This is a genomic window from Pseudomonas sp. MEJ108, assembly GCF_030208985.1.
Lineage (GTDB): Bacteria > Pseudomonadota > Gammaproteobacteria > Pseudomonadales > Pseudomonadaceae > Aquipseudomonas > Aquipseudomonas fragariae.
The window spans coordinates 1-115,343 of sequence record NZ_JARVSW010000029.1; the positions used below are offsets into that span (position 1 = coordinate 1).

General features: G+C 58.5%; 98 protein-coding genes, 1 tRNA gene and 2 pseudogenes (1 of these 101 running past the window's edge). 63 read left to right on the plus strand and 38 right to left on the minus strand.

Going from position 1 to position 115,343, the window contains the following annotated elements:
* Positions 1-402: 402 nt before the first annotated feature.
* Genes QRN50_RS14725 through QRN50_RS14735 form a run of 3 tightly spaced genes read left to right on the plus strand, consistent with a single transcriptional unit; the run spans position 403 to position 5,621 of the window.
* Positions 403-3,927 (plus strand): hypothetical protein, encoded by a 3,525-nt coding sequence (locus tag QRN50_RS14725; RefSeq protein WP_096126737.1) that lies wholly within the window; start codon positions 403-405, stop codon positions 3,925-3,927.
* Between the two features lie 9 nt (positions 3,928-3,936).
* Positions 3,937-4,407, plus strand: coding sequence for a response regulator (locus tag QRN50_RS14730; protein WP_096126736.1), 471 nt, complete (start codon positions 3,937-3,939; stop codon positions 4,405-4,407).
* Positions 4,404-5,621: a phosphorylase family protein gene (locus QRN50_RS14735; RefSeq protein ID WP_096126735.1), complete on the plus strand. Its 1,218-nt coding sequence runs from the start codon at positions 4,404-4,406 to the stop codon at positions 5,619-5,621. Before QRN50_RS14730 ends, QRN50_RS14735 begins: the two co-directional genes overlap by 4 nt.
* Positions 5,622-5,784: 163 nt before the next feature.
* Here the strand turns inward: QRN50_RS14735 and QRN50_RS14740 are convergent.
* Positions 5,785-6,094: pseudogene (locus tag QRN50_RS14740) on the minus strand (Arm DNA-binding domain-containing protein); the annotation flags it as partial.
* A gap of 177 nt (positions 6,095-6,271) precedes the next feature.
* Positions 6,272-6,348, minus strand: a tRNA-Arg gene (locus QRN50_RS14745).
* 156 nt (positions 6,349-6,504) lie between these two features.
* Between QRN50_RS14745 and QRN50_RS14750 the strand changes: the two genes are divergently transcribed.
* From QRN50_RS14750 to QRN50_RS14770, 5 genes are all read left to right on the plus strand, one after another.
* Complete coding sequence (locus QRN50_RS14750; RefSeq protein WP_192873867.1) at positions 6,505-7,773, plus strand: FAD-dependent monooxygenase; 1,269 nt, start codon at positions 6,505-6,507, stop codon at positions 7,771-7,773.
* 45 nt (positions 7,774-7,818) lie between these two features.
* Positions 7,819-8,454 carry a LysE family translocator gene (locus QRN50_RS14755; RefSeq protein ID WP_010431160.1) on the plus strand — a complete coding sequence of 212 codons (636 nt, stop codon included), beginning with the start codon at positions 7,819-7,821 and terminating at the stop codon, positions 8,452-8,454.
* 286 nt (positions 8,455-8,740) lie between these two features.
* A complete protein-coding gene (gabD, locus tag QRN50_RS14760) occupies positions 8,741-10,183 on the plus strand; it encodes an NADP-dependent succinate-semialdehyde dehydrogenase (RefSeq protein ID WP_003367662.1) in 1,443 nt (480 codons plus the stop codon).
* A 179-nt stretch (positions 10,184-10,362) separates the two neighbouring features.
* The gene (gabT, locus tag QRN50_RS14765) at positions 10,363-11,643 is read left to right on the plus strand and encodes a 4-aminobutyrate--2-oxoglutarate transaminase (protein WP_003401617.1); all 1,281 of its coding nucleotides are present in this window, start codon (positions 10,363-10,365) and stop codon (positions 11,641-11,643) included.
* Positions 11,644-11,802: 159 nt separating this feature from the next.
* Positions 11,803-13,188 carry an HDOD domain-containing protein gene (locus QRN50_RS14770; protein ID WP_192873866.1) on the plus strand — a complete coding sequence of 462 codons (1,386 nt, stop codon included), beginning with the start codon at positions 11,803-11,805 and terminating at the stop codon, positions 13,186-13,188.
* A 452-nt stretch (positions 13,189-13,640) separates the two neighbouring features.
* Here QRN50_RS14770 and QRN50_RS14775 read toward each other — a convergent pair whose 3' ends face one another.
* Both QRN50_RS14775 and desA read right to left on the minus strand, forming a co-directional pair.
* Positions 13,641-14,639 (minus strand): GGDEF domain-containing protein, encoded by a 999-nt coding sequence (locus QRN50_RS14775; protein ID WP_003401614.1) that lies wholly within the window; start codon positions 14,637-14,639, stop codon positions 13,641-13,643.
* Positions 14,640-14,768: 129 nt separating this feature from the next.
* A complete protein-coding gene (gene desA / locus QRN50_RS14780; protein ID WP_024650588.1) occupies positions 14,769-15,953 on the minus strand; it encodes a delta-9 fatty acid desaturase DesA in 1,185 nt (394 codons plus the stop codon).
* Positions 15,954-16,105: 152 nt separating this feature from the next.
* On the opposite strand from desA, the gene dibA reads away from it, so the two are divergent.
* The 6 genes from dibA to QRN50_RS14810 all read left to right on the plus strand — a co-directional run bounded on the left by dibA (position 16,106) and on the right by QRN50_RS14810 (position 22,353).
* Entirely contained in the window at positions 16,106-18,025 is a 1,920-nt protein-coding gene (dibA, locus tag QRN50_RS14785; protein ID WP_003401609.1) for a phosphodiesterase DibA, read from the plus strand.
* Positions 18,026-18,225: 200 nt separating this feature from the next.
* A complete protein-coding gene (gene oscA / locus QRN50_RS14790; RefSeq protein WP_003367675.1) occupies positions 18,226-18,405 on the plus strand; it encodes a sulfur starvation response protein OscA in 180 nt (59 codons plus the stop codon).
* A 152-nt stretch (positions 18,406-18,557) separates the two neighbouring features.
* Positions 18,558-19,568 (plus strand): sulfate ABC transporter substrate-binding protein, encoded by a 1,011-nt coding sequence (locus tag QRN50_RS14795; protein WP_011266175.1) that lies wholly within the window; start codon positions 18,558-18,560, stop codon positions 19,566-19,568.
* 94 nt (positions 19,569-19,662) lie between these two features.
* On the plus strand, positions 19,663-20,484 hold the full coding sequence (gene cysT, locus QRN50_RS14800; RefSeq protein WP_003401602.1) for a sulfate ABC transporter permease subunit CysT: 822 nt from the start codon (positions 19,663-19,665) through the stop codon (positions 20,482-20,484).
* A gap of 13 nt (positions 20,485-20,497) precedes the next feature.
* Complete coding sequence (cysW, locus tag QRN50_RS14805) at positions 20,498-21,370, plus strand: sulfate ABC transporter permease subunit CysW (protein WP_002551394.1); 873 nt, start codon at positions 20,498-20,500, stop codon at positions 21,368-21,370.
* 2 nt (positions 21,371-21,372) lie between these two features.
* Positions 21,373-22,353: a sulfate/molybdate ABC transporter ATP-binding protein gene (locus QRN50_RS14810; RefSeq protein WP_011266173.1), complete on the plus strand. Its 981-nt coding sequence runs from the start codon at positions 21,373-21,375 to the stop codon at positions 22,351-22,353.
* A 73-nt stretch (positions 22,354-22,426) separates the two neighbouring features.
* Here the strand turns inward: QRN50_RS14810 and QRN50_RS14815 are convergent, their stop codons facing one another.
* Genes QRN50_RS14815 through QRN50_RS14825 form a run of 3 tightly spaced genes read right to left on the minus strand, consistent with a single transcriptional unit; the run spans position 22,427 to position 25,397 of the window.
* A complete protein-coding gene (locus QRN50_RS14815) occupies positions 22,427-23,239 on the minus strand; it encodes a sulfite exporter TauE/SafE family protein (protein WP_024650592.1) in 813 nt (270 codons plus the stop codon).
* The gene (locus tag QRN50_RS14820; RefSeq protein WP_011266171.1) at positions 23,232-24,485 is read right to left on the minus strand and encodes an NAD(P)/FAD-dependent oxidoreductase; all 1,254 of its coding nucleotides are present in this window, start codon (positions 24,483-24,485) and stop codon (positions 23,232-23,234) included. The genes QRN50_RS14815 and QRN50_RS14820 overlap by 8 nt, the downstream gene beginning before the upstream one ends.
* Positions 24,486-24,512: 27 nt before the next feature.
* Complete coding sequence (locus tag QRN50_RS14825; RefSeq protein ID WP_003401592.1) at positions 24,513-25,397, minus strand: MBL fold metallo-hydrolase; 885 nt, start codon at positions 25,395-25,397, stop codon at positions 24,513-24,515.
* A 266-nt stretch (positions 25,398-25,663) separates the two neighbouring features.
* On the opposite strand from QRN50_RS14825, the gene QRN50_RS14830 reads away from it, so the two are divergent.
* Entirely contained in the window at positions 25,664-26,983 is a 1,320-nt protein-coding gene (locus tag QRN50_RS14830; protein WP_096126732.1) for a sigma-54 interaction domain-containing protein, read from the plus strand.
* Positions 26,984-27,573: 590 nt separating this feature from the next.
* Here the strand turns inward: QRN50_RS14830 and QRN50_RS14835 are convergent.
* Both QRN50_RS14835 and rep read right to left on the minus strand, forming a co-directional pair.
* A complete protein-coding gene (locus QRN50_RS14835; protein ID WP_003401587.1) occupies positions 27,574-28,143 on the minus strand; it encodes a xanthine phosphoribosyltransferase in 570 nt (189 codons plus the stop codon).
* Between the two features lie 51 nt (positions 28,144-28,194).
* Positions 28,195-30,204 carry a DNA helicase Rep gene (gene rep, locus QRN50_RS14840; protein WP_003401585.1) on the minus strand — a complete coding sequence of 670 codons (2,010 nt, stop codon included), beginning with the start codon at positions 30,202-30,204 and terminating at the stop codon, positions 28,195-28,197.
* Between the two features lie 204 nt (positions 30,205-30,408).
* Here rep and QRN50_RS14845 point away from each other — a divergent pair, with 204 nt between their 5' ends.
* Entirely contained in the window at positions 30,409-32,073 is a 1,665-nt protein-coding gene (locus tag QRN50_RS14845) for a putative bifunctional diguanylate cyclase/phosphodiesterase (RefSeq protein WP_096127015.1), read from the plus strand.
* A gap of 12 nt (positions 32,074-32,085) precedes the next feature.
* Here the strand turns inward: QRN50_RS14845 and QRN50_RS14850 are convergent, their stop codons facing one another.
* The gene (locus QRN50_RS14850) at positions 32,086-33,468 is read right to left on the minus strand and encodes a NorM family multidrug efflux MATE transporter (protein ID WP_096127014.1); all 1,383 of its coding nucleotides are present in this window, start codon (positions 33,466-33,468) and stop codon (positions 32,086-32,088) included.
* A 158-nt stretch (positions 33,469-33,626) separates the two neighbouring features.
* Between QRN50_RS14850 and QRN50_RS14855 the strand changes: the two genes are divergently transcribed.
* The 5 genes from QRN50_RS14855 to QRN50_RS14875 all read left to right on the plus strand — a co-directional run bounded on the left by QRN50_RS14855 (position 33,627) and on the right by QRN50_RS14875 (position 41,607).
* Positions 33,627-34,547 (plus strand): LysR substrate-binding domain-containing protein, encoded by a 921-nt coding sequence (locus QRN50_RS14855; RefSeq protein ID WP_003401579.1) that lies wholly within the window; start codon positions 33,627-33,629, stop codon positions 34,545-34,547.
* Positions 34,548-34,733: 186 nt separating this feature from the next.
* Complete coding sequence (locus QRN50_RS14860; protein ID WP_058399452.1) at positions 34,734-36,710, plus strand: methyl-accepting chemotaxis protein; 1,977 nt, start codon at positions 34,734-34,736, stop codon at positions 36,708-36,710.
* A gap of 520 nt (positions 36,711-37,230) precedes the next feature.
* Complete coding sequence (locus QRN50_RS14865; protein ID WP_011266164.1) at positions 37,231-38,883, plus strand: Na/Pi cotransporter family protein; 1,653 nt, start codon at positions 37,231-37,233, stop codon at positions 38,881-38,883.
* A gap of 57 nt (positions 38,884-38,940) precedes the next feature.
* The gene (locus tag QRN50_RS14870; protein ID WP_060406234.1) at positions 38,941-40,317 is read left to right on the plus strand and encodes a M16 family metallopeptidase; all 1,377 of its coding nucleotides are present in this window, start codon (positions 38,941-38,943) and stop codon (positions 40,315-40,317) included.
* 96 nt (positions 40,318-40,413) lie between these two features.
* Positions 40,414-41,607, plus strand: a complete 1,194-nt coding sequence (locus QRN50_RS14875) for a DUF5924 family protein (protein ID WP_003401574.1) — start codon at positions 40,414-40,416, stop codon at positions 41,605-41,607.
* Between the two features lie 4 nt (positions 41,608-41,611).
* Here QRN50_RS14875 and QRN50_RS14880 read toward each other — a convergent pair whose 3' ends face one another.
* Together QRN50_RS14880 and argH are read right to left on the minus strand one after the other, a co-directional pair.
* Complete coding sequence (locus tag QRN50_RS14880) at positions 41,612-42,853, minus strand: spore maturation protein (protein WP_011266161.1); 1,242 nt, start codon at positions 42,851-42,853, stop codon at positions 41,612-41,614.
* A gap of 254 nt (positions 42,854-43,107) precedes the next feature.
* Positions 43,108-44,502 (minus strand): argininosuccinate lyase, encoded by a 1,395-nt coding sequence (gene argH, locus QRN50_RS14885; RefSeq protein ID WP_003401567.1) that lies wholly within the window; start codon positions 44,500-44,502, stop codon positions 43,108-43,110.
* A gap of 134 nt (positions 44,503-44,636) precedes the next feature.
* Here argH and QRN50_RS14890 point away from each other — a divergent pair, with 134 nt between their 5' ends.
* The 8 genes from QRN50_RS14890 to QRN50_RS14925 all read left to right on the plus strand — a co-directional run bounded on the left by QRN50_RS14890 (position 44,637) and on the right by QRN50_RS14925 (position 52,215).
* Positions 44,637-45,719: a sensor histidine kinase gene (locus QRN50_RS14890; RefSeq protein ID WP_003318424.1), complete on the plus strand. Its 1,083-nt coding sequence runs from the start codon at positions 44,637-44,639 to the stop codon at positions 45,717-45,719.
* A complete protein-coding gene (locus QRN50_RS14895) occupies positions 45,716-46,462 on the plus strand; it encodes a LytR/AlgR family response regulator transcription factor (RefSeq protein WP_002551374.1) in 747 nt (248 codons plus the stop codon). The genes QRN50_RS14890 and QRN50_RS14895 overlap by 4 nt, the downstream gene beginning before the upstream one ends.
* Before the next feature lie 233 nt (positions 46,463-46,695).
* Positions 46,696-47,637 (plus strand): hydroxymethylbilane synthase, encoded by a 942-nt coding sequence (gene hemC, locus QRN50_RS14900; protein WP_060400511.1) that lies wholly within the window; start codon positions 46,696-46,698, stop codon positions 47,635-47,637.
* Positions 47,634-48,407 carry a uroporphyrinogen-III synthase gene (locus QRN50_RS14905; RefSeq protein ID WP_096127013.1) on the plus strand — a complete coding sequence of 258 codons (774 nt, stop codon included), beginning with the start codon at positions 47,634-47,636 and terminating at the stop codon, positions 48,405-48,407. The genes hemC and QRN50_RS14905 overlap by 4 nt, the downstream gene beginning before the upstream one ends.
* Positions 48,408-48,460: 53 nt before the next feature.
* Positions 48,461-49,582: a uroporphyrinogen-III C-methyltransferase gene (locus tag QRN50_RS14910; protein ID WP_032654864.1), complete on the plus strand. Its 1,122-nt coding sequence runs from the start codon at positions 48,461-48,463 to the stop codon at positions 49,580-49,582.
* Complete coding sequence (locus QRN50_RS14915; RefSeq protein WP_003401559.1) at positions 49,579-50,823, plus strand: heme biosynthesis protein HemY; 1,245 nt, start codon at positions 49,579-49,581, stop codon at positions 50,821-50,823. Before QRN50_RS14910 ends, QRN50_RS14915 begins: the two co-directional genes overlap by 4 nt.
* A gap of 216 nt (positions 50,824-51,039) precedes the next feature.
* Entirely contained in the window at positions 51,040-51,567 is a 528-nt protein-coding gene (locus tag QRN50_RS14920) for a disulfide bond formation protein B (RefSeq protein ID WP_003401558.1), read from the plus strand.
* Between the two features lie 174 nt (positions 51,568-51,741).
* The gene (locus QRN50_RS14925; RefSeq protein WP_003401557.1) at positions 51,742-52,215 is read left to right on the plus strand and encodes an Rsd/AlgQ family anti-sigma factor; all 474 of its coding nucleotides are present in this window, start codon (positions 51,742-51,744) and stop codon (positions 52,213-52,215) included.
* Between the two features lie 77 nt (positions 52,216-52,292).
* On the opposite strand, the gene QRN50_RS14930 is transcribed toward QRN50_RS14925, so the two are convergent.
* The gene (locus tag QRN50_RS14930; RefSeq protein WP_011266156.1) at positions 52,293-52,970 is read right to left on the minus strand and encodes an FKBP-type peptidyl-prolyl cis-trans isomerase; all 678 of its coding nucleotides are present in this window, start codon (positions 52,968-52,970) and stop codon (positions 52,293-52,295) included.
* A 216-nt stretch (positions 52,971-53,186) separates the two neighbouring features.
* On the opposite strand from QRN50_RS14930, the gene QRN50_RS14935 reads away from it, so the two are divergent.
* A complete protein-coding gene (locus QRN50_RS14935) occupies positions 53,187-54,215 on the plus strand; it encodes an AlgP family protein (protein ID WP_024651185.1) in 1,029 nt (342 codons plus the stop codon).
* Here the strand turns inward: QRN50_RS14935 and QRN50_RS14940 are convergent.
* The gene (locus QRN50_RS14940; RefSeq protein ID WP_024640025.1) at positions 54,212-54,688 is read right to left on the minus strand and encodes a TIGR02444 family protein; all 477 of its coding nucleotides are present in this window, start codon (positions 54,686-54,688) and stop codon (positions 54,212-54,214) included. The two genes, QRN50_RS14935 and QRN50_RS14940, sit on opposite strands and share 4 nt — an antisense overlap.
* 46 nt (positions 54,689-54,734) lie before the next feature.
* Here QRN50_RS14940 and QRN50_RS14945 point away from each other — a divergent pair, with 46 nt between their 5' ends.
* The 6 genes from QRN50_RS14945 to QRN50_RS14970 all read left to right on the plus strand — a co-directional run bounded on the left by QRN50_RS14945 (position 54,735) and on the right by QRN50_RS14970 (position 60,821).
* Entirely contained in the window at positions 54,735-56,645 is a 1,911-nt protein-coding gene (locus tag QRN50_RS14945) for an ATP-binding cassette domain-containing protein (RefSeq protein WP_011266153.1), read from the plus strand.
* Positions 56,646-56,661: 16 nt separating this feature from the next.
* Positions 56,662-57,255, plus strand: coding sequence for a mechanosensitive ion channel family protein (locus tag QRN50_RS14950; RefSeq protein ID WP_024651188.1), 594 nt, complete (start codon positions 56,662-56,664; stop codon positions 57,253-57,255).
* 67 nt (positions 57,256-57,322) lie between these two features.
* Positions 57,323-57,955, plus strand: coding sequence for a LysE family transporter (locus tag QRN50_RS14955; protein ID WP_011266152.1), 633 nt, complete (start codon positions 57,323-57,325; stop codon positions 57,953-57,955).
* 156 nt (positions 57,956-58,111) lie between these two features.
* A complete protein-coding gene (locus tag QRN50_RS14960) occupies positions 58,112-60,010 on the plus strand; it encodes a cytochrome c/FTR1 family iron permease (RefSeq protein WP_096127012.1) in 1,899 nt (632 codons plus the stop codon).
* Positions 60,011-60,224: 214 nt separating this feature from the next.
* A complete protein-coding gene (locus tag QRN50_RS14965; RefSeq protein WP_003401541.1) occupies positions 60,225-60,452 on the plus strand; it encodes a hypothetical protein in 228 nt (75 codons plus the stop codon).
* Between the two features lie 84 nt (positions 60,453-60,536).
* On the plus strand, positions 60,537-60,821 hold the full coding sequence (locus QRN50_RS14970) for a hypothetical protein (protein WP_003318443.1): 285 nt from the start codon (positions 60,537-60,539) through the stop codon (positions 60,819-60,821).
* Positions 60,822-60,889: 68 nt separating this feature from the next.
* Here QRN50_RS14970 and QRN50_RS14975 read toward each other — a convergent pair whose 3' ends face one another.
* On the minus strand, positions 60,890-61,177 hold the full coding sequence (locus tag QRN50_RS14975) for a YheV family putative zinc ribbon protein (RefSeq protein ID WP_003401539.1): 288 nt from the start codon (positions 61,175-61,177) through the stop codon (positions 60,890-60,892).
* Positions 61,174-63,225 carry an oligopeptidase A gene (prlC, locus tag QRN50_RS14980; RefSeq protein WP_003401537.1) on the minus strand — a complete coding sequence of 684 codons (2,052 nt, stop codon included), beginning with the start codon at positions 63,223-63,225 and terminating at the stop codon, positions 61,174-61,176. Before prlC ends, QRN50_RS14975 begins: the two co-directional genes overlap by 4 nt.
* Positions 63,226-63,337: 112 nt before the next feature.
* Here prlC and QRN50_RS14985 point away from each other — a divergent pair, with 112 nt between their 5' ends.
* On the plus strand, positions 63,338-63,883 hold the full coding sequence (locus QRN50_RS14985) for a gamma carbonic anhydrase family protein (RefSeq protein ID WP_003401536.1): 546 nt from the start codon (positions 63,338-63,340) through the stop codon (positions 63,881-63,883).
* A 171-nt stretch (positions 63,884-64,054) separates the two neighbouring features.
* On the opposite strand, the gene QRN50_RS14990 is transcribed toward QRN50_RS14985, so the two are convergent.
* Complete coding sequence (locus tag QRN50_RS14990; protein ID WP_096127011.1) at positions 64,055-65,098, minus strand: aminopeptidase; 1,044 nt, start codon at positions 65,096-65,098, stop codon at positions 64,055-64,057.
* Between the two features lie 542 nt (positions 65,099-65,640).
* Here QRN50_RS14990 and QRN50_RS14995 point away from each other — a divergent pair.
* On the plus strand, positions 65,641-67,341 hold the full coding sequence (locus QRN50_RS14995; RefSeq protein WP_096127010.1) for an AIPR family protein: 1,701 nt from the start codon (positions 65,641-65,643) through the stop codon (positions 67,339-67,341).
* A gap of 281 nt (positions 67,342-67,622) precedes the next feature.
* Here the strand turns inward: QRN50_RS14995 and QRN50_RS15000 are convergent, their stop codons facing one another.
* Positions 67,623-68,822: a hypothetical protein gene (locus QRN50_RS15000; protein WP_096127016.1), complete on the minus strand. Its 1,200-nt coding sequence runs from the start codon at positions 68,820-68,822 to the stop codon at positions 67,623-67,625.
* 283 nt (positions 68,823-69,105) lie between these two features.
* Here QRN50_RS15000 and QRN50_RS15005 point away from each other — a divergent pair.
* From QRN50_RS15005 to QRN50_RS15015, 3 genes and pseudogenes are all read left to right on the plus strand, one after another.
* A pseudogene (locus QRN50_RS15005) lies at positions 69,106-70,221 on the plus strand (OPT/YSL family transporter); the annotation flags it as partial.
* A 251-nt stretch (positions 70,222-70,472) separates the two neighbouring features.
* The gene (locus tag QRN50_RS15010; RefSeq protein WP_162885206.1) at positions 70,473-71,141 is read left to right on the plus strand and encodes a hypothetical protein; all 669 of its coding nucleotides are present in this window, start codon (positions 70,473-70,475) and stop codon (positions 71,139-71,141) included.
* A gap of 17 nt (positions 71,142-71,158) precedes the next feature.
* Positions 71,159-71,584 carry a PA0061/PA0062 family lipoprotein gene (locus QRN50_RS15015; RefSeq protein WP_080267722.1) on the plus strand — a complete coding sequence of 142 codons (426 nt, stop codon included), beginning with the start codon at positions 71,159-71,161 and terminating at the stop codon, positions 71,582-71,584.
* Here the strand turns inward: QRN50_RS15015 and QRN50_RS15020 are convergent, their stop codons facing one another.
* Positions 71,585-71,818: a DUF1161 domain-containing protein gene (locus tag QRN50_RS15020; protein WP_003318449.1), complete on the minus strand. Its 234-nt coding sequence runs from the start codon at positions 71,816-71,818 to the stop codon at positions 71,585-71,587.
* A 118-nt stretch (positions 71,819-71,936) separates the two neighbouring features.
* Positions 71,937-72,368 carry an OsmC family protein gene (locus tag QRN50_RS15025; RefSeq protein ID WP_003340074.1) on the minus strand — a complete coding sequence of 144 codons (432 nt, stop codon included), beginning with the start codon at positions 72,366-72,368 and terminating at the stop codon, positions 71,937-71,939.
* 212 nt (positions 72,369-72,580) lie between these two features.
* On the opposite strand from QRN50_RS15025, the gene QRN50_RS15030 reads away from it, so the two are divergent.
* On the plus strand, positions 72,581-73,582 hold the full coding sequence (locus QRN50_RS15030) for an LLM class flavin-dependent oxidoreductase (protein ID WP_011266144.1): 1,002 nt from the start codon (positions 72,581-72,583) through the stop codon (positions 73,580-73,582).
* Between the two features lie 137 nt (positions 73,583-73,719).
* Here QRN50_RS15030 and QRN50_RS15035 read toward each other — a convergent pair whose 3' ends face one another.
* Together QRN50_RS15035 and QRN50_RS15040 are read right to left on the minus strand one after the other, a co-directional pair.
* Positions 73,720-73,944 carry a DUF1161 domain-containing protein gene (locus QRN50_RS15035; protein ID WP_003318454.1) on the minus strand — a complete coding sequence of 75 codons (225 nt, stop codon included), beginning with the start codon at positions 73,942-73,944 and terminating at the stop codon, positions 73,720-73,722.
* Between the two features lie 148 nt (positions 73,945-74,092).
* Positions 74,093-74,308 carry a dodecin gene (locus QRN50_RS15040; protein WP_003318455.1) on the minus strand — a complete coding sequence of 72 codons (216 nt, stop codon included), beginning with the start codon at positions 74,306-74,308 and terminating at the stop codon, positions 74,093-74,095.
* A gap of 165 nt (positions 74,309-74,473) precedes the next feature.
* Here QRN50_RS15040 and QRN50_RS15045 point away from each other — a divergent pair, with 165 nt between their 5' ends.
* Positions 74,474-74,800 (plus strand): ElaB/YgaM/YqjD family protein, encoded by a 327-nt coding sequence (locus QRN50_RS15045; RefSeq protein ID WP_003318456.1) that lies wholly within the window; start codon positions 74,474-74,476, stop codon positions 74,798-74,800.
* Here the strand turns inward: QRN50_RS15045 and QRN50_RS15050 are convergent, their stop codons facing one another.
* Positions 74,801-75,757, minus strand: a complete 957-nt coding sequence (locus QRN50_RS15050) for a LysR family transcriptional regulator (protein ID WP_011266143.1) — start codon at positions 75,755-75,757, stop codon at positions 74,801-74,803.
* Positions 75,758-75,836: 79 nt separating this feature from the next.
* Between QRN50_RS15050 and trpB the strand changes: the two genes are divergently transcribed.
* The 3 genes from trpB (at position 75,837) to QRN50_RS15065 (ending at position 78,528) form a co-directional block, all read left to right on the plus strand.
* Complete coding sequence (gene trpB / locus QRN50_RS15055; RefSeq protein WP_003401519.1) at positions 75,837-77,066, plus strand: tryptophan synthase subunit beta; 1,230 nt, start codon at positions 75,837-75,839, stop codon at positions 77,064-77,066.
* Complete coding sequence (gene trpA / locus QRN50_RS15060) at positions 77,063-77,872, plus strand: tryptophan synthase subunit alpha (protein WP_096127008.1); 810 nt, start codon at positions 77,063-77,065, stop codon at positions 77,870-77,872. The genes trpB and trpA overlap by 4 nt, the downstream gene beginning before the upstream one ends.
* A 125-nt stretch (positions 77,873-77,997) precedes the next feature.
* Positions 77,998-78,528 carry an anti-virulence regulator CigR family protein gene (locus tag QRN50_RS15065; RefSeq protein WP_096127007.1) on the plus strand — a complete coding sequence of 177 codons (531 nt, stop codon included), beginning with the start codon at positions 77,998-78,000 and terminating at the stop codon, positions 78,526-78,528.
* 338 nt (positions 78,529-78,866) lie between these two features.
* Here QRN50_RS15065 and QRN50_RS15070 read toward each other — a convergent pair whose 3' ends face one another.
* The 6 genes from QRN50_RS15070 to QRN50_RS15095 form a co-directional block, all read right to left on the minus strand.
* Positions 78,867-79,691: an alpha/beta fold hydrolase gene (locus QRN50_RS15070; RefSeq protein ID WP_003401513.1), complete on the minus strand. Its 825-nt coding sequence runs from the start codon at positions 79,689-79,691 to the stop codon at positions 78,867-78,869.
* Between the two features lie 212 nt (positions 79,692-79,903).
* A complete protein-coding gene (locus QRN50_RS15075; protein WP_003401511.1) occupies positions 79,904-80,236 on the minus strand; it encodes a DOPA 4,5-dioxygenase family protein in 333 nt (110 codons plus the stop codon).
* Between the two features lie 523 nt (positions 80,237-80,759).
* The gene (locus QRN50_RS15080; protein ID WP_003401510.1) at positions 80,760-81,065 is read right to left on the minus strand and encodes a hypothetical protein; all 306 of its coding nucleotides are present in this window, start codon (positions 81,063-81,065) and stop codon (positions 80,760-80,762) included.
* A 14-nt stretch (positions 81,066-81,079) separates the two neighbouring features.
* Positions 81,080-82,030 (minus strand): RHS repeat domain-containing protein, encoded by a 951-nt coding sequence (locus QRN50_RS15085; RefSeq protein ID WP_096126640.1) that lies wholly within the window; start codon positions 82,028-82,030, stop codon positions 81,080-81,082.
* Positions 82,031-82,053: 23 nt separating this feature from the next.
* Positions 82,054-85,662 carry an RHS repeat domain-containing protein gene (locus QRN50_RS15090; RefSeq protein ID WP_239691405.1) on the minus strand — a complete coding sequence of 1,203 codons (3,609 nt, stop codon included), beginning with the start codon at positions 85,660-85,662 and terminating at the stop codon, positions 82,054-82,056.
* Between the two features lie 442 nt (positions 85,663-86,104).
* Positions 86,105-87,055, minus strand: a complete 951-nt coding sequence (locus QRN50_RS15095) for a choline sulfate utilization transcriptional regulator (protein WP_096126639.1) — start codon at positions 87,053-87,055, stop codon at positions 86,105-86,107.
* 114 nt (positions 87,056-87,169) lie between these two features.
* On the opposite strand from QRN50_RS15095, the gene betC reads away from it, so the two are divergent.
* The 4 genes from betC to QRN50_RS15115 all read left to right on the plus strand — a co-directional run bounded on the left by betC (position 87,170) and on the right by QRN50_RS15115 (position 91,763).
* Positions 87,170-88,675: a choline-sulfatase gene (betC, locus tag QRN50_RS15100; RefSeq protein WP_096126638.1), complete on the plus strand. Its 1,506-nt coding sequence runs from the start codon at positions 87,170-87,172 to the stop codon at positions 88,673-88,675.
* Between the two features lie 36 nt (positions 88,676-88,711).
* On the plus strand, positions 88,712-89,638 hold the full coding sequence (locus QRN50_RS15105) for a choline ABC transporter substrate-binding protein (RefSeq protein WP_024651200.1): 927 nt from the start codon (positions 88,712-88,714) through the stop codon (positions 89,636-89,638).
* A 167-nt stretch (positions 89,639-89,805) separates the two neighbouring features.
* On the plus strand, positions 89,806-90,123 hold the full coding sequence (locus QRN50_RS15110) for a hypothetical protein (RefSeq protein WP_096126637.1): 318 nt from the start codon (positions 89,806-89,808) through the stop codon (positions 90,121-90,123).
* A 71-nt stretch (positions 90,124-90,194) separates the two neighbouring features.
* A complete protein-coding gene (locus QRN50_RS15115; RefSeq protein WP_096126636.1) occupies positions 90,195-91,763 on the plus strand; it encodes a SulP family inorganic anion transporter in 1,569 nt (522 codons plus the stop codon).
* Positions 91,764-92,035: 272 nt separating this feature from the next.
* On the opposite strand, the gene aroE is transcribed toward QRN50_RS15115, so the two are convergent.
* Both aroE and hemF read right to left on the minus strand, forming a co-directional pair.
* Positions 92,036-92,860, minus strand: coding sequence for a shikimate dehydrogenase (aroE, locus tag QRN50_RS15120; protein ID WP_096126635.1), 825 nt, complete (start codon positions 92,858-92,860; stop codon positions 92,036-92,038).
* A complete protein-coding gene (hemF, locus tag QRN50_RS15125; protein ID WP_003401477.1) occupies positions 92,860-93,774 on the minus strand; it encodes an oxygen-dependent coproporphyrinogen oxidase in 915 nt (304 codons plus the stop codon). Before hemF ends, aroE begins: the two co-directional genes overlap by 1 nt.
* A 171-nt stretch (positions 93,775-93,945) precedes the next feature.
* Between hemF and QRN50_RS15130 the strand changes: the two genes are divergently transcribed.
* On the plus strand, positions 93,946-94,923 hold the full coding sequence (locus QRN50_RS15130; RefSeq protein ID WP_096126634.1) for an NADPH:quinone reductase: 978 nt from the start codon (positions 93,946-93,948) through the stop codon (positions 94,921-94,923).
* 34 nt (positions 94,924-94,957) lie between these two features.
* Here the strand turns inward: QRN50_RS15130 and tsaC are convergent, their stop codons facing one another.
* The 3 genes from tsaC to QRN50_RS15145 all read right to left on the minus strand — a co-directional run bounded on the left by tsaC (position 94,958) and on the right by QRN50_RS15145 (position 97,821).
* Positions 94,958-95,515 (minus strand): L-threonylcarbamoyladenylate synthase type 1 TsaC, encoded by a 558-nt coding sequence (tsaC, locus tag QRN50_RS15135; RefSeq protein ID WP_096126633.1) that lies wholly within the window; start codon positions 95,513-95,515, stop codon positions 94,958-94,960.
* A 38-nt stretch (positions 95,516-95,553) separates the two neighbouring features.
* A complete protein-coding gene (dprA, locus tag QRN50_RS15140) occupies positions 95,554-96,672 on the minus strand; it encodes a DNA-processing protein DprA (protein WP_096126632.1) in 1,119 nt (372 codons plus the stop codon).
* Between the two features lie 123 nt (positions 96,673-96,795).
* Positions 96,796-97,821 (minus strand): LysM peptidoglycan-binding domain-containing protein, encoded by a 1,026-nt coding sequence (locus tag QRN50_RS15145; RefSeq protein WP_003401462.1) that lies wholly within the window; start codon positions 97,819-97,821, stop codon positions 96,796-96,798.
* A 125-nt stretch (positions 97,822-97,946) separates the two neighbouring features.
* Between QRN50_RS15145 and def the strand changes: the two genes are divergently transcribed.
* The 5 genes from def to QRN50_RS15170 all read left to right on the plus strand — a co-directional run bounded on the left by def (position 97,947) and on the right by QRN50_RS15170 (position 104,670).
* On the plus strand, positions 97,947-98,453 hold the full coding sequence (gene def, locus QRN50_RS15150) for a peptide deformylase (RefSeq protein WP_024651204.1): 507 nt from the start codon (positions 97,947-97,949) through the stop codon (positions 98,451-98,453).
* A gap of 53 nt (positions 98,454-98,506) precedes the next feature.
* Positions 98,507-99,451 (plus strand): methionyl-tRNA formyltransferase, encoded by a 945-nt coding sequence (gene fmt / locus QRN50_RS15155; RefSeq protein ID WP_096126631.1) that lies wholly within the window; start codon positions 98,507-98,509, stop codon positions 99,449-99,451.
* A complete protein-coding gene (rsmB, locus tag QRN50_RS15160) occupies positions 99,448-100,773 on the plus strand; it encodes a 16S rRNA (cytosine(967)-C(5))-methyltransferase RsmB (protein ID WP_024639362.1) in 1,326 nt (441 codons plus the stop codon). The genes fmt and rsmB overlap by 4 nt, the downstream gene beginning before the upstream one ends.
* Before the next feature lie 4 nt (positions 100,774-100,777).
* Positions 100,778-102,151, plus strand: coding sequence for a Trk system potassium transporter TrkA (gene trkA, locus QRN50_RS15165; RefSeq protein WP_024659693.1), 1,374 nt, complete (start codon positions 100,778-100,780; stop codon positions 102,149-102,151).
* Between the two features lie 155 nt (positions 102,152-102,306).
* Positions 102,307-104,670 (plus strand): FdhF/YdeP family oxidoreductase, encoded by a 2,364-nt coding sequence (locus QRN50_RS15170; RefSeq protein ID WP_096126630.1) that lies wholly within the window; start codon positions 102,307-102,309, stop codon positions 104,668-104,670.
* A 220-nt stretch (positions 104,671-104,890) separates the two neighbouring features.
* On the opposite strand, the gene QRN50_RS15175 is transcribed toward QRN50_RS15170, so the two are convergent.
* On the minus strand, positions 104,891-105,778 hold the full coding sequence (locus QRN50_RS15175) for a lysophospholipid acyltransferase (RefSeq protein WP_003401447.1): 888 nt from the start codon (positions 105,776-105,778) through the stop codon (positions 104,891-104,893).
* Positions 105,779-105,816: 38 nt separating this feature from the next.
* A complete protein-coding gene (locus QRN50_RS15180; RefSeq protein WP_003401445.1) occupies positions 105,817-106,368 on the minus strand; it encodes a DNA-3-methyladenine glycosylase I in 552 nt (183 codons plus the stop codon).
* Between the two features lie 80 nt (positions 106,369-106,448).
* On the opposite strand from QRN50_RS15180, the gene glyQ reads away from it, so the two are divergent.
* The 4 genes from glyQ (at position 106,449) to QRN50_RS15200 (ending at position 110,837) form a co-directional block, all read left to right on the plus strand.
* Positions 106,449-107,396 (plus strand): glycine--tRNA ligase subunit alpha, encoded by a 948-nt coding sequence (gene glyQ / locus QRN50_RS15185; protein ID WP_002551326.1) that lies wholly within the window; start codon positions 106,449-106,451, stop codon positions 107,394-107,396.
* Positions 107,393-109,447: a glycine--tRNA ligase subunit beta gene (gene glyS, locus QRN50_RS15190; protein ID WP_096126722.1), complete on the plus strand. Its 2,055-nt coding sequence runs from the start codon at positions 107,393-107,395 to the stop codon at positions 109,445-109,447. Before glyQ ends, glyS begins: the two co-directional genes overlap by 4 nt.
* Positions 109,448-109,459: 12 nt before the next feature.
* A complete protein-coding gene (gmhB, locus tag QRN50_RS15195) occupies positions 109,460-110,002 on the plus strand; it encodes a D-glycero-beta-D-manno-heptose 1,7-bisphosphate 7-phosphatase (protein ID WP_096126721.1) in 543 nt (180 codons plus the stop codon).
* A gap of 64 nt (positions 110,003-110,066) precedes the next feature.
* Positions 110,067-110,837, plus strand: coding sequence for a lysophospholipid acyltransferase family protein (locus QRN50_RS15200; protein WP_011266128.1), 771 nt, complete (start codon positions 110,067-110,069; stop codon positions 110,835-110,837).
* 126 nt (positions 110,838-110,963) lie between these two features.
* Here the strand turns inward: QRN50_RS15200 and QRN50_RS15205 are convergent, their stop codons facing one another.
* Positions 110,964-111,953: an AraC-like ligand-binding domain-containing protein gene (locus QRN50_RS15205; protein ID WP_024639360.1), complete on the minus strand. Its 990-nt coding sequence runs from the start codon at positions 111,951-111,953 to the stop codon at positions 110,964-110,966.
* Positions 111,954-112,119: 166 nt separating this feature from the next.
* On the opposite strand from QRN50_RS15205, the gene QRN50_RS15210 reads away from it, so the two are divergent.
* From QRN50_RS15210 to QRN50_RS15220, 3 genes are read left to right on the plus strand one after another with little or no spacing between them, the layout of a single operon-like run.
* On the plus strand, positions 112,120-113,130 hold the full coding sequence (locus QRN50_RS15210) for a nitrilase (protein ID WP_060406244.1): 1,011 nt from the start codon (positions 112,120-112,122) through the stop codon (positions 113,128-113,130).
* A gap of 1 nt (position 113,131) precedes the next feature.
* Positions 113,132-114,166, plus strand: a complete 1,035-nt coding sequence (locus tag QRN50_RS15215; RefSeq protein WP_011266125.1) for a phenylacetaldoxime dehydratase family protein — start codon at positions 113,132-113,134, stop codon at positions 114,164-114,166.
* A gap of 27 nt (positions 114,167-114,193) precedes the next feature.
* The gene (locus QRN50_RS15220) at positions 114,194-115,081 is read left to right on the plus strand and encodes a transporter (RefSeq protein ID WP_024639357.1); all 888 of its coding nucleotides are present in this window, start codon (positions 114,194-114,196) and stop codon (positions 115,079-115,081) included.
* Positions 115,082-115,135: 54 nt separating this feature from the next.
* Here QRN50_RS15220 and gyrB read toward each other — a convergent pair whose 3' ends face one another.
* Positions 115,136-115,343, minus strand: the end of a protein-coding gene (gene gyrB / locus QRN50_RS15225; RefSeq protein ID WP_003340175.1) for a DNA topoisomerase (ATP-hydrolyzing) subunit B. The gene runs 2,210 nt beyond the window's last position; only the last 208 of its 2,418 coding nucleotides appear in the window; its start codon lies beyond the right edge, outside the window; its stop codon occupies positions 115,136-115,138.

Consider the following 115,343-nt stretch of genomic DNA (forward strand, 5'->3'; position numbering starts at 1 on the left):
GACTGTTGTCCGGAGATTTTGCCAAATTAGGAAGTCTTTTTCAGAGTTTCCCTAGAGGCAAGCGACGCCTAGGTTCAGATGTAAGAACGCAGCGACGTATGACCTCGCTGGTGGATTCAAATCCTACGGGGTGCAGAGGTGGGGTAAATGGTGTGACAGGCGTTGCCAGGACTATAAGTCTATGGTTTTTATGATTTTTATTCTGTTACACCGCGATGTTCGCACGACCACATTCAGCGTTACTGCAAGAGTAGGTGTAACAAGACGCGCTAATGGCAGTATGATATGATTGAATAGAGTTAAGATTCCTAGCCAGTCGGCTGATGGTAACAGGCAATAAAGATTTTCTTTCGAATAAACCAAACTCGTAAATTTAACCTGATAGTAAGCATGGAAGAAAAAATGGGCACAACCATCAGGAAGCAAAAAAAAAACCAAATTCCAAATAGAGAGCAGATGCTTCGTGAAAGATTGATAGGTAAGTATGTAACAAGTCTACGCAAGAGCTCAAATATTCAAGCGGCAATATACAATCTTAAAGCCAAGACAGATCCGGAGCAGCTGTTCTCGATATTTCCAAGAATTCCTAATTTGGCCGAGCAATTAGATACTGTTTATGGGCAGCCATTTCCACGAAAACTTTCAGAATTATTTAGCACTCCAGTACTGGGAGTTCCCACGACAAAAGTTTCTGAGTTGATGTGGGCAATATGCCGCTGTGTGCAATTTGGGGAGCAACTAAATAGCTTTGCGGTGCTTCAGGTAAAGTACGAAGAAAGTATCTTGCGCGATGATAAGGATGAGTGCCTTAGGATACTCGAGAAAATTGAACAGTCATTTGGGGTCTCAACGTGGCTCATACAAGCTCGACTTTGTACAGCGCAGCACTGGGAAGGATTTGAGGGAGCACGAAAAATTGAGGAGAAGTACCTCGCTGAGTTAGGCTCTAATCAGTTCCTTCAATTGATATTTTGGTTTATAAAAAAACGCATTGATGCAACTGCTGTCAAAGACAACTTGGAGGAGGAGTTAAAGGCAGTTACTGCTGAGTATGATGAGGTGCTGCAGAAGTATCTACATTGTAAAGTTTTGGACCAAGTGGAGATGCCTCCGGACAGCGTTGCACCAATGTTGTTTCACGAGTCGCATAGCGGCATTATTGATACTTACGAAGCTGTTGTGTGTATATTGCAGGCGCTAGTAACTCAGAACATCATGCCGAAGGAAATCAAAGGCAAGTTTGTTAAGTCAATTTCTGTGTTGTTTGACAAGATAAATGATCTGCGCCTGATAGGCGTCTTAAGAGCGTTTGGAATTGTGAAACCTGAGTTTTCACTTGTAGATCCCGTACGAGCCAAAGCAATTGATGCGTACACATCAGAAAGTTATGAGGAGTTTCTTCCTCTTGCGAGTGATGTACTAGGTCGACAGCCAAGTGATATGTATATTTTTGTTTTGAAAGTAAAGTCTCAGATCGCATCCGCTATAGAATTCTCGGAAGGTGCAGGTGTAGCAAGCTATTTAGAATCTAACTTGCGTGACTTTTTTGCTCTTTCAGACAAAACATATATTGCTGCTCATGCTATCTTGACACTGGCAAGGAGATTTTATAATCACTCTTGGGCTAATTATTCAAAGTCTTTAGTGATGCATGAATTACAGGCTGAAGGTGAAGGCTTTCGTGGATATTGGCTGAGAGATGTAATCCTCAGGGATCAGGGGTTGAGCCCCTTCAGTCTTTTAGTTGCCACCGCGGGGATCAAGGCTAACTTACTCAAGGATGATTCTTTTACATCATTCTTTCCTAGAACAATGAGACTATTCAATGTTTCAGACAAAGGTGAAGATATTGGCTCTGAGTATGTAGCGGAATATAAACTCAAGAAGGCTTTGGCGAGGTTTCAACTTTCCGGTAAAAATGCGGATGAGGCATTGGTCACCTATCAGTGGCTTTATGAAAATGCACCGGCGATCGACAGAATTAAATTTGGAGGTGGTCTAGCAATATCTTATCTAAAGAAAAAAGATTTCAGTTCTGCAGCAAAAGCTACAGTTATTAGTTTTTTTGATAATCCAGATATACCGACCGCTGTACCTATCAAAGAAGTAGTCGACGCCCTGCCGGCGGCAGATAGTTGGCCCAACTGTGTAAGCATTCCTTTAATTTTAGGACTTCACTTAGAATTTTTCGATGCGTCAAGATTGGCAGAGTTACGATACGCATTCGAAAAATTTCAACTGGAAAATAATGTTAATATACCTGATGAGTTGGTTGCAGTCCTAGACGGATGGCCCGAGAACGTTAAAGTAGCGTATCTTGATCGTGTTTGGCGTCCTGAAATAATGAGAAAGACAGTAATATATGATGGTACTAAAGTTATTGAAGAGGCAAGAATAAAAGTTTGTCAAAAGCTTGTGGATCTAGACCCATTAAACTCCAAGAAATATCTTGAAGAAATTAAAGATCGTGTTAAACAGCAAGCGATTGCCAAAGGAATGACGCTGGTTGAACAGAGTAAGGTGTATGTAGATATTGATGCGATTAAAAAAGTTCTTAGAACTAAACTCGGTGACACATACGCTAGATATAAAACAATTACACCCAGCCTGCCCACCGCAAGTGAAGCTATCCTAGAGAGTTTGTCTCATTTAATGTTGGAGTCACGAAATGCTGGAGATTCTGCGACGGCCCGAATGTTAGCGCACTTTAGGGTTCTCTCTTTAGATACTACCAGCGAAACTGATGCTCAATTTGATGCGCTATATTCTGAGGTTACTAACGAGTTTCTGAAGGGAGGACATGGCCTTAATGCTTATTTAAGTACTCGAGTTAGACACGGCACTCTAAGTAGCACTCTCAGAAAAGCTGTTGAGGACGAAAGCTTAGTGACCAGTAAAGAGGAGAAGGGTGATAATTACCTCCCTAATGATTATTGGCTGCATAGTTTTGAGGGTGGGATTACTCATGCTAGTGAGACAGTAATTAGGGAGGCGTTAAATGTATTCTCAAGAGAATTTGATGAGATTTTAGATTTCGTTAAAGATCGTCTGTTGCAGGTTAGAGTTGTGAATGAAGTCGCTGCTGCTGGCGAAGATCGACATGCTTTGTTTATTTATAATTCATCACGTCTAGAGAGAAAGGCCGCTCAGGTAGAAGATCGATCCGTAAAGGATATTGACCAGTTTATTGAAAGATGCGTTGATTCGTTGTGGGAAAAGACGGATCGCAATCTAGAGTCTGTTCAGAGGGTGTTCAACACCACGATTCGCGACAGAGTATCGGAGGCTTTTGATAATTTAGTCAATCGTATTGGCGATCTTCAAGGGCTACCTGTGCATAGTGAATTAGTGAATGCTATTGGTCGAGCTAGAACGAACACTCGAACTCGGCTGGATATAGTTACGTCATGGTTTAAGCGCAGTGAAGTGTATGATCGGCAAGATTATGCAGTCGACTTTCCTGTTCATATTGCTGTAAACATGATAAAGAATACAATGTCTGCGGCATCAAGCTGGGTAGGGGTTGACTGTTTAGTAGCTGAAGGCTCCAATCTAATGCCCGGTCGCACTCTCGATGGCATGGTATATGTGTTCTATGGTCTCATGGAAAACGCCATAAATCATTCTCGCTTTAGCGTATGCGACTTAGATGCGCGGGTTGCTATTTCTTTCGTTGATGGCAAGTTTTTTGCCGAGTTTTCAAATAATGTAAATATGGCTGTTGTTGGTGAAGAAGAGTTTTCGAAGGTTGAGCAAATTCGACAGTCCATTAGACTAAAAGAGTCTAGTCGTCGTGCTCAAGGTGAAGGATCAAGTGGATTACATAAAATTTGGTTGACTGCCAGTGGACCTGCACATAAAGATCCTTCACTCGACTTCAAATGGGTAGACGGAAAGTTTATTGTTGACATCGAATTTGGGCTTTGAGGAGATTACATGCACATTTTATTAATAGAAGATGACGATGAAAAGCTTCGCAGAGTACAGGCGTTCGTGGAGAGAGAGTATGGGCAGGTTGAAATTTCAATAGCGCGATCTTATGGCTCTGGTCTCAGAGAGGTAATACGAGGCAAGGGTAAAATTGAATTGATACTTATGGATATGAGCATGCCAAGTTTTGATGTCACCGATTCTGAGCCGAGCGGTGGCACTCCGGAAAACTTTGCAGGTAGAGACCTACTGGCCCAAATGAAGTTGAGGTCGATTTTTACCCCAACTATAATAGTGACTATGTTCGATTCGTTCGGTGAGAAGTCAAACAAAATATCATTGACTCAGCTCACTCACGAATTAAAGTCACAGTATTCACCTCCATTTCATGACCTTGTTTATTATGATTCCAGACAAGAGGGCTGGCAGTCTGCATTAAAGAATTCAATGGCAAAAATACTTAAGGGAATAAAATGAACATTCTTATAGTTGATGATGAGATTGATAAGGCTCATGTGATTTCCAAAACATTTAGAGATGCAGGTGTTGTGGCAAAAATTGTTCATGAAACCACCGCCGTTGCAGCACGTAAACGAATAAGGTTGTCCAAGTTTGATATTTTAGTCATTGACTTAAACCTTCCTAATGGCATTGATGATAGTCCAGAAATTGAAGGTGGTATTGATCTTCTAGATATGTTGATTATTGATCCACTAGCGACTCTTCCCGCTGACGTTTTCTTTATCACAGGTCGTGAGACCGATCTAGATGTGGCTCGTGAAAAAGCTGCTCTCCGAGGAGCGATATTATGGCAATACGCTACCGAGGCTGAATCTTGGAAGAGGATACTATTGGGTCGAGTTAAGTATCTTGTCGCTCGCAATGGACGTACTTCCGAAGGCCAAGCAGTAGACATCGCGATTGTAACTGCACTGCAAAGCCCCGAGCTAGATGCGGTTTTGAAGCTAAATTACAATTGGCATGTTAAACGTTTTGTGAATGATCCAACTACCTATCACTTCGGAAGCTTTCAGCGAGGAGAAGAAGTTGTTAATGTAGTTGCTGTTTGTGCTCCAAGAAAAGGAATGCCCTCTGCATCGTCCGTTTCGGCAAAAATGGTTAGTCAGTTCTCACCAAAATATTTAGTTATGACGGGGATTTGCGCAGGTATACCTGGCAAAGCCAACTTGGGGGATGTTGTTGTGGCTGACCCTGCATGGGATTATGGCAGCGGAAAGAGAATTTTGGACTCTAATGAGTCACCAGTATTCCAGGGGGCGGCATATCAGATGCCACTGGATGCAAACGTCCGTCAGATCGTTAATGAATTAGTTCGAGATAGTAACACTACACAATCAATTCGAGCGACTTGGAGTGGTAACACTCCTCAAGGAACCCTAGCAATACGTGTTGCCCCAATGGCTTCCGGGGCGAGTGTTATTGCAGACGATCAAGAGGCCCGTAATGTTGTCGTACAACATAGAGAGCTTGCAGCAATTGAGATGGAAGGGTACGCGGTAATGGCTGCAGTAGAGTGTGCTGTAAACCCAAAGCCCATCGCAATAGTTATCAAGTCTGTTTGCGACTTTGCTGATACAGGAAAGAATGATGACTGGCAAGCATACGCGGCGCATACAAGTGCTGCTTTTGCGGATAAATTATTTAGATCCGATGCTTTTGATTTAAACTGATTTATTCAGTTTTCATGGGAGTATTTTAGATATCTACCTTTACGGTGGGGAAAAACGGAGGCTATAGCTTCCGTTTATTTGCCGTATTTATCTAGGTTGCTTGTGAGTTATAGATGAAGTTGTGCTGGGTGGGCAGCTCAAACTACTCGCAGCCTAATGCTTAGAAGGTATTGTTTGCCGCCACTCGGTCAGCGATTTTTCGAGTCTGTTTGCTGATTAAGGATTTTTACCGTTGGATGCGTTTTCCATGAGCTGAGCCACCATCTGCATGACTTGTGAGCCGCTGATTTCAGGATAGCCACCGAAGCCAAGCAAGGACCACTTGCCATCAGGCTTTTTGTAGCGCAGCTCTCAGGATTTCTGCCCGTTGGCTTTGACTCGAAATACAGACCCTTGCCATCCAGCTCCCGGTAGGTGGCTGTCTCTGGCTTCAGGTTAGTCAAGGGGCAGCGCTTGATTTCAGTACACTTCACTGCGTGTATGCCTCCAGTTCAAGAAATCGCAAAGCATACTCGGAGGGGCATACAAGGCGTGAAGTAATAGGAGGGAGACGGAGTGGATACCCAAAAACAAAAAAGCCCGCACAAGGCGGGCTTTCGGAGTTCTTCGTAGACTGTCCACAACTCAAGACACATCCAGACTGCAAAATATGGTGCACCAGGCGGGATTCGAACCCACGACCCCTGCCTTCGGAGGGCAGTACTCTATCCAGCTGAGCTACTGGTGCGACGCGGGCGCCATGATACTCACATGGGTACGGGGCGTCCAGTTGCGGGCGGTGTGCGACACAAATCATCCGGCGCGCCCTGCAACAGCCTTTCATCACCTCACACCCTCTGTCGTCCACAAAGGAACAGCCCACCGCTACCGGCACAACCGCCAGCTGGTGCATGATGCTCCCCATACCACTCCGTCAGTTCGTTCTCACCGAGGGCCTCTTATCAATCAGTTCAAAAGCATCGAGCGCAGCCCGTGCCGCGTTCTTATTACCGGCGCCAGTATCGCGGGGTGTGCCGCGGCCTGGTGGCTGACGCAGCGCGATTGCGATGTCACGGTTGTCGAGCAGGCGCCTGCCTTTCGTGATGGTGGGCAGAATGTGGATGTGCGGGGTGCGGCTCGGGAGGTCTTGCGCCTGATGGGGCTTGAGCAGGCGGTGAAGGATCTCAATACCGGCGAGACGGGGCTTGCGTGGGTCGATGAGGATAACCGCACGGCGGCGCGCATTGATCTGGCCGGTCTGGACGGGGACGGCCCGACGGCTGAGCTTGAGGTGTTGCGCGGTGACCTTGCGCGTCTGCTGTATGAGGCGTCGTCTGCTGATGCGTTCTATCGCTTTGGTGATCGCATCGTCTCGGTCGAGCACGATGCGGAGGGCGTGTCGGTCACGTTCGAAGGCGGTGGCCAGGAGAGTTTTGATCTGCTGATCATTGCCGAAGGTGTCGGCTCGCGCACGCGGGAGCTGGTGTTCCCCGGCGAGAATCAGCCGCGCCGGATGGATTTGGCGTGCGCGTTCTTTACTGTGCCTCGCGCGCCGACCGATAGCCAGACCGCGCGCTGGTATAACGCGGTGGGCGGTCGCAGTGCGGGTGTTCGTCCGGACAATCGCGGTACGACGCGTGCGTTCTTTAATGTGCAGGGCCGAAGCCACCTGACGGTCGGCAACAGTGTTGCCGAGCAGAAAGCGTTTCTCCGGGCGTCGTTTGCAGGCGCGGGCTGGGAGGTGCCTCGTCTGCTGGAGGGGATGGAGGCTGCAGAGGATTTCTGGTTCGACGACTTGCGTCAGGTGAAGATCGATCGCTGGTCGAATGGCCCGGTGGTACTGCTGGGCGATGCGGCGTGGTGTGTCACGCCGCTGGGTGGAGTCGGCGCTTCGTTGTCGCTGATTGGCGCGTATGTGCTGGCGGGCGAACTCACCAAGACCGATACCATTGCCGAGGCGCTTGCCTCGTACGAATATGTCCTGCGCCCTGTGGTGAAAAAGTCGCAGAGCGTGCCGAAACTCGTGCCGCGTCTGGTCCATCCTCGCACTCAGACCGGGGTGAAGATCCTGCGCGCCGTGCAGCGGCTGGTGGCAACGCCCTTTATCAGCAAGCGTGCTGCCAGGGCGCTGACCCCGGCGGTGCAGTCGTTCACGCTTCCGGATTATCGATAGCGCTACAGGCGTGGGTTAATGCCTGCGCCACAGGGAGAATAAAAAATGGAATCGCTACAACAGTGGCTCAGCTTCGCGATGATTGCCTTGTTCGTTACGCTCACGCCGGGGCCTGCGGTGATCATGGCGCTGTCGAATTCAATCACCCACGGGCCGGCGAGGGCGATGGTCGGTTCGCTCGGCAACGCCTTGGGGTTGATCGTGGTTGCCACGGCGGTAACGGCCGGGCTGGGCGCGATTCTGGTAGCGTCCGCCAGTGCCTTTCTGGTCCTGAAAATCGCAGGCGCGGGGTATCTGGTTTATCTGGGGATCAAGCAGTGGCGTAGCGCGCGCAGTGCATTCGATGCGCTGGCCAACGTGCCCAAAGCGGTGTCCACAGGCAGCCTGTTTATCAAAGGCATCTCGGTGGCGCTGACCAACCCCAAGGCAATCCTGTTTTTCATCGCGTTTCTGCCGCAATTCATCCAGCCCGGCACCTTTCAGGTGGAGCAGACGGGCGTGTTGATCGTGACCTTCGCCGGCTGCTCTGTGGTTGCTCACGTCTTTTATGTGCTGCTGGCACAGACGCTCAAGCGCCATCTCAATTCGGCCCGCAGGCGCCAGAACGTCAATCGGGTGTTTGGCGCGTCGTTTATTGGTCTGGGGTTGAGCCTGTTCACGTTGAAGGGCAGGGCCGCCTGACTCCACCGCATAGGGAAGATGCCTCTGCGTCGCGGCTCGACGCTGATCAGAAAACCACACACCTTCCTGCGTCCGTTCTTTTTTTCGAACGGGCTATTGTCCTTTCCCCCCGCAATGCCTAGGATTCGTTTGAGATTTCAAACGCTCTTGTTCGGTCTTCCTGCCTTCATGCGTTGCGCAGCGCTGGAACCCGATGGAATGTTTTCCTGACGATGGCTTCCAAATGGGGTGCATCGATATCAATTGTTCGCGTCGCCTGTCGGGCGATGCTGTTTAGGAGGCCGACATGCAGCTCAAAGATTCCACACTGTTCCGCCAGCAGGCCTACATCAATGGCCAGTGGCTGGACGCGGACGGTGGTCAGTCGATCAAGGTCAACAACCCGGCCAACAACGAGATCCTCGGCACTGTGCCAAAAATGGGCGCAGCCGAGACGCGTCGGGCGATTGAGGCGGCTGACAAGGCGCTGCCGGCCTGGCGTGCGCTGACTGCCAAGGAGCGTGGCAACAAGCTGCGCCGCTGGTTCGAGCTGATGATCGAGAACCAGGACGATCTGGGTCTGCTGATGACGCTGGAGCAGGGCAAGCCGCTGGCCGAAGCCAAGGGCGAGATCACCTACGCTGCGTCGTTCATCGAGTGGTTCGCCGAAGAAGCCAAGCGCGTCTATGGCGACGTGATCCCTGGTCACCAGCCGGACAAGCGCCTGATCGTGCTCAAGCAGCCAATTGGTGTGACTGCAGCGATCACCCCGTGGAACTTCCCGGCGGCGATGATCACCCGCAAGGCCGGCCCGGCACTGGCGGCGGGCTGCACCATGGTGCTCAAGCCTGCGTCGCAAACGCCGTTCTCGGCACTGGCCCTGGCTGAACTGGCCGAGCGTGCGGGTATCCCGGCTGGCGTGTTCAGCGTGGTGACCGGCAGCGCAGGCGATATCGGTGCCGAGCTGACCGGTAACCCGATCGTGCGCAAACTGTCCTTCACAGGCTCGACCGACATTGGTCGCCAGCTGATGGCCGAGTGCGCCAAGGACATCAAGAAGGTGTCCCTGGAGCTGGGCGGTAACGCGCCTTTCATCGTGTTCGACGATGCCGACCTCGACAAGGCGGTCGAAGGCGCGATGATCTCCAAGTACCGCAACAACGGCCAGACCTGTGTGTGCGCCAACCGCATCTACGTGCAGGACGCGGTGTATGACGCGTTCGCCGAGAAGCTCAAGGCGGCGGTCGGCAAGCTGAAGATCGGTAACGGCCTGGAAGAAGGCGTCACCACCGGCCCGTTGATCGACGACAAGGCGGTGGCCAAGGTCAAGGAGCACATCGCCGACGCCGTCAGCAAGGGCGCAACCGTGCTGACCGGTGGCAACAGCCTGGAAGGCTCGTTCTTCGAACCGACCATTCTGGTCAACGTGTCGAAAGATGCCGCCGTGGCCCGGGAAGAAACCTTTGGTCCGCTGGCCCCGCTGTTCCGCTTCAAGGATGAGGCCGAAGTGATTGCGATGGCCAACGACACCGAGTTCGGTCTGGCGTCGTACTTCTACGCGCAGAACATGAGCCGCGTGTTCCGTGTCGCCGAGGCGCTGGAATATGGCATGGTGGGTATCAACACCGGCCTGATCTCCAACGAACTGGCACCGTTCGGCGGTATCAAGTCGTCCGGCCTGGGCCGTGAAGGCTCCAAGTACGGCATCGAAGATTATCTGGAAATCAAATACCTCTGCCTGTCGGTCTGACCGACACGTGGGTATTGCAGCCGATGGCGCGCGAGAGCGACGTGTCATCGGCTTTTGTTGCACCGCAGTTTCCTGGTGGCCTGAAGGCTGCAGCAGTCGATCATCGTATGCTGCCGCAGTTGATCCGGTCCGCTTGATCCTTGACCCACGCCGACCGATGAGCGGCGAATGAGGAATACATGAGCAAGACTAACGAATCCCTGATGCAACGCCGCCATGCAGCCGTCCCGCGTGGCGTTGGTCAGATCCACCCGATCTTCGCTGCTTCGGCGAAGAACGCGACCGTTACCGACGTGGAAGGTCGTGAGTTCATCGACTTCGCCGGCGGTATTGCCGTGCTGAACACCGGTCACCTGCACCCGAAGATCATCGCTGCCGTGCAAGAACAGCTGACCAAGCTGAGCCACACCTGCTTCCAGGTACTGGCCTACGAGCCTTACGTCGAGCTGTGCGAAAAAATCAACGCAAAGGTGCCAGGCGATTTCGACAAGAAGACTCTGCTGGTGACCACCGGTTCCGAAGCAGTGGAAAACGCTGTGAAGATCGCCCGTGCTGCGACGGGTCGTGCGGGCGTTATCGCCTTCACCGGCGCTTACCACGGCCGCACCATGATGACCCTGGGCCTGACCGGCAAGGTCGTGCCGTACTCGGCCGGCATGGGCCTGATGCCAGGCGGTATCTTCCGCGCGCTGTACCCGTGCGAGCTGCATGGCGTGAGCGTGGATGATTCCATCGCCAGCATCGAGCGCATTTTCAAGAATGACGCCGAGCCCAAGGACATCGCTGCGATCATCATCGAACCCGTCCAGGGCGAGGGTGGTTTCTATGTGGCGCCGAAGGCCTTCATGCTGCGTCTGCGCGAACTGTGCGACAAGCACGGCATTCTGCTGATCGCTGACGAAGTGCAGACCGGCGCGGGCCGTACCGGCACGTTCTTCGCGATGGAGCAGATGGGCGTTGCGGCTGACCTGACCACCTTCGCCAAGTCCATCGCAGGCGGCTTCCCGCTGGCGGGCGTGTGCGGCAAGGCTGAGTACATGGACGCCATCGCACCCGGCGGTCTGGGCGGCACGTATGCCGGTAGCCCGGTAGCCTGTGCTGCGGCACTGGCGGTGCTGGACATCTTCGAAGAAGAGCACTTGCTGGAGCGCTGCAAGGCGGTTGGTGAGCAGTTGGTGACCTCGCTCAAGGCGATGCAGGCCAAGTACCCGGTTATCGGTGAAGTGCGTGCGCTCGGTGCGATGATCGCTGTCGAGCTGTTCGAAGACGGCGACTCGCACAAGCCTAACGCCGCTGCAGTGGCTCAGGTGGTTGCCAAGGCGCGTGACAAGGGTCTGATTCTGTTGTCCTGCGGTACTTACGGCAACGTGTTGCGCGTGCTGGTGCCGTTGACCGCCGAAGACGAATTGCTCAAACGCGGCCTGGCCATTCTTGACGAATGCTTTGCTGAAATCGCGTAAAAAGTGTGAAGTCATGAATTGATTAATTTATGACCAAACAGACAAAAAAAGCCCGTTTCGACGGGTTTTTTTTGCTTTGGAGCGGGGTATTTCGCTGTTTTGGGTATATCCGGACGTTTGCATTGGCTAAGGTGGTCGCATTGACATCGGAGAGTCATGATGACCGCTGTAGTTTTGCCCGCCGTTCCTCGCGTACTGATAGCCGAGTCTGATCCGTGGGTTCGCGAGACGCTCAGCGACCTGGTGCTGGGCGTGCGTGCGGATATCGAGCTGGAGATGTGCACCGATGGTAAACAGGCCGTCGAGTGGATGAAAAAACACCTGCCGGATTTGATCATCGCCGCCCGCGAGCTGCCGGGGATCGATGGCCTGAGCCTGCTGCGCGGCGTGCGCAATCTGCGTCGTCAGCCCGCCATCCCGTTCATTCTGATCAGTAATCGCAATGACAGCGCCAGCGTGCGCGAAGTCGTGCCGCTGGCGCCGACTGCCTACCTGACCAAACCACTGAATACCGAAGGGCTGCGCCAGCGTCTTGAAGGCCTGTTGCTGGAACGCAGCGCCCCGGTTGCAGGTGCGGTGCCCGCGCTGACGCCGGGTCTGACCCTGACCAAGTTTCTCGACAAACGCCGCGACATAGCCGATGGCGCGCCGCTGTTCGTCGATGTCGCCACGGCGGTGACGCTCAGCCAGACCGCCAGCGGCATCGACGCCGCCCTGCTGGAGCAGGAACTGCGCAACGATCCGCACATCACCGCAGTACTGATCGCAGCCGCCAACACGGCGGCGCAGCATCTGGGCAAGCCGATTCAGACCATGGGCGGAGCGCTGGCCGTTCTCGGGCCGGTGCAGGGCGCCAATATCGCGTCCGGTCTGGGCAAAAAGCGTATGGCGGTGCTGACCGACGACGCGTTGCTGGCCAAGGCCCATGAGCTGTGGACCCTGTCGCAGCGCACGGCTGATTACGCGCGCATCCTGGGCGGCATGCTGGAGCTGGATGCGGAGCGCTGTTTTAGCGCCGGACTGCTGCAGTCGCTGGGCGATCTGGCGGTATTGGGTTGTCTGCAGGAGTGGCTGCTGGCTGGCGGCCAACTGGATGAGCAGGTGATCGGGCAGTCTCTGGAGCAGTACTCCGCGGCCTTCGGTTCTGCTCTGCGCACCCGCTGGCGTTTGCCGCTGGAACTGCGTGAGCTGATCGCTGCGGTGTATCAGTACAACACCGGCATCTACACACGCGAAGTGCTGACAATGAACCTGGCGGGGCAGATGGCGCGTCTGGGCGAGGAAGAAAGTGTGACCACGCTGATCAAGACCAAATCGGCCAAGCTGTTGAAGCTGAGCGTCGGTGACTTGCAGCGCTTGCGCAAGAAGCTGACTGGGGTGACGGATCCGAGTTTGCTGAGGCCGCTGTCTAGCGAAACTGAGGTGGCTGCCGAGGCGGTCGACGACGAGCCTGATCTGCTCGACCTGGCACCTGAGGCACCTGCTGAAGCGCCTGCTGCACTTGAGGATCAGGCAGACGCTGTTCAGGGTCCGCCCGAGAAGTAAAAGCCCCACTGACGCCTTCGCGAGCAAGGTACCGCGCACTCCCGTAGGTGAACTTGTTCGCGAAGGCGGTATTCCTGACGCAGAAAATCCATCGACTTTACCGGCCTCTTCGCGGACAAGTCCGCTCCTACAAGGCACCGCGTACTCCCGTAGGAGCGAACTTGTTCGCGAAGGCTATATTCCTGACGCAGAAAATCCATCGACTTTACCGGCCTCTTCGCGGACAAGTCCGCTCCTACAGGGCACCGCGTACTCCCGTAGGAGCGAACTTGTTCGCGAAGGCTACATTCCTGACGCAGAAAATCCATCGACTGTACCGGCCTCTTCGCGGACAAGTCCGCTCCTACAGGGCACCGCAGACTCCCACAGGTGTATGTACTCCAACTGAAAGGGCGGCAGTACGCCTTGTTCGCGAAGGGGCCAGTCGTGGTTTCTACATTCGGGAAAGCATTTCAGACCAGTACGATCTGATTCTTGCCCTGGCGCTTGGCCTGATACATCGCGGCGTCGGCGCGGCCGTAGAGGGTTTCGAGGCTTGGGTCGTCCGGGCCCAGATTGGTCAGGCCCTGACTGGCAGTGATGCTGAAGGTGGTGCCAGCGGACTGGAAGTTCTGACGCTGGATCTCGCGTTGCAGGCGCTCGGCGATCTGCATCGCCATGTCCGGCGCACAGCCGGGGAATACCGCAGCGAACTCTTCGCCACCGATACGCCCGAACAAGTCACCCCGCCTCAATGCCGAACGACCGCTTTCGGCGATGCGTTGCAGCACGGTATCGCCTTCCTGATGGCCGTAGGTGTCGTTCACCAGCTTGAAGTCATCGATATCCAGCAGCAGAAACGCCAGCGGCGTGCCATTGAGGCGAGCCAGTTCGAACTCGCGCTGGGCGCATTCGAAAAAGTGCCGGCGGTTGCTGCTCTGGGTCAGCACATCGGTGGTCGCCAGGCGTTGCAGCTCATTCTCGAGCTGCTTCTTCTCGGTGATGTCTTCGGCGATGCCCACCACGATCAGACGCTGGCTGGCGTCGGCGCGATGGCTGACGAAGCATTTGTCGCTGAGCCAGCGCACTTCGCCGTCCGCACGAATGATCCGGTACTCGCGATCCTCGATCGAGCCTTTCTCGATAACCTCGTTGAGGCTGCGCTCAGCGTAGTTCAGGTCATCGGGGTAGATGCTGTCGCGCCACTCACTGTAGTCAGCCAGCAGCAGGCCCGCCGAACGACCGAAGATGCGCTCGTAGGCCGGGCTGACATAGATCATGTGCTGGGTTTCCCAGTCGAACGCCCACAAAACAGCGTTCACACTCACCAGCAACGAGCTGAACAATTGTTCACGCTCGCTCAGGCGTGCGACTTCTGCCTGAGCGTGCATCAGGGCTAACAGGGTTTCTGCGGCTGCGGGCATATCAGTGATCGGTGTGCCGGGTAGGGAGGTGGGAGGCTGCTTTTCCATAAGAACCATCTCAAGCGTTTACGGCCAGTGAGGCGCCCTGTCCCGATTGGCGGGAAAGTTGATGAGATAGAGGGGGAGGGGATAAGTTCCGGGACCGGCGCGCCAGGGGAAGGCGCGCCGATCAACGGTTCAAGCGTGGGCGGGGCGTAGCGAGTAGGTTTTCAGCTGGTCGGCGAACTCGCGCAGGGACTGAATACCACTGGCTTCGGCCTCGTGAATCCACTCTTTCATGGCCGAGAGCATGTCGTGACCGTTGCTGCTGGTCTTGACCCAGATCTGCTGCAAGGCCAGGCGTTTTTCGTAGATCACCTTCAGCGCATGGCTGTGTTCCAGCATGGTCTGGATACGCAGGTGATGCTTGTCATCGAGCAGGCTGGTCTCACGCGACAGCAGGCGCTTGGCGCGGCGGAACTGATGACGCACCGACTCGTCGGCCTTGGCCAGTTCCTGGGCAACCAGCGGCGCGATCACCAGCTTGCGGTACTGCGCCATGATCTGGAAACGGTTGTTGAGGATCGCCATCGCGGTGTCCATGTCCATGTGGCCCTTGCCTTCGACCCGATGGGCAATAGGCGCGACCCGCTGGACCTTGGCCAGACGCAGGAAGCTGAAGACCTTGATCCACGCCCAGCCCATGTCGAATTCCCAGGGTTTGACCGACAGCTTGGCCGAGTTGGGATAGGTGTGGTGATTGTTGTGCAGCTCTTCGCCGCCGATCACGATGCCCCACGGCACCAGATTGGTGGCCGCATCACGGCATTCGAAGTTGCGATAGCCGACCGCATGACCCAGACCGTTGACCACGCCGGCAGCCCAGAAGGGAATCCACATCATCTGCACGGCCCAGACCGTGATACCGAGGACACCGAACAGCGCCACATCGATCACCGCCATCAGCGCGATGCCCAGCAGCTTGTAGCGCGAATACAGATTGCGCTCGATCCAGTCTTCCGGGCAGTTCTTGCCGTAGATACGCAGGGTGTCCTGGTTCTGCGCTTCCTCGCGGTACAGCTCGGCGCCCTTGCGCAGCACGGTGGACAGACCCTTGACGACCGGGCTGTGCGGGTCATCGACAGTTTCGCATTTTGCGTGGTGTTTGCGGTGGATGGCTGTCCACTCGCGAGTATTCTGGGCAGTGGTCAGCCACAGCCAGAAGCGGAAGAAGTGTTTCAGACCCGCGTTGAGCTCAAGTGAGCGGTGGGCTGAATAGCGGTGCAGATAGACCGTGACGCCAATGATCGTTACATGGGTCATGACCAGCGTGACCGCTATTAACTGCCAGACGGAAAGGTCGAGCAAACCGTTGTACAACATAGGCTGTTTGGCCCTCGTAGAAAACCTGTGAAGAAAAAAGTCGCAACAGCATTATCACTGACATTGCTCAGAAAACCAGTCACCCTTGCACATAAGCGTCGCAGGATGTTTCTTGCTTTATAATCCAGACCTTTCTCAAGGCCCGCTTTTTTATGTCCGATTATTCCCGTAACGCGCTGCGAACCGCCGTTCTGTATGGGCTACTGTCGATTCTGTGGTTCGCGACAGGCAGCGCCCTGCTGTCTTTTTTCGTCAAGGATCCGGCTCGACTGGCCGTCGGACAACAGATGATCGGTTACGGCTGGGCGTTGCTCAGTACCGTCATGATCTTTATTGCACGTGACAGATTGAAGGCCATCGTCGGCGGCGAAGCGCAGTTCGAGCGTCAACAGCAGGACTATGACCGGCTGCTGCTGGCGGCGGTGGTGTTCGACAGCACGCGTGAGGGCGTACTGGTCAGTGATGCCGAAGGACGCATTGTCCATGTAAATCGTGCGTTTGTAGACATCACCGGCTATCAGGCCGACGAGGTGCTTGGCTTCAACCCCAGCAAGTTCAAGTCCGGTCGTCATGGCCCCGAGTTTTATCGGCAGATGTACCACTCGCTGCAGAGTGCCGGGCAGTGGAGCGGCGAGATCTGGAACCGACGCAAAAGCGGCGAGATCTATCCGCAGTGGCAAACCATCCGCAGCATCAAGGGTGAGGACGGGCAGCCCAGGCATTTTGTCGCGGTGTTTTCCGACATCACGGCCATCAAGCGCTCCGAGCAGGAGTTGGCGCAACTGGCCCATTACGATGCGCTGACCGAGTTGCCCAATCGTCTGCTGCTGACCGACCGGATCAGCCAGGCGCTGACCTCGGCGCGCTCCAGCAGGCGCGGCTGTGCGCTGCTGGTGGTCGACCTGGACAACTTCAGAAACATCAACGACAGCCTTGGCCATAACATCGGCGACGAAGTGCTCAAGGCGGCTGCCGAACGTCTCAATGCGCTGGCCGACAGCGGCATGACGGTCTCGCGGCTGGGCGGTGACGAATTCGCGCTGCTGGTCAAAAACTGTACACACATGGTGCATGCCGCAGCGCTCGCGCAGCAGGTGATCAATGCCTTCAAAGCGCCGTACCCCATTGCCGGGCACCAGCTGTTCGTCACTGCCAGTATCGGTATCAGCCTGTTTCCCGGTGATGCGCTGACTGCCGAGCAGTTGTTGCGCAATGCCGATTCGGCGCTGTTCAAGGCCAAGACCGATGGCCGCGAAGGGTTTGCGCTGTACACCGAAGAGCTGACCGCCCAAGCCCAGCAACGGGTGCAACTGGCCAGCGAGTTGCGTCAGGCGATCGAGCAGGACGAATTGCGGGTCTTCTACCAACCGGTTTACGACCTGGTGACCGGGCGTATCTGCGCGGTCGAAGCGCTGGTGCGCTGGCAGCACCCGACCCGTGGCATGGTGTCGCCCGGCGATTTCATCCCGATTGCCGAGCAGAACGGGCTCATCGCCGATATCGATGCCTGGGTATTGAATACCGCCTGTCGGCAGATGCAGGCCTGGCTGGCAGAAGGCGTCTCGATTGCGTCCGTCGCGGTCAATGTATCCAGCCGTCTGTTCAGTCGTGGCGATGTCGATCGGCAAGTGGCTGAGGTCTTGAACGAGACCGGCCTCGATCCGGCATTTCTTGAGCTGGAAGTCACTGAAAGTGCCGTCATGGAGGACCCTGAACAGGCCATCGAGCAATTGCATCGCCTGCGTGAACTGGGCCTGAGCCTGGCCATCGATGATTTCGGCACAGGCTACTCATCGCTGCTGCGGCTCAAGAGCATGCCGGTGCAAAAGCTCAAGATCGATCAGGGTTTCGTGGCCGGGCTGCCGGGCGATGTGGATGACATCGCGATTGTAAGGGCGGTCATCGCGCTGGCTTCGAGCCTGGGCATGCGTGTCCTGGCCGAGGGGATCGAGCACGCCAATCAGGCTTCATTTCTGTTAAGCAACGGTTGTGAGTTGGGCCAGGGCTACTGGTTTGCCCGGCCCATGGCGGCGCAATCGATTGATTGGACGCACGCGCCCGCGTTCAACTAGTTCAGCCCTCTCTGACAACGCTCGTCCGGGTGTGCAATGCACCCTGACAGACTCACGCCGCTCTAAAGTCTTTTTGGTTATATCTGCATTCTTAAATAGTCTTTTTAAGAATATCCGCACCTCACTATTATTGCCTCACCGCCATACGCCATCGCCCCCAGTCGCGAAGGCCGGCCTCTCACTTCTCAAGGAATAAGACAATGAGCGCATCTCTACGTAGTGTTGACGGTCAGGACGAAGCAGCCATTCTGCGTGAAATTCAGAGTGCGTTGCGTGACCTGCGTTTTGGTGCCGTCGAAATCACCGTGCACAACGCACAGGTGGTGCAGATCGAGCGCAAGGAAAAGTTTCGTTTGCAGAACCCTGCCAAGCAGAACTGAAGCGGCAATCACCCGACTGGTCAACCGGAGGGTTTCATCCTGACTCCTGATACCCCCCTGAAAAAAAGCAGCGCGCCCGTGCGGATGCCGTTCTGACGCGCCAAGAAGAAATCAAAAAAGCCAACACACCGTATTTCCAGGAGCTTCAATCTATGTCCATTCGCCGTTTTGCGCTGGCGGCTCTCGCCAGTGCTGTTTTCGCAGGTTCGGCTGTCGCCAAGGATTACGAACTGCTCAACGTGTCCTACGATCCGACCCGCGAGCTGTATCAGGACTACAACGCAGAATTCGTCAATTTCTGGAAAAAATCCCACCCGGACGACAAGGTCGAGATCAAGCAATCTCACGGCGGCTCGGGCAAGCAGGCGCGTGGCGTGATCGACGGCCTGCGTGCCGACGTGGTGACCCTGGCACTGGCCGGTGACATCGACGAAATCGCCAGGCTCGGCAAGACCCTGCCGGAAAACTGGCAGACCCGCCTGCCGGACGCGAGCACACCGTACACCTCGACCATCGTGTTTCTGGTGCGCAAGGGCAACCCGAAAGGCATCAAGGACTGGGGCGACCTGACCAAGGAAGGCGTTTCGGTGATCACCCCCAACCCGAAAACCTCGGGCGGTGCGCGCTGGAACTTCCTGGCCGCCTGGGCCTACGGCCTGAAGGCGGGCGGCGGTGACGAAGCCAAGGCCAAGGAATACGTACAGACGCTGTTCAAGCACGTGCCGATCCTGGACACCGGCGCGCGCGGTTCGACCATCACCTTTGTCAACAACGGTCAGGGTGACGTGCTGCTGGCGTGGGAAAACGAAGCGTTTCTGGCGTTGAAAGAAGACGGCGGCAAGGACAAGTTCGACATCGTCGTACCGTCGCTGTCGATCCTTGCCGAACCTCCGGTCGCCGTGGTCGACAAGAACGCCGAGCGGAAAGGCAACAGCGAAATCGCGACTGAATACCTCAAGCACCTGTACAGCAAGGAAGGTCAGGAAATCGCCGCGAAAAACTTCTATCGTCCACGTGATGCCGAAGTGGCCGCCAAGTACGAGAAGCAATTCCCGAAACTCGATCTGGTGACTATCGACAAAGACTTTGGTGGCTGGAAAACTGCGCAGCCGAAGTTTTTCAATGACGGCGGCGTGTTCGATCAGATTTATCAGGCGCAATAAGCCGAATGAGGATGCCGCACCAGCGGCATCACAGGTTTGGCCAAACAGCCCGGATTAACCTCCGGGCTTCGTGCAAGTGAAACCAGGGACTTTTATGTCGCGTCGTATCTCCCCCGTCATACCCGGCTTCGGGCTGACGCTGGGCTACACCTTGGTGTACCTCAGTCTGATTGTGCTAATACCGCTGGCCGCCATGTTCGTACATGCCGCGCAGCTCACCTGGGATCAGTTCTGGACCATCATCACGGCCCCTCGCGTGATCGCGGCACTCAAGCTGAGTTTCGGCACCGCCTTTTACGCAGCCCTCATCAACGGGGTGATCGGCACACTGCTGGCCTGGGTGCTGGTGCGCTACACCTTCCCCGGGCGCAAGGTCATCGATGCGATGATCGATCTGCCATTCGCCCTGCCGACCGCCGTGGCCGGTATCGCCCTGACCGCGCTGTACGCGCCCAACGGCTGGGTCGGCCAGTTCGCGGCTGATCTGGGTTTCAAGATCGCCTACACCCCGTTGGGCATCACCCTGGCGCTGACCTTCGTCACCCTGCCGTTCGTGGTGCGCACCGTGCAGCCTGTGCTGGCCGACATCCCCCGCGAAGTCGAAGAGGCCGCCGCCTGCCTGGGCGCGCGTCCGCTACAGGTGTTTCGCCACATCCTCGTCCCGGCGTTGCTGCCTGCCTGGCTGACCGGCTTCGCCCTGGCGTTTGCCCGTGGCGTGGGCGAGTACGGTTCGGTGATTTTCATCGCCGGCAACATGCCGATGAAAACCGAGATCCTGCCGCTGCTGATCATGGTCAAGCTCGACCAGTACGACTACACCGGCGCAACCGCTATCGGCGTGATGATGCTGGTGGTGTCCTTCATTCTGCTGCTGCTGATCAACCTGCTGCAGCGGCGCATTGAAACCCCATCCTGAGGAGGCGCAGAACATGTCTTATTCATCTGTCTCGGCCGCCGCCTCTGCCAACGCCGCCCGTCGTGGCAGCGCGGTATCGCGACGCATCCTGATCGGCCTGTGCTGGCTGGTATTCGTCCTGTTTCTGGGCCTGCCGCTGTTCATCGTGGTGTCCCAGGGCCTGAAAAACGGTCTGGGCGCGTTCTTTACCGCAATCCTCGAACCGGACGCGCTGTCGGCGCTGAAGCTGACGGTCATAGCGGTATTGATCTCGGTGCCGCTAAACCTGGTGTTCGGCGTCAGCGCCGCGTGGTGTGTGAGCAAATACTCGTTCCGCGGCAAGAGCATTCTGGTCACGCTGATCGACCTGCCGTTCTCGGTGTCGCCGGTCATCGCCGGTCTGGTCTACGTGCTGATGTTCGGTGCACAGGGGCTGTTCGGGCCGTGGCTGCAGGATCACGACATCCAGATCGTCTTTGCCCTGCCGGGCATCGTGCTGGCAACCATCTTCGTCACCGTGCCTTTCGTTGCCCGTGAGCTGATCCCGCTGATGCAGGAGCAGGGCACTCAGGAAGAAGAAGCCGCACGGCTGCTGGGCGCCAATGGCTGGCAGATGTTCTGGCACGTCACGGTGCCGAACATCAAATGGGGCCTGATCTATGGCGTGGTGCTGTGTACGGCGCGGGCGATGGGCGAGTTTGGCGCGGTGTCGGTGGTGTCCGGGCACATTCGTGGCGTCACCAACACCCTGCCGCTGCACGTCGAAATCCTCTACAACGAATACAACCACGTTGCCGCCTTTGCCGTGGCGAGCCTGTTGCTGATCCTGGCGCTGTTCATCCTGCTGCTCAAGCAGTGGAGCGAATCGCGCATTAACCGTCTGCGCCATAACGCGGCGGAGGAATAATCATGTCGATCGAAGTCCGTAACGTCAGCAAGAACTTCAACGCCTTCAAGGCCCTGAACAACATCAGTCTGGACATCCAGAGTGGCGAGCTGGTGGCTTTGCTCGGCCCGTCAGGCTGCGGCAAGACCACCCTGCTGCGCATCATTGCCGGCCTGGAAACCCCGGATGACGGCAGCATCGTGTTCCATGGCGAAGATGTGTCCGGCCACGACGTGCGTGATCGCAACGTCGGGTTCGTGTTCCAGCATTACGCGCTGTTCCGCCACATGACGGTGTTCGACAACGTCGCGTTCGGCCTGCGCATGAAGCCCAAGCGCGAGCGCCCGAACGAAACGCGGATCGCCGAGAAGGTCCATGAGCTGCTGAACATGGTGCAGCTGGACTGGCTGGCCGACCGTTATCCGGAGCAACTGTCGGGTGGACAGCGCCAGCGAATCGCCCTGGCCCGCGCCCTGGCGGTCGAGCCCAAGGTGCTGCTGCTGGACGAGCCGTTCGGCGCGCTGGACGCCAAGGTCCGCAAGGAGCTGCGTCGCTGGCTGGCGCGCCTGCACGAAGACATCAACCTGACCTCGGTGTTCGTGACTCACGATCAGGAAGAGGCCATGGAAGTGGCTGACCGCATCGTGGTGATGAACAAGGGCGTGATCGAACAGATCGGCTCGCCGGGCGAGGTCTACGAGAACCCGTCCAACGACTTCGTCTACCACTTCCTCGGCGACTCCAATCGCCTGAGCCTGGGCGCGGAAGGTCACCTGCTGTTCCGTCCGCATGAGGTGTCGCTGTCCCGCCAGGAAATCGAAGACCACCACGCCGCCGAAGTCCGCGACATCCGCCCGCTGGGCGCGACGACGCGGGTCACCTTGAAAGTGGAAGGGCAGGATGAGCTGATCGAGGCCGAAGTGGTGAAAGACCACGACAGCCTGGTGGGCCTGGCGAAGGGCGAGACGCTGTTCTTCAAACCGAAGGTCTGGCAGAAGCTTTAAAGCCCAGCCTCCGGCTATCGTTCCCATGCTCCGCGTGGGAATGCCTTTCTGGACGCTCTGCGTCCTCGTGCTGTTATCGCACGGACAACGCCAGCATGAACGCGGCGACGATGCCGCATACAGCGAACAGTTGCTGCAGGCGTGGGCCGGCGAGGTAGCGGGCGACTTGTCTGCCGATGATCAGACCGATGACTGCACCCAACGCGAACGGCGCGCCAACTGCCCAATGCATAACACCACTCAACGAAGCGGTAATGACGCTGCCGGTCGAGACCAGGGCGATCACCGCCAGTGACGTCGCCACGACACTTTTCATGTCCAGATCGCTGTAGCGGGTCAGCGCCGGAATGATCACGAACCCGCCGCCCACTCCCAACAACCCGGACAGCAACCCGGAGCCCACGCCGGTCAGCGTCAGTGCGCGCAGGCAGGGCATGGTCCAGCGCAGGCGGCCCTGCAGCGGGTTGAGCACGCAGGGCAGTATTTCCGCACGCGGCGCCGGCTTTCCGTGGCGCAATTCGCGGCTGGCCCTGATGAACATGCGTCCACAGGCGTACAGCAGCACGACCGAAAAGACCAAAGCCAGCGGCGTATTGGGCAGTCGATGAGCGAGCCACAGGCCCAGAGGCGCAATCAGCACACCAATGGACGCGATGTACCCGGCCGCGCGATAGCGAACGATGCCCTGACGCAGCCCCAGTACCGCACCGATCCCCGCCGCCAGCCCGACGGCCAACAGACCGACCGGCGCGGCTTCGACAATCGACAGGCCAAGGCCGAAGACCAGCAGCGGCACAGCGAGAATGCCGCCGCCTGCGCCGGTCAGCGCCAGTACCATGCCGATGACGGTCCCCAGGCCAACGCCCAGCAACTGATGCTCATCCATGCCGGGTGTCAGCCTTTTGCGGTTTGGCCAGCCACTCACGGCCTTTGAGCATGCCATGCCAGTACAGCGCGGGCAGCACTCGCGCTTTCAGCCACCAGGCCAGTCGGGTTGGCTGGCGACCGTCCAGCAGCCAGCGCGGAAAGCTCGGCGCGACCTTGCCGCCATAGGTGAATTCGGCCAGCACGATGCGGCCTTTCTCGACCGTCAGCGGGCACGAGCCGTAACCGTCATACACCGCGGACTCACTCCGACGACCCAGCGCGACCAATACGTTGTTGGCCACCACCGGTGCCTGCTTGCGTGCCGCTGCGGCGGTCTTGGCGTTGCTGGTATTGGTGGCATCGCCCAGGCCATGCACATTGGCGAACTGCCGGTGCTTCAGCGTGGCGGGGTCGACGTCCACCCAGCCCGCAGCATCGGCCAGCGGGCTGCTGCGGATGAAGTCAGGGGCAATCTGCGGCGGCACTACGTGCAACATTTCGAAGCTTTGCTCGACGGTCTCGCTGCTGCCATCGGCCTGCGTGCGGATGAAGGTCGCGCGCTTGCCAGGCCCGTCGACGGCGACCAGCCGATGGCTGAACTTGAGGTCGATGGCGTAGCGCTCGACGTACTTCATCAGCGCCGGCACATAGTCGGCGACACCGAACAGCACGCCACCGGCGTTGTAGAACTGCGTATTGATCTGCGCGAGACGGCCGCTTTTCAACCAGTGATCGCAGGACAGGTACATGGCCTTCTGCGGCGCACCGGCGCACTTGATCGGCATGGGCGGCTGGGTAAACAGCGCGCGCCCCTGTTGCAGGTTCTGCACCAGCTTCCAGGTGTAGGGCGCCAGGTCATAGCGATAGTTGGAGGTCACGCCATTGGCCCCGAGCGTGTCGACCAGCCCGTCGATAGCCGACCAGTCCAGCTTCAGGCCGGGGCAGACCACCAGTTGCTGATAGCCGAGCACGCGGCCGTCAGCCAGCGTCAGCGTGTTGTGCTGCGGCTCGAACGTCGCCACCGCAGCCTTGATCCACTGCACGCCTTCGGGAATCAGCGAGGCCATGCTGCGCGCCGTCGACTGCGGCGTGAAGATCCCCGCACCGACCATGGTCCAGCCGGGCTGGTAATAATGGGTATCGGCGGGGTCGACCAGGGTGATCTGCAGGGTGGCGTCGCGGGCGAGCAGGCTTGCGGCAGTGGCGATACCGGCAGCACCGGCACCGACGATCAGGATCTGACAGGTTGTTGTCGAAGCATTCATCACAGGGTTTCCCAAGGCGGGCAGCGGTCAAAGGGCATTGAGCGGGATCTTCAGGTAGACGACGCCGTTGTCTTCCGGCTCGGGAAAGTGGCCGCAGCGCATGTTGACCTGCACCGCAGGCAGCATCAGCACCGGCATGTCCAGCGTCGCGTCACGGGCTTCGCGCATGCCGACGAACGCGTCTTCATCCACCCCGTCGTGCACATGGATATTGCTGGCGCGCTGTTCGGCAACCGTGGTCATGTATTTCAGCTCACGGCCATTGGGCAGGTAGTCGTGGCACATGAACAGCAGGGTCTGCGGCGGCAGCGCCAGCAGCTTCTTGATCGAGCGATACAGCGTGCGCGCATCGGCACCCGGGAAGTCGCACCGAGCGGTGCCGTAATCGGGCATGAACAGCGTATCGCCGACAAACGCGACCGTGGCATCACCGACTTGCACCAGGTAACTCATGCACGCCGGCGTGTGCCCGGGCGTGTGCATGGCCTTGACCTCAAGCGTGCCGAGGGCGAACGAGGCGTTGTCTTCCAGCAGCACATCGAACTGGCTGCCATTGCGGGCAAAGTCAGGCGGCGCGTTGAACAGCGTGCCGAAGGTTTCCTGCACGGCAGTGATATGGCTGCCGATGACAATTTGCCCACCGAGCCGCTGTTTCAGATACGGCGCTGCCGAGAGGTGATCGGCGTGCACGTGGGTTTCGAAAATCCACTGCACCGAGGCGCCCAGCGCCTGCGCCCGTTCGATCATGCGGTCGGCAGACTCGGTTCTGGTGCGGCCGGACTTGGGGTCGTAATCGAGCACGCTGTCGATCAGCGCACATTGCTTGCTGTGCAGGTCCATCACCAGATAGCTGATGGTCCAGGTATGCGTGTCGAAGAGCGCTTCGACATGAAGCTTTTCACCGATAATCATGTGCAATTCCCGTGGCTGTAAATCGCCTCAAGGCCCGTTTGGCCAGGCCGGACGGTTGGCAGTCGTTGCCATGATGTCTCAATAACCATGCCAATCACTGCAAAGCCTGTTCAGGCTAATAAACACAGGGCGTTTTTGGGTTTTGCAAAACACCCTGATGGCCTGCCGCAGGTCGCTGACTGCCACATTCTGGCAGTCATTTGGCAGTCCGTGGCACAAGCTGGCAGGCGGATAGGTTAAGCTGCGCCCAGCCCACAGGAGCCCCCATGAACCTCATCGCCACCGATTTTCCCGGCAGTCGCATGCAGTCGCTGGTGTCATACCTCGAACACGATCTGCGACCGACCATCGTGCTCGACACCGACTACAACATCATTGCCGCCAACACCGCCTACCAGCGCCAGTTCGGCGTCGAAGGCACGCCGCATGTGGGCGAGAAGTGTTATCGGGTGTCGCATCAGTTTGCAGTGCCGTGCGATCAGGCCGGTGAGCATTGCCCGATGCGCAAGGCCCATGAAACACGGCTCCCGGAGCGTCTGCTGCACATTCATCACACGCCGCGCGGCCCCGAGCATGTGGATGTGGAGCTGCGGCCGATTCTCGACGATCAGGGTGAGGTCATCGCCTATGTCGAGCGGCTGAGCTCGGTGGCGGTAGCCTCCGTTCAGCCGCAGCAACATGGGCTGGTAGGGCGCTCGGCGGCGTTCAAAGAAGTGCTGGGCGCTCTGCAACGCGCTGCGCCCGCGCAGATTCCCGTGCTGCTGCAGGGCGAGTCGGGTACCGGCAAGGAATTGTTCGCGCGCGCACTGCACGCCAGCAGCGCCAGGTCCGCCGGGCCGCTGGTGGTGGTCGACTGCACCGGGCTTACCGAAACCCTGCTGGAAAGCGAGCTGTTCGGCTATGAGAAGGGCGCGTTCACTGGCGCATTGCAGCGCAAGACCGGTCTGGCCGAAGCGGCTCATGGCGGCACGTTGTTCCTTGATGAGATCGGCGAAGTGCCGCTGGCCATGCAGGTCAAGCTGTTGCGGCTGATTGAATCGGGCAGTTTTCGTCCGGTGGGCAGCCTGCGCACGGTGCACTCGGATTTTCGGCTGGTGGTGGCCACCCATAAACCGCTCAGGGAAATGGTCGCCGACGGCAGCTTTCGTCAGGATTTGTTCTACCGTATCAGCGCCTTTCCGATTCGCCTGCCGGCCCTGCGCGAACGCAGCGACGACCTGCCGCTGCTGATCGACAGCCTGCTGCAACGCATCGCGCCCGGCGCCGCGCCGCGTGTCGACGCCGAGGCCATGAAGTTGCTGAGTCTGTACCGCTACCCCGGCAACATTCGCGAGCTGCGCAACATACTCGAGCGCGCCCGTTTATTTACCGATGACGGCGTGATTCGCGTGCAGGATTTGCCCGCCGAAGTACGCGGGCAGGGCGAAGCGGGTGGCGTGACGTACCGCCAGCAGGACGACGGCCTGGAAAAACTCGCCCATGCGCTGCGGGTGTTCAACGGCTCGCGCAGCGAACTGGCCAGAGAGCTGGGGCTGAGCGAACGCACCCTGTACCGACGTTTGCGTGCCCTGGGGATTCCGCGCTGAAGCACGCACGCTATGACGCAGAGCGTCACGAACGGCATTCCCACGCTGGAGCATGCGGAACGATAACCTCAACTATCGTGCGGCGCTCCGCGTCGCATGCCTTTCCGGACGCTCCGCGTCCTCTTGACGACGCAGAGCGTCGAGACCTGCATTCCCACGCTGGAGCGTGAGGAACGATCATCACAACTATCGTGCGACGCTCCGCGTCGTATGCCTTTCCGGACGCTCCGCGTCCTCTTGACGACGCAGAGCGTCGGGAACTGCATTCCCACGCTGGAGCGTAGGGAACGATCATCACAACTATCGTGCGGCGCTCCGCGTCGCATGCCTTTCTGGACGCTCCGCGTCCTCTTGACGACGCAGAGCGTCGGGAACTGCATTCCCACGCTGGAGCGTAGGGAACGATCATCACAACTATCGTGCGGCGCTCCGCGTCGCATGCCTTTCCGGACGCTCCGCGTCCTCTTGACGACGCAGAGCGTCGAGACCTGCATTCCCACGCTGGAGCGTGAGGAACGATCATCACAACTATCGTGCGACGCTCCGCGTCGTATGCCTTTCCGGACGCTCTGCGTCCGCCCTCGGGAGCCTTACTTGAACGTCACAACCCCACCGGCCAGGGACTCGACCCGCGCCAGGGATTCGACGCGATAGCCCTGGGCGTCCAGCTCAGCGCGGCCGCCCTGGAAGGATTTCTCGATCACGATGCCCAGCCCGGCGACCGTGGCGCCGGCCTGTTTGATGATCGAGATCAGCGCCTGTGAGGCTTTGCCGTTGGCCAGGAAGTCATCGATGATCAGCACGTTGTCGTCGCTGCTCAGGTGGCGCGGCGAGATTGCCACGGTGCTTTCCACCTGCTTGGTGAATGAGTACACACTCGCCGTCAGCAGGTTTTCGGTCAGCGTCAGGGACTGGTGCTTGCGGGCGAAGATCACCGGCACGCCCATGTTCAAACCCGCCATGACTGCCGGCGCGATGCCGGAAGCCTCAATGGTCACGATCTTGGTCACGCCAGCGTCGGCAAACAGTCGGGCAAATTCATCGCCGATTTCCTTCATCAGCGCCGGATCGATCTGATGGTTGAGAAACGCATCGACCTTCAGCACCTGATCGGACAATACGATGCCTTCTTCGCGAATTTTCTTGTGCAGTGCTTCCACTTCAATTCCTTGGCTGCGCCATTGCGCAATAAATGATCAATAGGGTGTCGGCTAGCGTTTCAGCATGGCGCGAATATCGGCAAGCGCAGTGTTGCCGCGAACCGCTTTGACTTCCGTCGGGGTGTCGTCATTGCCTTCCCAGGCCAGGTCGTCCGGGGGCAGCTCATCCAGAAAGCGGCTTGGCGCGCAGTCGATGATTTCACCGTACTGCTTGCGCTTGGCGGCGAAGGTAAACGCCAGGGTCTGCCGTGCGCGGGTGATGCCCACGTAGGCCAGGCGGCGCTCTTCTTCGATGGTGTCGGCTTCGATGCTGGAGCGGTGCGGCAGGATTTCTTCTTCCATGCCCATGATGAACACGTAAGGGAATTCCAGGCCCTTGGAGGCGTGCAAGGTCATCATCTGCACACCCTCGGCACCGTCTTCCTCTTCCTGCTGACGTTCGAGCATGTCGCGCAGGACCAGCTTGCCGATGGCTTCCTCGATGGTCATGCCGCCTTCTTCGTCCTTCTCCAGCGTGTTTTTCAACGCCTCGATCAGGAACCAGACGTTGCTCATCCGGTAATCGGCGGCCTTTTCGCTGGAGCTGTTCTGCCGCAGCCAGTTCTCGTAGTCGATGTCCATGACCATGCTGCGCAGCGCGGCGATGGGATCGTTCTGCGCGCACTGCTGGCGCACCCCGTCCATCCAGCGCTTGAAACGCTGCAAGCGGTCGGTGAATCGGCTGTCCAGATGCTCGCCAAGGCCTATCTCGTCGGTGGCGGCGTACATCGACACCTTGCGCTCGGTGGCGTAGTTGCCGAGCTTTTCCAGCGTGGTCGAGCCGATCTCGCGACGCGGAACGTTGATCACCCGCAGGAAGGCGTTGTCGTCGTCCGGGTTCACCAGCAGACGGAAATAAGCCATCAGGTCCTTCACTTCCTGGCGGCCGAAAAAGCTGTTGCCGCCCGACAGTCGATACGGCACCTGGTGGTGCTGCAATTTCAGCTCGATCAGCTTGGCCTGGTAGTTGCCGCGATAGAGGATGGCGAAATCGCTGTACGGGCGGTCGGTGCGCAGGTGCAGGGTGAGGATCTCCATGGCCACCCGCTCGGCCTCGGCGTCTTCGTTGCGGCAGCGGATCACGCGGATCTCGTCGCCATGGCCCATCTCGGACCACAGTTGTTTTTCGAAGGCGTGCGGGTTGTTGGAGATCAGCACGTTGGCGCAGCGCAGAATGCGGCTGGTGGAGCGGTAGTTCTGCTCCAGCATCACCACTTTCAACGACGGGTAGTCGTCCTTGAGCAGCATGAGGTTTTCCGGCCGCGCGCCACGCCAGGCGTAGATCGACTGGTCGTCGTCGCCCACTACGGTGAACTGATGGCGCGTGCCGATCAGCAGCTTCACCAGCAGGTACTGGCTGGCGTTGGTGTCCTGATATTCGTCCACCAGCAGATAACGCACCTTGTTCTGCCACTTTTCCAGGATATCGGCGTGTTCCTGGAACAGTTTGACCGGCAACAGAATCAGGTCGTCGAAGTCCACCGCGTTGTACGCCTTGAGCGTGCGCTGATAGTGGGTGTAGACGATGGCGGCGGTCTGTTCCTTGGGGTTGCGGGCGTTTTCCAGCGCCTCGGCGGGCAGGATCAGGTCGTTTTTCCACGAGCCGATCATGTTCTTGATTTCGTCGACGCCGTCGTCGCCGGAATACTCTTTCTGCATGATGTCGGTCATCAGCGCTTTGACGTCAGTCTCGTCAAAGATCGAGAAGCCCGGTTTGTAGCCCAGCCGTGTGTGCTCCTTGCGGATGATGTTCAGGCCCAGGTTGTGGAAGGTCGAGACCGTCAGACCACGTCCTTCGCCGCCTCTGAGCAGCGTGCCGACCCGCTCTTTCATCTCGCGCGCGGCCTTGTTGGTGAAGGTCATGGCGACGATGTACTGGGCGCGAATACCGCAGTTCTGGATCAGGTGCGCGATCTTGCGGGTGATCACGCTGGTCTTGCCGGAACCGGCACCGGCGAGCACCAAAAGAGGGCCGCCGACGTAGTTCACGGCTTCCTGCTGCCGGGGATTGAGTCGGGACATGGCGGTATGAAGAGTCGTCTGTAAAAAAGGTCGGGCATTTTAACAGGCCCACGGTTTTGTGCAGTGCTCATCGTCGTCAGACAGTGACAGCTATCTAATTCTTCTGTTTTTGTTACATTTGCGCCGCGACGCGCGATACGTGTATTTGTCGCGCTCCTGCGAGAGAGCGGCCACCGGTTTTTCCTTTGCACTTAGGAAGTTAGATTGCCTACACCTGTCGAACCCTTGCGATTGCTGTTATTGGCGCACGAGCCCTTCTGGCAGGCGCTGCTGAGCGGCTGCCTCACTGCGCCGGGAAGCAACGTGATACTTCTGCATGGCGCGAACTGGGATGTTTTCAGCGCCCGCTACGCTAACGAGCGCAACACCGTGCTGCTGACCACGCCTGATCTGCAGCCCAGGACCGGGGCCTGTCTGTTGCCTACCGTGGTGCTGTTTGAGGCCGAACCGCTGGTCGGGCCGACCGGCGTCAGTGACTGGCTGGTGCGCGACGCCTTGACCGGCGACACGCTTCGGCGCTGCCTGCGCTATGTCCACGAGCGCAGTCGCCTGGAAGACAGCCTGCGACGTCTGGTCGGCCAGGACCCGTTGACCGGCATCGCCAACCGCCAGGGGTTTCAGGCGCTGCTCTCGGCTCGCCTGAGCGAAGGCGGCAGCGTGGCGCTGGGGCATCTGGACCTGGACAATTTTCGCCGCGCCAACGATTCACTGGGGCATCAGGCCGGTGATCGACTGATCCTGCAAGTGGTGGCGCGCTTGAAAAACCAGCTCGATGCCGGTGATCAGATCGCCCGCCTGGGGGGCGACGAATTCGCCTTGTTGATCGACACCCGAACAGCCCCCGAACGCGCCCTGCAAATGGCCGAACGTATCACCGACGTGCTGGCCGAACCCTATTGGGTCGATGGCGAAAGCCTGTTGCTGGGTTGCAGCCTGGGCATCGCTCACTCCCAGGCCCAGCCCGAAGCCGACCCGCTGATGTGGCATGCACATATCGCCATGCGTCAGGCCAAGAGCATGCAGGGCTGCACCTATCACCTGTTCGACGAGCGCATCAATCGCAACGCCCGCAGCCTCGCCGATCTGGAAGGTGAACTGCGCCGTGCCTTGCGCCGCGATGAGCTGGAACTGCATTACCAGCCGCGCCTGTGCCTGGACAGCGGGCGTGTCGTCGGCCTGGAGGCACTGGTGCGCTGGCGCCATCAGGAACGCGGGCTGCTGCCGCCCAGCAAATTCGTGCCACTGGCCGAGCAAAGCGGCCTGATCGTGCCGCTCGGCTACTGGGTCATCTTCCGCGCCCTGCGTGACATGCAGGCCCTGCGCGAACAGGGCTTTGCCCCGCTGCACATGGCGATCAACCTGTCGTTCCGGCAGTTTCAGGACAGCCAGTTGCTGCCGACCTTGACTCGCCTGATCGCGGAACACGATGTCGACGCGCGCTGGCTGGAGTTCGAACTGACCGAAACCGCGGTCATGCGGCGCAGCGATCAGGTCAGGCAGACCATGGACGCATTGCGCCAACTGGGCGTGCGCTTTTCGCTGGACGATTTCGGCACCGGCTATTCGTCGTTCATGCACCTCAACAGCCTGCCCATCGCGCTGCTCAAGATCGACATGACTTTTGTCGGGCAGATGGAGTTACGCGAAGAGAACCGCAAGCTGGTCAACGCCATGATCAATCTGGCGCACAACCTGAACCTGGAAGTGGTCGCCGAGGGCGTGGAAACCGCCGGGCAACTGGAGTTGCTGCGCAGTTTCGGCTGCAATCAGGTGCAAGGCTATCTGATCAGCCGGCCGCTGCCGGTGGAAGAACTGGTGACCTATCTGCGTTCGGAAGTGGCACACGCCGATACCTCCAGATCCGGGTGACGGTGCACCGGATCAGCCCGGCACCGGCAACCCGGCTGCGTCCTGACGCAACAGCCGCGCCGTCTTCCATTCAAATGCGTAGGTCAGCGCCACGGCCGAGCAGAACAGGCCCAGCGCCAGCCCCCACCACACGCCTGAAGCGCCAGCATCGGTAGAGAAGCCGAGCAACCACGCGGCAGGCGCAGCGATCAGCCAGTAGCAGCCCAGGCCGATCAGGAAGGTGGTGCGTGCATCCTTGAGCCCACGAATGGCGCCCATGGCAATGGTCTGCGTGCCGTCGAAAAACTCGAACAAGGCGGCAATCGCCAGCAGTTTTGTGGCCAGTACCACGATCTCGGCGAACGCCGGGTCATTGATGTCCAGAAACAGGCCGATAACTAGGTGCGGTGCCAGCCAGAACAGCAGCCCGAACATGAGCATCACACAGCCGCCGAAACCGATACCCAGACGCCCGGCCATGCGCACCATCAACAGGTTGCCCGCGCCATAATGCTGGCCGATACGCATGGTGACCGCGTAGGACATCCCCACCGGAACCATGAACGCCATGGACACGGTCTGCAGGGCGATCTGGTGCGCCGCCATCTGCGTGCTGCCCATCGCGCCCATGCAGAACGCCGCAAAAGTGAACAGCCCGACTTCCACTGCATAGGTGCCGCCAATCGGCAAACCGAGGCGCCACAGCTCGCCCAGGTGGCTGCGTGACAGTTTCGAAAGCCCCTTTCTGATCGGGTATGCGGCGTAGGCCGGATGCAGCCTGATATGCAGCGCCAGCGCCAGGGCCATGCAGTTGGTGGCGATCGCGGTGACCAGCCCGATGCCCATCAGCCCCAGGCTGGGCAGCCCCAGCCATTGATGGATCAACGCGTAATTGAGCACGAAGTTGGCTGCCGCACCGGCCAGGCTGATGGTCATCACCGGCCCCGCGCGACCCAGTGCGCTGGTGAAGCCGCGCAATGCCATGAAGCTGAGCAGGCCGGGCAGGGCAAAGGGCAGGGTGATCAGAAATTGAGCCGCCATGTGCACGTTGGCTTCGGCCTGACCGAACTGCAGCAGGATGGGTTCGAGGTTCCACAGCAACAGTGCAGCAACCAGCGCCATGCCCCAGGCCAGCCACAGACCGGCCTGGGTCAGACGAGTCGCGCCTTCGGTGTCGCCAGCGCCGTGACGGATCGAAACCAGCGTGCCGACTGCGGCCATCACGCCGACGCAAAAGAACGACACGAAGCTATACGTGGCAGCGCCCAGACCACCGCCGGCCAAGGCTTCCGGGCCGATTTTGCCCATCATCACGGTGTCGGTGAAGACCATCAGCATGTGCGCCATCTGTGACGCGATCAGCGGCCCCGCCAGGCGCAGGATGATCCAGAGTTCTTTGAGGGCGGAATGCTGCATGGTGACGGTGCTCTACGGCAAAGGGACGATTGAGCGACGCATTCTGGGCAGTTGCCCGGCTAAACACAAAACGATAAATCCGATGCTCAGCATGACTAAAACTCATCTGAAGCAATTTGCAGTAAAGTGGCTGCTCATCGTCCGCAGGAAGCGCCCTCATGCCTCGCAGTCTCCCTCCTCTTTACGCACTAAGGGCTTTTGAAGCAGCTGCGCGGCATACCTCGTTTACCCGCGCGGCCGAGGAACTTTCGATCACCCAAAGTGCAGTAAGCCGGCATATTCGTACCCTGGAAGAGCACTTTGCCTGCCGTTTGTTTCAGCGCAACGGGCGTAACTTGCAGCTCACCGAATCGGCACGCGCGCTGTTGCCCGGCGTGCGCGACGGGTTCCTGGCACTGGAACGCGCTTGCAGCACCTTGCAGACCGAAGAAGGCATTCTGCGCATGAAAGCCCCGTCCACCCTGACCATGCGCTGGCTGCTCGCGCGGCTCAGCCGTTTTCGTCATCTGCAGGTGGGCAACGAAGTGCAACTGACCAGCGCGTGGATGGAAATCGATGCGGTGGACTTTACCCAGGAGCCTTTCGACTGCGCGATTCTACTCAGCCAGGGGCATTTCCCGTCGGACTGGGAAGCCACACTGCTGTTTCCCGAATTGCTGATTCCGGTCGGTGCGCCCACCTTGTTGCAGGACCCGCCATGGGACGTGGAACGGCTGGCAAAGGCAGAATTGCTGCATCCCACCCCTGATCGCCGTGACTGGCGCACCTGGCTGAACCGCATGGGTCTGGCCGATCAGGTGTCGCTCAAAGGCGGGCAGGTGTTCGACACCCTGGAGCTGGGAATGATTGCCGCAGCACGCGGCTACGGTGTGTCGATGGGTGATCTGCTGATGGTCGCCGAGGACGTGGCGCAGGCGCGTCTGAGCCTGCCGTGGCGCACGGCGGTGTTCAGTGGCGAAAACTATTATCTGGTCTGGCCGCGTACGAGGCCCGGCGCAGAGCGGTTGCGACGCCTCAGCGATTTTCTTCAGGCGGAGGTGGGTGCCATGAAGTTGCCGTTAGTTGAAGTACTCTATTAAAATTTAGTTTAATATTGAACTGCCATCATCTGTAAATGTCTCGCTCCGCTCTCAAGTAACGACCTTGATGGCCGAAGCATTGCTTGAAGATTGCTCGTTCAAATAGCGTAAAAACACCAACTAAATCTATCAGCTGAATGGTAAGCCACGGACCCGGCGACTCCAATCATTCGGCACGGAGTCTCTATGTCCAAGCCTCGTACCCGAATTGCTTCGCAACTTGGTATTGCTCTGGCCGTGATCCTGGCGGTGGTTATCAGTGGTAGTACCCTGTTCGCGTTGAGGTCTCTGGACGCGTCCAACCTGGTCATTCGTGAAGAGCACATGTCGAGTGAAGCCAGACTCCTCGCTGACCAGCTCAACACTTTCCACAGCACGCTGCGCGACAGCACTCAGCGCCTGAGTGGCCTGTTCGAAAAACGCTTCGCCGATGGCCTGAGCCTGCAAGCCGACAAGCCGGTCACCGTGGCGGGCACGTCCACGCCAGGCCTGTTCCTGCGTGATGCCGCGCTGAACAACGACTTCACCGAAGTCGATGAATTCCGCTCGATGACCGCCGGCGTCGCGACCATTTTCGTGCGCAGCGGCGACGACTTCATCCGGATCAGCACCTCCCTGAGCAAGCAGGATGGCACCCGCGCCATCGGCACCGTGCTGGACCGCAAGGGCGCAGCCTACGAGCGCCTGATCGCCGGGCAGAGCTATGTCGGCAAAGCGGTGCTGTTCGATCGCTATTACATGACCCAGTACAGCCCGGTCCGCGACAGCAGCGGCAAGATCATTGCGGCGCTGTTCGTAGGGTTCGATTACACCGATGCGCAGAAGACCCAGTTCGATAACCTCAAGAGCTTCCGCATCGGCTCTACCGGCTCGCTGGCGCTGCTCGACGACAAGGGCACCTGGCTGGTTCCACCGGCGGGCGTCAAATCCCTGGAAGGTGCCGCCAAGTCCGTTGCCGAGCTTGCCAGCAAACCAGGCAAGGCGCAGTTCTGGGATGACGGGGATGACAACTATTACAGCGTCGGCCAGCCGTTCGCCGGCGGCCCCTGGACCGTCATCGCCAGCATGCCGCGCAAGGAAATCAGCGAAGTGACCTGGCACGTCGGCACGCAACTGGCGATCGGCAGTCTGCTGGCCATGCTCATCGCCGTGATCAGCGCCATCTGGCTGCTGCGCAGCAAGCTGCGCCCATTGTCTGAACTGGTACGCCAGGCCGACGCACTGGGTGCGGGCGACCTGAGCGTACGCCTGAATGTGACCAGCAACGACGAGATCGGGCAGCTGTCCGGCAGCTTCAACAAGATGAGCGAAGCGCTGTCATCGATGGTGTCGCATATCCGTACCGCGGCGCAGGAAGTCAGTACGCGTGCCAATGCGTTGTCCGGCCTGTCGGGCGGTGCGTTCGAGGGCATGGAGCAGCAATCCGGCGAGATCACCAGCATGGCCGGTGCCGTCGAAGAGTTCAGCGCCACGTCGATGAACATCGCCGACAACATGGGCAATACCGAACGCCTGGCCCAGGAAAATGCCCAGCAGACACGCATCGGTCGTACTTCGATGGAAGAGGCGTCTTCGTCGCTGCAACAGATCGCCACTTCGCTGAGCAGCACCGCGAAAGTCATCGACACGCTGGGCCAGCGCTCGCAGGAAATCGGCAGCATTGTCGGGGTAATCACCTCGATTGCCGACCAGACCAACCTGCTCGCGCTCAACGCTGCCATCGAGGCCGCGCGCGCCGGCGAACAAGGTCGCGGCTTTGCCGTGGTGGCTGACGAAGTCCGCAGCCTGGCCTCGCGCACCCGTGAAGCCACCGATGAGATTTCCGGCATGATCGCCAGCATCCAGCAGGAAACCGGCAACGCCATCAGCACCATGCAGCAGGGCAATACGCTGATGCAGGAAGGCCTGTCGCTCAACGCCAAAGTGGCCTCCGCGCTGGCCCAGATCGACGAGCAAAGCCGCTCGGCCGGTCACCAGTTCGCCGCCATCACCACCGCCACCCAAGAACAAAGCAGCACCGCGACCATGCTCAGCAGCAACCTGCAAAGCATCGCCATGGCCAACAGCGAACAGCGCCAGGTCATGTCCAATCTGGCCATCACTGCCCAGGAGCTGAATGGCCTGGCGACAGAACTGCGTCACGAGGTTGACCGGTTCCGTTGATGGCTGCTGAAGGGCGCACGATTATCGCGCCGACGCTCTGCGTCGGAGAGCGATAGCGGCTCTCAAGAACACCATCGTACCCATGCTCCGCGTGGGTATGCCGTTCTGGACGCTCTGCGTCCGATCCTGAATGTGTGGCGTGACGCAGAGTTATGACGCGCAGCGTCACGAAGAGCAGTCCCACGCTGGAGTGTGAGGAACGATAGGCGCTCTCAAGGACACCATCGTACCCATGCTCCGCGTGGGTATGCCGCTCTGGACGCTCTGCGTCCGATTTTGAGCGTGTAGCGTGGCGCGAAGCGCTACAAAGCGCATCCCCATTTGGGAGCGTGAAGAACGAGACGCGAATGGGCACTGATTTATGACACTTTTATTTCAATGAAATCCACGCTGTGCGATGCTGGCGCCAAGGCCCATGGCCGACTAAAAGCTTAGTAGAGCGTTACACCCATCCCCGCTCGCTACACGCTGCATCTTTCAATTCATCGCCTGTATGGGCAAACCTCAGGGGGCTTTTCGCATGCTGACCCTGCTCGATTTGCTATCCGCCGTCGCCCTGCTGATCTGGGGCACGCATATCGTGCGCACTGGCATCCTTCGTGTTTACGGTACACAACTTCGTCGTGTGCTCAGCCAGAACATGTCCAAACGACCGCTCGCGTTCATCGCCGGCATTCTGGTGACGGCACTGGTGCAGAGCAGTAACGCCACCGCCATGCTGGTGACATCGTTTGTCGGCCAGGGGCTGATGACGCTGACGCCTGCGCTGGTGATCATGCTTGGTGCCGATGTCGGCACCGCCTTGATGTCTCGCGTGCTGACCTTCGATCTGTCATGGCTGTCGCCGTTGCTGATCTTCCTTGGCGTGGTGTTCTTCCTGTCGCGCAAGCAGACCCGTGCCGGTCAACTGGGGCGGGTCGGTATCGGCCTGGGCCTGATCGTGCTGGCCTTGCAGCTGATCGTCGAGGCCGCCGCACCGATCACCCAGGCCGCGGGGGTCAAGGTGCTGTTCGCCTCGCTGACCGGCGACCTGCTGCTGGATGCGCTGGTGGGCGCCATGTTCGCGCTGATCTCCTATTCCAGCCTGGCGGCAGTGCTGCTGACGGCGACATTGGCAGGCACCGAAGTCATTGGCTTGCCGGTGGCCATCGGCCTGGTGATCGGGGCCAATATCGGCAGCGGCCTGCTGGCCTTCCTCAGTACCAGCATGCAGAACGTTGCCGGTCGGCAGGTGGCGCTGGGCAGTCTGTTGTACAAGCTGTTCGGCCTGTTGCTGATCTTTCCGGTGCTTGATCCGCTGGTTGCCTGGATCGACACGCTGGGCTTTAGTCCGCAGGAACTGGTGATCGGCTTCCACCTGCTCTACAACACGGTACGCTGCCTGATCATGCTGCCTACCGTGGCTCCGATGGCGCGGCTCTGTTCGTATCTGCTGCCGCAACAGAACGAAGTCGGCGGCCTGGCCAAACCGCGTCATCTGGACCTGACCGCCCTGTCGACGCCCAGCCTTGCGCTGGCCAACGCAGTGCGTGAAACCCTGCGTATGGGCGATCTGATCGAAAGCATGCTCGCCTCGATGCTGGCGGTGCTGCGCGGCACGCAAACCGCAGTGACCCAGGAAGTGCGCCGCCTCAACGACGACGTCGAAGCGTTGTACAGCGCGATCAAGCTGTACCTGGCGCAGATGCCGCGTGAAGACCTCGGCGAGCACGATAACCGGCGCTGGGCCGAGATCATCGAGCTGACCATCAACCTGGAGCTGGCCAGCGGCCTGATCGAACGCATGCTGCGCAAGATCCAGCAGCAGAAGACGGCGCATCGCCGGTCGTTCTCTGAAGTCGGTCTTGAAGAACTTGCCGATCTGCAGATTCAATTACAGTCGAACCTGCGTCTGGGCCTCTCGGTGTTCCTCAGCGGCGATCACGAGAGCGCCCGTCAGTTATTGCGCGAAAAGCGTCAGTTCAGGGCCGAGGAGCGACGCCTGGCACACGCCCATGTCAGCCGCCTGCGCAACAAGGTGGTCCAGAGTATCGAAACCAGTTCGCTGCACCTGGAACTGATTGCCGACATGAAGCGTCTGAACTCGCTGTTCTGCAGCAGCGCCTACGTGGTGCTGGAAACCGCTGACACAGGCGCCTTGTCGAGCGAGGTCGAGGCCGACAGATCACTCTGAACGTAAGGGCGCAGGTGAAGTCTGTTAAACATACCGGCCCGCCAGGAAAGCTGTTTTATGCGTTGCCTGCTGTTCGCTTGTCTGCTCCTCGGTTCACTCCCCTCATTCGCCCTTGACCGTCTTCAGGTCGAGGGCTACCTGCTGCCCAATGGTTTGCAAGTCATTCTCAAACCCGGTGACGACAAGGGTCATGTCGCCATCCGCCTGGTGGTGGGTATCGGCTTCGATGATTTCCCGTGCCAGGACAAGGAACTGCCGCATCTGCTGGAACACTTGCTGTTCAGCGGCGTGGATGACAGCGGTGAAGGGGGGCTGGAAGAGCGTATGCAGGCACTGGGCGGCGAGTGGAACGCCTTCACCAGCAACGCCGACACCACCTTCGTGATCGAAGCGCCTGCGCGAAACCAGCGCAAAGTGCTCGACCTGCTGCTGGAGATCATGACCAAAACCGAGCTGAGCCAGGCGCGGCTGGATGGCGTCAAACGCGTGGTCGAGCGCGAAGATGGCGGGCACTTTTCCCACTTGCAGCGCCTGCTTGACCGACGAGATTCCGGGCGCAGCGCCAGCAGCCAGCTGGCGGTGGAGCTGGGCCTCAAATGCGCCGAACGCCCCGAGGTGGACGGCATCAAGCTGGAGCACATCGAAGACGTCTTCGCCAACTGGTACGCCCCCAACAACATGACGCTGATTGTGGTGGGTGATCTGGACAAGCTGCTGCCAGCCTATCTGGAGCGCACCTACGGCAAGCTCGCCCCCACCGACCCGACCGACCACCCGCCACTGGCACAGGGCAACGGCTCGGCCGAACCGCGACGCGAGCTCGAGCGCGGCGGGCTGGGCGAGAGTGCCAAGCTGCACCTGATCTACCCCGAGCCGCAGCTCGACGACCAGCACGACGAAACCTGGGACCTGGTCAAAGCCTATCTGGACTGGACGCTCTACACTGAGCTGCGCCTGAAACACAGTTTGTCCTACGGGCCTTCTGCAGAGCGCGAAGTGTTTGGCGATGTCGGGTTTCTGAGCCTGAACGCCGATGTCGAGCGTGATGATGCCGATGAAGCCGAGCGCGACATTCGCGGCCTGGTCGAGCGCCTGCAAAAAGAAGGCATGCAGCCCGCTACGTTTGCGCGGCTGCAACAGCTCGCCATTGATCGGCAGTCATGGGCTACACAAGGCAATAGCGCGCTGGCGGACTACTATTGGAGCGCGCTCAACGATTATGAAAACGGGCGTTTCGAGGATCCCGCCAAGCGAATCAAGGCGGTGAAGCTGGAGACGGCCAATCAGGCGCTGCGCCAATTGCTAGCCCAGCCGGGTTACATGCGCATTGAAAAGCCGCTGTTCAGTTATGACGGCCTGTATTGGCTGATTGGTGGGGTACTGGGTTTCATCGCACTGCTGGCCCTGTGGCGCTGGCGTGCACGCAGCACATAGAATCCTGACGCCGAACTGCACCCAGGGTGCAGGCTCCGCGCTGCGTTTGTTACGCAGCGCGTTTTTTTGTATGAACAGAACCGAGTGACCCCTCCGATGCTTGACGTGAATCGCTATGTGACGCCCGTGCTCAACTTGATGCAGCGCTATCCGGGGCTCATTGCAGCGTTTGGTTTCGTTTCCGGTATCGCCAGTTTCATTCTGGTCGATCGCCAGGCGGGGCTGGCAACCTGGATCGCGGTGGTGATGCTGATCAGCTGGCTGTGGCTGATGGTCGAAAACACCATGGTCGGGTTACTTAACAAGGCGCTGGGCCGCGAGATTCCGCAGGGCTTGCTGCGCTACGGCACGCAGATGATTCATCAGGAAAGCCTGTTCTTCGTGCTGCCGTTCTTTTTCATCACCACCACCTGGAACAGTGGTCAGGCGGTGTTCACTGCGGTGCTCGGCGCCGCCGGGCTGATCTCGATCATCGACCCTCTCTACTACAAATGGCTGGCGCCCAGGCGCTGGCTGTTCATGACGCTGCACACACTGACGCTGTTCGCGGCACTGCTGACCGCACTGCCGATCATCCTGCACCTGACCACCGCCGAGAGTTACAAACTGGCCCTGGGCGTGGCGATGCTGCTGTCGGCGCCCAGCCTGATGGCGAATTTCCCGCTCAATACCTGGCGCAGCGCACTGGCCGTGATCAGCATCATCCTGGCCATCGGCGCGGCGGGCTGGTTGCTGCGCTCCTGGGTGCCGCCTGCGACGCTGTGGTTGACCGAAGTGGCGGTGAGCCCGGACTTCGATAACAAGAACCGTACGCCGGGCGACAGCATTTCGCTGATCAGCGCCAAGCAGCTGCGCAACGGCGGCCTGTATGCGTACACCGCCATCAATGCGCCGCGTGGCCTGGACGAGCGTATCTACCATGTGTGGTGGCATGAAGGCGAAGAGATGGACCGCATCGCGCTGGATATCCACGGCGGCCGCAAGGAAGGCTATCGCGCCTGGACGCGCAAGCAGAACTTCCCGGAGGACGTGACAGGACGCTGGCAGGTGAGGGTGCTGACCGAAGACGGCCAGATGATAGGCGTGCTGCGTTTTGTGGTCACTGACGATGATCAACCGGCAGTGAAGCGGCCTACCGGACGGATAATCAAGCTCAAGCCAGGCGGCGACTCGGCCGAAGAGGCTACACCTGAATCAGCCCCTGCAACTGAGCCGAAACAGGAGAAGCAGGAGGCTGCGCCTGCAGAGCCAGCCCCCGCTGAATCTGCGCCTCAGGTTCCGGCGCAGTAATGTTTCAGGAGGCGGTCGCGCCGAAGAACCAGTAGCAGACGAAGATCGCGGCCACGACGCCGGAAAACTCGGCCAGCAGCGCGCAGCCCACAGCATGGCGAGCGCGCTGAATGCCTACGGCGCCGAAGTACACGGCAAGTACGTAGAACGTGGTTTCGGTACTGCCCTGAATCGTGGCAGCGGCCAATGCAGCGAAGCTGTCCACGCCTTGGGTCTGCATGGTTTCGATCAACAGGGCACGGGCGGCGCTGCCCGAGAAGGGTTTGACCATGGCGGTCGGCAGCGCATCGACGAAGCGCGTGTCCAGCCCCAGCCACTGCACCAGATGCCGAATGCCTTCCAGACCGAAGTCCAGCGCGCCGGATGCGCGCAGCACGCCCACGGCGCAGAGCATGGCGACCAGATAAGGCAGCAGGCTCTTGGCCACGTCGAAACCTTCCTTCGCACCTTCGACGAAGGCCTCGTAGACCAGCACCTTGCGCAGCGTGCCGATGATCAGAAACATCATGATCAGGCCGAACAGCGTGAGGTTGCCCAGAATCGACGACAGACCCGCCAGCGCAGCCGCCGACAGTGTGCCGAGAAAGGCCATGAAGGTGCCCAGCAGCAGGGCGCCGGGGATGAGGTAGGCGAGCACCACCGGGTCCCACAGACGCAGACGTTGCATGAACGCGACCGACAGCAGACCGACGATGGTCGAGACACTGGTGGCCAGCAGGATTGGCAGGAATACCAAGGTCGGGTCAGGCGCACCCTGCTGGGCGCGGTACATGAAAATCGTTACCGGCAGCAGGGTCAGGGATGAGGCGTTGAGCACCAGAAACAGGATCTGCGCGTTACTGGCGGCGGTTTTGCTGGGGTTGAGTTCCTGTAGCGAGCGCATGGCCTTCAGGCCGATCGGCGTGGCGGCGTTGTCGAGCCCCAGGGCATTGGCGGCGAAGTTGAGGGTGATCAGCCCGAGCGCAGGGTGGCCGGGCGGCACCTCCGGCATCAGGCGCAGAAACAGCGGCCCGAGAACCTTGGCCAGCCAGTCGACGATGCCGGCCTTCTCGGCGATGCGCAAAAAGCCCAGCCATAGAGTCAGCGTGCCGAACAGCAGCACCATGACCTCGACCGACAGCTTGGCCATGGCAAAGATACTTTCGACCATCGCGGCAAAAATGCCGGCGTTGCCGCCCACCAGCCACTGCACCAGCGCGGAAATCGTCGCCACGACAAAAAAACCAAGCCACAGGCCATTGAGCATCGGATAAGTCCCCCACAAGAAGCGGGGATGATAGCGGCGGGGTGCGCTGGAGGGAAATCGGCAGGTGCTGAAAGAGTTGTAGGAATGATAGGTGCACGAGAACACGGTCGTTTTGTGACGCTCTGCGGCGCACATTCAGAATAGGACGCAGAGCGTCACGAAGCGCGTTCCCACGCGGAGCATGGGAACGATGAAAACCTTGAGATTTCTATCGTGCCAATGCTCCGCGTCATCAGGGGCTGTGCGGGGTCTGTTCAGCGCCCGGCCAGCAGTTCCTGGCCGCGAATCACGGCGGCGCGGACCTGTTCGGGGGCGGTGCCGCCGATGTGGTTACGGGCATTCACCGAGCCTTCCAGGGTCAGCACGGCGAAGACGTCCTGTTCGATCTGGTTGCTGAACTGACGCAGCTCTTCCAGGCTCATCTCTGCCAGGTCCTTGCCGGTTTCCACACCGTATTTCACCGCGTGACCAACGATTTCGTGGCAGTCACGGAACGGCAGACCACGGCGGACCAGATAGTCGGCCAGATCGGTGGCGGTCGAGAAGCCGCGCAGCGCCGCTTCACGCATCATCGCGTGCCTGGGCTTGATCGCCGGGATCATGTCGGCGAACGCACGCAACGAATCACGCAGGGTGTCGGCGGCGTCGAACAGCGGCTCCTTGTCTTCCTGGTTGTCCTTGTTGTACGCCAGCGGCTGGCCTTTCATCAGGGTCAGCAGGCCCATCAGGGCACCGAACACACGGCCGCTCTTGCCGCGAACCAGTTCAGGGACGTCAGGGTTTTTCTTTTGCGGCATGATCGAGCTGCCGGTGCAGAAGCGGTCCGGCAGGTCGATGAACTGGAACTGCGCACTGGTCCAGAGCACCAGCTCTTCCGAAAAGCGCGACAGGTGCATCATTGCGATGGATGCAGCCGAGCAGAATTCGATGGCGAAGTCGCGATCCGATACACCGTCCAGCGAATTGCCGCCCACCACCTCGAAGCCCAGCAGTGTGCAGGTCAGCTCGCGGTCGATCGGGTAGGTGGTGCCCGCCAGCGCCGCGCTGCCCAGCGGCATGCGGTTGAGACGCTTGCGGCAGTCGACCAGACGCTCGTAGTCGCGGCTGAGCATTTCGAACCAGGCCAGCATATGGTGACCGAATGTTACCGGCTGGGCCGTCTGCAGGTGGGTGAAACCGGGCATGATGGTTTCAGCTTCACGCTCGGCCTGGCCCAGCAGGCCTTGCTGCAGCCGGGTGATTTCGCTGAGGATCAGATCGATTTCGTCGCGCAGCCACAGACGGATATCGGTGGCGACCTGATCGTTGCGGCTGCGACCGGTGTGCAGTTTCTTGCCGGTGATACCGATGCGGTCGGTCAGGCGTGCTTCAATGTTCATGTGCACGTCTTCCAGATCGACGCGCCAGTCGAACTGGCCAGCCTCGATCTCGGCCTGGATGGTGTTCAGGCCGTCAACGATGGTATCGCGCTCGGCGTCGGTCAGTACGCCCACCTTGGCCAGCATCGTGGCGTGGGCGATGGAGCCCATGATGTCGTGGCGATACAGGCGTTGATCGAAGGTGACGGAGGCCGTGAAACGCGCGACAAACGCGTCGACGGGTTCACTGAAGCGGCCGCCCCAGGACTGGTTGGTCTTGTCGGTGCTCATGGATTCGCTCGTTGCTGACTGGAAAGTGACGTGCCCGATACCTGGCACAAGAACGAACGCGATGATAACAGGGTTGATGCATATTTATCCCCGGACAGCTTGCCGCTGACGAGGCCAGGGCAGAGACTGGAGTCATGCGAATCGAACCTGTGAAACACGACGCCCGGCCCGCGCCCGGCAAAGACTTTTTCCTCCCTGAACTGTGCCTGCCGCAGGCATTGCTGGTGCTCGTCGTGCTGGCGGAGCTGCTGGTGCTGGTTCTGGTGCTGGTGGAACCGATGCGCAGCGGCTTCGACTGGGTACGCCTGGCGTTGATGTCGCTGTTCGTGCAATGGATCGTGCTACTGTCCGCGGCGCTGCTGTGCGGCTTGCGGCCCTGGCTGGCGCGATTGACGCCGGGGCTGGCAGGCATGCTCAGTTGCCTTCTGGTGGTCGGCCTGACGCTGTTGTGCACAGCCGTTACCGATGTCTGTCAGCTTACCGGGCGGATTTCGGTCAGCGGCATGGTCGAGCGTTATCTGCGCTACTCGACGATTGCCCTGATCATGTCGGCCCTGATGCTGCGCTATTTCTATCTGCAGAGTCAGTGGCGCAAGCAGCAACAGGGCGAACTGCGCGCCAGAATCGAATCGCTGCAAGCGCGCATCCGCCCGCATTTCCTCTTCAACACACTCAACAGTATCGCCAGTCTGGTGGCCAGCAACCCGGTCAAGGCCGAGCAGGCGGTGCTGGATCTTTCGGACCTGTTTCGCGCCAGTCTGGCCAAGCCGGGCAGCCTGGTGACATGGGGTGAAGAGCTGGCATTGGCAAAACGATATTTATCGATTGAGCAATATCGTCTTGGCGAGCGTCTACAGTTGGACTGGAGGGTGAGCGCAATTCCCGATGACTTGCCGATCCCCCAGCTAACCTTGCAGCCATTACTTGAAAACGCTTTGATTTATGGCATTGCTCCGCGGGTCGAAGGGGGCGTTGTAACAGTCGAAGCGAACTATGAAGGGGGAGAGTTCATATTGAGCGTCAGCAATCCCTATGAAGAAGTTGCCAATCGGCAGACTTCCAACGGTACTCAGCAAGCTCTGACGAATATAGGCGCACGAATTGCGGCACTTTTTGGCCCGCACGCCAGTCTGAGCGTGGAGCGCCGTGACGGTCGTCACTACACCTGTCTACGCTATCCTTGTGCGAGACTCACGCAGGAAGCCAGAGCTATATGAATGTCCTGATCGTTGATGACGAACCCCTGGCCCGCGAGCGATTGAGCCGCATGGTCAATGAAATCGAGGGTTATCGAGTACTGGAACCCAGCGCGTCCAATGGCGAAGAAGCCTTGGCGCTGATCGAAACCCACAAACCGGACGTAGTGCTGCTCGATATCCGCATGCCGGGTCTCGATGGCCTCCAGGTCGCGGCGCGGCTGTGCGAGCGGGAAGCACCGCCTGCAGTGGTCTTCTGCACCGCCCATGATGAATTCGCACTGGAAGCTTTCCAGGTCAGCGCGGTGGGCTATCTGGTCAAGCCTGTGCGGTCCGAGCACCTTGTCGAAGCGCTGCGCAAAGCCGAGCGGCCGAACCGTGTGCAACTGGCGGCGTTGACCCGCCCGGCTGCCGAAAGCGGATCAGGGCCACGCAGCCACATCAGCGCGCGTACCCGCAAAGGCATCGAGCTGATTCCGCTGGATCAGGTGATCTACTTTATCGCCGATCACAAGTACGTGACCTTGCGTCATGAAGGCGGCGAAGTGCTGCTGGACGAACCGCTGAAAGCACTGGAAGACGAGTTCGGTGATCGTTTCGTGCGCATTCACCGCAATGCGCTGGTGGCCCGCGAGCGAATAGAACGGTTGCAGCGCACCCCGCTGGGGCATTTCCAGCTGTTCCTCAGAGGCCTCAATGGCGATGCGTTGATCGTCAGCCGCCGCCACGTCGCCGGTGTCCGCAAAATGATGCAGCAGCTCTAGCGCTTCGCCGCTCTGGAGCCTCTGCGCGCGGGCCGATTCATGGAACGGGGGGGCAATCCCGGATTCATGTGTTTTTCGGCTGGCCCGCGGGCAGCCTTCCTCATGCGCCCCTCAGGCACTGCCGATTGATTGATCGGCTTGGTGTCTGAAGCAATTCCCAATCGGCGCCGAAGCCGCCCTGACCGGGATTGAGCTGTTATTATCCGTCGCATTCACTCAGTACGGATTGTTCAATGTCCTCTCGCGAAATCCGCATCGCCACTCGCAAAAGCGCGTTGGCACTCTGGCAGGCAGAATACGTCAAGGCCCGCCTGGAACAGGCCCACCCCGGCCTGCTCGTGACGTTGGTGCCCATGGTCAGCCGTGGCGACAAACTGCTCGACTCCCCGCTGTCGAAAATCGGTGGCAAAGGCCTGTTCGTCAAGGAGCTGGAAACCGCGCTTCTGGAAAACAACGCCGACATCGCCGTGCATTCGATGAAAGACGTGCCGATGGATTTTCCGCAAGGCCTGGGCCTGTTCTGCATCTGCGAGCGTGAAGACCCGCGCGATGCATTCGTCTCCAACACCTTTGCCAGCCTGGACCAGTTACCGGCGGGCAGCATTGTCGGCACCTCCAGCCTGCGCCGTCAGGCCCAATTGCTGGCGCGTCGACCCGACCTGCAGATCCGTTTCCTGCGCGGCAACGTCAATACCCGTCTGGCCAAGCTCGATGCCGGTGAGTACGACGCCATCATCCTCGCCGCCGCCGGCCTGATCCGCCTGGGTTTCGAAGACCGCATCACCTCGGCAATCAGCGTCGATGACAGCCTGCCAGCCGGTGGCCAGGGCGCGGTGGGTATCGAATGCCGTAGCGTCGACGCCGAAATTCATGCACTGCTTGCCCCTCTGCACCACGAAGACACCGCCGTGCGCGTGATTGCCGAGCGTTCGCTGAACAAGCACCTAAACGGTGGCTGTCAGGTGCCGATCGCCTGCTACGCCGTACTGGAAGGCGATGACGTCTGGTTGCGCGGCCTGGTGGGCGATCCGTCCGGCAGCGTGTTGCTGCACGCAGATGCCCGGGCGCCCCAGACATCCGCCCAGGCACTGGGTGTGCAGGTGGCCGAAGCGCTGCTGGAGCAGGGCGCCGCCGAGATTCTGAAAGCGGTCTACGGCGAGGCCAATAACGAATGAGGGGCTGGCGTCTGCTGCTGACCCGCCCGGCCGAAGAGTCGGCAGCGCTGGCCAGGGTGCTGGCCGAGGCCGGTATCTTCAGCAGCAGCCTGCCCCTGCTTGAAACCGAGCCGTTGCCCTTGACGCCTGCACAGCGTTCGATCATTTTCGAGCTGCTCAATTATTGTGCAGTGATCGTGGTCAGCAAGCCGGCCGCGCGACTGGCCATCGAACTGATCGACGAAGTATGGCCGCAACCGCCCCTGCAACCCTGGTTCAGTGTGGGTTCAGCAACCGGGCAGATACTGGTCGATTACGGGCTCGATGCGAGCTGGCCGGAGCAGGGCGACGACAGCGAAGCCTTGCTTGAACTGCCGCGCCTCAAACAGGCGATTGCCGTACCGGGAAGCCGTGTGTTGATCATGCGCGGCGACGAGGGGCGCGAGCTGTTGGCCGAGCAACTGCGCGCGCTGGGGGTGGGCGTTGATTACCTGCCGCTGTATCGTCGCTACCTGCCGCAGCATGCGCCCGGCGCCCTGGCGCAACGTGTCGCGGTGGAACGCTTGAACGGGCTGGTGGTCAGCAGTGGGCAGGGTTTTGAACATTTGCTTGAGTTGGCGGGGGATTCATGGCCGGACCTGGCCGATCTGCCGCTGTTTGTACCGAGCCCCCGGGTTGCCAGCATTGCGCGGGCAGCCGGAGCACGGACCGTTATTGATTGTCGTGGCGCCAGCGCCGCGGCATTGCTGGCAGCGTTGCGGGAACAACCTCAGCCTGCCGTCAAGGCGTAATGATCGACACCTGTCGTTTACGCTATTACGCCAAAATGCAAAGGATGGGATACGTGAGCGAAACAGCCTTGCCTAAAGACGAAGAATCGGTGTTGAAAACGCCTGCATCCAAGCCTGAGCCAGTCCGCACCGAGCGCACCGGCAGCCGCAACAGTGGCCTGGTATTCCTGGCCTTGCTGCTGGCAATTGCCGGTATCGCCGTGGCCGGCTGGGGAGTCTGGCAACTGCGCATGTTGCAGGCCGGGCACCAGCAACAGCGCGGACAGGTCGAGGACATCGCCGAACAGACCCTGGTGCTGGCGCAGAATGACCAGCAACTGAGCGCACGTATCGCGCAATTCCCGCCAGCCAACCAACTGGAAGACAGCCGCCGTCTGGTCGCGCAATTGCAAGGCGATCAGCAGCGCCTCAGCCAGCGACTCGAAACCGTGCTGGGGGCGAGCCGCAAGGACTGGCGTCTGGCCGAGGCCGAACATCTGCTGCGTCTGGCCAGCCTGCGCCTTTCAGCGCTGCAGGACATCAACAGCGCGCAGGCGCTGGTTCAGGGTGCCGACGAAATTCTGCGTGAGCAGGATGATCCAGGCTCCTTTGCTGCCCGCGAGCAACTGGCCAAGAGCCTTGCCGCCCTGCGCAGCGTCGAGCAGCCGGACCGCACCGGGCTGTTTCTGCAACTGGCTGCCTTGCGTGAGCAGGCTGTACAGCTCAACAAGCTGGCTCCCGAATACGCAGACAAGGGCGAGTCGCTTATGGGGCTGACCGCTGACAAGACCGAAACCAGCCGCTGGTCGCAGTGGTGGGACGAGATCTCCCATTACTTCCGTATCGATTTCAACGCCGACAAGGACATCCGCCCGGTACTCGCCGGCCAGAGCCTTTCGCAGGTGCGCCTGGCCCTGAGCCTGGCGCTGGAGCAGGCGCAGTGGGCAGCGCTTAACGGCGAGCCCGAGGTTTATTCCAAGGCCATCACCGAAGCGCAGAGCGTTCTGAAAGCCAACTTCGATCAGGACGACCCACAGGGCAAGGCGCTCGGCCAAGGGCTTGATGCCGTTTCCAGCCAGCCGGTATCGGTGAAGACACCGGATCTGGCACCAACCCTGAGCGCCGTGCAGGCCTACCTTGAACGCCGTCACGCTGCCGGCCAGCCAGCCGAGGCGCAACAGGGGACCAGCCGATGAAGCGCTTCTATGTGCTGTTATTCATCGCGATCGCCGCTGCGGCGCTGATCGGGGTCGCCATCGCCGAGCATTCCGGCTATGTCCTGATCGCCTATCAGAACTTCCGCTATGAATCGAGTCTGTGGGCAACCCTGGCGTTGCTGGTCGTTGCGTTACTGGTGATCGCACTGCTGAGGCTGCTGATCACCCTGCTGACGACCTCAGGCCGCGTGGTCAACCCATGGTCGCGCCGCAACCGCCGTCGTCGCGTGCAAATAGCTATCGAGCAAGGCCAGATGGACCTTGCCGAGGGACGCTGGTCCAGCGCCCAACGTCATCTGCAACGCGCCGCCGAAGCCGATACGCATCCGCTGCTCTACTACATCGGCGCTGCACGTGCTGCCAACGAGCAGGGCCGTTACGAAGACTGCGACGCCTTGCTGGAACGCGCGCTCGAGCGTCAGCCACAAGCCGAGCTGGCGATTGCCCTGAATCACGCTCAACTGCAGCAGGACCGTGGCGACACCGAAGGTGCGCTGACCACACTGCTGGCCATGAAAGAGCGTCATCCGCACAACCCTCAGGTGCTTCGTCAACTGCAACGCCTGTATCAGCAACGTGGTGACTGGTCCGATGTGGTCCGTCTGATGCCGGAGCTGCGCAAGGACAAGGTCCTGCCAGCCAAGGAACTGGCCGAGCTGGAACGCCGCGCCTGGGGCGAAAACCTTAGCCTGGCGGCGTACCGCGAAGGCATCGAAGGCGCACCGACCGGTCTGCCTTCACTGGAAAGCGCCTGGCAGGGGCTGGGTTCTGCGCAACGTCAGGAGCCGCAACTGGTGCTGGCGTATGCCGATCAATTGCGCCGTCTGGGTGCCGAAGCCCAGGCAGAAGAAGTGCTTCGTAGCGCCCTAAAGCGCGAGTACAACAGCCATCTGGCGCGTCTGTATGGACTGGTTCGCGGCAACGACCCGTTGAAGCAGCTGCAAACGGCGGAGGGCTGGCTCAAGCAGCATCCTGCTGATCCAAGCCTGTTGCTGAGCCTGGGACGTATCTGTCTGCAAGGCCGCCTGTGGGGCAAGGCGCGGGATTATCTGGAGAGCAGTCTGCGCCTGGAACGCAATCCCGAAACCTGCGCCGAGCTGGCTCGCCTGCTCGGCCAACTGGGTGAGACGGATCGCAGCAATCAGCTGTTTCAGGAAGGTCTGGGCCTGCTCGACGAGCGCCTCCTGTCGCGCCCCTTGCCGGTGCTGACCAAGGCCTGAATCCGCCGGAGAGTCCTCTGTGAGGGCTCTCCGTGCTGCCTCACCAGCCCGTCAAGATCAATGCGTGAGAATCGTCCTACATCCATGTGTAAAAGAACCACGCAGCGGCGTGTTCTTTTTCCTCGGTAAACAGCGACGCATCCGTACGCCGCCACCTTGAATGCGCCGCACCCTTTCCTCTACCGTAATCGTCTCGTCCTTTGTTACGGATTTGCCATGTATCTGGCTCGCACACGCTTCCTGTTCTTCCTGGCATCGCTGGCCTGTGCATCAATCATTGGCGTCGCCTTTTACCTGCAGCAAGCCGTAGGTCTCGACCCTTGCACTCTGTGCATGGTGCAGCGAGCTGCATTCATCGCCTGTGGGGTGCTGGCGCTCTGTGCTGCCTGCCACGCGCCAGGCCCGACCGGCACGCGCCGCTACAGCCTGGGGCTTCTGCTGGTCGCCCTGGCAGGGCTTGCTGGCGCAGGCACACAGGTGTGGCTGCAAACCGCTTCGGCCGATCAATTGATACCGTTCATTACCAGACTGGAGCAAATATTGAGCCTGCTCTCCCTGGATATGTGCATCGACCGGCTGCGAAGCGACGCGCTGTTTTGCGCCGAAATCACCTGGACCCTGTTCGGTATCAGCCTGCCAGAGTGGAGTCTGCTGGCATTTACAGGCCTGGCGCTGCTGCCGCTGTATCCTCTTTTCAGCGAATTGAGCCACTGGCTGGCGACCAGAGATCGGGGCGGCTATTAAACGCTTGTATGAACTTTATCTCCTGCGTACCTTGATGGCCTTGTCGAGCGGGCATAATCTGGGCCGCACGCGTCACTGGAAATATGCTGTCCTGACGCATTTATCAGGTCAGGTCCCGGCCAACTACCAGGACCGGCCCAGGACTGCATGCCCCTGAAGGGAAGAGAGAAGACCATGCTGGAAAGTTGTCAGAATGCTCAGGAACGCTGGGGCGGGGTGAACAAGCTGATTGATCGCTGGCTTCAAAGCCGTCTCAAACTGGTCGAAGCCTACGATGCACTGGGCGACACGCCCGCAGCGCTGGCAGCCGACCGCGAAGGCTTGCAGAACTTTTGCGGCATTCTTGTGGATTACGTCTCCGCCGGGCACTTCGAGGTTTACGAACAACTGGGTGATGAAGCGCGAGCGTTCAACGACAAACGTGGGCTCGAACTGGCAGACACGATCTATCCGCGTCTGGACTTCATTACCAAGTTTGCGCTGACGTTCAATGATCGCTGCGACAAGGGCGACTGCTCGGATGCGACGGCGGTGGCCCGGGAGTTCAACCAGCTGGGGCAATTGCTGCACGAGCGTTTCGAGCTGGAAGACTGCTTGATTGAAGTCCTGCATAACTCGCACAAGGAAGAGATCGCCGCTCAGGTGTGACCTGGTTGATGCAAGTGCTACACGCCAAGGGTGCTTATTGCACCCTTTCGCATTTCTGAACGCCGGTCTCCGTCCGCTTACTGTGAAACCGCAACCAGCTCGATTTCAAATACCAGTGGCGTAAACGGATCGATCAGATCACCAGCGCCCTCGGCACCATAGGCTTGATCCGAAGGAATCACCAGCCGCCACTTCGCGCCGGTCGGCATGTTCTGCAAGGCGCTGGTCCAGCCGCTGATCACACTGTCGAGCCGGAACCACTGGGGCTGGGTGCTCTGATCGAAGATGGTGCCGTCCGGCAAGCGACCGACATAACGCACTTCAACCCGGCCATCGGCACTGGGCTTGGGGCCGGTGCCAGGAGTCAGCTCGGTCATGAGAATCCCGTCAGCCAGCACCTTCACACCCGGCTTGGCCTTCTCGCTGTCCATGAACGTGCGCTCGGCCTTGAGAGCCGCCTCGGTCGGCGCATCCGTACCGGCAGTCTCGGCCTGGGCGATCGCGGCGTCATGCTCGCGCAGAATCTGGTCGATGCGTTCCTGCTTGAGCGCCAGCGGCTTGCCCTGATAGGCCTGCTGCAAGCCTTCTACCAGCGCCTTGAGGTCCAGGTCAGGGACTTCCTGATGCAACCGCTCGCCGAGGCTTGCACCCAGGCTGTAGGCGAGATCGTGGCCGTCGCTGGACGCAGGCGGCGCCTCGGCGGCCTGAGCCAAGGGTAGCAAGAGGAACAACGACGTTAACAGGTAGCGCGACATTAATGCTCTCCGGCCTGGGAAGGCAGCGATTATGCCAGCGCCAGCGCGAGTAGTGACGAGTCTTGTGATGTGAATTTCACAATGCCTTTGCATCGTGCCGAGCAATCATTTCTCTGAGTATGCAACAGCGCCCCATGGATGCTGTCAAGATGCCCTAGCGGCGATGCGCGCAGAAGCCTAGTATGAGCCGCAATTTCGTCACCCAGGAGGTAAGTCATGTCGGCCAAAAAGAAGCCAGTAAATACTCCGTTGCATTTGCTCCAACAATTATCGGGCAGCTTGCTTGAACATCTGGAAGACGCCTGCTCCCAAGCCTTGGCTGATGCCGAGAAACTGCTCGCCAAGCTTGAGAAACAGCGCGGCAAGGCGCAGGAAAAACTGCACAACTCCCGCATCAAGTTGCAGGATGCTGCCACCGCCGGAAAATCCAAGGCGCAGGCCAAGGCCAAAGGCGCCGTGTCCGAGCTGGAAGAGTTGCTGGACGCTCTCAAGGATCGTCAGACCGAAACCCGCACTTACATCCTGCACCTCAAGCGTGATGCCCAGGAAAGCCTGAAACTGGCTCAGGGTATTGGTCGCGTGAAAGAGGCGGTCGGCAAGATCCTGACCACTCGCGATGCCAAGCCTGTCGCACCGAAAGCGGTCGCCAAGACACCTGCTGCCAAAGCCCCGGCAAAAACCGCAGCGAAAGCGCCGGTTAAAACAGCCGCCGCCAAGCCAGTCGCCAAGGCCGCCGCCAAGCCTTCCGCAGCTGCCAAGCCAGCCGCAAAAACTGCTGTTGCCAAGGCCCCGGTAAAAGCCGCTGCCAAACCGGCCCCACGGGCGACTGCAGCAGCCAAGCCTGTCGCAGCCAAGACAACGGCCGCCAAGCCTGCTGCAGCCAGGACAACGGCTGCTAAACCGGCCGCGGCCAAGCCTGCTGCCACCAAGGCGCCGGTTGCCAAGACCACCGCCAGCAGCGCTGCCAAACCAGCAGCAGCAAAAGCGGCGGCCGCCAAACCTGCGGCGAAAGCGCCTGTGAAAGCGCCCGTCAAGGCTCCGGCCAAAGCACCTGCCAAGGCACCTGTGAAAGCAGCAGCCAAGCCTGTCGCCAAACCTGCGGCCAAGCCTGCCGTGAAGCCAGCCGCCGCCAAACCGGCCACGCCAGCGCCTGCTGCAGCCAAGCCGACAACGCCTGCACCTGCCGCGCCAGCCGCCGCACCGGCAACACCTGCCAACGGCGCAACGCCAACCAGCGCTTCCTAAGTCTGGTCGACGGCAAGTCCAACCGCGATGCGCAGCACATGCAGCGCATCGCGGTTTTTTTCTGCGTCCCCTTCGGCAAGTTCGAGCAGCCACTCCTCTGCATTCCTCGCCTCACCCGCCGGCCAGTCCCCGGTCAGTGCCTCAAGCTTCATCATCAGACCCTGTTCGGCCTCCAGTTCCAGCGCCTTGACCTTCATTCGCAACGCACTGAGCTGTGCGTCTTCAAGCGCCGCATGGCGCCATTGGTTACGCAAATCCCGCAACGGACGCACCACATCGTCATGCCAGGGTGTCGCCAACTGCTTTATTTGCGCCACTCGCTGAGCGTCGCACGCCACGTCGCGCGTGCCCAGCCACACCCCGCAAAGCACCATGCACACGTTGGCCCCGTTGGCTTGCAGCGTCAGGCAAGCCTGTTCCACACCCGGTCGGGCGTAGAAATCGAGGGTGAAACTCCAGAGCGCTGAAGGCATAGTGATCCACCTGTTCAGGACGAAGCTGGTAGACTCCGCCGCCATTATGATTCGACTTCAAAGCCTTACCTTACAGCGTGGTCCGCAACGTCTGCTAGAAGACGCCGAGCTGACTCTGCACGCCGGCCATAAAGCCGGTCTGATCGGTGCCAATGGCGCCGGTAAATCCAGCCTGTTTGCCCTGCTGCGTGGAGAGCTGACGCCGGACGCCGGCGACTGCCTGCTGCCCGCCGACTGGCGTATCGCGCACATGCGCCAGGAGGTCGACACGCTCGAACGCCTGGCCGTGGATTACGTGCTCGATGGCGACGAGCGCCTGCGCGAGGTACAGAGCTCGCTGGCCGAGGCCGAAGCCGCGCAGGACGGTGCCGCTCAGGCCCGTCTGCATTCGGAGCTCGACAGCGCCGACGGTTATACCGCCGACGCACGCGCTCGCAAGCTGCTGGCCGGGCTGGGCTTCACCAACGAACAGATGGAGCGTCAGGTCGGCAGTTTCTCCGGTGGCTGGCGTATGCGCCTGAACCTGGCGCAGGCATTGATGTGCCCCTCGGACCTGCTGCTGCTCGACGAACCGACCAACCACTTGGACCTCGACGCCATTCTGTGGCTTGAAGACTGGCTCAAGAGTTACCCCGGCACCTTGCTGCTGATTTCCCACGACCGGGATTTTCTGGATGCCGTGGTCGATCACATCGCCCATGTCGAGCAACGCAGGATCACTCTCTATCGCGGCGGCTACAGCGCGTTCGAGCGCGCCCGTGCAGAACGTCTGGCCCAGCAGCAACAGGCCTACGAGAAGCAGCAGGCGCAACGTGCGCACATGGAAAAGTACATCGCGCGCTTCAAGGCCCAGGCCACCAAGGCCCGTCAGGCACAAAGCCGGATCAAGGCGCTGGAACGCATGGAAGAGCTGTCGGCCGCGCACGTCGACTCACCGTTCAACTTCGTCTTCCGTGAGTCCGACAAGATCTCCAGCCCCTTGCTGGACCTGTCCGATGCGCGCCTGGGTTACGGCGACAAGACCATCCTCGAGAAGGTCAAGCTGCAACTCACGCCCGGTGCACGCATCGGCCTGCTGGGTCCGAACGGCGCAGGCAAGTCGACGCTGATCAAAAACCTCGCCGGCGAGCTTGAGCCGCAAAGCGGTCGGCTGGTGCGTGGCGAAAACCTCACCGTGGGCTACTTCGCCCAGCATCAGCTCGACTCACTGGACGCCAAGGCGACGCCGTTGCTGCACCTGCAGCGCCTGGCACCGACCGAGCGTGAACAGACCTTGCGCGATTTCCTTGGCGGTTTCGACTTCCGTGGTGCGCGTCTGGATGAGCCGGTGCTGAATTTCTCCGGTGGCGAGAAAGCCCGTCTGGCGCTGGCGCTGATTGCCTGGGAAAAGCCCAATCTGTTGCTGCTCGATGAACCGACCAACCACCTCGACCTGGAGATGCGCCTGGCGCTGACCATGGCCTTGCAGGAGTTCGGTGGCGCGGTACTGGTGGTGTCTCACGATCGGCACTTGCTCAAGAGCACGACCGATGACTTCCTGCTGGTGGCCGACGGCCGCGTGCAGGCGTTCGACGGCGATCTGGATGACTACACGCGCTGGCTGGCCGATTACCGGCTGCGCAACGCTCCGGTCAGCAACACGCCCGTCAACGCCGACAAGACCGACAAGAAAGCCCAGCGCCAGCAGGCAGCGGCCTTGCGTCAGCAACTGGCGCCGCACAAGCGCGAAGCCGACAAGCTGGAGCGTGATCTCGGACTGGTGAATGAAAAACTCGCCAAGGTCGAAGAAGCGCTGGCTGACAGCACCAACTACGAGGCGGCCAACAAGGACAAGCTGCGCGATCTGCTGGCCGAACAGGCGAAGCTGAAAGTGCGCGAAGCCGAGCTGGAAGACGCCTGGATGCAAGCGCTGGAACTGTTGGAATCAATGCAGGCCGAACTGGAAGCATTGTCGTGAGTGAGGCAGGGAAGTGATGGACATGTTGGGCTTGCCGGTATCCGCGTACTGGCTTGAACCGCTGCTGGTGGGTGCGCAGATTCTGCTGATCCTGCTGGCCGGTTACGTACTGCAACGCATCGTGGGTGGTTTTCTGACCGGGCTGGGCGAGCGCTATCCGTTGCCGCCAGAATTGCTGGTGCCGGTTCGCGGCGGCCTGCGCTGGTTGATCATGGGCAGCGCCTTTGTGCTCGTCCTGGGTCGACTCGGGGTGTCGGCCACGGTGCTGTGGACTGCACTGTCCGGCTTCGTCGCCGTTGCGGCGGTGGCGTTCTTCGCCATGTGGAGCGTGCTGTCGAACCTGCTCTGCGCCATTCTGATCTTCACCATCGGCCCGTTCCGCATCGGTGACATGGTCGAGCTGGTCGATACGCTGGACAAGCCGGGCGTGAAGGGGCGGGTGGTCGCCATCAATCTGATGTTCACCACTCTGATCGAGACCCCGGAAGCCGGAGGCGCGCTGGTCCAGGTGCCCAACAGCCAGTTTTTCCAGAAGTCGGTGCGCCGCTGGCGTGGCAGCGATCTGTTTGCGCAGATGGTGGTCGCAAAGCAGCCGGACGAGCAGGATTAGAAATCGTTAGCTTTGCAAAGCAACCCGCATTAATTTACTGAGCATTCGACTTTGCTTGAGGTGCACGATGGCGCTTGAAACGTGGCTGGGCTTTTTTGCGGCCTGCTGGATTATCAGTCTGTCTCCCGGCGCGGGCGCCATCGCTTCGATGTCCTGCGGCCTGCAATACGGTTTCTGGCGTGGCTACTGGAATGCCCTGGGCTTGCAGATTGCGTTGGTGGCACAGATCGCGATTGTCGCGGCAGGTCTGGGTGCAGTGCTGGCGGCCTCCGATATGGCGTTCACACTGATCAAGTGGTTCGGCGTCGCATACCTGGTCTATCTCGGCATCAAGCAATGGCGCGCCCTGCCAGCCGACCTGGCCGACGAATCAGCCGTGCGCCCGGTGGGCAAACCGATGACGCTGGTATTGCGTGGTTTTCTGGTGAATATCAGCAACCCCAAGGCGCTGATCTTCATTCTGGCGATCCTGCCACAGTTCATCGACCCGGCCGCTCCGCTGCTCATCCAGTACGCGATCATCGCGGCGACCATGGTGGTGGTCGATCTGATCGTGATGGCGGGCTACACCGGGCTGGCATCCAAGGTGTTGCGCCTGCTCAAGACGCCTCGCCAGCAACGTCGCATGAATCGCACCTTCGCCAGCCTGTTCGTGGGCGCGGCAGGTTTCCTCGCGACGTTGCATCGCGGTACGGCCTGAAACGTGTCGGTCTCGAGCCCTGAGCAGACACCCGTTCTGCTCAGGGCGACTGAAGGCTGAACGTAAGATTCTGTAACAAAAATAGACCTCGACTATTGAGTAGTGCCGTTGCGGCGTTAACAATGCAACGCTTCGCATTCCCGTCGAGATTCTGTAATGCCCGTCCATTCTCGTTTTCTTGCCTGGTTACTGTTGCCGCTCCTGGCGCTGGGCAGCTGCGTTGCGCTGGCCGACCCGGTCGAGGGTGCAGCCCAGGCGCTGCATCTGCTGGATTACCTGGGGGCCGATTACCCGGCGACCGTGGCAGACGGCAAGGTCGTGGACACCGTCAAGTACCAGCAACAGGTCGATAACCTGGCTGCGTTGCAGGGCCTGGTCGTTGCCTTGCCGCAGCGCGCCGAGCGGGATGCTCTGGAGCAGGCGGTCACCCAGCTGAAAAGCGCTGTGGCGGGTCGACAGGACCCTTCGCAGGTCACGCGTCAGGCGCGGCAGTTGAGTGCCAGGCTCGCGCTTGCCTACGAGGTCAGTCAGGCCCCGGCCATTACGCCGGACCCGGCCCGTGGCGCGCCTTTGTACGCCCAGCATTGTTCGGTGTGCCATGGTGACAGCGGTGCAGGGGACGGGCCGGCAGGTATCGGCCTGGAACCGCCGCCCTCGAACCTGCGGGATACCGCGCGGCTGGATCGCCTGAGTCTCTACGATCTCTACAACGCGACCGGGCTGGGTATTGCCGGCACCGATATGCCCGCGTTCGCCGACCAGCTGGATGATCGCCAGCGCTGGGATATAGCGACCTATATCGCCAGCTTCAGCGCGCAACCTGTCGCCCAGCCTGCCAAGACCTTCAACCTTGCCGACCTGGCTCGCCAGACACCGGCCGAAATCCAGGCAGCCGAAGGTCCGGACGCTACCGCCACCTTCCGGGCCCAGCGCGCGCAGCCACCACAGGTACAGCGCGGCCCGGCGCAACTGCTGGATTACACCAGTGTAACGCTGGACAAGAGCCTGGCAGCCTACAAGGCCGGTGATCGCGAGCAGGCCTATGATCTGTCGGTCGCGGCGTATCTGGAGGGTTTCGAGCTGGTCGAAAGCTCGCTGGATAACGTCGACGCCAATGTGCGCAAGGACACTGAAAAGAGCCTGATGGCTTACCGGCAGTCCTTGCAGGACAGCATGCCGCTACCTCAGGTTGCGCAGAAGCTGGAAGCAGCCAAAGGCAAGCTCAGGGAGTCGGCGGACCTGTTGGGCAGCGACGGCCTGAGCCTGTCACTGAGCTATATTTCGGGCCTGTTGATTCTGCTGCGTGAAGGACTGGAAGCGATTCTGGTACTGGCGGCGATTCTGGCGTTTCTGCGCAACACCGGCCAGCAGTCTGCCGTACGCAGCGTCAACATCGGCTGGGGTCTGGCGCTGCTGGCCGGGCTGGCCACCTGGGCGCTCGCGGCGTATGTCATCGACGTCAGCGGCGCACAGCGGGAATTGCTGGAAGGCGCCACCGCGTTGTTCGCCAGTGTGATGGTGCTCTGGCTCGGGGTGTGGATGCATGACCGTCGCCACGCCGCTGCGTGGCAGGACTACGTCAAAAGCAGCCTGGTCGGCGGCGGCGGTCGTTTCGGCTTCGCGGTGCTGGCGTTCTTCTCGGTCTACCGCGAGCTGTTCGAAGTCATCCTGTTCTACGAAACCCTGTGGCTGCAGGCAGGACCGGCCGGGCACGACGCCGTGCTGGCGGGCGGTGCCACGGCGCTGGTGCTGCTGGTGGGCCTGGCGTGGATCATCCTGCGCGGCTCGGCGAAGCTGCCGCTGTCGCTGTTCTTCGGCATCAACGCTGCGCTGCTCTGCGCACTGTCGGTGGTGTTTGCCGGTCACGGCGTCAAGGCGTTGCAAGAGGCGGGCATATTCGGCACACGGCCGGTGCCGTTCTTCGAGTTCGACTGGCTGGGCATTCACGCCGACCTGTACTCGCTCGGCGCACAGGCCATCGCCCTGATCGCCATTGCCGTGCTGTACGGCAGAAGTCGTCTGACCGAGAAGCGCAGGCTGCAGACGGCAGACTGAAACTTCACGCGTGCTCAAGGACAAGCGGCGCCCGCCGCTTGTCCTGACTGTATGTTTAAGTGCTATTAAAGCCCTCCTTTAGATAGTTCCCGCCCTGTATAAAAAACCACCTGTTACTTCTGCCAGTAGACGCCCTTTTTCTTCAAGCCTAGTGTAGCGAAACGCCAACTCGGCTATCGGGTACTGGCGCATTTACCTGAGAACGAGGTGGGTGATGGCCAAGTATGAGATTCGGTTGTGGGCTGAAGACATTGAGGAACATGACCATCCTGAAATAGCCATTGAATTTTATGAAAACGATGATTTGCAAGAGCATGCCTGGGTCAGGCTGCACCCTCATGGCAAGCACAAGATTCGCGGCGAACTGGGAAGGGACGAGGAAGTTCTGACCGACCTGGCATTGGCCTTCAGGAAGAAGGTGGCTGAGTTGGTGGATTGGTGACGCCTGGTAATAAAACCTGATTTACGCAGGTGCCGGAAAGGTATGCAGTACTGGCATCTCAATCAATAAAAGAGGATTGAGAACATGGCTAATTATGAAGTAAGACTTTCAAGCGCCGAACTTGAAGGCGACGCGACGCCTGAAGTACTCGTAGAGTTCTGGGACAGTGAAGCTGTCAATGAAAGAACAGGCCGCAAGGGAGACGTGGCGTTTACGGCGTTTGTAACGGCTTCCGGTAACGGCGACGGTTACGATACGGTCAAGAGCAAAGCCGACGTTGATGGGGTAGAGGGAATCGATGGCAAGGATGACGCCATTTTGATCGAACTGGCCAAAGCATTCACCAAAATGAATCTTTCCATCAAGTAAACAGCGACACGACCGTCAGGAGTGAGGGGCACTTTCGATGCCCCTCGACATGCTGAGTCAGACGTTGATCACTCCAGATCAACCGGCTTCTTCAACTTCGGGTTCGGGAAGAACTGTACACCCTGAACCTTGGGATCCGCCGGTTTGACCACCGCCTTGTTGACCCGCGTACCCAACTCCTTCGGTATCGAAATACCCTGCTCGTTGAGCGTATCGCTGTAGCCGCAACTGACGCACTCGCGATGCGGCACGTCGTTTTCGTTCCACATCATCAGTTTGTCGGGCTCGCTGCATGCCGGGCAAACCGCCCCGGCGATGAAGCGTTTCCTGGTAATGACTACCGGTGTATCGGTCATGCTGCCGCGTCCTCACTCAAGCCACTGTGACGCAACAATGCGTCAATCGACGGCTCGCGTCCGCGGAAGTCGACGAACAGCACCATCGGTGCCTGCGAACCGCCACGTGCCAGAATGGCTTCGCGGAAGGCGCGTCCGGTTTCAGCGTTGAGCACGCCATCTTCCTCGAACTTCGAGAACGCATCGGCGGACAGCACTTCAGCCCACTTGTAGCTGTAATAACCGGCGGCGTAACCACCTGCGAAGATGTGCGCGAAGCTGTTCGGGAAGCGGTTGTAGGCAGGCGGACGCATCACTGACACTTCGTCGCGAATGCCTTCCAGCACGTCCAGCACGCTGCGGCCGTCGCCATGCGTGGCATGCAGTTCGAAGTCGAACAGCGAGAACTCCAGCTGACGCACCATCATCAGGCCGGACTGGAAGTTCTTGGCAGCGAGCATCTTCTCCAGCAGATCCTGCGGCAACGGCTCGCCGGTTTCGTAATGACCGGAGATCAGCGCCAGGCCTTCGGGCTCCCAGCACCAGTTTTCCATGAACTGGCTCGGCAACTCGACCGCGTCCCAAGCCACGCCATTGATACCGGATACCCCGGCATGCTCGACGCGGGTCAGCAGGTGATGCAGGCCATGACCGAATTCGTGGAACAGCGTGGTGACTTCGTCGTGGGTGAGCAGCGCAGGCTTGCCTGCGACAGCGGGTGTGAAGTTGCACACCAGATTGGCCACCGGGCTTTGCAACGTGCCTTGCGCCGTACGGCGACGGTCACGCGCGCCGTCCATCCAGGCACCGCCACGCTTGTTGGCGCGGGCATACAGATCGAAGAAGAAACGCCCGACGTGCTGGCCGTTTTCCTTGATCTCGAACAGACGAACATCCGGGTGCCAGGTGTCGAAGCCTTTCTGCTCGGCAATCTCGATGCCGTACAGGCGTTGAACGATGGTGAACAGGCCGCCGAGCACCTTATCGACAGGGAAGTAGGCGCGCAGGATTTCCTGGGAAACGCTGTAGCGCTGCTCGCGCAGCTTCTCGCCGTAGAAACCGCTGTCCCAGCTTTGCAGATCCGGGCAGCCCTGTTCGGCGGCATAAGCCTTGAGCTGCTCCAGGTCCTGGGCAGCAAAAGGCTTGCTGCGCTTGGCCAGGTCACGCAGGAAGCTCAGCACCTGATCGCTGGACTCGGCCATCTTGGTCGCCAGGCTCAGTTCAGCGTAGTTGGCATAACCGAGCAATTGCGCGAGTTCCTGACGCAGGTCGAGGATCTGCTCCATGACCGGCGTGTTGTCGTTCTTGCCGGCGTTCGGGCCTTGATCCGATGCGCGGGTGGCGTACGCCGCATAGACTTCCTCGCGCAGTGCGCGGTCTTCGGCGTAGGTCATCACCGCGTAGTAGCTCGGGAATTCCAGCGTGATCAGATAGCCTTCCAGATCCTTGGCCTTGGCCGCGGCGGCCATCTGCTGCTTGGCAGAGTCGGTCAGGCCGGCGAGGGCGGACTCATCGGCAACCAGCTTGGTCCAGGCCTGAGTGGCATCGAGCAATTGGTTGGAAAACTGGCTGCCCAGCTCCGACAGCTTGCTCTGCACTTCGGCATAGCGCTTCTGCTGCTCAGGCGGCAGATCGATACCGGACAGGCGGAAGTCACGCAGCGATTGCTCCAGAATGGTCTTCTGGCCAACGTCGAAACTGGCGGCCTCGGGGCCATTGGCCAAGGCTTCATAGGCCTGGAACAGCGCGCGGTTCTGGCCCATCTCGGTGGAGTAGGCGCTCAAGGCCGGCAGGCACGATTCATACGCTTCGCGCAGCTCGGCGCTGTTGCACACGGCATTGAGGTGGCTGACGGGGCTCCAGGCAGCGCCCAGGCGGTCGTTCAGCTCGTCCATGGTCAGCACCAGCCCGGCCCAGGTCGGTGTCGAACCCTGTTTGGCGAGGATGTCGGCAATCGCGGCGCGGTTATCCGCCAGGATCTGTTCGATAGCAGGTTTGACATGCTCGGCACGAATCGCCGAAAAGGGTGGCAGGTCGTACGATTGCAGAAGAGGGTTGTTCGCGCTCACGGTTTTGCACCTTGCCTTGAAGAAACACTCAGCCATCTTAATTACAATCGACGCCGACCGCAGCAACCAAACCCGCTCTACACGCCTATCACTGCCAAAGAAGGAGCCTATCGTGGCCATTCGCAAGTTTCAGGAGCACACCCCAGCCCTCGGCGAACGGGCCTTTGTCGATCATTCAGCGGTGGTAATCGGTGACGTCGAAATCGGCGCCGACAGCTCCGTCTGGCCGCTGACCGTGGTGCGCGGCGACATGCACCGGATCCGCATCGGCGCCCGCACCAGCGTGCAGGACGGCAGCGTGCTGCACATCACCCACGCCGGCCCCTTCAACCCGGACGGTTTTCCGCTGCTGATCGGCGATGAAGTGACCATCGGCCACAAGGCCATGCTGCACGGCTGCACAATCGGCAATCGCATCCTGGTCGGCATGGGCACCACCATCATGGACGGCGCGGTCGTTGAAGACGAAGTGATCATCGGCGCCGGCAGCCTGGTACCGCCGGGCAAAGTGCTGGAAAGCGGCTTTTTGTACGTCGGTCGCCCGGTCAAACAGGTGCGCGCCCTGACCGAAAAGGAAATCGCCTTCTTCCCGTACAGCGCGACTAATTACGTGAAGCTCAAGGATCAGCATCTGGCGGAAGGGTTTGATAAGGGTTGAGGCCCGCTATTAATACTGCGCTCTGCACTCAGTCGGCCTTCAATTCTGGCCGAAGGCCGTAGGAGCGAGCCGGGGCGACGCTTCCCTTGTTCGCGAAGACCGCGGTTCAAACGCCCTTTGTGTGGGCGCTGTACCGACCTCTTCGCGAGCAAGCTCGCTCCCACAGGAGCTTCAAGGCATCAACGCCTGCAGCGCCGCCTTGCGCGCCTCGGCAGGCATCCCGCCCAGCTTCTCCACCGCTCGATAAAACGCCTGCCAGTCGCCATTCTCCTGCCTGAACAACGTCTCGAACGCTGGCACCCATTGATCGTAAAGACCAAAAGGCAGCAGTTTAGCGTTGTTCATCGGGCTGTTGATCCAGGCATCGAAACGCTTGTCGCCAGCCCACTGCTCATCCCGCAACGCGCGGTAGTCACGGCGCATCCGCTCGAATTCCTCAGCCTTGCGCGCGCGCATCACTTCGGCCGACAGCGGCTGACGATAAAGCGCCTTGAGTCGCTCCCGGGTGTCGAGCACCAGCCGGGTAAACTGATCACGCCGTGCCGACTGCGAAACACTCTCCGGCGGCAATCCCCGCGCCGCACGCCATTGCCGCGTACCTTCCTGCTCGACGAAACTGGCGTAGGACTCGTTGAACTCCGTGTCGTCCTTCACATAAAAACGCTGATGCGCCAATTCATGAAAAATCAGCGTGGCCAGACGCTCGTCACCCCAGCCCATCATCGAACTGAGAATCGGATCATTGAACCAACCCAGCGTCGAATAGGCTTCCACGCCACTCAAATACACATCCTTGCCCGCCTGCCGCTGCAACGCCGCCTCGCCACGCGCCCCGCCAGGGCTGTAATAACCGCGATACGCGACACACCCGGCAATCGGAAAACAATGCGTGACCGGCTCCAGCGAGAACTCATCCGTCGCGAACACATTCCACACCACATAAGGGCGGCCCAGATCGGCATACAGGCGGTAACTCTTGTTGTCCGGCAGATGCAAATGCTCACTGGCAAACGCCCGCGCCAACTGAGACCGGGCCAGATGCTCGCGCAAACCTGCATCCTGAGTCGGGTCAGCCACGATTTTCTCTACCGGCTCGCGCGCCTGCAGCAACTGCCACTGCCCTTGAGCCAACTGGCCGTAATAGGAAACGCTGGAGCAGCCGGCAAGCAGCATGACGGCCGTCAGCGCTAGCAGGTGGCGAAGGCGTGTGGGCATAGACAGGAGGCGTTGGTGAATTGAATATGGTGATGTTATCCCGGACGAACCAGTTGCTTGCATAATTCACCTTCAACTGGCGCGGTTGATCATCCATAACGCAGCTAACGAATGTTGTGGAACCTAATGCGTAGTTGGATTCGATGGATATCTGAGGTATATCACAGCAACAGTGAAATAATCTCAGAGAAAACGCAAATTACTGATTTTTTACGACGCCCACCTGCAGCTACGCTGCCAGCAGAGTGACATTCATGAACACGGGCTTTAAGAAGTCAAAGCTTCGCATGAGGTCCGGGCCAGAAATTGTGGGTGGGAAAAATCCAAAGACGATTTCCCTATACAAGTCTTAGCGCAGATGCAGGAGGAATTGGAAGATCTACATCCCGACGCGAACGTGAGGCGTCGGATGCATTTTCACATTATCTGAGCCAGAAGGGAGCACTTGAATTTACATTCGGACCTAGAGGCGATCAACGGAGGGGATTGTGTTTTTTTGAAAATTCTGCCTAATATCACCTATCATATCTAGGGACAGAAATATGCACCTCGTAACGAAATCATACTTTGATACCTTCTGCAAAGACTTTGGTGCTCCATATGAAGAGTCGAAGAACTTTGAAGCATTTGTCAGCTATTGTGCTTTCTCCAAATACTCTGGAGATAGGGTTGAATCGAGCGACTTGGTCTATGAAGGCGCTGACCCGGGCATAGATGGCGCTCTACTGTTCCTTGATGATCGCGCTGTATTCTCATTAGAAGAACTGGATGAGATCTTCGAAACAAGCAGGCGCGAGTATAAAGTAACGATTGTACTCATCCAAGCAAAAAGATCGGTGACTTGGTCTAAGCAAGAGATTGACTCTTTTGTTGCCGCCATCGTTGATTATTTATCAGAGGCACCAGCACAACCTCATAGCCAGTACCTAGCAACATTCAAGGAAATGTTTAACAAAGTATTTGAAAATATCGGTCGAATTCGAGGCGGACTCCCTGATCTGCACGCTTATTTTTTCTCCGCAGCGCCAGATACTGACGCGGTGGAGATTAATGCAGCATTCCAAGTCGGCGAAGTCGCACTTAAGCGAATGGGGTATTCTAACGAGACCCAGCTTATTAAAGCTCATCGAGAGCTAATCCACGAATTATGGCTGTCGGCTGACGGGCCAATGGAAGCAAGATTACCAACTGTCGGCTATGCGCCATTTCCCGCTGCGCCCGATATCAACAATGCTTATGTCGCCACTGTAACCGCTCGAAATTTTATAGATTCGGTTCTTAAAGATCCAAACGGAAATCCTCGAAAGAAACTATTCGAAGAAAACGTGCGTGATTTTTTGGGAGTAGATGTCGAAGTTAACTCTGAAATTGCTGAAACACTAAACAGTGCTGATAAAAAGCAACGCTTTGGCCTTATGAATAACGGCATTACCATAGTAGCATCCAGCATTCGGCCAGCAGGACAAGAAATTTTCATACGTGACTTTCAAATTGTAAATGGATGCCAGACCTCCAACATCCTTATATCTTTAGATGCACAAGTTGACAATACCGTAAGCTTAATGATTAAGCTTATCGAAGCAGACAAGCCCTCAGTAATTGACGATATTGTTCGTGCGACAAACCGACAATCAAAGGTTGAGGATGCACAGTTTATATCTACCCTTGATGCTCTACGCATTCTAGAACAATATTTTAATGCAAGAGGAGCTACAGAGGCGAACAGAATTTACTTTGAACGCCGCAAAGGCCAGTATAGAGCTGAGAACGTTGCACCCGCACGTATATTCGATGCTCGGGAGGTGGCACGGTGTTACGCAGCAGTAGTTATGATGCGCCCCGACTTGTCAAGTAGATATCCAAATAGATTGACAGGAGATCTTTTAAATGACGTCTTTTCGCCAGGGCGACACGAAGAAGACTATTATACTGCCTGTTACATCTATTATCGACTGAGACTCCTTACAGGTAATAAGAGGTTTGATGGTAGATACTCGAAGCTTCGTTGGCATGTCATGACAGCAGCATCAAAATTTTGCGGGGCAATGTTCAAGGCGTTTGATTGCAAAACTAAAAACGAAGCATTATACAATCTATTTTCCGCTAATGATGGCATTTGGTTTGACAGACTGGACACATTAATTAGGACTGCAATACCTGATCCAGATATTTCTCGCGACTTGCTTAAATCGCCGCCCCTCACGGCTACAGTGTTAGGAAATGTAGACTCTGTAATTAACTAAAGGGATTATAAATCAAATCAGTGCTGCTAGCATGCGAATACTAGCAGCATAAAGCTTGGTACTATGATAAGTAAACTTTTCTGGCAATGCCAATATAGACCCTCATCAAAACAACTATCTGACAAGATTTTTGCGCTTGTTTATTAGTCTAGCTCAGGCGTGAATGCAATCAATGAACGAATGAATATAAGAAATTTGGTCTATTAAGGCTTGCGGCTGGCACCTGTCTATAGGACTAATTGGATTTGACCCTTCTCAATCTCAAACTATTAAGGCACGAGCTACCTGTCCTCGTGACTCTCGAGCGCAGCAAACAATTTCTCTGTTGACGCCACTACTAGCGTCCCAAAGCGTTTCGGGACGAGCGGTCGAATTATATTGCACATGTATTTATCAGCCCTGAAATAGGAAACGTATGGAGTATAAAGAGAATGAATCATATCCACAAAATCGCTAGCTTTAATTCTGCGGGGACGCTCCGTAAAGGAGTTTTGAAGCGAGTCATAGAAGGTGTTGATGCAAATATAAATCCCAGGACAATATTCTTCGATATCCTTCGCATTATTGCATTCCGACGCTTCGGGCAATAGTAATTTTAGCAGACGATTTACTATATCGACTACCCCCTGCGTTTTTAGCTTCTCCCAGCTTGATGCGGTTACTACTTTATTCAATTCAGTACGGTCGACTTCTGGTAGACTTTCCAACTTTTCTCTTAGCCCCATGATAGTTACGGTACAGCTTTCCATCATTTGTTTTGCCGGGCGCCTGACCCACTCAACAATAGGGCCTAACTGTTGGTGGTAATGGTTAAACCATTGTGCCATATAGCTTGGATCGCGCAGACTTTCTAGAAAAGCTACATTGGCTTCCCCCCGAGTCGATCGGCCTAGAACATAGTTCTTGAGCACTTTAAAATCGCGGGGGCGCATGGGTATTTTATGAATCAGCTCGCTGTAGTCTGCTTGACCGAAACGCCTCTCAACGTCCTTACGAAATTCCCCGCTCTTCTTTGTTGTGCCCGCCTTAACTGTCCTCCGCATTTTCCGGTTGAGTGGATAACTTTCCATTTCCCGCTGTAATTTTCCAGCAATATCTAATTCATCTATTGGATTTATGAGTGTTCCCATATCTGGAAACCATTCGCCATCTCGATTAAGAGCGTTTATGGGTTGAAAGCTTCGCTCGACCAAGCGAGAAAGCTCAGCCTTTATGAGCCTATCAAAGGAGATCAGCGTATTCCGCCCACAGAGTTCTACCATCAAATTAGTACGCAGCAATGCGGCATTAGAGTGCTTTTGATCCAGAGGAGACATCTCTGATATATGAGCACCGGAAAATACGAATAGAAACTTGCCGCTGAGCTTTAGTGCTTTAAGCGTTGCTACATGCTGTGCTTCGGTCTCTGTGAGCTGAGGTTTGCTCAACGCCGAGTAATCGCAACTATCGAGGTACACTAGAACTGGTTTGATAGTCTGCAATTTTTTACACCCTTGGTTAATCAAAATCTGTAAATGCCTAGGTAGTTCACGGTATCACCTATGCAGCCATAGACAATTGTAAAAACTTTGTTAAGGCGAAGCCGTATATTTAACGAGTGGTTCTGTACAATGATCTACACCTTAGAAGCCTCCTACACTAACGCAAAGCATATAGTCAACACCAATAAAGATCCGAAAGCAATCAGCCTAACCTGAACTTTTTACCATTAAAACACACCTTTTCACATACCTTCGTCAATGCCCACCGTCGAAAGAATTTTGCATGCCTGCAAATTCAATTACGCAAATCGCGCCGGTCCAACACAAACTCAGCCTGCGTGCCCTCATAAAAGGCCTGGCAAGGCGCTCGCACGATCATCCGCTATGGACGCTTCTTGAGAGCAATATCAACCAAGCCGTGAATCACCCGCTGAGTCGATTATTCCGGATGGTTAGTGGCGTCGACTCCGGCTTATACGTTGTTGGCGGAACAGCCGCTGGATGTGCTGTTCCGATCTTGGCGTAAGTGTTTTCTGTGCGTTTCCCGGGGATTCGGATCGAATCATATTTATGGCCGTCGCAGCTCAATGATAAGTCTCTGAAGTTTTCGGAAGGCATAGCGACGCTGGAAATGCTGTCGCACATTTACACTATGGTCGTGATACGGCGAAGCGAAAGGTGTTGCTCAGCGCTGCGTTGTTGTCCGGTCTGGCGAAGTGGGTCGATAACTTTATGTGGGCGTTTCTGCGCTAGTTACCTAGTGCGCAGTTTAAACCGCTGAGGTTCATCGCTGACCCTTCGGTGTTGTTGGTGGTGTTTGGGTGATCATCGGCATTCGTGTGAGTATGACGCTGCTGGGCGGTTTGGCGCCGGGGTAAGCCTGAGAGTGTGCTCGACGCTGGCGTCTCTGGCGATTGGCTGTGGGATCTACACCTTGACCAGAACGCTTAGCGGTAAGATCCGGGCCGTACCCAAGGCGGGAACTGCGCTTGGTCTGGTGCTCTCGATCATTCTGATGGTGAGTCTGCCGTACAGTTGTTCGCCGTCAATCTGTGAATGGCACTGATGACCATCCTTCTGCGATTTGCCTAGCAGCGGCAGCGGCGCGGCTGGTCGGCACCACTGTTATTCCGCCGATCTGGGCGATAGGGCAGTTGTCGCAATTGAGCTTCGGGGTCGTCGCGCCCGCTTCCTGCCAAGCACTGCCACCTTTGGTCTGGAGTTTGTGTTTCCAGTGTCAGTGTCGTTAATGATGGCCCTCGGCGCGCTGCTTACCTGGACAGTCTGCTGCCGGTGGGAGAGCCTTACTGAACGATTCGCCATAACCGCCGCTGCGGGTTTGATCGCCGGGGAGAGTATTACGGAAATGGGTGCGTGGTTGTGGCAGATGTTTGGTAATGAGAGAGTAAAAATTTCCGGCGGTGATCTGCTCAGGAATGAAGATGATCCGGGCACGAGCCTTATTGAACCCCCAGACACATCACGTTCAGCGCCTTTGAAAGGCGCTTCTTACATTAACGCACACAACAAAAAACCCACCGTGCAGGTGGGCTTTGGGTATTGCTATATCATCTGTCCGTGGGGGGAGGCATAAGCCAGCTAGGCCCTCGGCTAGTGGACAGACTGTAGGGAGATTTGCAGTTGTCGTCAATGTCAGCTTTAGAGGTCGCAAAAGCAATCAGATTATCCATTTCATCTGCCCGGATTTCGACGTATGAAAACGCAGCGCTCGCTGTGGGCCGAGGTCTTGATGAGGCCATAACTCTATATGCCTGGAACGCCCTCGTCTCTGGAGCGTTCCTTACGCCTCTACACCTGTGCGAGGTGATTGTCCGTAACGGTGTTGCAGACGCAATCGCTTCGGTTTACGGCCCCCGGTGGCCTTGGAGTCCCGGCTTCGAGCAGAGCTTGCCGAATGTTACAGGTCCGGTTTTCAAGCCAAAACAAGAGCTTGCAAGAGCCAGACAGAAATGTGGCACAACCGGCGCCGTTATCGCAGAGTTGAAATTCGTCTTTTGGGAAAAAATGTTCAAAAAACGGTTTGAAGGCCGTATCTGGGCCACCTATCTATACCGCTTTTTTCCAAACCTCGAAAAGTGTTTCACTGTATCTGCCCACCGAGCAAAGATCGCGGCTGATCTCGAACAAATTCGATTGCTTCGACATCGAATTGCTCACCATGAGCCGATATTTTCACGAAACCTGAGAAGCGATTTTGCCGTTATCCAACGCTTGACTGAAACACGCTGCGCAGTTTCTGCAGACTGGATGAATGGCCAACAGCAAGTCATGTCAACGGTCGCCACTAAACCTTTTTAAGCAGAGGTACAACTTCGGTGCCATTCCGTCTTCTGATACTGATAACCGCACTCACCCTCGCCGGATGCGCCGGCCCCTTGCCTGCCGTCAATCCGGACATGGCGTGGGTCGACATGCGCACCATCACCGGCCAGTTGATCATGGGCGACAAGCTCGATGGCAGGAACACTTACGACGGGCGCTATTTTCAGGTCACGCCGGGCAGCCATGAGTTGCAGGTGCGTTATGACTATGAGTACCGCTCGGGCGGCATGGGGATGATCGGCGACGAGTACACCGAGATCACCTGTTACGTCAGTGTTCGTTACGACCACTTCGCTGCCGGGCAGCGTTACGTGCTGGAGGTACGCTCACTGGCGAACAGTGTCGACGCGTGGCTTTACGATGCAGAGCGCAAGGTGGTGGCCGAGGAGGAAGAAGAGGGCGGGGTGCACTGCATCTGATCAGCGACCGTTGAGCTGATAGATGATTTTTTTCGTACCGTTGTCGCAGCTGCCGACGATCATGCTGGGATCGGTGGCTTCTTCGTTACTCACGATTTCCAGCGTGTAGGACGTGACATTGTTGGCCTGGATCTTGGCCTCGATTTCAGCCTTGAGCTCTTCGCAGGATTTCGGTGCCGCCAGGGCGCTGGTTGCCAGCAGGGTGCAGGTCGCTGCCAGAATAAAACGTTTCATGCTCGACTCCTGATCATAATCAAACCATGCGTCAACCAACGCATGACCGATGAAGCAAGCCAGCTTTATACAGCAGATACAGGAGCGCACAAGGCGCCCCCGCAAGGCTGGCTGTGAATCAGCTCAGCAATGTAGCGTCCAGGGTGATCTTGGCGTTCAACACTTTCGAGACCGGGCAGCCTTCTTTGGCCTGCTTGGTCAGTTCGTCGAACTTCTCTTGGGTCGCGCCTGGCACTTTGGCCTTGAGGGTCAAATGCACAGCACTGATCGCGAAACCGCCTTCTACCTGATCCAGCGACACTTCAGCCTGAGTATCGATGCTTTCAGCAGTCAGGCCTGCACCGCCCAGAATCATGGACAATGCCATCGAGAAACAGCCTGCATGGGCTGCGCCGATCAATTCTTCAGGATTGGTGCCTTTGCCGCCTTCAAAACGTGCCTTGAAGCCGTAAGGTGCTTCGCGCAATACGCCGGTTTCCGTGGAGATGCTGCCGATACCGCTTTTCAGATCACCTTCCCAGTGGGCGGATGCTTTCTTGACGATGCTCATGGTGGCTCCTTTTGGAATGAATTTGGATCGTTGCTGTTACAGCATTCTGAGGATAGACGGCTCTGGAAAGTTCAACCGTCGGAAAGACCTACCGTTTCAGTAGGTTTTTCTACACTGCCCCATTGAAAAGCCGGACTTGCGCCCGCACTGCTGTTTCATCGTGGGCAGCTCCAGCAGCCGGCCCATCACAATTCGAGGAGCTACCCCGGCCTATGAAACGTCTGGCAGATGTAAAAATTTCCACCCTTGATCTGGTGCCGGTGCGCCACGACAAAGGGCCCGCCGAATCGCTGCGCAACTCGCTCAACCTTGCCCAGCATGTCGAAAAGCTGGGCTACAACCGCTTCTGGGTGGCCGAGCACCACAACATGGACGGCATCGCCAGTTCAGCGACCGCGGTGCTGCTCGCCTACCTGGCAGGCGGCACGTCGACCATTCGTGTCGGGGCTGGCGGGATCATGCTGCCCAACCATGCGCCGCTGGTGATCGCCGAGCAGTTCGGCACCCTGGCCAGCCTGTATCCCGACCGCATCGACCTGGGTCTGGGCCGCGCACCAGGCTCCGACCAGATGACTGCGCGTGCCTTGCGCCGCGAGCGCTCCGGCAGTGCCGATGACTTCCCGGATGATGTCACCGAGCTGATGGAATACCTGGGGCCGCGCACGCCTGATCAAAAAGTGATCGCCGTACCCGGTTCAAACACCAACGTGCCGATCTGGCTGCTGGGCTCGAGCCTGTTCAGCGCCCAGCTGGCAGGCATGCGCGGCTTGCCGTATGCGTTCGCATCGCACTTTGCGCCGCGCTACATGCACGAGGCGATTCGCGTGTATCGCAATCACTTCCAGCCATCGGAAGTGCTCGACAAGCCTTACGTGATGCTCGGCGTGCCCCTGTCGGCAGCCGACACCGACGAGCATGCCGAATACCTGGCGACATCGGTCTATCAGCGCATTCTCGCGCTGATGCGTGGGCACAGCCTGATGCAGCGCCCGCCTGTCGAGTCAATGGACGGCCTGTGGCTGCCACACGAGCGCGAGGCAGTAGCAAGCTTCCTCGGGCTGGCGATGGTGGGTGGCCCGGAGAAGATCCGCGCCAAACTGGATGTGCTGCTTGAGCAGACCGACGCTGACGAGTTGCTCTTTACCTGCGACATGTACGAGCACCAAGACAGGTTGCGTTCCTACGAGATTCTGGCGCAGGTCGCGCACGGTTAAGCGACTTTCCGAATCGGAAAAAACCAGCCACAAACAGAATCGCCCCGGACTGGATGACAGTCCGGGGCGATTCTGTTCGTGAAACCTGCAAACGGGATTAACCGGGCCGACCGGCCTGCGCCTGGCCCGGTTGGCAATCAACCGCGCTGGTAAACGATTTCCTTGGTGCCGCCTTCGCAGGTGCCGACGACTTGCTTGTCGGCCGCGCTGCCTTTCTCGACCACTTCCAGCGTGTAGGACGTTACGCCCTTCGCCTGGAGTCTCGCGTCGAGTTCACTTTTCAACTCTTCACATGGCTTGCCTGCCGCGAGGGCAGTGCCTGCAATGCTCAGCAAGCCTACAGCCAACAAAAACTTCTTCATGGGTAATCCCTCTCGTCCGGCCAAATGAAGACGCCATCGGAACAGGCGCCCATTGAAAATCCCCACGCTCACACATCAACCGTGTGGCCATATCAGTGTGTGTAGCGCAGGTTATGGCAATCGGCCAGTCGAAAGGTTCAGATCACCCTTAGCTGTTGGTGATGCGGAAGCCCACTTTCAACGTTACCTGGAAGTGCGCGACTTTGCCGTTTTCGATATGGCCGCGGGTTTCGGTCACTTCAAACCATTCCATCAGGTCGAGGCTTTTGCTGGCTTCGGCCAGGGCATTGTTGATGGCGTCTTCGATGGTGGTCGTGGAAGAGCCGACGATTTCAACTTTCTTGTACGTGTGATGATCGGACATGGCAGTTCTCCTGAGGTCTGAAAAAGACGCGATATAGAGCGCGCTCCCTGCTTCTGTCAGGAGAACGCGCGCAAAAGTTCAGACCTTTGCAAAAATCCCATCGCACTTTCCAAAAAGCGCGGAGTCCGAAACAACACGCCCAATCATCATTGCAGGAGAAACACCATGGCTACTACGTCACTTCGCAAAGCCTCGTTGCAGAGTATGGAAGCTGAAATCGAGAGCCTCCTGAAGTCCCTCGAGGGCCTGAAAGCCGACGCTACCGACGAGTCGCGCAAGACACTGAAGAATCTGAAAGCCAACGCTGAAAGCGCGCTGAGCCATTCGCGCAGCCTGCTCAGCGATGTCTACGAAGACGTCAAAGAGAAAACCCGCGAGAACGCGCTGGCAACCCGTGACTACGCTCAGGAACACCCTTGGACCACCGCTGGCGTTGCGGTAGGTGCCATCGGCCTGATCGCTGCCTACATGCTGTTCAAGCGCGGTAACTGATCAGTTTCTGATCGGTTCCCCGGACCGCTTCAGCTCATTTTTCAACCACTGAGCAAGCTGCTGCGCCCGTCCATCGGCCGCACGTCTGGGTACCCAAAGCGCCAGCTGCGCCGGGGTTTCACTGAAGCCCCATGGCGCAGCCAGGCGACCGGCTTTCAGGTCATCGATGACCAGAGGTTCCGGCGCAATCGCGATGCCAAGGCCTGCCACGGCCGCCTCCAGCAAATAATACAAATGCTCGAACCCCTGCCCGTAACGCAATGACTGCGGGTCGATGCCGTTCTGCTGCGCCCAGCTTGGCCACGCCTGCGGACGCGATGTGGTTTGCAGCAATGATTCTTCCAGCAACGCCTCGGCAGGTGCATCGCACAAACGCTCGAACCGCGCGAAGCGCGGGCTCAGTACCGGGCCGATCCGCTCGCTTGCCAGTTCGAAGACCTGCATGTCTGCCGGCCATGGCGGCTCGGCGAATATCAGCAGGGCATCAAGACCTGGTCGACGCGGGTCAAGATCACCTTCGCCCGCCGACAAGTGCAGACGCAGGTCCGGCAGCTCGGCATTCAGGCGACTCAAGCGCGGGATGAACCAGCGCGCCAGCAGGCTGCCGGAGCACCCCAACACGAACGGCGCGTCTGCGCTGCCCCTGCTCAGCTCTGCACATACACCACGCAACCGATCAAACGCATCGCCACTGACATCGCGCAGCCGAATACCGGCATCTGTGAGTTTCAAGCCTCGTCCGTCCTTGCTGAACAGGCTTGTACCCAAGTGTTCTTCAAGCACTTTCAATTGGCGGCTGACGGCGCCATGCGTCACGTTCAGCTGTTCGGCCGCCTGACTGACACTGCCAAGCCGGGCAGTGCTTTCAAAGGCGCGCAATGCATTGAGGGGAGGGAGGTCGCGGCTCATGATCTGTGAGTTTTCCTGACAGGTTGCAGCGATCTTATCGGTTTTCATCCGGCCTTGCGCTGGTTAAAGTGGACCCATTGCCAATACGGCTCAACCTATTCGCCCAATACTGCAACTGGAGCACTTCATGACCCAGACCAATTTCCGCAGCGGCCCCGACGCCAACGGCCTGTTCGGCTCATTCGGCGGCCGCTACGTGGCTGAAACCCTGATGCCGCTGGTGTTAGACCTCAACCGCGAGTACGAAGCGGCCAAGGCCGACCCGGAATTCATCAAAGAAATGGCTTACTTTCAGCGCGATTACGTGGGCCGTCCCAACCCGCTGTACTTCGCCGAACGCCTGACCGAATTCTGCGGCGGCGCGAAGATCTACTTCAAGCGCGAAGAGCTCAATCACACCGGCGCGCACAAGATCAACAACTGCATCGGCCAGGTACTGCTGGCCAAGCGCATGGGCAAAAAACGCCTGATAGCGGAAACCGGCGCCGGCATGCACGGCGTTGCCACTGCTACCGTTGCTGCACGTTTCGGTCTGCCTTGCGTGATCTACATGGGCGCTACCGACATCGAGCGTCAGCAGGCCAACGTGTTCCGCATGAGGCTGCTGGGCGCTGAAATCGTTCCGGTCACCTCCGGCACCGGCACCCTGAAAGATGCGATGAACGAAGCGCTGCGTGACTGGGTGACCAACGTCGACGACACTTTCTACCTGATCGGCACCGTGGCAGGCCCGCACCCTTACCCGGCGATGGTCCGTGACTTCCAGGCCATCATCGGCAAGGAAACCAAAGAGCAGATGCTGGAGAAGGAAGGTCGTCTGCCGGACAGCCTGGTTGCCTGTGTCGGTGGTGGTTCCAACGCCATGGGCCTGTTTCATCCGTTCCTGGATGACGCCAGCGTGGAAATCATCGGCGTCGAGGCGGGCGGTCATGGTGTCAGCACCGACAAGCACGCGGCCAGCCTGAACGGCGGCGTACCGGGCGTGCTGCACGGCAACCGTACCTACCTGCTGCAGGACGGCGACGGACAAATCACCGATGCGCACTCGATCTCTGCCGGCCTGGACTATCCCGGCATCGGCCCGGAACACGCATTCCTGCACGAAGTGAAGCGCGTCGAATACGTCAGCATCACCGATGATGAAGCGCTGGATGCTTTCCATCAGTGCTGCCTGCTCGAAGGCATCATCCCGGCGCTGGAAACCGCTCACGCCCTGGCCGAAGCCATGAAGCGCGCGACCAACCTGCGCGATGATCACCTGATGGTCGTGTGCCTGTCCGGGCGCGGCGACAAAGACATGCAAACCGTCATGAACCACATGGCCGCCGCCGAACACACTCAGGAGCAGCTGGTATGAGCCGTCTAGAACATTGTTTCGCCCAGCTTAAAACCGAAGGTCGTGCGGCGCTGGTCACCTTCATCACCGCCGGTGACCCTGGCTACGACACCTCGCTGAAAGTCCTGAAGGGCCTGCCTGCGGCGGGTGCTGACGTGATCGAGCTGGGCATGCCGTTCACCGATCCGATGGCCGACGGTGTGGCGATTCAGCTGGCGACGCTGCGTGCTCTGGACGCTGGCCAGACCCTGCAGAAAACCCTGCAGATGGTCAGCGAATTTCGTGTCGACGATCAGACCACGCCGATTGTGCTGATGGGTTACTACAACCCGATCCACCGCTTTGGCGTCGAAGCCTTCGTGGCGCAGGCAAAGGAAGCAGGCGTTGACGGTCTGATCATCGTTGACCTGCCACCCGAGCACGACGCCGAGCTGGCGACGCCTGCACAAGCGTCCGGCATCGACTTCATCCGCCTGACCACACCGACCACTGACGATGCGCGTCTGCCGCGTGTGCTGGAGCGCAGCTCCGGGTTCGTCTACTACGTGTCGGTTGCCGGTGTGACCGGTGCTGGCTCGGCTACCACCGAGCACGTCACTGAAGCCATCGCTCGCTTGCGCCGCCATACCAAGCTGCCGATCAGTGTCGGTTTCGGTATCCGCACACCCGAGCAGGCCGCAGCGATTGCGCGTCTGGCTGACGGCGTGGTCGTGGGCTCGGCCTTCGTCGACAAGATCGCCAGTGCCGAGTCGCCGGAGCATGCCGTCGATGGCGTACTGACGCTGTGCGCGGCACTGGCCGAGGGCGTACGTAGCGCTCGCAACTGAGGGTAAAGTTTCTGATACAGAGGAATCAAAGCCTGAGCAGCGGTTCTATGTAGCAAGACATAAGGGGTTCATGACCAACGTCATGAACCCCTTTTTGCTGCATCGCGTGAAGCCGAGGAAGCACCATGAAACTGCCAAACCGTTTTATCACCGGACTGGGTATCTTGATGATCAGCGCCAGTCCGCTGCTGCAAGCTGCACCACCTGATCAGCGCGGTGATGGCCCGGACGACAATCGTGGCGTTCAACAGCCGGGGCCGCAGAACAATGGCGGGCATAACGAGCGTGGCAACGACCGTGGACCGGGCAATGACAATGGCAGGGGTCCCGACAAAGGCCCGGCCAGCCAACCAGGCAGACAGGCGCATCAGGACAACCGCGGCGGCAACCGCCCACCGCAGGATTTCGGCCCGGTACGCGAGACTTTCCAGCAACACCGCGACGTCATCGGTCGGGGCCAGCCGTTGCCGCCGGGCGTACACATCGCCAAGGGCCATCCTTTGCCACCTGGTTACGGCAAACGCCTGGACAGCCGCTCGCTGCAATACCTGCCACAGTATGACGGCTACGAATGGCGCCGCCTGGGCACCGACGTGGTGCTGATCGCCGTGGGTTCGGGGATTGTGTATGCGATTCTGGATGGTGTGTTGAATTGATGGTCTGCTGCCGTCCTTGAAAGCGCGGCGACGCGCAGACGTGTGACACGGAGCGTCACGCAAGGCATTCCTCATCGTTATACACAAGTCCGCTTTTGATTCTGGCCGAAGGCCGTGGGAGCGAACCGGGCGACGCTTCGCTTGTTCGCGAAAGGGCCAGTATAATCGCCGAAAATGCATCGTCTGAAATACCGTCTTCGCGAACAAGTTCGCTCCCACGCCCTTCGGGCAGAAGCCTGAAAGCGCTGCATTCCCGGTTCTGTGTATAAAAGTGAGCACTACAGCGTGGTAGCGCCGCTCCGGAGGGTCTGCATCCGTCCCTGAAGGCGCGGCTCAGCTCAACCCTGCTTCTGGTTAACCCGCGCCAGGAACGTCATCAGCGCACCCGATACGAACGCCGGATTTTCCAGATTGGCGATATGCCCGGCCTCAGGCACCAGCACATAAGGGCAGCCGATCAGGCTGGCCATCTCACGCGTCTCCTCGGGCGGGCGTGGAATGTCTGCATCGCCACACATCACCAGCGTGGTGTCGGCATTCAATTGGTCGATCAAGCCGAGCCGGTCATCACGACCGAAAATCATCCTTCCCAGCGGTACGACGGACTGACGCAACTGCTCGGCATTCATGCCGGCAAGCGCCGCACGAAACGACCTGTACACAGGCGACTGCGGATCAATACCGGGACGGAAGAAGATCGGTACGACGATATCCAGCAGCGGCTCAGGAAAGGTCCCGACCTCTTCCAGCTTGTCCAGCAACGAGAAATAGTAGGCTTTCTTGGCCTCGGTCTCCTTGCCCAGGTAGGTGTCCATCAACACCAGCCCGGTGATGCGCTCTGGCGCGAGCAGCGCAGCAATTGCGCCCCACATGCCACCGACCGACAACCCTACGATGCTGCAACGCTCGATATTCAAATGATCCAGCAGCGCCAGCGCATGCCGCGCCAGATCATCGAGATTGCGAGTGCCCTCAGGAAACCCGCTGGAATCGCCATGACCCCACAGATCCGGCACGATCACCCGATACTGGCTGGCCAGGGTATCAATCTGCGCACTCCACATCGCCTTGTCCCAGAGATAGCTGTGACCGAGCAATACCACCGGGCCCGTGCCCTGGTCGGAATAGTGAAGTGTCTTACCGTCGATGAGTAGATCCGGCATTTCTGGTGATCCTCTGTTCTGGTCTTTCAGCATTCGGCTCAATCGCCCATGGCAGGCAGCTCATGAGGTTGAAGCGTATACGTGACCATTTTGTTGATGTGTGCGCTGCGACGGACCGAGCGGTCATTTTTCAGCGGAGCTATCTTACACCGATCTTTTCGACGATGGATGCGCTGGTAACCGCAGAAGGAAAATGGCCAGGAAGCTGGCTATCAGCCAGTCAGCGCACTCAAATCAAGAAGCCTGACTTCGCCCATCCAGATCGCATGATCGGTATGGTCACGCAACTCATTGCCCGTCAAAGGATGCAGAAACACTACCAGCCCATCGCGATTCAGCGCCAGCCACAGGGTAACGTCAGCCAACAACTCATGCCCAAAAGCCAACTGACAACTCCAGTCCGGATGCGGCCCGACCAGCTTCTGATGGACACGTCCCATCTGCACGGCAAATTTCTCGGTTGCGGCTTCGCACAGGGCTCGGGCCTGGTCGAGGGTTTGGGCATTGAAATAGATGTGGGCGTGGTAGCCGTGGATTTCTTGCATTGAGGTAGGGGCTCATTTTGCGGCTGAAGACCTTACTGGTGCAGGTGTGTGACCAGCCTTGCTCGTTTTTCTCGTGTGTAGATCGATCGTAGATCCTGCATGATGGTTGGTAAAGCGGCCTCACAAAAAAGCCGTCCAACCCATAACGCTGGAGTTGGATGACCTTCTAAACGCACAACGCTACATCGTGTCAAAGAGTCTAAACTAACGCTCTCCGCCAACACAATAAATGTTGCACCGTAAATATCCTCAAGCTCAAACAAGACAAGCTTACCGATGAGAACTAGGTCCGGCTTCTGTAAGAAGCCAGCGTCTTTCAAGTCTTCTGGTTGAGGATTGCGCCCCGCATCAGAAAACCAAACGGCGCGCAATTTCTACTTCTTGATCGTTACTGGCATCGAAAAAATCTATCTTCACCCTTTACTCCTCTCGACGCGGTGTAAAAACTCTTAACCCATCTACAGCTAGCAGAGCAAGGCTTATACTTATCCATACAAGCCCATGCATCTTAAACCAAGTAAAGCTAATTCCAGATAACCATAGGAAATCCTGGCCTCAAAAGCTGCATAGCCTCCGGCCCTTGAAACCCATCCGGACTCATATCAACTCTAATTCTTGTTAAACCTTCGAAAACCAACTCAACTTCTTGCTCGTCTTCTGAGACGTTTACAAGTTTTTTCCCACGCAGGCTCTTCACTGTCGAGCCAACAATACGATATGAATTGTTGATATTTAATATGATGCCTTCAGCAAAAGATATTTGAAAGTAGTCATGCACTATACATGCACCTACAACATTAGACCCAACAAGACTGGTAAGTACGCTCATCGCACAACACTCCATTATTTGATTGGAAAATGACTTTTTGAATTTGGCAACGTCCGCCCTGTATAAGGGTCGACACCCTGACCTGACCTATTCTCATATTTAATGTATCCATTTTTATAGCCCGGGCTACTGCCTCTCGGAGGTGTCGGCTGCATAACGCGCATTACATCAACCTGTCCGTTATCGCCACCCCTACCATTAGTGAAAGCAGAACCTGTGACATTCCCTGCAGGATTCACACTAGCCGAAGGGCCCGTCGCATCCTTGGGCACAGGAAAGACAGTCCCGTTGGGTGATATCAAGAAGTCAGGGGCTGCGGATGATGTAGCGTTGTCGACATGCGGACGTATATCGGATGCCCTTTCCAGTCCTCGTGCTCCCTGAATGGCCAAACCTGCTGCTCCAGGTACCATGGGAATCGCAGCGAGTACCCCATCTGCAGCGATACCGACACCATCTAAGGCCGCTGCGCCATAATTCCCCTCTTTTACATTCTGATGAAAACTAGCCATACCAACCGCTAAGCTCATCGTCTCGATAATGAGGTCAGCATACATACCGCTAGGATCAGAGAACTTATATGGATTATTGTTAGCATAAGCATATCGATTAAAGCTATGCAGATTACCTTCCTGAAAGTCGACCGGATCAGCACCCATGAAGCGACCGAGCAGTGGATCGTAATACCGTGCCCCCATATAAGAAAGGCCGCTATTATCGTCAAATACTTTCCCATGAAAGCCAATCTTGTTGCTACTGCTTGGACTCGTTTGGGTTAATTTTTCTCCGTACGGCTTATAGCTCTCTTTCCAGAGTAGATTGCCAGTTTCATCGGTCGCAACCATAGGGCTGCCGGCTATATCATTATGAAAATAGGTAACGGTGTTTGCCAAAGCGGCATGAGTCACCACGAGTGCCAGCATCGCGACACTGACTTTGCGAAATAGCTTTTTTATAATTTGCATGGTTCGGTTTCCTTGACACCCGATCATGGGCTTACCTGCTGTGCAATGCGCTGGCCACCCAAATAGAAATACTCGGTTAGCTTGTCTCCCTCGAGTTCCATCCGTAACCTTCCATCGGCATCTTGCATCTCGTATATTTTGTTGCCCGCAGAACTGACGGAACTGCGTTGATTCAAACCATCGTACTGATATTCAACTTTTTTGTCGGGACTCTCGCAGTTAACGCATACAAGATTGGGAACATTATTGTAAAGGTAAGCGTTGTCAGCACTACTGCTGACGTTGCCATAAGCATCGTAGTTTATACTATCAATGCGCTGTCCATCGACAGAAGTCAGGCGGTTTTGTATATCGTAGTTATAGTTCAGGCTTGAATCGCCAAACGTTTTTTGGGTCAAGTTTCCTACACCGTCGTAGGCGAGGGTTCCTACCCCCCAGAAACCATCGGCACTCACCAAACGATCAAGGCTGTCGTAAGCAAGGGTACGGTCCATGCTGTTGTCCACACCGTCCCTGATGGTCAACAAGTTACCCGCACCATCATAGTCGTAAATGCTTTTCAGGTAATCGACTCCAGCGGGTGAGGTAATGTTGAAAGAAGCTGGCCAGAGACGACTATTTTGTTCGTAACTGACCGCCGCACCGTTGGCATAGATGACCTGTTTAATCATACCGTTCGGCCAATAAGCAATATTGCTAACGTAGCCCGATACCATTGTGGGCCTGCCTAATACGTCTGGCGCATATTCAACTATGCGACCAGACGGATTATAAGTGAGGCTTTTCAGCCGATCATTTTCATCGTAGCCATAAGAAAGCTCAAACAGCTTACCTTCAATAGAAAGGCTTTCCGTTATGACGAACCCTGCAGGATTGTATGTAAAGCTTCGAATACCCGTACTGCTGTCCGCTATTAGCAGATTATTTTGTTTATCATAAGTATTTTTGATAGCGGGAGTGCCTTGCGCATAATCGATTGCAGTTTGTCGATTCTGCCCGTCGTATGTGTACGTTGTAATATCTGACTGCCCCACCTGCTTTGAAGTCATATTGCCTGCAATGTCTCGACCGTAGACGGTGTCTCCAGTTTCGGGATTGCTGACCGAGATCAAATAACCATTTGCGTTATAGCCGTAATGGCGTGTGGAATTGCCTTGTGTAACCGACGTCACTTGTTCGCGACCATTTCGAGTCAAGGTTATACTGGCTGTCGGATTCGACGGCTGAAATGACATCAGAGACAATTTTTCGGGGTCGCCATAGCCACGATAGTTATAAGTAGTGGAATTGCCTCGTTCGTCAGTTATGACTTTGTGGGCAAAACCGTAGGCAGTGCTCTGGTAGGTACCGTCCGCATGGGTGATCCGAATGACGCGACCCAGCGCATCATACTGATAACTGGTTCCCATACTTGAGTTAGGGTCTGAAGTAAACGTTACGCGGCCATAGGCATCGTACGCATAGGTGGTTGTTATATCACCTCTAACAATACTGGAGACACGACCAGACAGATCATATTGAGTTATCTCGGACAGATTGCCGCGCAGATTTGTCTTGCTGGTGGGTGTGTATATTATTTTTTGACCAGCGCCTTGCGGCGGAGTGATAGAGGTTACGCGATTCAACCTGTCGTATTCGTAGTGCGTTGTGTGGCCTTCACCGTTGGTCTCAGAGGTAACATTGCCAGCGTCGTCGACTGCACGCGAAATAGTAATACCCTCTGGCTGAACCTCAGTTTGCGGAGTACCGAGTTTATAATTCATGTAGCTGTAATGACGATCACCCGGGCGAATTTGCGTCGCTTGATTACCTTGCGCATCGTAGGTATACGCAGTCGCAACACCATCGCGATTGTAATTGATTAGCTTACCGTTCTCATCGTAGATACGATGTACAGAACTATCAGGTGACATCTGATCTATAGGGCGACCTATTATCCATTTATCAGTATTATTATACCAAGTCAGCGTGGTAGTTCGACCATCACTATTAGGACCTGTTTCAGTCAGTATTCCAGGATTGCCATAAGCATCGTAGTTAGAGTAGTGACTACTGTAGGTTGCGCCATCACGGAAAAAAGTTCGCTCTTGAAGGTCAGCTGCCCAGATTGTATCGTCCGTGACTACACCGAGTTCAAACACATATTCTCTTCCATGTGAAATAAACCGTTGCTGCCACTTGTATGTTTCATAACTCCCGTCCGGGCGGGTAATTTTAACCGGACTTCCTATACTCCACACGGTATTATTTATAGTGTTTCCATCTGTAGCAATACTGTATCCAGGGCCAATGAACTCATGGATGGTTGTGCCATCCGGCCCGGTGATAACTGTACTATCGTATTGTCCAATATTTCCACGATTATAGGCATAAGCCCAGTGATTTCCGGCTGCATCAATTTTGCGGCTTATACGCTCGAAACGCGACCAGACAAAGCGTCCACCAAGATGGCCTTCTAGATCCACATATGAGTATTCATATGTCGTTTTTCCACCGCTGGGCTGCTCAATCGATATAAGTTTGCGAGCGGCAGCTCTTTGATCATTCGCATAACTTTCATTGGAAACTACTATCTGAAACCATTCTCCAGGGTGATAGGCATACTTCCAGACTTCTCCAGTAGGTCCAGTTACCTGAGCCAGGGCCTGAGAGTTCAGATGGTCTTTCGCGGTATATCCATACTGAACCATGCGCTGATTATTATCGACCAGCGAAAGAAGGCGGCCTGTCGCAGGGTCGTAATTAAAATCAACAGCTCTGCCGTCACTGGACGTTATCCTAGATAAAAGCATATCGGATTTTTCGCAATTGGCGGCGTCTTCAAGGTTGGCTTGAAGACAGTGGTCAATATAAACACTCCCTGAAATTGGAACGCTTAAAGGGGGGCCAAATTGAGTATAGTCGTAAGCAATCCAGTTACCATTAAGGTCAGTTGCCTTTTTTGTCAGAAAAATAGATTCTGTAAAATCTGGATCTTCGTTAGGAAACGATGTAACTGAAGCACTAAATTTCATATCTACATCGGCACGCCCCATGTCATACCTAATTCCAGATGGTGACGTTAGCGTAAGCACCATTGAATCGCAACGTAAACGCCAATTTGATTTGGTTCTGTCTTCATAAGGTGCAACACGATAAAATTTTTCGCTACTACCATCCGGAAGTCTTAAATTAAATCGGGCACTGGGACGTTCCCCTTGATTGTGACACAACTGAAAAGTTGAGTTCATGTAATAGTTAGGTGTCCCGCTACGATCACGAAGATGATAATTGGTGGCATGATAAATCTTCGGCGCTGCCGCGATTGTCCAACCGGGTCCTAAAGCGGTCCATTCCGTACTTTGCCTATAAGGCGCCGCAAGCCCGGCGGTTAAACGCTGTAGGTCGTAGCTTCGATGAATATTGATATCCATGCCTGCCGTCCCAGGAATACTTAAATCAATATGACTGACTTTGAGATTCCCGGACCAAGGGTCAACGCTGTCAACCGCATTAGAAACCAGCCCACGATTTTTCTTCGGTGCTAAATCATACGGCGTAGACTCTAACTCTTCAGAATGTCCAAGCTGACTTCCCAATAGCGCGCCAAACAGCAAAACTTTCATAATATTGTTTTTCTTTTTTCCAAGCACGTTAAATCCATCCATTATCTTAAATAGTAAAAAGCAAAGCTCATAGCAGCCTTCTACAGCCTTATTGATTTGATATAGATTTTTGGGCCTATGATCACTCGCTGCATGCCATAAACTGGTCAGTATTGATACGGCATGGGCAAAGCGCTCTATTTAGGAGCACTTAAACTGATCTATAAGTTAAATCTCAAATACTCGCTTTATGCGCTTTTAAGCAAGATCCATGATGATTGAAACTATCAAATCGCGTCACACACGTCTATTTGAGAAAGCCATAACTTAAAGTCATTCCAGATGCAGCCGCCATCTAATACACAACCTAAGTAATACTATATGAGAACAAAAGTAAACCCGCTTACTTCCGTAAAACTTGTAAGAAATTTCCTATCTAACCACTAATTGCTTCGAACTTATATTTAATTCAACCTTGAACACCGCCTCCCTAAACCGCAATCGACGGCAATGGCCTACCCGCCAGCGAAACCCCGCTCAACGCCTGCTCGCTGGCCAGCCAGTCCACGAACTGCTGAACGATCTGCACGCGGCGTTTGCGCTGGGGCAGGACCACGTAATAGCCCTGACCGGAAATCGCCGCGCCGGCGATAGGGCGACAGAGCAGGCCCTGATCGAGGAGGTCGTCGACCAGGTGCTTCCAGCCGATGGCGATGCCTTGTCCGCCGATGGCCGCCTGGATCAGCAGGGTGTAGTTGTCGAAGCGCAGTTGACCGGGCGCGGGGGCCTGGGGGATGTCCAGCGCGCGGAATACACCCGCCCAGTCGAACCAGTTGTTGATGCTTTCGCCACGCAGGTGCAGGAGTGGAAAGTCGCGCAGCGCATCGGTGGGCAGCGGCGTCTGGCGCCCGGCGAGCAGTTGCGGGCTGCACACCGGGAAGACTTCTTCGCTGAACAGCCAGTGGCTTTCTCCCTGTTTGAAGCGCCCGTCACCGAACAGCACGGCAACGTCGATATCGGCGCGTAACATGCTGTGGGTACGCTCGCTGGTGACCAGGCTGACGTCCACGTCCGGGTTGACCTTGTGGAAGCGGTGCAGACGCGGCATCAGCCAGTAAGCGGCGAAGGCGAAGTCGGTCGCCACTTGAAGCACTTCGTGCTGGTGGTGTTCGGTGATGGCTATCACTCCGCTGTCGATGGATTGCAGCCCGGCCTGCACATGGCTGAACAACACTTCACCGGCGTCGGTCAATTCGATGCCACGGTAGATGCGGTCGAACAATCGGGTAGCGAGTTGCTCTTCGAGACGCTTGATCTGCTGGCTGACAGCGGGCTGTGTCGTGCCCAGTTCGAGGGCTGCCGCGGTGAAGCTGCGCAAGCGCGCCGCGACCTCAAAGGCACGCAGCAGGTCGAGTGACACATCGCCGAGAGATTCAAACATTAGCTGGGCTTATCCTAGGCATTGCTGTGTATGGGCTTTACCCTGAAACTTATGGACTCCATCCTCATACCCGGCACTTTCGCATAACTTTTCACAATGGGACGCAGCGATTACATGAAGCGCAAAAATATTCTGTTCATCATGGCCGATCAAATGGCCGCGCCAATGTTGCCGTTTTACGCCCGGTCCCCGATTCTGATGCCGAACCTGAGCCGCATGGCTGCCAACGGCGTAGTGTTCGACTCGGCGTATTGCAACAGCCCGCTATGCGCACCGTCGCGCTTCACCCTGGTCAGCGGCCAGCTGCCGAGCAGGATCGGCGCGTACGACAACGCAGCCGACTTCCCGGCCGATATTCCGACCTATGCCCACTACCTGCGTGCGCTGGGCTACAAGACCGCCCTCGCAGGCAAGATGCATTTCTGCGGACCGGATCAACTGCACGGCTACGAAGAACGCCTGACCAGTGACATCTACCCGGCCGATTACGGCTGGTCGGTCAACTGGGACGAGCCGGACGTGCGGCCAAGCTGGTATCACAACATGTCTTCGGTGTTGCAGGCCGGTCCGTGCATTCGCACCAACCAGCTGGACTTCGATGAAGAGGTGCTGTTCAAGGCCCAGCAATACCTTTATGACCATGTGCGCCAGGACGGGGATGCGCCGTTCTGCCTGACCGTTTCCATGACTCACCCTCATGACCCGTACACCATCCCTCTGCCGTTCTGGGACCTGTACGCCGACGACGAAATACCGATGCCCACGCCGCACGCCAACCAGGCCGCGCTGGACCCGCATTCACAACGGCTGCTCAAGGTCTATGACCTGTGGGACAAGCCCATGCCGACCGACAAGATTCGTGATGCCCGCCGCGCCTACTTCGGTGCGTGCAGCTACATTGACCTCAACGTCGGTAAACTGATGCAGACGCTCGATGAAGTCGGGTTGGCGGAAGACACCATCGTGGTGTTCTCCGGCGATCACGGCGACATGCTGGGCGAGAAGGGCCTCTGGTACAAAATGCACTGGTTCGAAATGGCCGCGCGCGTGCCGCTGGTGGTGTACGCGCCGGGCCAGTTCAAACCGGGAAGGGTCAGTGCGTCGGTGTCGACTGCCGACTTGCTGCCGACCTTCGTCGAAATGGCCAAAGGCAAACTGGACGCCGGTTTGCCATTGGACGGACGCTCGCTGATGCCTCATTTGAAACGCAAGGGCGGGCACGATGAGGTGTTCGGTGAGTACATGGCCGAAGGTACCACCAGCCCGCTGATGATGATCCGCCGTGGCGCGTACAAATTCATCTATTCGGAGCAGGACCCGTGCCTGCTGTTCGATGTGAAAAAGGACCCGAAAGAGCAGAAGGACCTGAGCCAGTCACCCACCCATGAAAAGCTGTTCAACGATTTCCTGGCCGAAGCTCGGGCCAAGTGGGACATCCCGGCGATACACCAACAGGTGCTCGCCAGCCAGCGCAGAAGGCGCTTCGTCGCCAAATCGCTGGCAACCGGCAAGCTGAAGAGTTGGGATCACCAGCCACTGGTCGACGCCAGTCAGCAGTACATGCGCAACCACATTGATCTGGACGATCTGGAGCGCAAGGCACGTTTTCCGCAACCTTGACCCTGCCCACACCAAAAAAACCAAAGGGGTACATCAATGAAGAAGTTATCCACAGCCGTTGCGGTCGCGGTCATGACCCTCGGCAGCCTTGCAGCACAGGCAGAGGACGCCAGTTGCAGCACCGTGAAGATGGCCGATCCCGGCTGGAGTGACATTGCGGCCACCAACGCCATTACCAGCGTGGTACTCGAAGGTCTGGGCTACACGCCCAAGGTCGATACCCTGGCCGTGCCGATCGCCTATGGCGGTTTGAAAGACGGCAAGCTGGATGTGTTTCTGGGCAACTGGATGCCGGCGCAGCAGGGCTTCTACGACAAGTTCGTGGCCACCGGCGATGTGACGCAACTGGCGAAAAACCTGGAGGGCACCGAATTCACCCTGGCCGTGCCGGATTACGTCTGGGATGCCGGTGTGCATGACTTTGCCGACCTGAGCAAATTTGCTGACAAGTTCGACAAGAAGATCTATGGCATCGGTTCTGGCGCGCCTGCCAACCTGTCTTTGCAGGAGATCATCAAGAAGAACGAATTCGATCTGGGCAAATGGAAGCTGGTGGAATCCAGCGAAACCGCGATGCTTGCCGAGGTCAATCGCAACGTGAAGAAAAAGGCCTTTGTGGTGTTCCTCGGCTGGACGCCGCACCCGATGAACGTGCAGATCAAGGGCATGCACTACCTCAAGGGCGGCGAGAAATACTTTGGTGACACCGGCTCGGTCTTTACACTGACCCGCAAAGGTTATGCTCAAGCCTGCCCGAACGTCGGCAAGCTGCTGACCCATCTGAGCTTCACCCTGGACATGGAAAACAGCATCATGGCCGAGGTGGTCAACAAGAAGGTCAGCAACAGCGAGGCGGCAAAGGCCTGGATCAAGGCCAACCCGGCGGTGCTGGAAAAGTGGCTGGAGGGCGTGAAGACGGTTGATGGCAAGGACGGGCTGGCAGCGGTGAAGGCGAAGTTGTAGGCCTCGACGCTAAGTAGTGACCCGGCGTCAGGAGTTTCCACTGCGCCGGTTTTTTCAGCAATTATTAGCGCTCCGAAGCGTCATTCTGGAATAGCAATAAGGAACCAACGAACGGGGACAAACCACTAGACTGCCGTGCGGCCTATCCGCTAACTCTGGAGAACAGTATGAAAAGGTCACTTATACCCCTCTCGCTGGCCCTGATTCTGAGCGCATCCTTTGCCTCTGCGGGTAGCTGGCCACCAGAAACCAGCGCCAAAGTGCCTGGAAACGCGCTGGAATATCCGACCAGGCTGGAGGCCGTCAATGTCTCTATGGAAGAGATGCTCAACGCAGGAGCAACGGTCGTTTCTTCGTACGTGGCAGACATTGGTCCGGTAGTGACCCTCAAGAACAAGAAACACTATGTTATCTGCATGCTCAGAGGTGCTGGAACCGGGTCAGATACGAACGTCGCCACCTCGAAATGCTACGCCATGAACTAGCGTTCGCTCGCGGCTCCGGGCAGAAACGGTCTGACGCCGTGATGCAGTGACCCATCCAACATGAGGGACCGATGCGCTGGCTCAATCGCCATAAATTTCTACCCTTTCTCGCCTGGCTGCCGCAGCAGAATCGCGCCAGCGTCGGGCGTGATGCGCTGGTGGGCCTGAGTGGCGCCATTCTGGCGCTGCCGCAATCCATCGCTTACGCACTGATCGCCGGGCTGCCGCCTGAGTACGGTCTGTACGCTGCGATTGTTCCAGTCCTCGTGGCCTGCCTGTGGGGATCGTCCTGGCACCTGATCTGCGGGCCGACTGCCGCTATATCCATCGTGCTGTATGCCAGTGTCAGTCCGCTCGCCGTCCCGGCCAGTCAGGACTACATCATGTTGATCCTGCTGCTGACCTTCATCGCCGGTGTGTTTCAACTGTTGCTGGGGATGATGCGCTTCGGTGCGCTGGTGAATTTCGTTTCGCATTCGGTGGTGCTGGGTTTCACGCTGGGCGCTGCGGTGGTGATTGCGCTGGGGCAGATGCCCAATCTGCTGGGCATCGATCTGCCAAGTCAGACCACCGCCCTCAAAAGCCTGAGCGCCGTGCTTGAGCATTGGCGTGAAGTCGATCTGTCTTCGCTGATGCTCGGTCTGTTGACCCTGGCGCTGGGTATCGGACTCAAGCTTCTGGTGCCTCGCTGGCCGACGCTGTTGATCGCCCTGGTGTCGAGCAGCCTGCTGGTGTGGCTGTGGCCGGCGATGTTCGGCCATGTCCGTGTGGTCAGCGCCTTCGTCGGCCATCTGCCGCCCTTCAGCCCGTTGCCGCTGGACCTCGAACTGATCCTCAAGCTGCTGCCGACCGCCGTGGCGGTGGGCATGCTCGGGCTGGTCAACAGCCTGTCGATTGCCCGCTCGCTGTCGGCTCGTTCGCAGCAGATGCTCAATGCCAATCAGGAGGTGCGTGCCCAGGGGCTGTCGAACATGGTCGGCTCGCTGTTCTCCGGCTACCTGTCAGCCGGGTCTTTTACCCGGGCGGCATTGAGTTACGAGGCTGGTGCGCGCTCGCCGCTGGCGGGTGTGTTTTCTGCGTTGTGGGTGGCATTGTTCGCGGTCGCCGGTGCCTCGTTGATATCGCACATTCCGATCCCGGCCATGGCCGCCTCAATCCTGCTGATCTGTTGGGGGCTGGTGGATCGCCGCGGCATTCGGGCGCTGTTCCGCGTCAGCCGCGCCGAGTTTTTCGTGATGGCGCTGACCTGTCTGGCCACCTTGCTGCTGGAGCTGCAAACCGCGATCTACGCCGGTGTACTTGCCTCGCTGTTTTTCTACCTCAAGCGCACCTCGCAACCGCGCGTCCAGCAATGGCGCGAGGGCGACGAGGAGGTCCTGCGGGTCGGCGGATCGATCTTCTTCGGCGCCAGCCACTACCTGCAAACCCGCCTGCAACGTACCGAAGGTGTGCGAGTGGTGATCGATGCGCAGCAGATCAACTTCATCGATTACTCAGGCGTGGAGATGCTTCATCAGGAAGCCAGACGTCTGGGCCGGCAGGGCAGAGTGCTGGTCCTGCGCAATGCCAGGCCGCAGGTAATCGAAGAACTGCACAAGCTGGAAGGGGCGGAGAATTGCCCGATTCTGTTTGAGGATTGAGTTGTAACTCATCGCCGCGACGCTCTGCGTTCTACAAAGGTCCCGATAAGCCCGTAGATTTGGCTTCTGCCCGGAGGGCGTGGGAGCGAACCGGGCGACGCTTCGCTTGTTCGCGAAAGGGCAGGTATAATCGCCAAAAATACATCATCTGAAATACCGCCTTCGCGAACAAGCGAAGCGTCGCCCGGTTCGCTCCCACGGCCTTCGGCCAGAATCAAAAGCGGACTTGTGTATAACTCGGAGCATTGGCACGATAGTCCGCAGATAGCCGATCAACCCGCAGCCAGCAATCTGCGCAACTCCGCCAATACAGGCGCTGAATCCGGACGCACACCGCGCCACAGCAGGAAGGCTTCTGCGGCCTGCTCGACCAGCATGCCCAGACCATCCACCGCCTGCGCTGCGCCGTGCTCGGTGGCCCAACGGCAAAAAGCAGTAGGCTCGTTGCTGTACATCATGTCGTAGCAGAAGGTCACTCCCGGCTGGATCAGGCTGGGCGCAATCGGTGGCAGCTCTCCGGCCAGGCTGGCAGAGGTGGCATTGATGATCACGTCCACCGACTCTTCAAGCCAGTCGAAGCTGCTGGCGAATACCGGCCCGAGGTCGGCGAACTCCTGCGCCAGCCGCTCGGCTTTCTCGACCGTACGATTGGCGATCACCAACGCAGCGGGCTGTTGCGCAAGCAACGGCTCCAGCGCGCCACGCACCGCACCGCCTGCGCCCAGCAACAGAATGCGCTGACCACGCAGGCTGCGCCCGCAATTGACCGTCAGATCGCGTACCAGCCCCGCACCGTCAGTGTTATCGCCCAGCAGAGTTCCGTCGTCGAGCTTGCTCAGGGTGTTGACCGCCCCGGCGCGCTGCGCACGTTGGGTCAGGCTGTCGGCCAGGCGCCAGGCTTGTTCCTTGAACGGCACGGTGACGTTGGCGCCACGCCCGGCCTGGAAAAACGCCTGGGCAAACGCGGTGAAATCGTCCAGCGGTGCCAGCGAGGTTTGGTAATCCAGCGTTTGCCCGGTTTGCTCGGCAAACAGGCGATGAATCAACGGCGACTTGCTGTGGCCGATGGGATTACCGAAGACGACGTACCGGTCCATCAGTTTTCCGCCAGCCAGTCGCGGTCGGTCAGGAAATACTCGGTCAGGCGCGCTTCTTCGCTGCCCGGCGCGGCCTTCCAGTCATAACCCCAGCGCACTTGCGGCGGCAGCGACATGAGGATCGATTCGGTACGCCCACCCGATTGCAGACCGAACAACGTGCCGCGGTCATACACCAGGTTGAACTCGACGTAGCGACCACGACGGAATTCCTGAAACTCACGCTGCTGCACGGTATAGGCCGCCGCCTTGCGCCGCCGCACGATCGGCAGATAGGCATTGATGAACGCATCACCGATGGCGCGGATGAAGGCGAAGCTGGTGTCGAAATCCCACTGGTTCACGTCATCGAAAAACAGACCACCGATGCCGCGCGGTTCATCGCGATGCTTGAGGTGGAAGTAACTGTCGCACCAGGCCTTGTAGCGCGGGTAGACATCCTCACCGAAGGGCGCACAGGCGCGCTCGGCAACCCGGTGCCAGTGCACGCAGTCTTCCTCGACGCCGTAATAGGGCGTCAGGTCGAAACCGCCACCGAACCACCAGACGGCCTCTTCACCTTCTTTCTCGGCAATGAAGAAGCGCACGTTGGCGTGGGACGTCGGCACGTGCGGGTTGTGCGGATGGATCACCAGCGAAACGCCCAGCGCCTCGAAACCACGCCCGGCCAGTTCAGGCCGATGAGCGCTGGCAGACGGCGGCAGATTGCTGCCGAAAACATGGGAAAAATTGACACCGCCTTTCTCGATGACCGTGCCATTCTCGATCACCCGCGTGCGACCACCGCCGCCCGCCGGACGCGTCCAGGCATCTTCCATGAAGTGTGCGCTGCCATCTTCCTGTTCAAGCGCAGTGCAGATACGGTCTTGCAGGTCGAGCAGGTAGGCTTTTACGGCCTCGGTACGGGTACTCATGAGGATCCCTTACGGCTGACGTCAAACGGCTGAGCCCCCGCAGCAAAAGAGGCGCAGGCAAATTGGCGCGTAGCATACCATCGGCGGCGCGGGCTGGCAGTTGACGAAGGTCCGGGGAAGGAGTCCGATGGGGGCTTTCGCAGCTTGTTTTAACCATCAAGGAGAGAGCACATGGCAAAGCGTATCCAGTTCAGCACTGTCGGAGGACCCGAGGTTCTTGAATATGTCGATTTCGAGCCGGAGGCTCCGGGGCCGCAGGCGGTGGTGGTGCGTAACAAGGCCATCGGCCTGAATTTCATCGATACCTATTACCGCAGCGGGCTGTATCCGGCGCCGTCGCTGCCTTCCGGCCTCGGTGCCGAAGGGGCGGGGGTGGTCGAGGCGGTGGGGGACGAGGTGACGCGCTTCAAGGTCGGTGATCGTGTCGCTTACGGCACCGGGCCGCTGGGGGCGTACAGCGAAGTGCACGTGCTGCCTGAAGCGAATCTGGTGAAGCTGGCTGACTCGATCAGCTTCGAGCAGGCCGCAGCCCTGATGCTCAAGGGCCTGACGGTGCAGTATCTGCTGCGTCAGACGTATGAGGTAAAGCCGGGCGAGATCATTCTGTTTCATGCCGCTGCGGGTGGTGTGGGCTCGCTGGCCTGCCAATGGGTCAAGGCGCTGGGCGCCAAAATGATCGGTACGGTCAGTTCGCCGGAGAAGGCCACGCACGCCAAGGCGCTGGGTGCCTGGGAAACCATCGATTACAGTCACGAAGACGTCACCAGGCGCGTGCTGGAACTGACCGACGGCAAGAAATGCCCGGTGGTCTACGACGGGGTGGGCCAGGACACCTGGCTGACGTCGCTCGACTGCGTGGCACCACGCGGGCTGGTGGTGAGCTTCGGCAATGCGTCCGGGCCGGTCTCGGGCGTGAATCTCGGGATTCTGGCGCAAAAGGGTTCGGTGTATGTCACCCGTCCGACGCTGGGCTCTTACGCCAACAATGCGCAGAACCTGCAGGCCATGGCTGACGAACTGTTCGACATGCTTGCCAGCGGCAAAATCAAGGTCGACGGCATTCAGCAGTACGCCCTGAAGGACGCCGCCAAGGCGCAGACCGAGCTGTCGGCCCGGCGCACCACTGGCTCGACCATTCTGATTCCTTGATCGTCTGCCCCTGAATGCGATGTGTGCGCCAGCGTCAGCCGGCGCGCACGATCTGCGCGGTCGCGATGTCCCGTATCACACTGGGGTTTCGACGCCCACCCAGGCTGCCGCCGAGAACCCCGTCGATCTGCCCGCGGAAATACTGCTCAACGCGCAATCTCGAACGCGCAGCCGGTCGACCCGCCGGGTTGGCCGAAGTGGAGATCAACGGGCCGACCAGCGCGCACAGTTCACGCACAGTCGGGTGATCGGTAACACGCAGCGCCACGGTTTCGTGAATGCCGGTGATCCACTCGGGCAGCAGGTTCTGATGCGGTACCAGCCAGGTGTTCGGCCCCGGCCAGGTGCTGGCCATGCGGTCGAGCCACAGTTCAGGGAAGTCTTCGAACAGGAAGTCGAACTGGCGAATGTTGTCGGCAATCAGGATCAGGCCTTTTTCCACCGGCCGTGACTTGATCGCCAGCAGACGATAGACCGCTTCTTCATCCCACGGATCGCACCCCAGCCCCCAGACTGCCTCGGTCGGGTAGGCAATCACCGCACCTGCTCGAATATCCTGAGCGGCTTGTCGCACTCGCCAACTGCTGACCATTGTTTGTCTCTCCACTGAATCCTGGGGGCAGTTTAACCTCAGGGCGCTCTGGCGAACCATCGTCCTGCTTCACAGCTTATGCGTCCGTCCAGTTCCAGCTCGGTCAGGCCCGCCAATACTTTGGGCAATGGCCAGCCGCATGACACCGACAGCCCCTCGCTGGTGTGCGGTGCGGCGTGCAGCAGCGCCAATAAAGGATGATCGCAAGGGGCAGGCTTCGCAGGCGTGACGGGGTCGACGCTGGGCGCAACACGTTTCCAGTGCTGCAGGCCTTCAAGAATGTGCTCGACGGTCTCGACCAGTGTCGCGCCGTCGCGTATCAACTGATGACAGCCCTTGGCGCCAGGGTGATGAATCGAGCCGGGTATCGCATACACCTCCCGTCCATGCTCGGCGGCCAGCCGCGCGGTAATCAACGAGCCGCTGGCGACACTGGCCTCGACCACCAGTATGCCAAGCGACAGGCCGCTGATGATTCGGTTACGCCGAGGGAAGTTGCTGGCCTGCGGTCCGGCGTCCAGCGGGAACTCGGAAATCACTGCGCCGCCCTGTGCCGCGATCTGCGCGGCGAGGGCGCGGTGCTGCTGTGGATAAAGTTTTTCGAGCCCCGTGCCAAGCACGCCGATTGTAAGCCCCCCGACATCCAATGCGCCCTGATGCGCGGCGCCGTCGATACCCCGCGCCAGGCCGCTGGTGATCACAAAACCGGCAGCCGCCAGGCTGCGCGCGAAAGCGCTGGCGGTGTCCAGCCCGGGGCGCGAGGCGCGGCGACTGCCGACCATTCCCAACTGCGGACGCTCAAGGATCGAAGGGTCGCCGGCAATGAAGATCAGCGGCGGTGGATCAGCGATCTGCGCCAGCAATGCGGGGTAGCCAGGGTCGTCCCACATCAGCAAATGCTGGGCCGGACGCTCCAGCCAGGCCAATGCGGCACTGGCGCCATCACGTACGGTAGGGTCACGACGCGCCTCGGCACAGGCACCAGGAATACCCAGCGCACGCCATGCGCTGGCCGGCGCACTGAGCGCCGACGAGGCCGAACCGAAGGCTTCGATCAGTCTGGAAAAGCGTTTCGGCCCTATCTCGGGCAAGCGGTGCATGCGCAAACGCGCTTCCAGCTCTGCGGGCGAAGAGGGGGCATTTTCGAACAATGGCATGAGATCGTCCCTGATCCATCGTGCATCCCGAGGGATGCACAAACCTGTGGATAACTCTGTTGACAACAATTTGATAAGTGTCTGGTTCGTCGCACAAATCCGTGTCAGATCTGAAACATGCGTCTACGGGTTGCGAACCTTGTCCATGATGGCCAAAGATCGGTTGGCTTGCAGGACCAAGGCGTAACTAAGCTTGTCGTAGGTACGGAAAACCATTAGCAGGCCGGCCCGTTCGTCGGGGATTTTTACCTGTTCACCGGTGATCCGGTCGCGCACGGTCTCGCTGGTCTTGTAGATCGCCAGCACGTTGCCCTCGGTCAGCCCGTCGCGTTTGCCCTTGTCGAGCGTGACTACGTCCAGCACGCTGACCTGGGTGACGCCGCGTGGCACATCCAGAATCAAACCGTCTATCGGCGCCTGCGGAGCGCTGGGCAGAAACGTCGAGTTGATGGCCCGCTCTTCGCTGCTGAATAAACGATCGCCCAGACGCACTTCCTGTGTGGAGCGCTGCAGAATCAGGGTCGAGACGTCACCCTCGGTGGCAACCACCTCGGCGCTGCCGACGTCATCGGCATTGATCCCCAGCACTTCCTGGGTCTTGGGATCGACGTAGGTCTTGCCCTGACGGAAGATGCCATAGACGCTGTGCGCCGGGTCCAGCGCGCCCCGTGCATAGGCGCGATCACCGTTGCCACTGAGCACGCGCTCGGCATTGCCCGCAACGATGTAGGGGGCTTTTTCGAACTGCTCGGCGCTGTCGACAATCCGATTGTTGATCAGGAAGGCGTTGATCGCGCCCAGCGGAATGCTCGGAATGGCCTCGACCATTGGCGTACTGCGCACACGCGGTGACAATTTGATGGTGCCACGCGACTGGCCCCGATTGAGCGTCACGCGCGGCTGACCATCGACCCAGGTTAGCGCGAGGGTGTCACCGGGGTAGATCAGGTCAGGATCATGGACTTGCGGATTGGCCCGCCAGATCTCGCGCCATTTCCACGGTTCACGCAAGAACTTGCCGGAAATGTCCCAGAGTGTGTCCCCGGCGACAACGGTGTAGCTCTGTGGATAGCCTTCCCTGAGTTGCACTTGCGCCTGCGCAAGACCGCTGGCGGTCAGCAGCAGCAGGGCGAGTAGTGATTTCCTCATGCGGTGAATCCCTTTATCATGTTGCCTCACGCGAACCCTAGAGTCCTGTCCTGGGCTGCCTGCCTTGAACTCCCGGGCCCGGCACCCAACATTGACTTTACCTTAACAGTGCAGCTCTTACGTATATGGCCATTCTAAACATCCTCGAATTTCCCGATTCGCGCCTGCGCACCATCGCCAAACCTGTGGCGATGGTAGACGACGGCATTCGCCAGTTGGTCGACGACATGTTTGAAACCATGTACGAAGCGCCAGGTATTGGCCTGGCCGCGACTCAGGTCAACGTCCACAAGCGCGTGGTCGTCATGGACCTGAGCGAAGACCGCAGCGAACCGATGGTCTTCATCAATCCTGAAATCGAAAAACTGACCGATGAAATGGACCAGTATCAGGAAGGCTGCCTGTCGGTGCCGGGCTTCTACGAGAACGTCGACCGTCCGCAAAAGGTCCGCGTCAAGGCGCTGGACCGTGACGGCAATCCTTACGAACTGGTGGCCGAAGGGCTGCTCGCGACCTGCATTCAACACGAATGCGATCACCTGAACGGCAAGCTGTTCGTCGATTACCTGTCCAACCTCAAGCGTGACCGGATCAAGAAGAAGCTCGAAAAGCAGCACAAGCTCAACGCCTGATCCGTCGTTACCCCAAAAGGCCTGAACAGGCCTTTTTTTATAATGAGAACTCCATGACTGAGCCACTGCGCATCGTCTTCGCCGGCACCCCGGAATTCGCCGCCGAACACCTCAAGGCCCTGCTCGACAGCCCTCACCAGATCGTCGCCGTGTACACCCAGCCCGATCGCCCGGCCGGTCGTGGACAAAAGCTGATGCCCAGCCCGGTCAAGCAACTGGCGCTGCAACATGACGTACCGGTCATGCAACCGCCCACACTGCGCGATCCCGACGCGCAGGCCGAACTGGCAGCGCTGCAACCCGATTTGATGGTGGTCGTCGCCTACGGCCTGATCCTGCCGCAAGTGGTGCTGGATATTCCGCGCCTGGGCTGCATCAACAGCCATGCGTCGCTGCTGCCGCGCTGGCGCGGTGCGGCGCCGATTCAGCGCGCGGTGCAGGCCGGTGATGCCGAGAGCGGCGTGACCGTGATGCGCATGGAAGCAGGGCTGGACACCGGGCCGATGCTGCTCAAGGCGGTCACCCCGATTACCGCGCAGGACACGGGCGGCACGCTGCATGATCGCCTGGCCGAACTCGGTCCGCCTGCTGTGTTGCAGGCTATTGCCGGTCTGGCGGACGGTACGCTGGTCGGCGAGGTTCAGGATGACAGCCTGGCCAACTACGCCCATAAGCTGAACAAGGACGAAGCACGCCTGGACTGGACGCGTCCGGCCGATGAGCTTGAACGCCTGGTCCGCGCCTTCAACCCCTGGCCGATCTGTCACAGCACGCTGAACGAAGAAACCCTGAAAGTCCTGGCCGCCGATCTGGCCGAAGGGCAGGGCGCGCCGGGGACGATTCTCGGCGCCAGCAAGGATGGCCTGATCGTCGCCTGCGGGCAGAACGCGCTGCGCCTGACCCGTCTGCAATTGCCGGGCGGCAAGCCGCTGAACTTCACTGACCTGTTCAACAGCCGCCGCGAGAAATTTGCCATCGGCACGGTGCTGGGCCAATGAACCCGCGTCTGGCCGCCGCCAAGGCACTGGCTGCCGTACTCAGCGGCAAGGCCTCGCTGAACAGCTCGTTGCCGACTCAACTGGACAAGGTCGAGGTGCGTGATCGTGGCCTGACGCAGGACCTGGCATTCGGCACCGCGCGCTGGCAGCCACGCCTGTCGGCACTGGCGGCCAAGCTGCTGCAAAAGCCCTTCAAGGCCGCCGACGCCGACGTTGAAGCCTTGTTGCTGGTCGGCCTTTATCAGCTTTTCTACAGCCGCATTCCGGCCCATGCTGCGATTGGCGAAACGGTGGGCTGCGCCGACAAATTGAAAAAGCCGTGGGCCAAAGGCTTGCTCAACGCCGTGCTGCGCAATGCGCAACGTGACGGCGAGGCGCTGCTGATCGAGCTGGAACACGACCCGGTGGTGCGTACCGCCCACCCGCGCTGGCTGCAGAAAGCTTTGAAAGCCGCCTGGCCGGAACAGTGGGAAGCCATCTGCGCGGCCAACAATGCGCACCCGCCAATGATCTTGCGCGTCAACCGACGCCATCACCGTCGCGATCAATACCTCGAACTGCTCGACACTGCCGGCCTGCAAGCCAGCGCGTGCATCTTCAGCCAGGACGGCATCGTCCTCGCCGAGCCGTGCGATGTGCGCTCGCTGCCCGGTTTTGCCGAAGGCTGGATCAGCGTGCAGGATGAAGCCGCGCAACTGGCCGCCGACCTGCTGGAACTGGCCCCCGAGCAACGGGTACTCGATGCCTGCTGCGCGCCGGGCGGCAAGACCTGCCACTTGCTGGAAGTGCAGCCGCAACTGAGCGGCGTGGTGGCGGTGGATCTGGAAGCCAAGCGTCTGGTGCGCGTGCGTGAAAACCTCGATCGCCTGGGGCTGGATGCCGAGCTGATTGCAGCCGACGCCCGCGAGACCGCGCAGTGGTGGGACGGCAAACCGTTCCAGCGCATCCTGCTCGACGCACCGTGCTCGGCGACCGGCGTGATTCGTCGGCATCCGGACATCAAACTGACTCGCCAGGCAGATGACATCGCCGCGCTGGCGGCCTTGCAGGGCGAGCTGCTCGACGCGTTGTGGCCTACGCTGCAGGTAGGCGGCATGCTGGTGTACGCGACCTGCTCGACGCTGCCAACCGAAAACACCGACGTCATCGAGGCGTTTCTGGCGCGTACCTCCGGGGCCAGAGAGCTGGACATCGCCGGGCAGGCCGGACAGCCGCCCGCGGGTATCAAGCAAGCCCATGGTCGCCAGCTGCTGGCCCAGCAAGGCGGCCACGACGGTTTCTACTACGCCAAACTGATCAAGATCGCGTCGGCGCGGGAGTAAGCGCGTGAAAATCATCATTCTGGGTGCAGGGCAGGTAGGCGGTACGCTGGCCGAGCATCTGGCGGGCGAAGCCAACGACATCACCGTGGTCGACACTGACGGCGACCGGTTGCGCGATCTGGGCGACCGCCTGGACATCCGCACCGTGCAGGGCAAGGGCTCCTACCCGGCGGTGTTGCGTCAGGCCGGCGCGGACGACGCCGACATGCTGGTCGCGGTGACCAGCAGCGACGAAGCCAACATGATTGCCTGTCAGGTGGCCCATACGCTGTTCCATACGCCGACCAAGATCGCGCGCATCCGTGAAGCGGCGTACCTGACACGCGCAGGCCTGTTCGATAAAAACGCGATCCCGGTCGACGTGCTGATCAGTCCGGAGCAGGTCGTCACCAACTACATCAAGCGTCTGATCGAGTACCCCGGTGCGCTGCAGGTGATCGACTTCGCCGAAGGCAAAGCGCAACTGGTCGCGGTCAAAGCCTACTACGGCGGCGCGCTGGTCGGTCAGCCGCTGCGTCAGCTACGAGCGCACATGCCGAATGTCGAAACGCGCATCGCGGCGATCTATCGCCGCGACCGGGCGATACTGCCGCATGGCGACACGGTCATCGAGGCCGACGACGAGGTGTTCTTCATTGCCGCCAAGGCTGACATTCGCGCCGTGATGGGCGAGCTGCGGCGCCTGGACGAGAACTACAAACGTATCGTCATCGCCGGCGGCGGCAACATCGGCGAGCGTCTGGCTGAAGCCATCGAAAGCCGCTATCAGGTGAAGATCATCGAAGTGAGCCCGGCGCGCTGCCGCTATCTGTCGGAACACCTGGACAGCACGGTGGTGCTGCAGGGCAGCTCGTCGGACCGCGACCTGCTGCTGGAAGAAAACATCGGCAACACCGACCTGTTCCTGGCGCTGACCAACGACGATGAAGCCAACATCATGTCGTCGCTGCTGGCCAAGCGTCTGGGCGCACGCAAGGTGATGACGCTGATCAATAACCCGGCCTACGTCGACCTGGTGCAGGGCGGTGAAATCGACGTTGCGGTCAGCCCGCAACTGGCAACCATCGGCACGCTGCTGGCCCACGTGCGCCGCGGTGATATCGTCAGCGTGCATTCGCTGCGACGCGGTGCAGCCGAAGCCATCGAGATCGTCGCTCACGGCGACTCGAAATCCAGCAAGGTCGTCAGCCGTGCGATCAAGGACATCAACCTGCCGACCGGTACGGCAATCGGCGCAGTGATCCGCGACGAACAAGTGCTCATTGCCCATGACATCACGGTGATCGAATCCGGTGACCATGTGATCATGTTCCTTGTGGACAAGAAGTGCATTCGCGATGTCGAGCGGCTGTTCCAGGTCGGCCTGAGCTTTTTCTGAACCGCTGCTGAACAGGGCATGACCCTGACTGAACCTCTTGCCGGCCGGCCCTGTCGGCAACGCTCGTCGACTCGGACGAATTCTCTCTGAGCCCGTGTATCTCAGACACACGAGCATCATGCCTTCACGGGCTTTAGTGAGAGAGAACACACCCCATGTCCGAATCGGAAAATTCCCCGGCCCCGCTTCAAGGATCACAGACCGACGGTACACCGGCGGGTGGCTGGCCCGCGCTCAGTGCGGTCAACAAGCACCTGTTGCACCAGCATGTGCTGATCAAGGGCAACCGCACGCTGATGTCCATGAACAAGCCTGGCGGCTTCGACTGCCCCAGCTGCTCCTGGCCGGACCCGAAGAAGCCGCACACCTTTGAATACTGCGAGAACGGTGCCAAGGCACTGGCCTGGGAATCGACCAAGAAACGCGTGACTCCAGAGTTCTTCGCCCGGCATACGGTCAGCGAACTGGCCACCTGGAGCGACCACGAGCTGGAAGCAGAAGGCCGTATTACCGAGCCGATGCGCTACGACGCCGCCAGTGACAAATACCTGCCCGTCACCTGGGACGAGGCGTTCGCCGAGATCGGCGAAGAACTGCGCAACCTGAGCGACCCGTGGAAGCTGGAGCTGTACACCTCAGGGCGCACATCGAACGAAGCCGCCTTTCTGTATCAGCTGTTTGGCCGGATGTACGGCATGGCCAACTTCCCTGACTGCTCGAACATGTGCCATGAGACCACCACCGCGGCGCTGCCCGAGTCGATCGGGGTCGGCAAAGGCACCACGACGCTGGAGGATTTCGAGAGCGCCGACGCGATTTTCATCATCGGCCAGAACCCCGGGACCAACAGCCCGCGCATGATGTCCGAGCTGCACGCCGCCGCGCGCCGGGGCGCGAGCATCATCTCGTTCAACCCGCTGCGGGAGAGGGCGCTGGTACGTTTTGCGGCGCCGCAGGACCCGCGCGACATGCTCAGTCTGCATGGGGTGGAAATCAGCTCGCAGTACCATCAGGTCAGGATCGGCGGCGACATGATCGCCCTGCAAGGCGTTTGCAAGGCCGTGATCGAAGCCGACGATGTGGCGCAGCGTGAACACCTGCCACGCGTCCTCGATGTGACGTTCATTGAAGAACACACCCATGGCTTCGAGCAGTACGCCGATTACTGCCGACAGTTGCCCTGGGACATCATCGAGCGCCATTCGGGCCTGACGCGTCAGGCCATCGAAGAGGTGGCGGCGGTCTATAAGCGCTCGAAGGGGGTCATCTGCTGCTGGGGAATGGGCATCACTCAGCACAAGCGCGGCGGTGACGCCATGCAGCAGATCATCAACCTGCTGCTGTTGCGCGGCAACATCGGCAAGCTCGGTGCGGGTGCTTGCCCGGTACGTGGACACTCCAACGTACAGGGCGACAGGACGATGGGCATCTATGAAAAGGCCGGAGAACCGTTTCTGGCCAGCATGAGCAAGGTGTTCGGTTTCGAGGCGTCCAGAAAAAAAGGTCACGCCGTGGCCGAGACCTGCGAAGCCCTGTTGCGTGGCGAGGTGGAAGCGCTGATTTCCATGGGCGGTAATTTTTTCCGTGCCATTCCGGACACCGATGTGATCTGCCCGACCGTCAGCCGTCTGAAAATGACGGTGCTGGTCAACACCAAGCTCAACCGCAGCGCGACAGTCCATGGCCAGAAGGCCTTTCTGCTGCCGTGCGTGGCGCGTTCGGAACGCGACCTGCAGAACGGTGTGGCGCAAACCATTACGGTGGAGGACTCGATGTCGATGGTGCACGGCTCGACCGGCATGCTCGAGCCTGCGTCGAAACATCTGATTTCCGAAGTGGCGATCATTGCCGGTATCGCCAAAGCGACGCTTGCGCCCAATCCCAAGGTGGACTGGGACAGCTATGTGGGCGACTACTCAAGGATTCGCGACAAGATCGAAGAAGTGTTACCCGAGCAGTTTTATGACTTCAATCAGCGCATCCTCGAACCCGGAGGGTTCCGCTTGCCCAATGCCGCCAGTGAGCGCAAGTGGGACACCGAGTCGGGCAAGGCCAACTTCCTCTTTCCCGAAGGCATCTACGACGAAGACGACACGCCGCCGGGCGCCGAGCATCTGCAGTTGATGACGATCCGCAGCCATGACCAGTTCAACACCACGGTGTATTCCAACGATGACCGCTATCGGGACATCTTTGGCGACCGCATGGTGGTGATGCTCAACCCGCAGGACATCGAGCGCCTGGGGCTGAAGGCCGGGGACTACATCGAGTTTCAGACGGCGCTCGACCCGACCACCGCGCGGCGTGCAGCGGGTTTCAAGGTCATCCCCTACGACGTGCCGCAGGGTTGCTGCGCCGCGTACTACCCGGAGACCAACGGCCTGCTACCACTGGCCAATCGGGATAAACACGGCAATACCCCTGCGGCCAAATCCATCCCGGTGAACCTGGTGCGGATGAGTTCAGAGGGTACTCAGGTGGCGCTGGAGCGACGCGGGTTGATTGCGGCGGCCAGTTGAGGGAAACACGATCGTGCCCATGCTCCAGCGTGGGCATGCCGTTCTGGACGCTCCGCGTTCTATCCTGAGAACTGTGGCGCGGCGCAGATTTGTGACGCAGAGCGTCACGCACTGCATTCCCACGCTGGAGCGTGAGGAACGATAGGTGTCTGCAGAAACACGATCGTGCCCATGCTCCAGCGTGGACACGCCGTTGCGGACGCTCCGCGTCCGGTCCTTTCTAGTACCAGCGCGCCTCACCTGGCGGGCGTTTCTTGAAGCGCTTCATGGTCCACATGTACTGGCTCGGATACGCCCGCACGTATTTCTCGACCACTTTGCTCATCGCCGCTGCCGAGGTTTCGGTGTCGGTGCTGTACATCGCTTCGGGCGCCGCTTCGAGTACCACTTTGTAACCCGAACCGTCCGGCAGGCGCATGGCGTGCAGGAAGACGCCGACTGCCTTGCCGCCTGCCAGCATGTTCGGCACAAACTTGCTGGTCAGGGCCATGGTGCCGCAGAAGGGCACGAAGATGCCCGCTGATTCGGCCGGCTCCGGATCGGCCGGAATACCCACCGAGCCGCCTTTGCGCACTTCCTTGATGACACTGAGAATGCCTTCCTTGGTCGACGCCGCCACCCGGTTGCCCAACTGCACACGCTGTTTGCGCAACAGGTCGTCCACGGCTTTCAGCTTGGGTGGACGATAGAAAATGATCGGCTTGCACTGGCTGCAGTAGAAGTGATTGAGCACTTCCCAGTTGCCCAGGTGACTGGTGATGCCGACCACGCCCTTGCCGGACGCCAGCGCGTCCTTGAGCACATCGAGCCCTTCGACTTCACGCACCAGGTCGATCGATTTCTGTGCCGGCCAGATCCACGCACAGGCGCTTTCGGTCAAGGTCTTGCCGATGTCCATGAGGCTGCGGCCGACGAGTTTTTCCAGCTCGGGTTCGCTCAACTCAGGGAAGCACTTGGACAGATTGATCCGCGCCACTTCCCGCGAGCGGTTGGGCAGCTTCCACATCAGCCAGCCAATCGCGGTGCCTGTCCACTGCACCGCGCGCCATGGCAACAGCGCAAACAATCGCAACGCCCCGACCATTACGGCGCCTTTGAACTTATCCACAGATGACTCCCAGATTCTCGAGGCGGGTAGTGTAACCGTCAGCGGCTCAGGATCGCATACCGATCGCAATCGACAGTGTGGTCCATGACCATGCCGCTGGCCTGCATGTAGGCGTAACAGATGGTCGGGCCGACAAAGGTGAAACCGGCCTTTTTCAGTGCCTTGCTCATCGCTTCGGCCTCGGCGGTAATCGCCGGGACTTCGCTGCGATCCTTGAAGTGATTGATCTTCGGGGTACCACCGACAAACGACCAGAGCAGCGCGACCGGGTCTTCCAGTGCCAGCCAGGCCCGCGCATTGGTGCGCACCGCCTTGAGCTTGAGGCGGTTGCGGATGATGCTCGGATCAAGCATCAGCGCCTCTATTTCGGCATCGCTCAGCTGCGCCAGGCGCTCGACGTCAAAACCGTGCAGCACTTCGCGATAACGCGCGCGCCGCTTGAGAATCGTGATCCACGACAGCCCGGCCTGGAACCCTTCGAGCAAAAGCAACTCGAAGAGCTTCTGCGCATCGCGCAGCGGCACTCCCCACTCCTGATCGTGATATGCGATGTACAGGGGGTCTTCGTTGCACCAAAAGCAGCGTGTCATAGGGCTCCCAAGGAGTGGACGTGCGGCCGAATCGGGTATACTCCCGCTCTTTGAATCGCAGCCCAGCACAGGTGAAATTTGTGAGCCAGCCTACGCCAGCCGTGCGTACCTTCCAAGACTTGATCCTCGCCCTCCAGCAATACTGGGCAGAACAAGGTTGCGTGGTACTTCAGCCCTACGATATGGAAGTAGGCGCCGGCACGTTCCACACTGCCACGTTTCTGCGCGCCGTAGGCCCGGAAACCTGGAACGCCGCTTACGTACAGCCAAGCCGTCGCCCGACTGACGGCCGTTACGGCGAAAACCCGAACCGCCTGCAGCACTATTACCAGTTTCAGGTGATTCTCAAGCCGAACCCGGACAACTTCCAGGAACTGTACCTGGGCTCGCTCAAGCACATCGGTCTCGATCCGCTGGTGCACGACGTGCGCTTCGTCGAAGACAACTGGGAATCGCCGACGCTGGGCGCCTGGGGTCTGGGCTGGGAGATCTGGCTCAACGGCATGGAAGTCTCGCAGTTCACCTACTTCCAGCAGGTCGGTGGTCTGGAGTGCTACCCGGTTACCGGCGAAATCACCTACGGCCTCGAGCGTCTGGCGATGTACCAGCAGGGCGTGGACTCGGTCTACGATCTGGTCTGGGCTGACGGCCCGTTCGGCAAAGTGACCTACGGCGACGTGTTCCACCAGAACGAAGTGGAGCAGTCGACCTACAACTTCGAACACGCCAACGTCGACAAACTGTTCGAGCTGTTCGACTTCTACGAAAGCGAAGCCGCACGCCTGATCGAGCTGGAGCTGCCATTGCCCGGCTACGAAATGGTCCTCAAGGCCTCGCACACCTTCAACCTGCTGGATGCCCGTCGCGCGATTTCCGTGACGGCGCGTCAGCAATACATTCTGCGCGTGCGCACGCTGGCCCGTTCGGTGGCTCAGGCCTACCTGCAGGCTCGGGCCCGTCTCGGCTTCCCGATGGCGCCGCCCGATCTACGCGATGAAGTGTTGGCCAAGCTGGAGGCAGCGCAATGAGTGCTCAAGATTTTCTGGTCGAACTGGGCACCGAAGAACTGCCACCCAAGACCCTCGTCTCGCTGGCCGATGCGTTTCTCGCCGGTATTGAAAAAGGTCTCGCAGGCGCAGGTCTGACCTACAGCGCCAAACAGGTCTACGCCGCACCGCGTCGTCTGGCCGTGCTGATTACCGCACTGGCCACGCAACAACCGGATCGCAGCGTCAACCTCGACGGCCCACCGCGTCAGGCCGCGTTCGATGCCGACGGCAACCCGACTCAGGCCGCCCTGGGCTTCGCCAAGAAGTGCGGCGTCGACCTGAGCGAAATCAATCAGAGCGGTCCGAAACTGCGTTATAGCCAGACCATCCTCGGCAAGCCGACGACGTCGCTGTTGCCGACCATCGTCGAAGACTCGCTGAACGACCTGCCGATTGCCAAGCGCATGCGCTGGGGTGCTCGCAAGGAAGAGTTCGTGCGGCCGACCCAGTGGCTGGTGATGCTGTTCGGTGATCAGGTGGTGGACTGCACGATCCTCGCCCAGAGCGCGGGTCGTCATTCGCGCGGTCATCGCTTCCATCATCCGCAAGACGTGCGCATTTCTTCGCCTGCCGGTTACCTCAGTGACCTGCGCGCCGCTCATGTACTGGCCGACTTCAACGAACGTCGCCAGATCATCAGCAAACGCGTCGACGAGCTGGCCACCCAGCAGGAAGGCACCGCCATCGTACCGCCAAGCCTGCTGGACGAAGTGGCCGGTCTGGTCGAGTGGCCGGTTCCGCTGGTGTGCTCGTTCGAAGAGCGCTTCCTGGAAGTCCCTCAGGAAGCCTTGATTACCACCATGCAGGACAACCAGAAGTATTTCTGCCTGCTGGATGTCGACGGCAAGCTGCTGCCGCGCTTCATCACCGTGGCCAACATCGAGAGCAAGGACCCGGCACAGATCATCGCCGGTAACGAGAAGGTGGTTCGTCCACGCCTGACCGACGCCGAGTTCTTCTTCAAGCAGGACAAGAAGCAGAAGCTCGAAACCTTCAACGATCGCCTGAAGAACGTCGTGTTCCAGGCGCAGTTGGGCAGCGTGTTCGACAAGGCCGAGCGTGTGTCGAAACTGGCCGCTTACATCGCACCGCGCATCGGCGGCGACGCCCAGCGTGCTGCGCGGGCCGGTCTGCTCTCCAAGTGCGACCTGTCGAGCGAGATGGTCGGCGAGTTTCCGGAAATGCAGGGCATTGCCGGTTACTACTACGCCAAGGCCGACGGCGAGCCGGAAGATGTCGCGCTGGCGCTCAACGAGCAGTACATGCCACGTGGCGCGGGTGCAGAACTGCCGACCACACTGACCGGTGCTGCGGTGGCCATTGCCGACAAGCTCGATACGCTGGTCGGTATCTTCGGTATCGGCATGCTGCCTACCGGCAGCAAGGACCCGTATGCCCTGCGTCGTGCAGCACTGGGCATCCTGCGCATCCTGATCGAGAAGAAGCTCGACCTGAACCTGGTCGAAACGGTGAAATTCGCCGTCGCGCAGTTCGGCGCGAAGATCAAGCCGGCCGGTCTGGCGGAACAGGTTCTCGACTTCATCTTCGATCGTCTGCGTGCGCGTTATGAAGACGAAGGCGTCGACGTAGCGGTGTACCTCTCGGTACGTGCCCTGCAACCGGCTTCGGCGCTGGATTTCGATCAGCGCGTCCAGGCGGTCCAGGCCTTCCGCAAACTGCCACAGGCCGCTGCACTGGCCGCAGTGAACAAGCGTGTATCGAACCTCTTGAGCAAGGCCGAGGGCAGCATTGCCCAGACCGTCGAGCCCAAGTATTTCGACAACGCCAACGAGTTCTCGCTGTACTCTGCCATCCAGCAGGCCGATCACGCGATCCAGCCTATGGCTGCCGAGCGTCAGTACAGCGAATCGCTGGCGCGTCTGGCGATGTTGCGTGAGCCGGTCGATGCGTTCTTCGAAGCCGTGATGGTCAACGCGGAAGACGCCAACGTGCGTGCCAACCGTTATGCCCTGTTGTCGCGTTTGCGCGGCCTGTTCCTCGGCGTCGCCGACATCTCGCTGCTGGGCTGACAAGGAGTCGCTGTGAAACTGCTGATACTCGATCGGGATGGCGTGATCAATCATGACTCCGACACTTACATAAAGTCGGTGGCGGAGTGGCTGCCCATTCCTGGCTCGATCGAAGCTATCGCAGCGCTGAGCAAGGCCGGCTGGACGGTGGCCATCGCTACCAACCAGTCGGGCATTGCCCGAGGTTATTACGATCTGGCCACTCTGGATGCCATGCACGTGCGCTTGCGCAAGCTGGTGGCAGAGCAGAGCGGCGAGCTCGGTTTGATCGTCTATTGCCCGCATGGGCCAGACGATGGCTGTACCTGCCGCAAGCCAAAACCCGGCATGCTGCAGGCCATCGCCCGTCATTACGCAGCGGACCTCAAAGGTCTCTGGTTCGTGGGCGACAGCAAGGGTGACCTGCAAGCCGCATTGGCCGTCGATTCTCAGCCTGTGCTGGTAATGACCGGCAAAGGCCGCAAGACGATGGAAGGCGGAGTGCCGGCAGGCACATTGATTTTTGACGATCTGGCGGCAGTTGCCGCAGAACTTATCCACAACAGCACTCACTGAACAATCAGCTCTTCAGGTTCAGGACGCTAAGGAGCGGGCACCTGCCCGTACGGTAAACGTAACTATGTCGATCATGCAGGCAATCAGGACCTTCTTCTTTTACCTGTTGCTGGGCACCAGCTCGCTGCTGTGGTGCACATTGAGTTTTTTCATTGCGCCTTTTCTGCCGTTCAAAGCCCGCTATCGCTTCATCAACGTCTACTGGTGCCGCTGCGCCATCTGGCTGACCAAGGTGTTTCTGAACATCAAGGTTGAAGTAACTGGCGCCGAGAACGTACCGAAAACCCCCTGCGTGATCATCTCCAACCATCAGAGCACCTGGGAGACCTTCTTTCTGTCGGCGTATTTCGAGCCGATGAGTCAGGTCCTCAAGCGTGAACTGCTGTACGTGCCGTTCTTTGGCTGGGCGATGGCAATGCTGCGCCCGATCGCCATCGACCGCGAAAACCCGAAAGCCGCACTCAGGGAGATTGCCAAGAAGGGCGACGAGTTGCTCAAGGACGGCGTCTGGGTATTGATCTTCCCGGAGGGCACACGCGTGCCTTACGGCCAGGTCGGCAAATTCTCTCGCGGCGGTACTGCACTGGCAGTGAACGCTGATCTGCCTGTGCTGCCTGTTGCGCACAACGCAGGCAAGTACTGGCCTCGCGACGGCTGGGCGAAAAAGCCAGGCACCATTCAGGTGGTGATCGGCGAGCCGATGTATGCAGAAGGCACAGGCCCACGTGCCATTGCTGCGTTGAATGAGCGTGTGCAGGCCTGGAATGAAGACACACAACGCGCAATGGGTTCGCCTGTCGAGCCTGCAGCCACCCCCGAAAAAGTCCCGGCGTGATTTTGTGGATAACCTGTGTACGGTTTTTCTGAAATCGCTGAAAAAGGCTGTCTAACCTGTTAATTCGTATACATATTTTTTCAGGCTATAAAAACCGGAAAAACGTGCATAAGTTTTGATGATGTATCAGAAACCGACCTTTAAGAGGTCGGTTTTTTTATGCCCGGGGGTTGGCGAAGTTTCAAGCCGATATTCCCTTGCAGGCACTCCGAAGCGCTGGCGGAAGACTCTGCTGAAGTAAGCGACATCACTGAATCCCCAACGCCAGGCGATCTCGCTGATCTGTCGATTGGCGAGTAATGGCTCGCGCAGATCACTGGCGCAGCGTTGTAGCCGGGAGCCCAACAGGTAGCGCCCGAACGAGGTCTGTTCATCCTGAAACAGGCTGCTGACATAGCGCGTGCTGACTCCGAATCGGACGCTGACACTGGCCAGAGACAGTTTTGTATCTGCCAGGTTGGCCTGAATATGGTCCTTAATGCGCAGCAGTAAGCCACTGCGTCTCGAACCTTGTGCCTGCCCTTTGACTCTTTCGGACAAAGCCATTGCCAACAAGTCCAGCCCTTGCTCGGTTATCCGCGCCTGCTGCGATTCGCCTACCCGGTTCTCGAGTGCAGCGAGACCGGTAAAAAAGTCGAAGACCAGTCCATTGAGCGGGTTATCGCGAGACATGGATAAAGCGGTCAGATACTCCAGATTGCACAGGCGCTGCTGCAGACTGTTGCGCGGGATTTGCACCACGGTCTGACTGAACGCACTGTCGAAGTGCAGTCGGTAAGGGCGACGAGTGTCGTAGATAGCAAAGTCGCCGACCTCCAATATCGCTTCGCGTCCCTCTTGAGAAACCTGCGCCCGGCCTTCAAGCGCCAGACTCACCAATACGAACTCGTCGTCACTGCGCGAAATACTCGAGGTATCTCGAACGACCGTCTGCTCGCAGGCCTGTACTTCAACCAAGCCAAGCCCTGCGACGCTATGCGAGCGCAAACGACCCTGGAAGTTTTGTCGATCCGGGAAGGCACATTCCAATGGCACGAAAGTACTGCACACCACTTCCTGCCAGAACTCTGCCCGTTCCCGCACGACAATGCTGTTGGTATCGAAATAGATGCTCATCGCGTTCAACCTGCACTTCGATGCGTCGAGCCAATCGCCATGCAAGTCTGAAACCATCCCTGTCAGCCTATCCCTTCCAGTCAAAAAGCCGTTCCTTTTCGTCCTAATACCGTCGTCAGGAAAGCTCATAGCCTGTGGCCATCCAACAGCCATTCGAGTTTTGACGATGAAAGACCCTCTGAAAGTCGCCTGTGTGCAAGCTGCGCCCGTGTTCCTGGATCTGGACGCCACCGTAGACAAGACCATAACCCTGATGGAGCAGGCGGCAGCCGCCGGAGCCGGTCTGATTGCATTCCCGGAAACGTGGATTCCGGGCTATCCGTGGTTCTTGTGGCTCGACGCACCGGCCTGGAACATGCCGTTGGTGCAGCGTTATCACCAGCAGTCTCTGGTGCTGGACAGTGTTCAGGCCCGACGTATCAGCGATGCGGCTCGCCATCTCGGTCTCTATGTGGTGCTCGGTTACAGCGAGCGCAACAAAGCGTCGCTGTATATCGGTCAGTGGATCATCGACGATCACGGTGAAACGGTTGGCGTGCGTCGCAAGCTCAAGGCTACTCATGTGGAACGTACGATGTTTGGCGAAGGCGACGGGGCATCATTGCGTACCTTTGAAACCCCTGTCGGCGTTCTCGGTGCGCTTTGCTGCTGGGAGCACCTGCAACCGCTTTCCAAGTACGCCATGTACGCACAGAACGAACAGATCCACGTAGCGGCCTGGCCAAGCTTCAGCCTGTACCGCAACGCCACGAGTGCCCTGGGCCCCGAGGTCAATACTGCGGCTTCGCGGGTTTATGCCGCAGAAGGGCAATGCTTCGTCCTCGCACCCTGTGCAATCGTTTCCCCTGAAATGATCGAAATGCTTTGCGACAGTGATGCCAAACGCAGCCTGCTGCAGGCCGGTGGCGGGCACGCACGGATTTTCGGTCCGGACGGAAGTGATCTGGCGACCCCATTGGGCGAACATGAGGAAGGTCTGCTCTACGCAACACTTGATCCAGCCGCATTGACCTTGGCCAAAGTAGCAGCCGACCCGGCTGGACATTACTCACGTCCCGACGTCACTCGTCTGATGTTCAATCCCAATCCCACTCCATGTGTAGTCGATCTGCCAGGCCTGCCGATCAGCAGCGAGTCCATCGAGCTGCTTCGGCCTGACATCGCGCTGGAGGTGTGACATGCACTCAGCGATTCCTGAACATCTGCGCAAGCCACGTGAGCTGAACAGCAATCTGCCCGAGGGCTATCAACCACCTTTTCCTGCATGGTCCGCGCGTTTCGATCCGCTGGCAGGGCAGGTGGTGATGGCTTATTTCGGCGTCCAGTCCCTGCATCCGGTAGGTCTGCCAGAACTGGCAGCGATAACCGCTTGGTTTGATAGCGACTCAGGCCCGCGGTATTGGGACAGCGCATGTTGCGTGGACGCCGATGGTTTCCATACCTGCATAGCCATCGCTTACTGGCACGACGTGGACGCTTTCAATCGGTGGCGAAACAGCTCGGGGTTCTTGCGCTGGTGGCAGGATCCGGCTCGTGAAACAGGGCCGCTGGGATGGTTCCTAGAGGTCGTTTGCCCCAGCACGGAGCGTTTCGAAACATTGTTCTCCGCCCCGGATGTGCCCGAAGGTGTTACTCACCTGGCCACTCACATGAGTGAGCCTATTCAGGAACACGCGTACTGGGGCAGTTCCCGCGACCGTATCCCTTTTGCCCAGACTGATGCACTGGCAGGTAGCAGCAATCCTTCAAGTGCGGACGTGCTGCGTGCTGGCAGGGTGCGTATGTCCGGTCGCGACAACCTGTGCCTGATTCGCTCCGGGCAGGACTGGAGCAGCACCACCGGACAGGAACGTGATCTGTACCTGAACGACATACAGCCCGTGTTGCAGACCGGCATGACGTTTCTGCGCGACGAAGGCGCCACCGTCGGCTGCCTGAGCTGTCGCTTCATGCAAGCGCTGGACAACGAGAGCGGCGAGCCTTTGGAGAAGAGCTTCGGCCTCGCCTGGTTCGATGACCTGAGCAACCTGGAGCGTTGGGCAAAGACCCATCCCACTCATGTGGCGATCTTCGGCGGCTTCATGCAGTACGTACAGACCCTCAACTTCCAGGTCCAGTTACGCCTCTACCATGAGATCGCGGTGATCCCCCGTGAGGCCCAGTATTTCGAATACCTCAATTGCCACCCCGGCAGCGGCTTGCTGAGCCGCTGACACGCATTAATCCTTGAGGAAACAGATATGCAAAGACTCAACCTGGTTGCTCGTTCAGTGCTGGCCAGCTCTACCATGCTGTGTTGGTCGACCGTGACTCATGCCCTGGAAATCACCGCAGGCGATTATGAGCCGCTGCCTGTCGGCATGAACGCTTTGCTGGTTTATGCACAACACGCTGAAAGCTCGGACTTTTACAGCAACGGTCACAAAGTCTCGGACGATTTTCGACTCAAGACCGATGTCAGCCTGGTTCGCTATATCCACTCGTTTGCGCTGAGCAACAACGCGGTGATAGAGCCACAGTTCATCCTGCCTTATGGACATCTGAAAGCTGGTGGTGAGGCAAACGCGCTTGGCCAGACCACCGGCGCCGGAGATCTGATTCTCGGCGCACCGGTAAAGTGGACCTTAGCCACTGCAAATAAGGATGTCTTTTCCGTGGCGCCTTACCTTTATTTGCCTACCGGCAGTTACGAAAACGACGACACACTCAACCTGGGTGAAAACCGCTGGCGTCTTTTGCTGCAAGCAGCCTACATCCATCACTTCAATGCCAGATGGGCTCTGGACACCGCTGCGGATGTCTCATGGTTCAGCGATAACGATGATTACGGTTCAGGCAGTGACACATTGGCACAGAAGACCCGCTACGAATATCAGGCTTACCTGAGCTACAACGTTTCGCCGCAAACCCGGTTTGCCGTTGGTGGAGGCCATATTGATGGCGGAGAAAACCGGGTGGGTGGCGTCAATCAAGACGATCAACTAAGCACTACCTACCTGCGTGTGAGTGCCACTCACATGCTGACCCCGTCGATTCAGGTCCAGGCCGTACTCGGCAGGGATGTAGAAGTGGAGGAGGGCTTCCGGGAAAAGTCCCGCTTGAATCTGCGACTGGCGAAACTGTTTTAGAGCACAAACAAAAACCCCGGCTTTCGCCGGGGTTGATGTTTGCTCATACGCTCATCAGAAGTCCAGGTTGGACACGGCCAGCGCATTGCTCTCGATGAAGTCACGACGTGGCTCGACCGCATCACCCATGAGGGTGTTGAAGATCTGGTCAGCGCCGATGGCGTCTTCGATGGTGACTTTCAGCATGCGGCGCACACTCGGGTCCATGGTGGTTTCCCACAGCTGGTCCGGGTTCATCTCACCCAGACCTTTGTAGCGCTGG

What these genes read in the sequence shown, in the direction of transcription:
- QRN50_RS14725 (WP_096126737.1), top strand. Translation starts at nt 403, where the DNA reads ATGGGCACAACCATCAGGAAGCAAAAAAAAAACCAAATTCCAAATAGA.
- QRN50_RS14730 (WP_096126736.1), top strand. Translation starts at nt 3,937, where the DNA reads ATGCACATTTTATTAATAGAAGATGACGATGAAAAGCTTCGCAGAGTA.
- QRN50_RS14735 (WP_096126735.1), top strand. Translation starts at nt 4,404, where the DNA reads ATGAACATTCTTATAGTTGATGATGAGATTGATAAGGCTCATGTGATT.
- QRN50_RS14755 (WP_010431160.1), top strand. Translation starts at nt 7,819, where the DNA reads ATGGAATCGCTACAACAGTGGCTCAGCTTCGCGATGATTGCCTTGTTC.
- gabD (WP_003367662.1), top strand. Translation starts at nt 8,741, where the DNA reads ATGCAGCTCAAAGATTCCACACTGTTCCGCCAGCAGGCCTACATCAAT.
- gabT (WP_003401617.1), top strand. Translation starts at nt 10,363, where the DNA reads ATGAGCAAGACTAACGAATCCCTGATGCAACGCCGCCATGCAGCCGTC.
- QRN50_RS14770 (WP_192873866.1), top strand. Translation starts at nt 11,803, where the DNA reads ATGACCGCTGTAGTTTTGCCCGCCGTTCCTCGCGTACTGATAGCCGAG.
- QRN50_RS14775 (WP_003401614.1), bottom strand. Translation starts at nt 14,639, where the DNA reads ATGGAAAAGCAGCCTCCCACCTCCCTACCCGGCACACCGATCACTGAT.
- desA (WP_024650588.1), bottom strand. Translation starts at nt 15,953, where the DNA reads ATGTTGTACAACGGTTTGCTCGACCTTTCCGTCTGGCAGTTAATAGCG.
- dibA (WP_003401609.1), top strand. Translation starts at nt 16,106, where the DNA reads ATGTCCGATTATTCCCGTAACGCGCTGCGAACCGCCGTTCTGTATGGG.
- oscA (WP_003367675.1), top strand. Translation starts at nt 18,226, where the DNA reads ATGAGCGCATCTCTACGTAGTGTTGACGGTCAGGACGAAGCAGCCATT.
- QRN50_RS14795 (WP_011266175.1), top strand. Translation starts at nt 18,558, where the DNA reads ATGTCCATTCGCCGTTTTGCGCTGGCGGCTCTCGCCAGTGCTGTTTTC.
- cysT (WP_003401602.1), top strand. Translation starts at nt 19,663, where the DNA reads ATGTCGCGTCGTATCTCCCCCGTCATACCCGGCTTCGGGCTGACGCTG.
- cysW (WP_002551394.1), top strand. Translation starts at nt 20,498, where the DNA reads ATGTCTTATTCATCTGTCTCGGCCGCCGCCTCTGCCAACGCCGCCCGT.
- QRN50_RS14810 (WP_011266173.1), top strand. Translation starts at nt 21,373, where the DNA reads ATGTCGATCGAAGTCCGTAACGTCAGCAAGAACTTCAACGCCTTCAAG.
- QRN50_RS14815 (WP_024650592.1), bottom strand. Translation starts at nt 23,239, where the DNA reads ATGGATGAGCATCAGTTGCTGGGCGTTGGCCTGGGGACCGTCATCGGC.
- QRN50_RS14820 (WP_011266171.1), bottom strand. Translation starts at nt 24,485, where the DNA reads ATGAATGCTTCGACAACAACCTGTCAGATCCTGATCGTCGGTGCCGGT.
- QRN50_RS14825 (WP_003401592.1), bottom strand. Translation starts at nt 25,397, where the DNA reads ATGATTATCGGTGAAAAGCTTCATGTCGAAGCGCTCTTCGACACGCAT.
- QRN50_RS14830 (WP_096126732.1), top strand. Translation starts at nt 25,664, where the DNA reads ATGAACCTCATCGCCACCGATTTTCCCGGCAGTCGCATGCAGTCGCTG.
- rep (WP_003401585.1), bottom strand. Translation starts at nt 30,204, where the DNA reads ATGTCCCGACTCAATCCCCGGCAGCAGGAAGCCGTGAACTACGTCGGC.
- QRN50_RS14850 (WP_096127014.1), bottom strand. Translation starts at nt 33,468, where the DNA reads ATGCAGCATTCCGCCCTCAAAGAACTCTGGATCATCCTGCGCCTGGCG.
- QRN50_RS14855 (WP_003401579.1), top strand. Translation starts at nt 33,627, where the DNA reads ATGCCTCGCAGTCTCCCTCCTCTTTACGCACTAAGGGCTTTTGAAGCA.
- QRN50_RS14860 (WP_058399452.1), top strand. Translation starts at nt 34,734, where the DNA reads ATGTCCAAGCCTCGTACCCGAATTGCTTCGCAACTTGGTATTGCTCTG.
- QRN50_RS14865 (WP_011266164.1), top strand. Translation starts at nt 37,231, where the DNA reads ATGCTGACCCTGCTCGATTTGCTATCCGCCGTCGCCCTGCTGATCTGG.
- QRN50_RS14870 (WP_060406234.1), top strand. Translation starts at nt 38,941, where the DNA reads ATGCGTTGCCTGCTGTTCGCTTGTCTGCTCCTCGGTTCACTCCCCTCA.
- QRN50_RS14875 (WP_003401574.1), top strand. Translation starts at nt 40,414, where the DNA reads ATGCTTGACGTGAATCGCTATGTGACGCCCGTGCTCAACTTGATGCAG.
- QRN50_RS14880 (WP_011266161.1), bottom strand. Translation starts at nt 42,853, where the DNA reads ATGCTCAATGGCCTGTGGCTTGGTTTTTTTGTCGTGGCGACGATTTCC.
- argH (WP_003401567.1), bottom strand. Translation starts at nt 44,502, where the DNA reads ATGAGCACCGACAAGACCAACCAGTCCTGGGGCGGCCGCTTCAGTGAA.
- QRN50_RS14890 (WP_003318424.1), top strand. Translation starts at nt 44,637, where the DNA reads ATGCGAATCGAACCTGTGAAACACGACGCCCGGCCCGCGCCCGGCAAA.
- QRN50_RS14895 (WP_002551374.1), top strand. Translation starts at nt 45,716, where the DNA reads ATGAATGTCCTGATCGTTGATGACGAACCCCTGGCCCGCGAGCGATTG.
- hemC (WP_060400511.1), top strand. Translation starts at nt 46,696, where the DNA reads ATGTCCTCTCGCGAAATCCGCATCGCCACTCGCAAAAGCGCGTTGGCA.
- QRN50_RS14905 (WP_096127013.1), top strand. Translation starts at nt 47,634, where the DNA reads ATGAGGGGCTGGCGTCTGCTGCTGACCCGCCCGGCCGAAGAGTCGGCA.
- QRN50_RS14915 (WP_003401559.1), top strand. Translation starts at nt 49,579, where the DNA reads ATGAAGCGCTTCTATGTGCTGTTATTCATCGCGATCGCCGCTGCGGCG.
- QRN50_RS14920 (WP_003401558.1), top strand. Translation starts at nt 51,040, where the DNA reads ATGTATCTGGCTCGCACACGCTTCCTGTTCTTCCTGGCATCGCTGGCC.
- QRN50_RS14925 (WP_003401557.1), top strand. Translation starts at nt 51,742, where the DNA reads ATGCTGGAAAGTTGTCAGAATGCTCAGGAACGCTGGGGCGGGGTGAAC.
- QRN50_RS14930 (WP_011266156.1), bottom strand. Translation starts at nt 52,970, where the DNA reads ATGTCGCGCTACCTGTTAACGTCGTTGTTCCTCTTGCTACCCTTGGCT.
- QRN50_RS14935 (WP_024651185.1), top strand. Translation starts at nt 53,187, where the DNA reads ATGTCGGCCAAAAAGAAGCCAGTAAATACTCCGTTGCATTTGCTCCAA.
- QRN50_RS14940 (WP_024640025.1), bottom strand. Translation starts at nt 54,688, where the DNA reads ATGCCTTCAGCGCTCTGGAGTTTCACCCTCGATTTCTACGCCCGACCG.
- QRN50_RS14945 (WP_011266153.1), top strand. Translation starts at nt 54,735, where the DNA reads ATGATTCGACTTCAAAGCCTTACCTTACAGCGTGGTCCGCAACGTCTG.
- QRN50_RS14950 (WP_024651188.1), top strand. Translation starts at nt 56,662, where the DNA reads ATGGACATGTTGGGCTTGCCGGTATCCGCGTACTGGCTTGAACCGCTG.
- QRN50_RS14955 (WP_011266152.1), top strand. Translation starts at nt 57,323, where the DNA reads ATGGCGCTTGAAACGTGGCTGGGCTTTTTTGCGGCCTGCTGGATTATC.
- QRN50_RS14960 (WP_096127012.1), top strand. Translation starts at nt 58,112, where the DNA reads ATGCCCGTCCATTCTCGTTTTCTTGCCTGGTTACTGTTGCCGCTCCTG.
- QRN50_RS14965 (WP_003401541.1), top strand. Translation starts at nt 60,225, where the DNA reads ATGGCCAAGTATGAGATTCGGTTGTGGGCTGAAGACATTGAGGAACAT.
- QRN50_RS14970 (WP_003318443.1), top strand. Translation starts at nt 60,537, where the DNA reads ATGGCTAATTATGAAGTAAGACTTTCAAGCGCCGAACTTGAAGGCGAC.
- QRN50_RS14975 (WP_003401539.1), bottom strand. Translation starts at nt 61,177, where the DNA reads ATGACCGATACACCGGTAGTCATTACCAGGAAACGCTTCATCGCCGGG.
- QRN50_RS14990 (WP_096127011.1), bottom strand. Translation starts at nt 65,098, where the DNA reads ATGCCCACACGCCTTCGCCACCTGCTAGCGCTGACGGCCGTCATGCTG.
- QRN50_RS14995 (WP_096127010.1), top strand. Translation starts at nt 65,641, where the DNA reads ATGCACCTCGTAACGAAATCATACTTTGATACCTTCTGCAAAGACTTT.
- QRN50_RS15010 (WP_162885206.1), top strand. Translation starts at nt 70,473, where the DNA reads ATGTCAGCTTTAGAGGTCGCAAAAGCAATCAGATTATCCATTTCATCT.
- QRN50_RS15020 (WP_003318449.1), bottom strand. Translation starts at nt 71,818, where the DNA reads ATGAAACGTTTTATTCTGGCAGCGACCTGCACCCTGCTGGCAACCAGC.
- QRN50_RS15025 (WP_003340074.1), bottom strand. Translation starts at nt 72,368, where the DNA reads ATGAGCATCGTCAAGAAAGCATCCGCCCACTGGGAAGGTGATCTGAAA.
- QRN50_RS15030 (WP_011266144.1), top strand. Translation starts at nt 72,581, where the DNA reads ATGAAACGTCTGGCAGATGTAAAAATTTCCACCCTTGATCTGGTGCCG.
- QRN50_RS15035 (WP_003318454.1), bottom strand. Translation starts at nt 73,944, where the DNA reads ATGAAGAAGTTTTTGTTGGCTGTAGGCTTGCTGAGCATTGCAGGCACT.
- QRN50_RS15040 (WP_003318455.1), bottom strand. Translation starts at nt 74,308, where the DNA reads ATGTCCGATCATCACACGTACAAGAAAGTTGAAATCGTCGGCTCTTCC.
- QRN50_RS15045 (WP_003318456.1), top strand. Translation starts at nt 74,474, where the DNA reads ATGGCTACTACGTCACTTCGCAAAGCCTCGTTGCAGAGTATGGAAGCT.
- QRN50_RS15050 (WP_011266143.1), bottom strand. Translation starts at nt 75,757, where the DNA reads ATGAAAACCGATAAGATCGCTGCAACCTGTCAGGAAAACTCACAGATC.
- trpB (WP_003401519.1), top strand. Translation starts at nt 75,837, where the DNA reads ATGACCCAGACCAATTTCCGCAGCGGCCCCGACGCCAACGGCCTGTTC.
- trpA (WP_096127008.1), top strand. Translation starts at nt 77,063, where the DNA reads ATGAGCCGTCTAGAACATTGTTTCGCCCAGCTTAAAACCGAAGGTCGT.
- QRN50_RS15065 (WP_096127007.1), top strand. Translation starts at nt 77,998, where the DNA reads ATGAAACTGCCAAACCGTTTTATCACCGGACTGGGTATCTTGATGATC.
- QRN50_RS15070 (WP_003401513.1), bottom strand. Translation starts at nt 79,691, where the DNA reads ATGCCGGATCTACTCATCGACGGTAAGACACTTCACTATTCCGACCAG.
- QRN50_RS15075 (WP_003401511.1), bottom strand. Translation starts at nt 80,236, where the DNA reads ATGCAAGAAATCCACGGCTACCACGCCCACATCTATTTCAATGCCCAA.
- QRN50_RS15080 (WP_003401510.1), bottom strand. Translation starts at nt 81,065, where the DNA reads ATGAGCGTACTTACCAGTCTTGTTGGGTCTAATGTTGTAGGTGCATGT.
- QRN50_RS15085 (WP_096126640.1), bottom strand. Translation starts at nt 82,030, where the DNA reads ATGCAAATTATAAAAAAGCTATTTCGCAAAGTCAGTGTCGCGATGCTG.
- QRN50_RS15095 (WP_096126639.1), bottom strand. Translation starts at nt 87,055, where the DNA reads ATGTTTGAATCTCTCGGCGATGTGTCACTCGACCTGCTGCGTGCCTTT.
- betC (WP_096126638.1), top strand. Translation starts at nt 87,170, where the DNA reads ATGAAGCGCAAAAATATTCTGTTCATCATGGCCGATCAAATGGCCGCG.
- QRN50_RS15105 (WP_024651200.1), top strand. Translation starts at nt 88,712, where the DNA reads ATGAAGAAGTTATCCACAGCCGTTGCGGTCGCGGTCATGACCCTCGGC.
- QRN50_RS15110 (WP_096126637.1), top strand. Translation starts at nt 89,806, where the DNA reads ATGAAAAGGTCACTTATACCCCTCTCGCTGGCCCTGATTCTGAGCGCA.
- QRN50_RS15115 (WP_096126636.1), top strand. Translation starts at nt 90,195, where the DNA reads ATGCGCTGGCTCAATCGCCATAAATTTCTACCCTTTCTCGCCTGGCTG.
- aroE (WP_096126635.1), bottom strand. Translation starts at nt 92,860, where the DNA reads ATGGACCGGTACGTCGTCTTCGGTAATCCCATCGGCCACAGCAAGTCG.
- hemF (WP_003401477.1), bottom strand. Translation starts at nt 93,774, where the DNA reads ATGAGTACCCGTACCGAGGCCGTAAAAGCCTACCTGCTCGACCTGCAA.
- QRN50_RS15130 (WP_096126634.1), top strand. Translation starts at nt 93,946, where the DNA reads ATGGCAAAGCGTATCCAGTTCAGCACTGTCGGAGGACCCGAGGTTCTT.
- tsaC (WP_096126633.1), bottom strand. Translation starts at nt 95,515, where the DNA reads ATGGTCAGCAGTTGGCGAGTGCGACAAGCCGCTCAGGATATTCGAGCA.
- dprA (WP_096126632.1), bottom strand. Translation starts at nt 96,672, where the DNA reads ATGCCATTGTTCGAAAATGCCCCCTCTTCGCCCGCAGAGCTGGAAGCG.
- QRN50_RS15145 (WP_003401462.1), bottom strand. Translation starts at nt 97,821, where the DNA reads ATGAGGAAATCACTACTCGCCCTGCTGCTGCTGACCGCCAGCGGTCTT.
- def (WP_024651204.1), top strand. Translation starts at nt 97,947, where the DNA reads ATGGCCATTCTAAACATCCTCGAATTTCCCGATTCGCGCCTGCGCACC.
- fmt (WP_096126631.1), top strand. Translation starts at nt 98,507, where the DNA reads ATGACTGAGCCACTGCGCATCGTCTTCGCCGGCACCCCGGAATTCGCC.
- rsmB (WP_024639362.1), top strand. Translation starts at nt 99,448, where the DNA reads ATGAACCCGCGTCTGGCCGCCGCCAAGGCACTGGCTGCCGTACTCAGC.
- QRN50_RS15170 (WP_096126630.1), top strand. Translation starts at nt 102,307, where the DNA reads ATGTCCGAATCGGAAAATTCCCCGGCCCCGCTTCAAGGATCACAGACC.
- QRN50_RS15180 (WP_003401445.1), bottom strand. Translation starts at nt 106,368, where the DNA reads ATGACACGCTGCTTTTGGTGCAACGAAGACCCCCTGTACATCGCATAT.
- glyS (WP_096126722.1), top strand. Translation starts at nt 107,393, where the DNA reads ATGAGTGCTCAAGATTTTCTGGTCGAACTGGGCACCGAAGAACTGCCA.
- QRN50_RS15200 (WP_011266128.1), top strand. Translation starts at nt 110,067, where the DNA reads ATGTCGATCATGCAGGCAATCAGGACCTTCTTCTTTTACCTGTTGCTG.
- QRN50_RS15205 (WP_024639360.1), bottom strand. Translation starts at nt 111,953, where the DNA reads ATGAGCATCTATTTCGATACCAACAGCATTGTCGTGCGGGAACGGGCA.
- QRN50_RS15210 (WP_060406244.1), top strand. Translation starts at nt 112,120, where the DNA reads ATGAAAGACCCTCTGAAAGTCGCCTGTGTGCAAGCTGCGCCCGTGTTC.
- QRN50_RS15215 (WP_011266125.1), top strand. Translation starts at nt 113,132, where the DNA reads ATGCACTCAGCGATTCCTGAACATCTGCGCAAGCCACGTGAGCTGAAC.
- QRN50_RS15220 (WP_024639357.1), top strand. Translation starts at nt 114,194, where the DNA reads ATGCAAAGACTCAACCTGGTTGCTCGTTCAGTGCTGGCCAGCTCTACC.